Here is a 113144-nt window from a genome sequence, read left to right as displayed (position 1 = left end):
AGCTTGAACGCGCCTCTATGGGGGATCTGAAGGATCTGTTTGCGGGCATCGCATCCGTGTCGGTGGGCGGCGCAATCCCGATTGCACAAAAGATCTATGTAAACGGCGTGGATATGCTGAAACTTGCCGTTCAGGTCGATGGTGTGTCGCAGAACAACCGTATTTTCCACCACGTCAGCGCCAATGCCTTTGACCCCGGCCTAATGAAATCAGTCCGCGTGGACCCTGGTGTCGCCCCAGCCGATGCTGGTCCACGTGCTTTGGCCGGGCGTGTGGTGATGGAGACCGTTGATGCCGAAGACATCCTGGACGAGGGTGCAAATTTTGGCGGCCGCGCGCGCGTGTCTTATGACAGCAATGGCAACACCGCCCAGGGGTCGCTGACGCTGGCAGGTCGCAGCGAAGGGTTCGAAGTTCTGGCCTATTCCAAACGCGCAACCGGTGACAATTACGAGGATGGTGACGGTGTCGAGATGACCGGAACCGGGGCCAACTTGAACGCCAACCTGTTGAAATTTGCCTATGAATCCGATGAAGGTCACCGGATCGAACTGTCCGGCCAGAACCTGACCGACCGTGAATGGCGCAATTCCAAAGCAAACTTTGGCCCATCAACCGACCCGCTGCAATTCTATGACACAGAGCGGTCAATCTTTGCGTTGAATTATGAGAATACCCAAGGTTCTGGGATGTGGGATCCGTCTTTCACATTGGGTCGGTCTGATGCTGATGTGACCAAGCTGAACCTTGGCGACGATGCCTCTGGGACGACCAAGACAGATTCCATTGTGTTCAAGAACACGTTCCACCTGTCGGAGGTGAACACCATCACCGCAGGGATCGATTACCAAAAGCGCGAGACCACGGTGACCGGGGACTATTGGTCACCCGTCAATGGTCTGGCGACTTCGGCCACCGAAGAAAGCAGGTTCAACGGGATTTTTGCGCAGGCGCGTCTGGAACCGACTGCAAATCTGCAGGTCTCGGCGGGCCTGCGGTACGATTGGATGGATTTTACCGGTCATGATGTCGGCAACTCTGGCACCCGGTTTAACCTGTCGGAGTCTGGGGCCAGCGCCAACCTTTCGGTTGTCTATGATGTCACAGAGGCGCTGTCGCTGCGGGTGGCCTATTCCAACGTCTTTGGCGGGGTCGACCTGGGTGACAACTTTGAGTTCTGGCGCGCCTTTGACTATAGCGCTTTGGAAAGCTCACGCGCAGAAAACATCGTGATCGGTGCCGATTGGGCGCGCGGTGACTGGAGGTTGGGGGCCGAAATCTTCCGGACTCAGATCGATGATGCCCGCGACCTGTCACGTGGTGTTGTGACGATGAACGACTTTGAAAGCGAAGGTGTAAATCTTGCGGCGACCTATGGTTGGGCTGATGGTTTTGCCCGCCTGACCTATTCCTACAGCGATGCCACCTTGAATGGCGAAGCTTCCAGCAACTATGATCTGGGCAACTTTGGTGCGCCCTTGGGCAGTGTGATCGCCTTTGAAATGCAACAAGAATTACCGCAGCATAACCTGTTGGTTGGCGGCAGTGTCGAGGCGGCGTTGTCCCTGGATGCGGGTGGTTCTTATGCAGATCAGGAACTGCCGGGATATCAGGTTGTAAATCTCTTTGCCGAATACGCGCCACCAGCCTGGAACGGAGTGACCATCCGCGGCAGCATCAACAACCTGTTTGACGAACAATATGCGGATCGTGCCACCTATGGCGCTGAATTCTCGGACTTCAACACATTGAACGAGCCGGGCCGCAATATTTCGGTTGTTGCAACCATGCGGTTCTGATCCAGACCAGACGGGTAGCACAAATTGTGCAACCCGTCCGCTGTACATCTTGCGCGCGGAGATGATGGGACGTCACTGCTGAAGCTTGATCAAGAGCCGGGTCAAAACGTATCCCTCTTCGGTGGTCAGCTTTTCCGAGACCACGGCCTGGATTTCCGCCATATATTGGGGCCAGATCTTATCGCTGAGACCTTTGCTTTTTTCGGTCAGGTGCAAGACCTGTTTGCGGCGGCCATCTGCGATGAATTCTCGGCGCACAAGATCTGCCTGCAGCATGCGCGTCACATGGCGCGACATTGCATATTGCGGGATGTTCAATGCGTCCTGGATCTCGCTGGCCAGTCGCCCGGTTGCGCCGCCGCGTTCAATCTCAAGGAAAATCTCATACCAGATCGGGTCTTTTATGCCGCTTTCCCGCAGGGACGCGCCAATCTCAGGCAGCAGCTTCCGATGGGTTCGGAGAATATTGAACCAGACCCGATTGTAGGCTGTCGTGGCAGTGTCATCGCCGAAATAATCCTGCCCACCCGACAATAGATCCGAGTCTATACCCTGGCTTTTATTATGATCCGTCAAAAGAAGTACCGTTCCGGTGCCGCGATAAATAAATGTCCCCAAAGTATATAAGCCATTGGATCAAAACGCAATCTATGCGTCATCCAGATCCCAGATAAGGGGCGATCCGGTGTCAGGGTTTTGTGGCGCGCTTACCGGTGGTACTGGGCGAAGAAGTGGCCGTTTAGGTTCAGGAGTTCGATCGGTGTCTGATAAAGATCGCTCAAAGCCTCGGAGGTTGCAACCGTCGTGGTCGGCCCGGCAAAGACAACCTGCCCATCCCGCATGGCGACAATCTGGTCGGCCCAGGCCAAGGTGAAGTTCAGATCATGCAGAACGACCACGACGCTTTTTGATTTCTCAGAAACCATTTGCCGCAGATGTGCCATGAGGCTGCGGCCGTGCTTCAGGTCGAGGTTGTTCAGGGGCTCATCAAGAAGCAGCCAATCTGCATCCTGTGCATGCGCCATAGCAAGGAACGCTCGTTGGCGTTGCCCGCCCGAAAGCTCGTCCAGAAAACGATTTTCCAGATCGGTGAGGTCAAATTGGGCCAAGGCCGATTGAATGATGAAATGATCTTGGGGTCCCAACCGCCCCTTGGCGTGGGGCCAACGGCCGAACCCCAGCAGATCGACAACTCGGATCCGGCTGCCAACATGCAGGTGCTGGGCGACAATCGCCATGAGGCGGGCTTGGTCTTGTGGCGTGATGTTTTGCAGATCTTCGCCATCAATTTTGATCTGACCGGTGTTGATGTCGACCTGGCGTCCAATCGCGCCCAGAAGCGTTGATTTACCCGCGCCGTTGGGGCCGATGAGGGCGGTGATTTGGTTGCGCTGCAGGTGGGTGTTGATCCCGTCCAGGATTTGCTGACCTGCAATGCTGTAGGACAGGTTTGAAATCTCAATCATTTGATATGCCCTCGGGCCAGCAGGAACAGAAACAGAAGACCGCCGCAGAATTCAATGACCACCGCGAGGCTCGAATTCAGGGAAAAGACACGTTCAAACACCGTCTGCCCGACCACCAGAATAAGGCAGGAGATCAGGCTGGCGGCAGGCAGCAAAAGGCCATGGCGGTGGCTGCGCATCAGCGCATGGGTCAGTGCCGTGACCAAGAGCCCCAGAAAGGCCAACGGCCCCACCAGCGCGGTTGAGACCGACACAAGTGCCGCGATTGCGGCAAGGATCTGCAGTTGCAACCGGTCATAGGGCACGCCAAGCGCACGGGCTTGATCACGGCCAAGGGCCATAACATCCAGCACAGCGTAACGTGAGGCGAGCCATAGGAAGAAACAGGCCATAACCATGGCGGCAACGGCCAGGGATCGCTGGTCCATTCCGCTGAAGGTGGCAAACATATCCGCCTGGACAATTGCAAATTGGGACGGGTCCAACAGCCGTTGCAGAAACCCCGCAAGGGTTCGAAACAACAGACCAAAAATTACCCCCACCAGCACCAATAGCTGGATGTCATGGCGCGCGCGCCGCAAAACAGCTGCAAAGATCGCCAGCGTGGCGAGGATCATCACGGTGGTGTCGGCCAAAAACGTGGGTGTGGCGCCAAGGACGGGCAGGGCCAAAACTCCAGCGACAAAGACCAGGATTGTTTTCATCAATAAAAACAGTGCATCAAACCCCATGATGGTTGGGGTTAGGATCCGGTTGTTGGTGAGGGTCTGAAACAGAACCGTGGCAACCCCGATCGCGCTGCCGACACAAAGAAGGCCTGCCAGTTTCACCACGCGCAGTTCGAGGATATAGGCCGAGCGCCAGGCACCGCCCCAGAACACAAACAGCGCCGAGGCACCAAGAAGCGCGACCCCCAACGCCCAAAGGCGCTGGTCTTTGAGCGGGTTCAAACGTGCAAGAGGCCGAGAGGGCGAAACCGCGTCAGACATGGGAACGGCGGCCCAGCAGAAGGGTGAGGAATACGATGGCACCGAGGACGCCAAAAATCGTACCGGCGGGGATCTCATAGGGGTGGCGGATCACGCGGCCCAGCATGTCGCATGCCAGAACCAGCCCTCCGCCGAGGCCCGCGACGACCGGCAGGCTTTGACGCAGGTTGTCACCCATCATACGCGACACCACATTGGGAACGACCAGCCCGACAAAGGGCAGGGTTCCCACGGTCACAATCACCAGAGCAGATACCATAGAGACAGTTGCCACGCCTAGCGACAGCACCTGACCGTAGCGCAGGCCCAGGCTGACGGCCAACCCGCGCCCCAGCCCGGCGAGCGTGAACTGGTCGGCGGTAAAATACACCAGGATCGACAGGATGCCGGCCAGCCAAAGCAGTTCGTATCTGCCTGCCAAAATGCCCGAAAACTCACCACTCATCCAGATGCCAATGTATTGGATCAGATCGGTTTGATAGGCTATAAATGTGGCCACGGAATACAGAACTCCGGCATAGATCAGCCCGACCAGAGGCACCAGCAACGGCTGTTGGGGGGGCAGGCGACGGGTCAGTTGCAAAAACCCAAGTGTCCCCAAAAGCGCGGCTGCGGCTGCAACCAGCATCTGAACAAAGAGCGGTAATCCGGGGGCCAACAGTGTCACCGCCAAAAGCCCGATCATTGCTGCTTCATTTGTGCCTGTGGTGCCGGGTTCCACAAAGCGATTGCGCACCAACAGCTGCATGATCACCCCGGCCACCGCCATGCTTGCCCCAGTCAAAAGCGCGGCCAGCGTGCGGGGCAGGCGGCTGATGGCAATCAGCTGCAATGCGCCCGGATCCTGCCAGACCTGTGGAAGCGAAAGGTCCTGAGCGCCAAGAAAAAGACTGCCGGTCCCAAGGGCCAGCAGCCCGATCACAGTCGCGAAATAGGCAATAGGCATGTGGTGGTTCGATCCAAAAGCGCGCTGTTAATGCGCGGCTTCAAAGCCTTGGGTTACATGATCCAAGGTGCGCATCATGGATTGGATACCGCCGCCCGAGATGTAGATATCCGCAGCATTCAGATAGATCACCTGCCCTTTGCTCCATGCGGTGGTCTGGGCGACAAGTGCATTGTCCAGCGTGGTTTTGGCGGATTGGTTTTGCTGGCCGATCGCGGCGGCGCGGTCCACAACAAGCAACCAGTCGGGGTTGGCTTCGGCGATGAACTCAAACGACACAACTTCACCGTGGGTTTGGGCGTCAACACCGGCAACAGTTTCCGGCAGGTTCAACGTATTGTGCAGCCAGCCAAATCGCGACCCCTTGCCGTAGACAGAAATCTTTGGACCGTTTGTCAGTACGATCAGCGCGTTGCCCTTGCCTGCGATTGCGGATTTTGCCTGCGCGATCTTGTCAGCAAAAGTCCGTTCGATTGCTGCCGCTTCGGCCTCTTTGTCCATGATTTGCCCATAGCTGCGGAGACGGTCGAGCGCGGTTTCAACAAAATTATCGCCCTCAATGGTCATGTCCAACGTAGGCGCAATTTCGGCCAAGGCCTCGGTTTGTTCCGATGAACGCCCGCCGGTGACGATCAAGTCAGGGCCCAACAGCGCGATGGCTTCAAAATCAGGTTCAAACAGGGTTCCAACGGGTTTGGCCCGTTTGGCCACCCCGTCGAGGTAGCTGACATAAAGGTTCCCAGGCACCCCGGCCAATGGCACATCCAGCGCGGTCAGCGTATCAACGGCTGCAACGTCCAGTGCGACGACGGTTCTTGGTGTTTCGGCCACGGTTACGTCCCCACGATACGTGGACACGGAAAGATCTGCGCTGTGTCCAGCCGTGCCGAGACACATTGTAAGAACAGACAAAAGTGCGCTGAGCGGTTTCAAAGCCATATAAGCCACCATGATTTGACAAGCTGCGATGTGACAAGCTGGCGGCTGGCTGGCTTTGTGATTTCTGCGGCACCATAGGCAGGTTGCATCAGACGGTCCAGAGTGGAAATGACTTCAAAATATTCGTTGCTTTCGGTTGAATTGAGATGGCGTCTGACCGTAGGCGCGTCGAAAGGCCGTGGCGAAATTTGCAGGCGAAGCATAGCCTGCAAGAGTGGCTGCAGCTTCAACACTTATATGATCCCGCTCCAATGCTCGGCGGGCCATATCCAACCGGATGTTGCGAATATGGGCTAAAGGCGCGCAACCATAAACGGATTGGATCAGACGTCGCAGACCGGATTGGCTTAGCCCGGCCTCTGCCGCCAAGCCACTCAGCGTTGGCATCGGACCCGGTTGGCTCGCCAGATCCTCAATGCGCTGCAACTGTGATTTGGTGCGCTTGGATTGTGGAATGTGAACGGGTTGATCCGGCAAATCGTCGAAGAAACCAGCCACAAGAGCAAGAGTCGTCGCTTGCGCATGCAAACGTTGAACTGGCGCGGCAAAGTTGTCGGTCGCCGCCAAGCCTTCAAGGTTTTGGATTTCGATCGCATTTGCCAGTCTTTCTAATCGAATAACTCCTCCTGCAGTGTGTGAAGACCGCGGGAGCCTGAGCCCATTTGTGTCCAGCCACTCTGGAGACATCTGAATGCTGACCTTGCGCACATATTCATTGGGGGCAGAGCGGCGCAGGAATTCAAGCGGTGTATCCGTAGATGTGAGGACCAGTTTTACAGGTGTTCCAGGCCTGCGGCCCAAGTTCATTGGCAGATTGTCTAGACGCGCGTCGGTTTCCCCTTCCAGAAAACAATGCAGCACCGCGCCGGGTTGTCGATGGCTGTCCACCACAAAGCTTTGTTGAGCCGTTGCATTTAGCGTGTGCAGACCCAAACCCGGTTGCAGTTGTAGATCCGTAACCTGGCCTGAAAACACCCCAGCTTTGAGGTGCGCCAATGTGTTGCTGCAGTTTAGCTTGTGTTCATACGCCGATAGGGGAGGTGAGTTACGGCGATTTGCGACGAGAGGCCGAGGCATGTCGGTGTCCATTATAAAGAAAACAGGGTCACATGGCTGGGCAGGTCGTCTTTTGGATGTTTCGCAAAGTCTTTTGATCATTGCGCAAAGACAGCTGTCTGGCGTGGTTCGGCTCGATAAAATACTTACCCAAGTTAATTAGTCAACTTTGGAGCCGAACATGTCTTTGCGTTCGATAATATTGGCAGGCACAGCCCTGTCGACGCCTCTTTTTGCTACAACAGTTTTTGCGCAGGAGGCCACGTCGGCATGGGTCGCCTCCCAGGACAGCAAACCAGAAGAGGCAGCCCAGGTCCTTAACCTGGATGAGATCCGCATTGAGTCAGAAGAAGCGCAGGATCTGTTGGGCAATCTGACCATTGACCAAGAAGACCTGGATGCGCGCGCTCCCTCCACCACCAAAGACGTCTTTGCCGGCGAAAGTGCCATCACGGCAGGCGGCGGCGCGGCGATTGCGCAGAAGGTGTTTGTCAACGGGATCGAAGAAAGCCTGTTGTCGGTCACCATTGACGGCGCGCGTCAGAACAAATCGGCCTTTCACCACACGGGCAACGTGTTGCTGGATCCTGCGCTGCTGAAAGCAGTGAAGGTCAGCAAAAGCCTGGCACCCGCAGATGCGGGGCCGGGCGCGCTGGCCGGGGCGATTGCCTATGAAACCAAGGACGCCAGCGACTTGCTGGAAGAGGGGGATAATTTTGGCGGCACCTTCACGCTTGGCACCAGCAACAATGGAGTCGATGCACAAACCGGGCTGTCGTTGTTCGGGCGCAGCAGCGGGTTTGAATACCTGCTGAGCGCAACCCGTCGCAGTGGCGGTGACTACGAGGACGGCGACGGCAACGAAGTTCTGGGCACCGGGGCGGATCTTACGGATTATGTCGGTAAGCTGGCTTATGAAAGTCAGACAGGTCACCGGTTCGAGTTTGCCGCGTCCCAAACCGAAGATTCTGGCGCACGCGCTGCACAGCCGGGGCCGGGCGGGCTGTTTTTCATACGTCCCGATTTCGGAGGCGTTGAAGGTACGACCAATGTCCTGGCCGAGGGCCTGTCTCAGCGCACGTCTTATACGTTTACCTATACCAATACCCAGGCGCAGGGTTTGTGGGATCCCACCTTCCAGCTGAGCAGCAACGAACAAGAGATCGATGCTGTGGGTGTCTCTGGCGTGAACAAAAGTCTGAGCGGGACGGTGAAAAACGATTTCACCGTGTTCGGCGGCGTTGTGACCGCGGGTGTGGATTTCTTTGACGAAAGCGCGGAAAGCCTTGGTCCTCTTGTCGGCCCAGGCAAGGAAGAGCTGCGCAACTTTGGTGTGTTTGCCCAGGCGCGCCAGGATTTAAATGATATTCTCTCGGTCAGCTATGGGGCGCGGTTTGACAGCCAGTCGTTTACAGGCGCCGACGGAACGGATCTGTCCGACAGCGGGTTGAGCGCAAATGGCGCAATTGACGTGATCTTGTCCGATACCTGGACCTTAAATGCTGGTGTTGCCTCGACCTGGGGCGGTTTTGAGCTGGGCGAGGCGGCTTTGGTCAATCCCGATACCTGGAATTACACCGGTTTTTCCGCCTCGCGGTCGAACTCTGGCCGGATTGGTCTTCGCTTTGACAATGGCGCATGGAAAGCCAGCGGCGCGTTGTTCTATACTGATATCAGCGATGTTGCAGCCGTTCTCCCCAGCGACGGTGCCCGCGGTGAGACCTCTGATCTGGTCAGCAAAGGCATTGATGCCTCGGTCGAGTATGGTTGGGATGCTGGTTTTGTTCGGGTGAACTGGACTTATGCTGATGTGGAACTGAATAACGAGACCATCGGAACCACGGATTATTATCTGGGTCGTCCGGTTGGGCATATCATCGCCGTTGAAGGCGGCTGGCAGATTAACGATGAATGGCGTGTCGGCGGTACAGCCGAAGTTGCGCTGGAAAACAACGATGCGGCCACGCCTTTGCCTAGCTATGAGGTTGTGAACCTTTATGGCACATACACACCGCGTGCTGCCGATAACCTAGAAATCCGGTTGGGAGTGAATAACCTGTTTGATAAAACCTACGCCAGCCGCAGCTCGGATGGCATTGACTCCAGTCGGGTGATCCCGCTGAACGAGCCGGGACGGACTCTGTCCTTGACAGCGCGACTGAAGTTCTGATCAGCCAACAACTTTTCAAAAGGATGGGGCAGCACGTGCCCCGTCCGCTGTTTCTTTTGCCCAGCTTGCAAGTGCCCGAAATCACATGAAACATCAAATTGGCCGGTATGAAACGGCGCATGCATCCAGATATCTCCAGCAGCTGTGTAAACATTTTGCGCATAAGGTGGAGGTGACCTTTGACAGCAACCAAGGCGACGTCGACTTTCCGTTTGGACCAGCAACGCTTTGCGCTGACGACAGCGCCCTTATTGTGACCCTGCAAGGCGACAGCGAAGCGGCGCTTGAAAAAGGGCGTATGGTGATCGACACCCACCTCCAGCGGTTCGCCTTCCGCGAGGATTTTGAAAAAATGACCTGGTGCGCGGCAAGTTGATCCCATTTTGGCGGGGCCAATGGTTCTGGATGTAAACGGGGTCGATTCTGGGCATCAAAGGGATTGCGTTGGAGGTACAAGAAGGCCGAGGGTGCACTCATGGCGACAGACACAGAGTTTTCCATGGCTGCGTTGGCCGGTTCGGCGCGACGGCACATTCGGGTGTTTCAGATCCACCAGTTTCTGGATCGTTTTGCGATGGGGCTGACAGTTTCTGTTGTGGCCCTGGCACTTTCTGACCGGGGTTTGGACCTTTTTCAAATCTCGCTTCTGTTTGGGGTCTATTCCGTCACGACCATGACGATGGAACTGCCGTTTGGTGGCCTTGCAGACAGTATCGGGCGCAAGCCGGTGTTTCTGACGGCTGTTGGTGCCAGTTTGCTATCGCTTGCGCTCTTCCTTGCAACACACAACTTCTATGGTCTGGCAGTTTCGTTTGCCTTCATCGGATTCGGGCGGGCGCTTCGGTCCGGCACGTTGGATGCGTGGTTCGTCGAAACCTTCCGCGCCACCGCGCCAGATGTAGATGTCCAGCCCGCGCTGGCCAAGGCGCAGTCAGCCAATGCCGTAGGGTTGGCTATGGGCGCGGTCCTGGGAGGGCTTCTGCCTGATCTGTTTGGCGCGGCCGCCCAAAGCATCGGCTACAGCATTTATGATGTCTCTTACGCGGCAAGCTTTGTCGTGATGTTGGGTGTCTGCGGCTTCACATTGCTGGCCATTGACGAAAACCCGCGCCCCATGAACTCTGGTGCCCTCAGACAAGGGTTTTCCAATGTCCCATTAGTGATCCAAGACGCAGCCCGTCTTGCGCTGAAACACCCTGTGCTCTCGATCCTATTGGCGGCATTGGCGTTTTTCTTGATGGCAACCAACCCGGTTGAGGTGCTTTGGCCGACCTTTGCCAAGCCAATGCTAGAGGCGGGCTACGCCAATTCCGTCATTGGCACGCTGACTGCGGCCTATTTCTTTGCGATTGCGTTTGGCGCATTTCTGTCCCCATACGTCAGCCGGTTCTTCCAACGGCGGCACGGGGTGACGCTTGCGGCAACATTTGCCTGTCTCGCAGCGGTCCAGATCGCCTTGGCCCTACAGGGCAATATCTTTGGCTATGTGGGCGTCTTTATCCTGTATTCCGTGCTCCTTGGTGTGAGCGAAACACCGGCCAGCACCATTCTGCATCGCTGCGTCGGCGACCATCAGCGGTCGACCCTGCTGTCATTACGATCCCTGATACAGCAGTTGGGAGCGGCATTGGGACTGGTCTTGGCCGGCGCCGTCGCTGAGATCTACACCACGTCGTTCGCCTGGATCGTCGGCGCAGGTTTTTTGCTTGTTGCGGCGATACTGGCCTTGGTTTTGGCCAGACAACTGTCCCGAGAAGGCGGGTAGCGGACATAGGCGCGAGCCGAGCATCGCGTGTGTCTCTCCCTCCTGAAGTGGCCCCTTGCGATGTTTGGGAATACGGAGGAAACACATGGCCAACAAGCAACACCCGAAGCCCGAAGAGATGGCACAAAGTTACGGCGAGTTGAGGTCCTGACAGGATAAGTCACGTCCTGTCTGGATGCGATCCGTCAGATTGGCGTGACGGAGCAAACGTTTTAACGCTGGAGTGCAGGCGGATGAAGAAAAGCGTCCAGTGGACGGTTTTCCCGCCAAACAAGTACGATGGAATGGCCACAGATCAACAGAAGGAACTGAAGCGTCTGCGGAAAGAGAACGCGCGGCTAAGACGCGCTGTATCTGATCTGACGCTGGACATGTTTCCCTCTCGTCGCCGTTGTTGACGGATCATATTCGCCGTGAACTGTCTGTCTCAGAGCGCCGCGCCTGCCGAGTTCCGATGCAGCATTGATCCACGACATGCAAAGTGCCCACCGCCCCAGACGTTATCGTCCAAATGGACCAAAGGCCTGTCATGCACGAACAATCAAATCGGACCACATTAGGTGTGTGCGTCGCGCATATTAAGCGAACATAAGGGTGGATGGCCAAGGTGAAAGCTATGAATTTCATCAATTATTGCTTATTTTATAGGCATGATTCTTACTTTCTGCATTTTTTGAGTGGTCTGAGAAAATGCTGCAACTGGTGCTAGGTGGTTAAAAGTTAACGACTTTTTCCCCCTTGAGGTGTGGGTCAAAAGAGGCTGTCGCTCGATTGGCTGTATTTGACGCAAATTCTCAAGCCGCAAATTGGAAAAATCCAAACTCTCTGCAAAACCGAGGCGGACGTTCGGGTCTAAGGAGCGTCTGCTTCAAATGGGCGTTCGGATCCAGCCACAAGGAGTGAAAGATTGGAAACACTGCTGTTCATCAGCCAGAACTTGGACGTGATCCTGGAGCGTACGCTGCAGCATCTGTCGATCGTGGGCGTGGCCATCGGCCTTGCGATCCTCACCGGCGTGCCGATTGGTATTCTCATTACGCTGAACCAGCGCGCGGCAGATATTGTCCTTTACGTAGCGGCGATCATAATCACCATTCCGTCGATTGCGCTATTTGGCCTGATGATCCCGGTGCTGTCTCTTATCGGTCATGGGGTGGGCTATTTGCCTGCTGTTATTGCAGTGTTGCTCTATTCGCAGCTGCCGATCATCCGCAACACCTATACAGCCATTTCCAATGTCGATCCGGCCCTGCGTGAAGCGGCGCGTGGTCTTGGCATGACGCCGATCCAACGGTTGCGTCGGGTTGAGATCCCTTTGGCAGTTCCGGTTGTTATGGCGGGTGTGCGCATTGCTGTTGTGATGAACATCGGCATCACTGCCATCGCTGCCTATATCGGCGCCGGTGGTCTGGGTGTGTTTATCAGCCGCGGAATTTCGCAATCCGATCCCCGCCAACTCATTACAGGTGCGCTGATGGTGTCGATCCTTGCAATTGCGAGCGACTACTTCCTGCTCTGGGTGCAAAAACGCCTGACCCCAGCCTCCTCCTCTAGTGCGGCACCGGCCCACTAAGCTCTGACAAATGGTATCCTCATGATCACGCTCGACAAACTCTCTAAAGTTTTTGAAACCCCCGGTGGCGGCACGGTGATAGCCGCCGATCAGGTCTCTATGGAAGTGCCCGAAGGGGAGATCTGCGTCCTGCTTGGCCCCTCGGGGTGCGGCAAGACGACAACGCTCAAGATGATCAACGGTTTGATCCCCAAAACCAATGGCAAGATCCATGTGGCAGGCCGCGACACGGATGAGCTGAATCCCGTCGAGCTGCGCCGCTCGATCGGTTATGTGATCCAGCAGATCGGCCTTTTCCCCAATATGACGATTCAGGACAACATTTGTGTGGTGCCGGATCTGTTGGGGTGGGATAAAAACAAGTCCCGCAAGCGTGCAGCAGAACTTTTGGAGCTGGTGAACCTGGATCCGGGTATTTTTCTCAATCGCTATCCCAAAGAACTCTCGGGTGGGCAACAACAGCGCGTCGGCGTGATCCGGGCGCTGGCCGCCGATCCGCCAGTGCTCTTGATGGACGAACCCTTTGGCGCAATCGACCCGATCAACCGGGCGGTCATTCAGGATGAGTTCCTGAAGATGCAAAAAGAGATCCGCAAGACCATCGCCTTTGTCAGCCACGACATCGACGAGGCGATCAAGATGGCCGACAAGATCGCCATTTTCCGCGATGGCAAGTTAGAGCAATATTCCAGCCCGGATGACTTGTTAGCACGTCCTGCCAATGATTTTATCGCCTCTTTCCTCGGCTCTGATCGGACGCTCAAACGCCTCAGCTTGCTCTCGGTTTCGGATGTGATGCTGGGCGACCAGATCCGCGTGACCGCTCAAGATGACGTGAGTAGGGCGCGCGATATGATGCGCGAAGCGGGCCACAAAAATATTGTGATGGTTGGCCCGCAAGGGCGAGCACGTGGCTTCGTGCATCTCAACGACATTGCCGACGTACAGGGTCGGGTCGAAGAGCATTATCAGGCGCTGCCAACGGTTGTGAATGTGCACGATGATCTGCGGACCGCGGTGTCGCGTATGTTCCGCCATGACACCACCTGGCTAGCCTGTGTAGATGATGATGGTTTCTTCAAAGGCTTCATCACCCAGCGCGCCATTTCCCATGCACTGGGCGCCACCTACCGCGACGCTGCTACGGTGGCCGCGAAATGAGCATCAAAGACACGCTCAAACAAGACAACATCCGCACCCGGATCGCCTTTGTGATCGGTCTGGTGTTCGGCGTCGGGCTGATGGCGGGGGAGCAGGGCTTTCTCGGCGACATTTGGCGTTATTATTCCGAAGACATCATTTACCTCGCCAAACAGCATGTGATCTTGGTGCTCGTTTCATCCGGGCTTGCCATTTTGGTGGGGGTGCCTGCGGGCATCTGGCTCAGCCGGGACTGGATGGCGCGCTACTCCGAGACCGCGCTGCAGATTTTTAACATCGGCACAACGATCCCAACGCTGGCCATCCTGGCGCTGTCGATCACTTTGCTGGGCATTGGCTTTACACCTGCGGTCTTTGGGCTTTGGGTTGCGACGCTGCTGCCGATCGTGCGCAATGTCTATCAGGGCCTGCGCGAGGTGCCTGCCTATCTGAAAGAAGCCGCCACTGGCATGGGCATGACGCCGCGCCACATCCTGCTGAGCGTTGAGCTGCCCAATGCGCTTTATGTAATTTTTGCCGGCGTGCGCACGGCTGTTGCCGTCAATGTGGGCACCGTTCCACTGGCTTTCCTGATCGGCGGCGGCGGCTTGGGCGAGCTAATCTTCACCGGTATTGACCTCAATGACCCGCAGATGTTGTTGGCCGGCGCTATCCCTGTCGCGCTTTTGTCTATGTTGGCGGATTTCCTTCTAGCGAAAGCGCAATACTGGCTGATCCCGCGCGGCGTGAACCCGCTGCGCTGATCCAATTCTTTTCAAAACTAAACTGAAGATCATGATCCAACGGAGGTTCAACATGTTCAAGACACTGGTAAAATCCACCTTAAGCGCCGCGCTTGCTTCCACGCTTCTGACGTTCACCGCACAGGCAGATGAAATCAAAGTCGGCGGCAAAAACTTTACCGAACAGCTGCTGCTGGCAGAGATCACAAGCGAATTGCTTGAAGCCAAGGGCTTTGATGTCGCGAAGCTCGACGGCATGGGCACTTCGGTGCTGCGCGCGGCGCAGGAAAACGGGCAGGTTGATATCTACTGGGAGTACACCGGCACGTCGCTGATTACTTTTAACAAGATTGAAGACAAGCTCACTGCCGAAGAAACCTATGCCAAAGTCAAAGAGCTTGATGCCCAGGTCGGCATCACATGGCTGGACGCATCCAACGCGAACAACACCTATGCGCTTGCTGTGCGCGCGGCAGACGACAAAGGCCTCAGCACGCTGTCTGATCTTGCAGCGGCTTACAACGGCGACACCGCCCCCAAAATGGGCGTGAACGCGGAATTCCCTAAACGCCCTGATGGTCTGCCCGGTCTGGAAGAGACCTATGGTTTTGACATCGGTCGTAAAGACATCGCGCCAATGCAATCTGGCCTGATCTATGATGCGCTCAAGGGCGGTCAGGTTGATGTTGGTCTGGTGTTTGCCACCGATGGCCGCATCGCAGCCTTTGATTTCAAAGTACTGGCAGACGACAAAGGCTTTTTCCCAGCCTATGCGATTACGCCGACCATCCGCACCGAAGTGCTCGAGGCGCACCCTGAAATCGGCGTGCTCCTGAACGGTGTTTCCGCCGTTTTGACGGATGATCTGATGCAAAGCCTCAACGCGCGTGTCGACGTGGACAAAGAGACCATCGAGGACGTTGCGAGCTCTTTCCTGGCCGAGCAAGGCCTGATCTAATAAACGCATCCTAAGATGTTTTTTAGGCCAACCGGTGCAGGCGCGCCGGGTGGCCTTTCCGATCTATGACGCAAGCCAATGAGTAGCCCCATGACAAAGTCTGTTTTGCGCGCCGGATGCGCCCAGATTCCTCATCGCCCGGACGACGTCCGAGAGATGACGGCCCGCCATCTCCATCATATTGCGCAGGCGCGGACAGAGGGTCTGGACCTTTTGGTGTTTCCTGAAAGCTCTCTGACCGGCTATCCCGACAGTATCGAGATACGCGATACCAATGCCATTGCGGCAGATGGGCCGGAGCTGCGAGCGGTCGCGGATGCAAGTCAGGACATTGTGACGGTCGTTGGCTTCTCTGAGCGGACAGCGGAGGGCGTGTTCTACAACTCTATGGCTTGGTGCCGTGACGGTGCAGTTCTGGCTGTGCATCGCAAGATCAACCTGCCCAACTACGGCCGCCTGGAAGAGGGCAAATATTTCCGCCCCGGCGATCAGACAACACAGGTTCAGCTGGGCGATGACTGGCGCGCTGGCGGGCTGATTTGTGCCGATCTTTGGGAGCCGGGCCTTGTCTATCTGAACGCCGCCAAAGGCAGCACGATCCTTACGGTGCCCATTGCCTCCACCCTCGAAGGTGTCGGGAGCGGCTTTTCCAATCCCGCTGGCTGGGATATCACCGTGAGTGGCCTTGCGCTGATGTACCGTTTTCCGGTTCTGCGCTGCAATTGGGTCGGGACCTACAAAGATGACATGACCTTTTGGGGCGGCTCCGCGATCTTTGGTCCCGATGGTCTGGAACTGGCCCGGGCGGGTACAGAAGACGCGCTGATCTGGGCAGATCTTGATTTCAAGGATGTCCTGCGCGAACGTATGGCCTTGCCCACAGTGCGCGATCTGCGCCCCGATATCCTGCACCGCGAGCTGGAAGGGATCCTGCCGAAAGCCTGAAACGTCTCGCAGGCGGCAAAAAAAACGCGACGCTGAAATGCGCCGCGTTCAGTAGGGGAAATGGTGCCCGAAAGGTCCAGAGCGCGGGTGAGTTGCGCTCCGGATGCGGGATCAGCTCCAGGGGTAGGGGCTATTGGACACGGGATGCAGCTTACCTTCGGCATAGCGGCTAAAGCGGAAAGGTGTCAGCAGCGAAGAGGTCTCGCCGGTGATGTCCTTTGCCACCAGTTCGCCCACACCGATCATCTTGTAACCGTGGTTGCTGTCTGCGATGATGTAGCAGTTCTCGCGGAACACATCGAAGACGGGGAAGCTGTCGGGCGTAAAGCAGCCGACGCCGCCGGACGCCTCTTTGTGGTACTTCGGCATGGTGCCCGAGAAGCGTGCGTTACAATGTGCCAGCGCGGAAACCCACATATGGGCAAATTCCGGCGAAGAAACGAATTCAGGCGAGGAGGGGCCATACGGGTCGATCGCGACCTCGTTTGCGGGTTTGTCGACTTTGTAGGGCATGGCACCACCCTGAATGCCGCCAAAGTTGAAGTCGGGCTTGTAGTAGATGCCCCACATTTCCTCGGTGATCACAGACCCATCCACATCAGAGATCAGTGGTGCATCTGTGTCGACGTGAATTACAGGCGGCAGCTTGCCGTCATTGGTTTTAAAGCTCTCGGGATCGACCCGCAAAACGCCTTCTTCCAATTGCCAGAATTTCCACATCGGGATGTCGTCATGAAGGTTGCCATCCGCGTCTTTGACAGAAATCGCATCCGGCAGTTCAGCCATGGTCCAGAAGTCACGCACCCAGGGGCCTGCGGCCACAACGAGATAATCGCAGGCAATCTCACCCTTGTCGGTCTCGACGCCGGTGATGGCGGAGGTCGCACCATTGGCCGCTTTCAGGCCTTGAACGGTGATGCCGGTTACAATGCGCACACCTTCTTCTTCTGCCATTTTGGCCAGCGCGTAAATGGCGGCTGCGTTATGGGCATAGCCGCCTTTTTTCTCATGTAGAACAGAGGTGATGTTCTGCGCCTGCCAGTCGTGAAAGATGTCTTTCATATAGGCGTCGCAGTCGGCGGTGCCTTCGATAAAGGACGATTCATAGCCGATGGCTTGCTGCTCTTTGTGGATTTGCGCCACGTCTTCATGCATGCTTTCAGCCGAAATTTGCAGGTAGCCCACGGGATTGTACTGAAACGCCTGGGCGTTGGCTTCCCAATGCTCAACCGAATGGGCCATCAACTCGCGCATGGCAGGCTGGAAATAGTTGTTGCGCACCACGCCGCAGGCGATGCCAGAGGCTCCGGCTGCGATGCCTGCCTTGTCGATCACGACAACATCGGCACCAGTGCCTTTGCCCGTGGACTTTAAGCGCTTAGCAAGGTGCAGCGCGGTTGACAGGCCGTGGATGCCGGCGCCCACGATTAGATAGGGAACATTTTCGGGGAGAGACATGGATTACTCCGATAGTGCGTTAAGAAAAGTGCAAAATTCCTTCTCATTTACGCAGGTCAAATGAGGTGGTTTGCGTAGTTCCCCGACAAAAATTTTGGATTCTGCGTCACCAAGCATCTCCGTAATGAGCGGAGAATAATGCCCCAAATGCCTGCAAAATAGGCCTTAAAAGAATAGATCTGGATCAGGGTGGTGAAATCCCAATTAAAATTGGCGCGCATTCGAAAGTGTCTTTTTGACGGTCGGCTAAATTGGGCGCGTCACGTTTAACCGCAGCAAGGCCCCTCTAAATGACCGATCACCACACCAAAGTCCGAAGCGCGCTGGATGCATGCAAACCTGGGTTCTCATTGCCAAAAGCCTTTTATAACGATGCCGATCTGTTTGAGGCTGATATCGAGGCGGTTTTTTATAGAGAATGGTTGTTCGTCGGTCCTGAATGCGAAATCCCCAACGCCGGCGACTACGTGACGTTAACAGTCCATGAGGCGCCGATCATCGTGCTGCGAGATCACGAGGGCGAGGTTCGCGCCTTTCACAACTCCTGCCGCCACCGGGGCTCTCGCCTATGTGACAAGGCGCGTGGTCATACAGGTCGACTCGTGTGCCCCTATCATCAATGGACCTATGAACTGACGGGCGAGCTGATCTCAACGCGCTACATGGGCGAGACCTTTGACGCGGGCCAGTTCCCCCTGAAACCTGTGCATGTCACCTCGGTCGAGGGGCTTTTGTATATTTGTCTGGCGGACACACCGCCTGATATTGAACGCTTCCGCGCCGAAATCACGCCCTACATTCGGCCCCACGCGCCGCGCCGGACAAAGATTGTCCATGAATCCGTGATCGTGGAAGACGCAAACTGGAAGCTGGTGATCGAGAACAACCGCGAATGCTACCATTGCGCCGGAAATCACCCAGAGCTCCTGGTTTCACTGGTGGAAATGGCGCTCCCTAATGACGCTCGATTTGGAGACGAATTTCGCTTGATGGAAGAGAAAGCGCGGGATTGGGATGCGCTGGGTTTGCCCCATGCTCCTGTTGATGGAGGCACCGAGTTTCGCTGCATTCGTCTGCCCTTCCGGGAAGGCGCCAAGTCGATGACCCTGGATGGAGAGCTGGCGAGCAAGAAACTGCTCGGAGAATTGACAGAGCCAGATCTCGGCTCCGTACGGGCCTTCCGTATCCCGAACAACTGGCACCATGTTCTGTCAGAGATGACCATCCATTTCCGCGTTCTCCCCCTCGGTCCCAACCGGTCCGAAGTACGCACCACATGGTGCGTCCATGAAGACGCCATCGAAGGTTGGGACTACGATGTCAAACATCTTTCGCACGTCTGGATCGAAACCAACGATCAGGACAAGCGTCTGGCAGAGGAAAACCAACGCGGCACCCGCTCGCCCGCCTATGAACCCGGCCCCTATTCAGAAGTGTCAGAATTTATGATTTTGAACTTTCTCGATTGGTACAAAGACGCGCTGGATGCATGGCTCAGCGGAGCGTCGGCCCAACAACAAGCGGCGGAGTGAGGCGATGCCTTTGGATACACTTCCCTTTCCTAAATCCGGCCTTCCCGGCTTTGCCTCTGCCCCGCGCAAACTTCGGCTTGTTGCACGTCATCAAAATACGTCCGACACCGTGACTTTTACTTTTCACAGTCTTGAAGGACCTGTGCTGCATTTGCCCGGACAGGCCATCGCTCTGGACTTGCCGATGAACGGCGGTGTGGCAACACGCACCTTCACCATCGCCTCTGCCCCATTGGGCGCACAAGAGCTGTCGGTGACGGTCAAGGCGGCTGAAACGGGGCATGCAACGCGCTGGATGCATGACAATCTCGCGGTGGGTTCAGAAATAACTGCCCGTGGTCCCTTTGGGCGGTTTTCGCTTGCGGCACGCCATGGTCGTCCAGTGTTGTTGATTGGCGGCGGCAGCGGGTTTACCCCGATGATGTCCATGTTGCGCTGGCTCCATGCCCGTGGAGAGACACTGGATGTGGTGGTGGTGCAGGTGGCCCGGCGGGTCGAAGATCTCCTCTTTGAAGACGAGCTTGCGCAGATCGCGCGCGACATGCCAGGGCTCAGGCTGTTCGAAGTGGTTACAGCGCCTGCGGCGGGTGAAGTGTGGCGCGGCTATCGTGGGCGCCCCAACCGTGCGATGCTGCGCGCGATGGTGGCGGATGCAAGTCGGCGCGAGGTTTACTGCTGTGGGCCAGAAGGATTTTTAGGCACCGTTCGTCAATGCCTGTTGGCCGAAGGGCTCCCGCATCAGCATTTCCATACAGAAAGTTTTGGTGCGTCCAAGCCAGTGGCAAGCCCTGCGCCAATCGGCAAAGGCGTGTCCAACGGGCACCGCGTCACTCTGCGTGGTCGCAGCTTTGAGATTGCCGAAGGGGAGCTCCTTAGCACTGCGCTGGCGGCGCAGCATATACGGGTCCCCACGGGGTGCAACGCGGGCCAGTGCGGCACATGCAAGTTGCGTTTGTCTGAGGGCTCAGTCGACATGCAGCAAGACGGTGGCTTGTCGGAACAAGACGTGGCCTCTGGCTACATCTTGGCCTGCTGCTCTCGCGTGACTGGGCCGATCTCCATAGAAGATCCTGTTTGATCGTTGCTTCAGCAAGCTGCCTTGACCGTGGCGTTTGCGCTAGACCACACTGCTGGTATGCAAGTCTTACGTTCACAGGCGACTTATCTCCGAGATGCGAAACCAATTGCCTCAAACTAATCAGCAAATGGAACGGGGCGGTGATCGTCCGCGTGTGTTCGAGTTTGTGCTCCTGAACGAGGTGTCGATGCTGTCGGTGACTTCGGCTATCGAGCCGCTACGGGTGGCCAATCGCATGGCGCGGTGCGAGCGCTATGCTTGGACTATCGTCAGCGAAAACGGCGCAGAGGTCAGGGCGTCTAACGGGCTCAAGATCGCGAGCTCAGGCCGCATCGGAGAGGGCCCCGTACCAGATTACACTTTTGTTTGCGCTGGGTTAAGCCTCGAGGCTCAGGAGCCTAAAAGATTGTCCGCCTTCCTCAATCGTCGTTTCGCCGCTGGCGTTACGGTGGGGGCCATTTCAATGGGTACGATCTTTCTTGCCAGGGCTGGCCTTTTGACAGGACGGCGTTGCACCATTCATTGGGAAGGGATGCCAGCCTTCCTGGAGGAATTTCCTGACATTGACCTGACCACTGCAATCTACGAAATGGACAACAAGGTCCTCAGTTGCTCTGGCGGCATGTCATCCTTTGACTTGATGATGGAGATCATCGCCCAGGACCACAGCAGATCACTCGTCTATTCTATTGCCAACCAGCTTCAGATGGACAGGATACGCAGCGGGGTTAAGCTGCAATCTACGGGCTCGTCTCTCTTACCGGAAAACGCGCCAAAGCAGTTGATGCTGGCCCATGCAATCATCTCTGAGAATATGGAATCCCCGCTCTCGCCCGGTGAGTTGGCCGAAGCTGTCGGCGCAAGTCGACGTACGCTTGAACGCATGTTTGTTAAATACACCAAAATGACACCGTCGAAGTTTTGTAAAATCCAGCGCTTGGAACGGTCAAAATCGCTTCTTTTGCATAGCAATTTGCAAATTCTAGAGATCGCAGTCGTGACTGGATTTCGCTCGGCGTCTTATTTTTCATCCTGTTTCTCCGATCATTTTGGCATCGCCCCGTCTGCACTCCGGCAAGGCGGCGGGGCAGAGGTCAGTGTGGATCGCGATGAACTGGATCCAGACGCGCCACTTGTGGATAAGTAATTTCCGAAAAAATTTGTGGCGCAACAGTCAACTGAACCGCCCCTTGTTTGCCGGAGGCCCAGAAGTAAGGATACCGGGTCGTCAGAAGAAAACGGAACACGTGCTCCAGATGAATTGCGCGCCCGAGCGGTCCAGATGGTTTTGGATCACGAAGTTGAATACGCGAGCAGATCGGCACCGACATTGTCTATCTTTCAAAGGGTTGGATGCAGCAGAGACAACCTGCGGGTCTGGGTCAAGCAGCATGAGACCGACACAGGCAAGCGCGAAGGCGTGACAACTTTCGCAAAACTGGCATGTCCCTGGTTCGCATTCACGCGGCGGAAGGGACTGAGCTACTCCCCAATGTTTGGCAGGTTTCAGCGTAAATTAAGCTACTCGCTGCTCCTGCTGATCTGGTTTGGTTTTCTCTTTTCTCAGCCAATATACACTGATCGAAACCGCCAAGATGAATGGCGTAGATCTGCAAGCCTGGCTCACATGGGTTTTGGCACAGACCGCAGATCATAAGATCACACGTCTGAACGAACTCATGCCATGGCGCTGCGCTGCGGACGTAGCCCGGCAGGGGCCGCCGGAACTGTGCCAAAGCGCCTTCGCCGGACGGTCACGGTCGGGTAGCACAGCATTTCGGTCAGCGGCCAATGCTTCCAATGGGCTGCTTTGATAGCCTTCACCGGTTGCCTTCGCATGTGTGATGAATGACCAAAAATCGCCGCGCACCACAGAATTGTCGAGGTTATAACATTACCGAACCGCCCGTTTTGCGCCGTTTCCCTTCCTCTGCATCGCTTCTGTCTCGGCCAAGCCATCGACGGCGATGCTGTAACGCGTCAAGAAGGTTGCAACGGCACTGTCGACAACAGCTTCAACAACGTCTGCCTCAGGGACAAAGTCAACGATCAATAGGCGAGGCCAGAAGACCTGATCGTTGACCATTCCCAAAAACTCGCGGGTGGCCGTGGACCAACTGTCGCGTGGTTCCAGCGAACCTTTGCTGGATGCATCCGTCAAAAACTGCTCGAGCCGTTCAAGATACGGCGCCTTGCCACGTTCATACAAGGCCTGACCGAGTTCGGGAAAGCGTGGCGCTTCGGCAATGATGACCCGAAAGAGAGCGACCGTTTCAACCTGACTTAACCGATTGGCATAGTCGAGCCCAATGCGACGCAATTCTTCAGACACAGAACCGCTACCTGGCTGCGCCATGTCTTCAACCGTTTCTGTCCAAGCGCGTTCTATGATCCCACCAAACAGTTTTGCCTTGGTCGGGAAGTGTTTGAACAGTGTTCCCGTAGAGACTTCAGCTGCGCGTGCAATATGTTCGAGCGTCGTTCGGTTGTAACCAGTGTCGAGAAAGGCCTGTGTTGCAGCGTCAAGAATGGCGTCTTTCTTTTCACGTGCCACACGTTGTTGCCAGCTTTCGGTTTTCGACACTGTCCGATGATCCTCGATTGTTACCGTCGTCATAAATTAAGCTAAGCGTCTTCCCTTGACTAGTCGATAAAATAAATCAAAGTAAGTTGGTCAACTCGATTCTAAGTTGAGCCACTTACTTTGAGGATTGTTATGGAACGTGTAACCCACCAAAAGAAGGCGATGCCAAAGCAACGCGCATTGGCCACACCCAGCGCTGTACTGGCTCTCGTCGCTCCAGCTTTAGCCCAAGAAGAAGGATCCCGCGATCTGCGTGGGTCGCTCAACTTCCAAGGCCGTTATCTTGTGTCGGTACAAGACGCAGACATGGTTGCTTCGGCCTACGTGAACGGTGCGCTTGGTCCCCGTGAAGGCAAGGACACGCTCGCTGTCATTCCACTGGACGGTGATCCTCGCAGCTGGGAAGCGGCTGAGATTTTTGCGTCCAACTCTGTCGCGGGGCCTCCGGCGGCGGTAGACATCACACCAGATGGCCGCTTTGCCTATGTGATCGAGACATTTACGCCACGCCCGGAGAATGACGAGCCGCACACATTTGGCGACATGTCGATTGGCGAAGTGCTGTCGATCTTTGACCTTGCCGAACCGTCCGCGCCGAAAGTTGTCGGTAAAATCAAAATTCCGGGTCGCCCACAATCGGTCCGCAGCAACGCGACCGGTGATCTTCTGGCGATTTCCTACTCTTTCCAAGGCGGCGGTGGTGCTGAAACGCCGCTGCAGATCTTTCCGATAAACAATGACGGAACCTTGGGTGAGCCCACCAGCCCCGAAATCCCAGGATGGTCTTTGGGCAAAGGCGAGTTGATCGATATGGCTTGGCACCCCAACGAAAACATTTTGGCGCTGGCGGATCGTTTTGGTAATACGTTGCGATTTGGTAGGGTGACGTCCGATCTGACGCTTGAGATGTTTGGCAATGTTGTTGACATTGAGCGCACTCCGTTCCGTGTTTTCTTTACTCCGGATGGCAACCACGTTGTGGCAAACGCTCTGTATTGGGGCAGTGACATCGCGGGCACCTGGATCGAAGCGCCAAAAGGTGGCATTGTAACCGTTCGCATGAACGCCGAAACCCGTGACGACGGCAGCGTGCGTCATGCGTTCGTCGATCACGTAAAGACCGGAGTATCACCCGAGGGCCTGGCCGTCTCTCCCGATGGCCGCTGGGTTGCAACCACCAATCTGGAACGCAGCTATCTTCCGTATGATGACGAGCGGATTACCTGGTGGAGTTCCATCACCCTGGCGCGTCTTGACCAGGACACCGGTCAATTGCAAGAGGTTGGGACCTTCAACTACGATGGGGTCCTTCCCGAAGCCGCCGTTTTTGACAACAGCGGAGACTACTTGGCTGTTGCTACCTATGACCACTTTGATGATCGTAAAACAGGTGGATCAATCGACTTTTGGCGTATTCAAGCTGATCCGCTCGATCTGGATAACGTGCAGCTTATCAAAACCGAGCATTCCGTGCCTGTTGCGCGGGGTGCCCACTCGATGGTGATCGCACGCTAAGCTTTGCAAAAAAGTAGCCCCCCGTCTGCGCACCGCCGCACGGGGGGCTGTCACCTGCGCCCTTCTTCCCGAAATCCCACGGCAAGCCACGCGTTGATGTTCGACGTGTGTTGAGCGGCATTATTTTCATTAATCGCAATGGGTTGAGGTGGTGCGACGCCCTTTCCATCACAGTGTGATCCAACCGACGGGTTACGTTCTTCACATGACCGGGCAAGTCGCTTGGGACAAAGACGCCAATGTCATTGGCAAAGGTGATTGTGAAGCCCAGGCAAGGCGATGCTTCGACAACGTTGAAAGCATCTTGAAAGCTGTCGGCTGACGCTTTGACGATATCGTCTCGTTGACTATCTTCTATATTGATCCAATGGACATGCCGGCGATCCAGAAAGTCAGACCGGAGCGCCTCCGGTTAGAGCACGGTCCAGTCAGCATTTTGATTCAGGCTGCGGGCTTGATCACACCAGACCTGCTGGTGGAGGTCACGCCAATTGCCGTGATCCCCAATGATCGCTTTCACAAACCAAAATACTGAGGCTGAGCGGCTGATGCCGCTCGCCTTTGCCATACCGGACAAAATCAGTTCGGTTGAATTGGCTAACAACTCTAAGTGGGCAATCACTCTGACGGCTAACCCTTTGGCTCATAAAGCGATACGGATGGCCGCACAAAGTTCGGGGTGCAGTATCCAGTTGCTGAGCTTCTCTTCGTGTCCGGAATCGTCGCAAAAAACAATAAGCGCGTGTCCATCCAAAAGGATTGAAGGCTCTTCGGAATCCGTTTCGGAAAACAGGTAACTCGAGATCATACGACCCACGTTTGCCAGTGCATTCTTGGCCGATGTTGTAGACTTGTAGCTGCCAGCACGCGCAACCATCACTCTCTTCAATCCGTTTTCTTCGGCAAGCGACAAGGCCAGCAACATGGCACGCTGTGGTTGTGTCAAGTTTATCGCGTTGAGCGCCTCAAGGTACTCGTCAGATGTTGGCACTGGCGTCCCAGTGCGAGTATCTGTCCTGCGATGTTCACTCCTGCGGGTTTCACGCAAATCGATGGCAGATTGCAAAGCTTTGATTGCGGCTTCTTCCGTCTCACCGGTTGCCTCGGCAATCAAACCTCGCGCGTGTGTTGGAGGCTTTGGAAAGGCCCGGGCGGTGTATACGCCCGCGATGTACCCCGATTTGATCTGGTACCTGCCATAAGCGCCCAACCGGATCGCGATTGGGGCTTTGACCCCGCCGTCCATTGTTTCACTGGACTTCAATGTCTTTGAACCAGCTTTTATTAAATCACGCCCAGCCTTCACTCGGTCTGCCTTGGTGTGCTGTGTCATCAGTTTCATCTCCTGGGAGTGGTGGTGATCTGCGCAGAATTCACGTGAGGTAAATCAGCGACTGCAAGCTGCTACACGGCAGCTTCTCAAACCGACCGGGACGCATGAGAGAAACAATGGGCGCCCATCAGGGCGCCCGGTTAGCTTGTTCAAGCAAGTGCGATATTGATAGCGTTCTCGCGACCATTGCGACCGGCTTCGATATCGAAGGTTACTTTCTGGTCGTCGTTCAAAGTGGTCAAACCCGACTTCTCTAGTGCAGAGATGTGCAAGAACACGTCATTGCCGCCTGTATCAGGTGCGATGAAACCGTAACCTTTGGTGGTGTTAAACCATTTCACTGTGCCGTTGGCCATGTGAATTTTCCTTAACTGATCGCTGCCCGCGAAATGCGGCAGCTCGGCTTCTCAAAACAGTGTCTAGCGCTGTGAGCCGGTAAAGGAAAACAGGGGGTCGAATGCAAATCAGCAGCAAATCCTATATGGTGGCCGTCCGATAGGATTACAAGGTGTGCCCCATCTCTGACTGCCGGTATTTCTTTTGCTAAGTGAGCTGTGGTCCCCTATAGCTAACAAGCTGCTGGATGTCCTGACGGCCAGAAAAGGAAAGCCAAAATGTCGTTCAACGACTTGGTGAGGAAAGAGGCTGCCAACAAAAAAAGGTGCCGTTCGAAAAAGACACGAAATGCCTGCCCGCATCCGCCAAAACTCCTGAACCAAAGACCAAACCGACCACTTCGAACAAGGGTTGAGCGACACGATTAGGGATTTGGACCTTGCCCTTGTCCAACGTTGGAACGGTAGTGTTAGGAGCGTCTCGAAAGGTGACCACCCACGATGATCTCATTGATCAGCTTGGCGGTTGCCGTATGCAGTTTTCGCTCTATTTCCGGGCCTTGGGCATTTTCATGGGTGGCTGCTGCATCTCGGAGAACCCCCACAATCTCGCGTTCCGGCAGTAGATTGCGATCTAGCAATGCAAGTAGGAGGGCCTCACAAATCGACAAGGCTGCCATGCCTGCGGGGTCTTTTAGGTCTGACATCGGGCATTCCACTTTCGTTCGTTCTGTTCCGACCGGGTTGGGTCTGGATCATCCTAAGTTCACAAAGAGTTTGGTATTCCGTACTGATCGAAAGCAGTCTCAGCGCCGAAATCTTTCTGAATTTTATGCCGGTTCGGGAGGGACCGCTAATGAACCTCAAAGCCAGCCCACTCACCCAAAAGCTCTCCGCGTTCGTTGCACTGTCTGAGACGGAGCTGGCCGCTCTTGAGCGCTTGCATCAGCGGAGGAAATCTTTCTCTGCAGGCCGCGACTTGGTCCACCAGGGCCAATCCGAGCAGGCTGCCTACATCTTGGCGTCGGGTTGGGTCGTGTCTTACAAGATCCAGGCTGACGGGTCGCGGCAGATCGTTGATTTCCAGATACCGGGGGATTTTCTGGGGTTGCGCAGCGTCCTTTTGCACACATCAGATCATGGGATCGAACCCATCGTCGATATCGAGGCTGCGGAAGTTCTGGTGAGCGATCTGCTGCAAGCCTTCGCCGAGACACCCCGGCTGGCGACGGCCGTTCTCTGGGCCGTGTCGCGCGACGAGGCGATGGTGGTCGAGCATTTGGTTGGGCTGGGGCGACGCGATGCGGATGCGCGCATGGCGCATTTCCTGCTTGAGCTTGGCGTGAGACTGTCGCTTGTCGGTATGGGAAGCAGGGAAGGTTATGCCTGTCCGCTCACCCAGTATCATCTGGCCGATGCGTTGGGGCTCAGCGCCATTCACGTCAACCGCGTCCTTCGCAAACTCCGCGAAGCCGGGCTCGTTACGTTTCAGGGCGGGCAGGTCACGTTCGATGACTACCAGGGATTGGTTGCATTGGCGGATTTCGATCCGGCCTATCTCGATCAGTCGCGGCCTCTCTTGCCGTGAGAAGCCGCCCTTCTTTTTGGGCGACCCTGCCATTGTTTTACCGGCACAGCGACGTTAAACCAACGCGCGGCTTGCTTGTTTGAGCTCGTTATGTGCCTCTTCGTCGTTTTCGGCTTCATGGGCGTTTTCAGCGGCCTGATAGTGCTTCAGCGCTGTGGCCTTCTCAGGGCCTTCAGGAGCCTTGTCCCATGCTGCCTTGACCGAGGCCATGTGTTTCACGGTCTGGTTTTCCGCAGTTTGGTTTTCCTCACTCATAGAATTGTCCTTTCCTGGACGACCCGAGGAAAAGAGGCGCAAAGCGCATACAGTACGAGGGAATGCACTACATGTTTTCAGCGCCTCTGAACTACTCGGAAAATGCCACCATGACTTACGGTAGACAGGTTCAGCTATTCGGTTTCACTGCGTCCTTGCACTGACGCAGGTTAGCCCGTCTAAGCCAGATAGAGGATCCACGCTAGAACCACGACTCCCGCGAGGGCCATCGCTGTCCAATACATCGATCGTTTTGGAAAAGTGTGGGGGCCTGCTTCGAGTGAATTCGAACCGCGAAATGACGCGCGCTTTGGCAGCAATAAAACCAGCCTTGCCGCTCTTCCCTCGCTCGCCAATGCCAGCGCCGGAATGTCGGTGATTGCTTCAAGGTGATTTGTCAGCCGAATTTGCGCGTCCTCCCGAGCCAGCCGTGCAAGCTCACGCGCCTCGGTCCATGGTTCGAGGTCAAGGCGCGCAAGCGCAGACAAAACCGTTACGGCTGCACCGGTTCGGTCCTCCCCAACTTTCGCATAGAGAAAGGCATCGTAGTCGCTGCCATCCGGATGGAGAACGTCTGAGGCGGACATGGGTTTCCTTTCGGTGTGAGACTGAGGTGAAGACTTTCGCGGAGGTGCTTGAAGCTGCGGTACCGCCTTGCCGCCCACGTTGACGGCAAAGAACCGAGCGGGGGCTAACCTCGATCAGCATTGCGCCCTGAAGGTTCAGATAACGTGCACCCAACTGCCTTGCCTCCTCGGGGCTACCCGACACACCGCGACAAACCTGAAGGTCAGCAGAGAAGCCGTGTGCGCGCGAGACAAAACGGCAATGCAGGTTCCAACATAGGAGGATTTGGAGCATGCGATCATGGCATGGGATCGGGCCTTCCTAGAATTCAACAATGACAGCGAAGCGGCGCTTTCCCCGCAAAAGGACACGACATGACAACACCTGAATGGCTAAAACCCGGCATCTACGGAGCGCTTCTCGGCGCGGCCTTTGTCAGCATCGTTGGATTTTCCTGGGGCGGCTGGATGACCGGAAATGGCGCCGAGGAGATGGCCAACAAGCTGGCTGGGGAGGAAGTGATTGCGGCGCTCGTGCCCGTCTGCCTCGATATGTCCCGCACTGACAACGATCGCATTGCAAAGCTGACTACAATCCGCGAGGCCTCGTCATTCAAGCGTCGCGACGCCGTCATGGAAACAGGCTGGGCGACGATTCCCGGATCAGATGGCCCGAACCGCGATCTGGCAAAGGCATGTGTCGAAGGTCTCGACCTCGATGCATCGTAATGGCCTCAAACCGCCCCAGGTTTCGTCCAAGGGCACCTTAGGCATGCCCGCCAAAATGTCTTTCAGTGAAGTTCTTGCGCTGGCCTTTGTCGCGTTCATCGCGATCGGACAACCTTCTTTCGCCCAATCTCAATCGACCCCGATGCCCGCGAATGCGCAGCCCAAAAGTTATGGCGAAGGATGGCAATGTGACCGCGGGTACCGTCGTGACGGCGATGACTGCATTGCCATCATCATTCCAGAAAATGCCTATGCCACCAACCGAACCTATGGCGCAGGCTGGGAATGTTTACACGGGTTTCAGGAAATCAATGGCGCGACCTGTCTTGAGGTGGTGGTGCCCGATGGCGGATATCTCGACCCGTCGGGACAGAGCTGGAGCTGTCTTCGTGGCTACACCATTGTCGGCAGCTTCTGTCTCGAAGTCGATTTGCCGTCAAATGCTTACCTGGCAGGACGAGGTCATAGTACAGCGTGGTTATGTGACCGCGGCTATGAGGTCGAGGGCGACAGGTGTGTCGCAATCGCCGTCCCTGAGAACGCCTTTTTGAATGGCTCCGGATATGGGCAGCCGTGGACATGTGAGCGAGGGTATTTCGAACGCGAAGACACATGTGAGGCGGTTGTTGTCCCGGAGAATGCATATTTCGACGACACAAGCTATGGCACAGGCTGGAAGTGCAACCGGGGCTTTGCCGCGTCCGACGACGGCTGCACAGTGATCGACCTTCCCGACAATGCGCATTTGGACAGGTCCGGAAACGGTTGGGAGTGCCACAGGAATTTTCAGCGGTCACAGGGGCGATGCATCCTGAACGACTAACCCGCTCAATCAAAATTGAAACAAAACGCAGCCGGCCGAACGCTTCATGTGTTCGGGCCCGGGGCAACATGCTTGGTAAAGGAATGACCATGGAAACGGACAATGTAGAAAAGTCGATGACGAGGCTGTCAACCATGGGGCCGCAAGCCCCACCCGATGTGTCTGCGCGCCAGCGGGCTTACACCACCAATGAAGTGACAAAAGCGGTGCCCACCGCGGTCGTCTATTGTGAGGGGAACTTCGGGCAGATCGATGGCAAGACCGCAAACGGGCTTGTCCGTCACAGCCAAGCCTATCGCGTTCTTTCGGTCATAGACGCCCGACTTAAAGGCCGCGACAGCGGGCAGGTGTTGGACAATATAAGTAACAGCATTCTCATCGTTGAAGATCTTGAAGCTGCGGTTACGCGTGAAGTGAATATCCCCGACACTCTGATCTATGGCATGGCGCCCTCTACGGGCAAGTTGTCACCTTCAGATCGAGAGGTCGTGCTCGATGCAATCGCGCTTGGCATGAACATCGTCAGCGGCCTGCACGAATACCTCGGCGATGATCCCGAGATCAGAGGAGCAGCTAACGCGGCCAACGTGACGATCCGTGATATCCGCAAACCCCGACCAAGCAAGGATATGCGTCTGTTTGACGGAAGCGTGTCCGAGGTGAAGGCAATTCGCATTGCCGTGCTGGGAACGGATTGTGCAATCGGCAAGCGGACGACAGCGACCATTCTGGCCAGGGAACTGAACGCGCGTGGTATCAAGACCGTCCTCGTCGGCACTGGCCAGACAGGGCTTATGCAGGGCGCAAAATACGGGGTCGCCATGGATGCGGTGCCACCGCAGTTTTGCTGCGGGGAACTTGAGCGTGTGATTGTCGCGGCGTCTCGCGGCGATGATCCGGATGTGATCCTGATCGAAGGACAAGGTGCGCTCAGCCACCCTGCTTTTTGCACCTCGGCATTCATTCTGCGTGGCAGCCAGCCGCAGGCCGTCGTTCTTCAACATGCGCCCAAGCGTGCCCACCGCTGCGACTTTCCCACCATGCCGATGCCCGAGCCGAAAAGCGAAATCGCCCTGATCGAAGCTTTTGCTGACACACGGGTGATTGGTGTCACGCTCAATCACGAAGCGATGACGGGCCCCGAGGTTATTCGAGCAATCGACACTCTTTCACGCGATCTTGGTATTCCAGTGACGGACGCGCTGACCCGGCCAGAAGTGCATCTGAGCGACATGGTCCTAGCGGCCTTTCCGCAGTTGCGGCCCGTACCTCTCGCGGCCGCGGAATGACCTCGCCGCGAGTGGAAATTGATCTTGGCAAGATAGAAGCAAACGCACGGTATCTCGTCCGTCGCCTGTGCGCCTGCAGAATCTCGGTCACCGGCGTGACCAAGGCCGTCTGCGGGCATCCTGACATAGCCGAGGCCATGTTGGACGGCGGCGTTGCGGGGCTTGCAGACGCACGCATCAAAAACGTCATCAGGATGCGAAAAGCAGGGATCACCTGCCCGATTTCAATGATCCGCGCGCCCATGCTGAGCGAGATGGAAGACGTCATCCAGTATTGTGACGCGAGCTACAACACAGAGATGGACACAATCCTGAAGCTTGGCGCAGCAGCCAAGCAACAGAGCACCTCGCACGATGTCATCTTGATGGTCGAAATGGGAGATATGCGCGAAGGTATTTTGCCAGAGAACCTTACCGACTTCGCCACTCGGGTCACAGCAACAGCCGGTGTTGCTCTCAAAGGCATCGCTGCAAACTTTGCCTGCATGAGCAACGTGGCACCTATGGGCGGTGACATGGTTAGGCTCTCGCGACTTGCCGCGCAAGTCGAACGAGGCTGCGGACCTTTTGTCGAGCTGGTTTCAGGGGGTGGCTCGGCCAATTTGCCATGGGCGCTTGGTGAAAACTCATCCGGGCGGGTCAACAACCTCCGCCTGGGCGAGGCGATCCTGTTGGGCACCGACCCCGTAACAGGACAACCAATCGCAGGACTTCATACGGACGCCTTTGCCCTTTTTGCCGAGGTGATCGAAACAAAGGCAAAACCAAGAGCAATTCCGACTAAATCGGCTGCTTCGGAGCTGGGAAATCTCAAATTGGTTCGGAATGATGACGGCAAAGCCCGAGCAATCCTTTCTATCGGGCAGCAGGACACCGATACAAGCGGCCTTACGTTTCCCTCAGGAGTTTTGTTCATCGGCGCGACCAGCGACCACACCGTTGTCGACTCGACCAATTCCGCCGTATCCGTTGGGTCCGAGATGAAGATAGGCCTGAATTACAGCGCGCTCATGCGGGCAATGAGCGCCCCTGATGTTGTAAAAGCCATTCGTGGTAAACAAAGGATGAACGGAAGCGCCAGGGACGGCGAGACCCGCCCATTCTTGGCGCTGATATGATTTTCAGATGATCGCCCTCAGAACGTCTGCGACGTACTGCCCGCATCTTCTTTTCTATTCCCGGTGCCGCAAACGTAAGGCCTTGATGCGGCTGCCAAGAGCGGTTAGCAATGACCGCTTAGGCGACTTGTACTGTTCCGCAATAGGTTTCTTTCGGCAAGAGCGAGCCGATGCCGCGTCAGCAATAGCTGCGCTTGCACAAGTCCGGTTTGTCCCGCTCCCCTTCCGTTCGATGATGGTTGGCGGCGGCAAGTGCGGCGAAGGTCCGTTCCTTCCATTGCTCGTACAGCATTGGACCGCCGCCCGGGTGGCAAATCCCGAGAATTTGCAAAGGTCACTAACTGCGCATTGTGTTGAAAAACTCTTCATTGATTTGGTGATGCGCGCCTGATTCAATTCCTGCATTTGTCGGGAGATTTGAAGATGATGGGGCATCGGCCAGAGGCACAAGCAGCATTGTTTTATGAGTTTTCGCTGGAAGATCACGTCCCTTACGATCATCTTTTACGTTCGATAGACCTTTTCGTAAATTTAACAAGCATCCGCACCCACCTTTCTGATTACTATAGCCACACCGGTCGCCCTTCGGTGGATCCCGAGCTGATAATCCGGATGCTGATTATCGGTTATTGCTTTGGTATCCGCTCAGAACGACGCCTGTGTCAGGAGGTCCACCTCAACCTTGCGTATCGCTGGTTTTGCCGCCTGGACCTAAGCGAGCGGGTGCCCGATCATTCGACCTTTTCCAAGAACCGCCACGGTCGTTTTCGCGACAGTGACCTGTTCCGTCATTTGTTCGAAGATGTGCTAGGGCGATGCATCTCTGACGGTCTGGTCGGCGGCGAAGCATTTGGCGCGGATGCCTCGCTGATAAAGGCCGATGCCAGCCGTTACAGCAAGGTTGATTTTAAGGAATGGTCAGCCCCGGATGCGGTTGCTAGAGCAACCCAAGAATATCTTGATACACTCGATGACAGTGCATTTGGCGCGGCAACGCCTGTGAAACCCAAGGCGATCTCTCCATCAGATCCTGGGTCACGCTATACCAGTGCAAACGGCGACAGACCCTTTTTTGCATATAGCACGAACTATCTCGTGGATCTGGATCATGCGGTCATCGTCGATGTGGAGGCCACTGTTCCGATCCGTCAGGCCGAAGTGCGTTCCGTACGTCAGAAGATAGAACGCACGCGCGAGCGCTTTGACTTGCTTCCTGTGCGATTGGCGGCCGATACAGCCTATGGCACTGCTGAAATGCTCGGCTGGCTGGTCGAGGAACAAAGCATTGAACCGCATATTCCCGTCTTTGATAAATCCGCCCGCAAGGATGGAGCTTTCCCGGCCACTGAGTTCATCTAGGATCCAGACACAGATGCTTATCAATGTCCTGGCGGACGCGAGCTGCGTCCCTACTGGCGCGACATTGGTAAGGGGCGGCCCAAGTTCAACAAGGAGGGGGTCAAACGTTATCAGTCCCGAAAACAGGACTGTGTCGCCTGTCCGCTAAAGCCAAAATGCACCCCCGGACAAGCCATTCGGTAGATCTCTCGATCCAAGCACGAAGCTGCCCGTCAGAAAGCCCGAGACATTGCCACGATCGACGCCTATGTCACCTCAAGCTACGCGAGGAAAAAGGTCGAAATGCTGTTCGCCCATGCTGTTTGTGAGTTCCTCCCTTTCCATATTCCTTACGAGATATCGCAGTGTCTCGGTGCCTGACGTGGTTGCTCGCTACGAGTGCGCAGCTAAACTTCCACGGCGGCCCAGTTTTCGACAAGCATGCGTGCTTGTGAGAAGGCCTTGCGTGACTGTGCGTGGTTGTGGGTTGGTGTAAAAGAGCGCGTCGGAATGTTCAGGTTGACGGTTTCGCCCGTTGTCTCTCGCGCCAGAAGAGCAACTCCGAGACTTGTCTGTTCGGAAAAATCGGCAAGCTCTACCGTTTTCTGTAGTACGTCTGACAAAAATTGACAAAACCCGGAACTTTTTGTCAGCCCTCCATCGATTTTCACTACAGATGTGGTGGGGCATTTGGCCTCGATCTCATCAAGAATCTCTGCCATGCGCAGCGCAACGCCTTCGCAAACTGCTTGTGCTAAGTTTTGACGGGATGTGGAGAGAGAAAGGCCCAACCAAGCGGCTTTGGCATCTTCATTCCAATGCGGGCATCCCAGCCCGGACAGAGCAGGAACGAAGGCTATTCCTTGCTCGATCAAAGATGGTTTTGAGAAGGTTTCGAGTTGGGAAAAATCCTGGATGAGGGCCGCGTCTTTGGCCCAGTTGACAGCGGAGGCGGCTGTGAAGACTCCTCCTTCAAAGGCATATTGCACAGGTTCGTCCTGTTTGCGCCACGCGACGGTCGGAACCGCTGCGGTTGATGTGTCCGGTTTTTGCGGCCCAAGTAATGTGAGGGCAAAAGCTCCGGTGCCAAAGGTGATTTTGGTCTCGCCCCGCGCGCGGCAGCCATGGCCGTAGAGTGCGGCTTGTTGATCGACGATACTGCTGCTCAATCTTAGCCCGTCAATTTCCCCCAATTCACCATTGCAAGCTCCAATCCGGGGAAGCGCTGCCATAGGAACCGAAAAAAGAGCACACAGTTCTTGGTCCCAAGTGCAGGTGTCGAGGTTCATAAGCGACGTGCGCGAGGCGGTCGCCACATCGGTTTCGCACCGTCCGGTCAAAACATCCCGAAAAAAGGCATCAGTCGTCCCCAAGCGCAATCGACCCGCGGCCAGCAGACTCTCGGCATTCTCGACGTTCTGATAACACCATGCGAGTTTTGTCGCGGAGAAATAGGGGGAAAGCCTAAGGCCGCATCGGTTCTGAACAAAAGGCGCGTGGTCTTCTGCGGCCAGATTCTGGCAGGCCTGTGAGGTGCGCGTATCCTGCCAGACAATGATGCTGCTCAGTGGCTGTTTGGTTTTCGTGTCCCACGCTAGACAGCTTTCGCCTTGGTTCGCCAGACCTACCAGTTCCGCCCCTGCCGCCTTTCCCTCCGCGACGGCAGATTTGATATTGTTCAAAATTTCTATCGGATCGTGCTCCACCCAAGACGCTTGCGGATAGATCTGGCGGTGCGCCTTGGAAAATATGAGCAGCGGTTCGGCCCGCTCTGAAAACAGATAGGCAGTGGTCGCACTTGTGCTTTGGTCAATGGATAACACATTCATGGCAAAGCCTTTTGCGAAACTGGTGATTGAGGCAGGGGAAGCAGGATGCGGCGTTCGGGTTTTGAGGAAACCCTGTGCGTGCTCGTTCCAATCACAACGTCGCCGGTATATGCATCCGACAGACGCAGTTGGAGTTTGTCAAAGGCGACGGGCGCTTTGGGATCAGAGGGGCTGATGGCTTGCGGCAAGGTAAATTTAATCGCGTGTTCTGATGCGGATGCCTGTGCGGAGACATTGACAGGAGTGCGTGGAGGCAAATCGCCTTGCAAACCTGCCGCGATACATTGCGCGACTTTGCGTCCTTCGTTCCAGCACCAACCTGCCGTCTCAATCCCGCGCAGGATATTGCCTGCGCAGTAATAACCCGTGTCACTCAAACGGCCATATTGGTCAATTTTCGGGCCTAAACTACCGCTGTCGATTTCAAAGCCGCTGCTGCGGAGCAAGGCATTTTCGGGACGGAACCCCCCCGTGAAAATGACGCCGTCGCATTGCAGTGTGTGTGATCCCGACGGATCGATGATGGTGACGGCCTCAACCTGACGTTTTCCGTGAATCTGAGCGATCTGGGTTTCCAGATGCAAAGGTACGCCCATAGCTTTCGGTGCAAGCGCGAAGGGAGCGCGGGCCGTGATCCGGCCATTTTTTTCAAGCATCGCGACGGGTCTGACGCCGTGTGATCGACAGGTCATCAATGCGGAAAAAGAGACAAGCTCTGTGCCCACGACAACAGGGCGTTTAAAAGGCATATGATCGCAAAAGGCGGCGAAGTTTTGCAAAGTGGCCGTGTTCATCACGCCCTTGGGTTTCGTGCCGCCGACAAGGCGGGCAGAGCGCGAGGTTTCACGTGCGCCCATTGCCAATAAGACGGCCCGTCCGGTCAGGGTTTGCTGGCCTGCATCGGACGAAATATCAATCACGCCATTGGGTTTCAGCGCGGTAACCGTTGTCTCGCAACGGATGTCTACACCCGCGTCCAAGGCGTCTTGCGTGAGGCGACGCGCGTAGGCTGGTCCGAACATCAGCCGGTTCCATTCGCGCATGCCATAGGGGGAATGCAAGCAGTGGCGTGGGATGCCGCCGGCCTGCTTTTCGCGTTCGACAACCAGCACCGATCCGGTGCCGAGCCGTTTCAGCTCTATTGCGGCTGAAAGCCCTGCCGGACCTGCTCCGACAACGATGACATCAAAGTTAAGCTGTGTATCAGTCATGTTCCAGGCCCTTTTCGTCCAGCAGGCTCTGAACGGCTTGTCCACAATAAAATCCCTGACACCGCCCCATGCTTGCGCGTGTGCGGCGCTTGAAACCGGCAAAGCTTTTCGGAGCGAGAGGGTCGTTCAGAACTGCCATTGCTTCGCGATAGGTGACTTTTTCACAATGACACAGAATGCCCTGATTGCCCGCCCGCTGCCAGTCGCGGGTCTCGTGCTCGGCCAGCATCCCCATTTGTGGCAGGTCTGGGATTTTGATCGGCTGCGCCTGATGGCCAAGCCCTTCCAAAAGACGTCCCACATGCGCTGCCGTTCCCAAGGCCGAGCTGAGCCCTGTCGACCGTATGGCTCCAACCGTCACCATATTGGTGTCGGGATGCGTTTTGATTTGGTACTCTTTGTGTTCGCAGGCCGGACGCAAACCGGCATAGAGGCTGGTTACCTCTTCGCTTGCAAGCTCGGGGAGAATTTCCGCCCCTTTTGCGCGCAGCATCTCAAGCGTGTCTTGGTCGAGACCGGCGGTTTCGCGATCCTCTTGTTCTTCGGCGGTCGGACCCACCAGAAGATTGCCCCAAATGGTTCTGCACACAACAATCCCCTTGGTTGTTTCCGTCGGGACGGGCAGCAGGATATGTTGGGTCAACCGTGCGGCCATCTTGTCAAAAACGACAAACTGGCCTTTGCGGGGGCGGATGTTGAAAGAGCTTTGTCCCAGCAATATCAGGTCCACCTTGTCGCCATAAAGCCCTGCAGCGTTGATCACATATGTCGCCTGAATGTCGCCGCGCGGGGTTGTCAGTGTCCATTGGCGGCCATCAAACTGTCCCGCGAGAACAGGACAGTCGCGTTTGAGATCAGCTCCGTTCAAAAGCGCCTGCAAAAGATAGGCATGTGGCGCGGACCAAGGGTCGATCAGGCTCTCACGCGGCACTCGGAAACTCGCACGCACTGTGGAGTTAAGGGCCGACTCTAGCGCAAGAGTCTCAGTGCGCGACAAGGGGGCAACATCCTCAACGCCATTTGCATGGGCTTGTTCCATCAAGATCGGCAGACGGGCTTCCTGGTCTTCGGTCCATGCCAGCACCAAAGCGCCGCAGCGATCAAGCGGCAGGTTCATCTGGCCCCGCAACGCCTCGTACTCTTTGTAGCCCTCTTGAACGCAGGCCAATTCCAAAGACCCTTGAGGGGCATCAAATCCGGTGTGCAAAATCGCGCTGTTGGCTTTTGAAGCGCCATCCAGAATGTCAGGCGCCTTTTCCAGCACGATCACGCGTGCTCCATCGAGCGTCAGGCGGCGTGCTATTGCACAGCCAATTACACCAGCACCGATAATCGCAACATCGTAAACTTTAGACATTTAGGGCCACCTGCGTCATCGGCTGTCATTCCTAGTGTTTGCTAATATTGCCTCTTAACTGACCATTTATGCCCGAGTGGTCAATATTTTTGATTAAATTAGCCCGATAGGTCAAAAATAAATTGACAAAACCGCTCAAGGCTTATGCATTTGAGGAAAATCTAGGCCACTTTCTGAGGTTCGTTTTGAAAAAACCACATCGCCGAGACCAAATTGCCGAACTCGTTTCTCGTGAAGGAGAAGTGGGCGTGGACACTTTGGCGCTGCGTTTCGGTGTCTCTGTCGAAACCATACGCCGGGATTTGACAAAACTCGAAGATGAGGGGGTTTTGCGCAAGTTTCATGGTGGTGCGCGCCCTGTACTGCCACGTCAAAGGTTGCATGTGGAGGACTCTTTCGAGGCCCGAATGGCGCATGAACGCTACGAAAAAAAGGCTCTGGCCCAAAAGCTGACCCAAGTGGTGACACCGGGAGAGACCATTTTTCTTGATACCGGCTCCACAACCCTGGTCGCCTGCGAGACGCTGAAAACCATCGAAGGGTTGACCGTTATCACCAACTCCGTGGCCGCTGCGGATGCCTTGACCCATCAAAGCGAAACAAAGGTCTATTTGCTTGGCGGTGCCTATGCGCGGGGCAATAGCCAGACCGTCGGGCCAATGGTGATTGAGCAAATCGGTCGCTTCCGTGCCGACCATGCCATTTTGACGCCAACGGGTATTGATGCGACTGCCGGTGTGACTGACTCCGATCCTGATGAGGCAGAAGTTGCTCGCGCGATGATCAAATCCGCACAAAACGTCTGTTTTTTGACCGTTCCGTCAAAGTTCGGGCGCCGAGCAGGGTTTCACGTTTGCGATTTGGACATGGTTCAAACCGTTTTGACAGAGCGCCCTCCGCCTGCGGATCATCTTCATGCCCTCCAAATTGCCGAAGTTGCCCTTCCTTAAAAGTGCAACACGCCGCTGAAGCGACCCCAAGCAGACAGGTAAAACATGCCAAACATCATACAAACTTACGTCAGATGGACCGACAGACTTTCGGAATATGTTGGCCTGATTGCGATGTATCTCATTTTTCTCATGGTGGGCATTTTGCTGCTGGATGCCATCACCCGCAATGTCATCGATATTCCGCTGCACTGGTGTATCGAGGCCGCGCAATTCACGCTGGCTGCGTATTATTTTATGGGCGGGCCAAAGACGATGAAGGATGGCGACCATGTGCGCATGGATTTGCTCTATGAACGTCTTTCAGCGCGCGGCAAACACAAGATGGATATCGTCACGCTTGCCTGTTTGATGTTCTATCTGGTGGTGCTGTTCATCGGATCTATCTCTTCGCTGAACTATGCCATAGCAACGGGCGAAACGCGGTTCTCAATGTGGAATCCATCAATGATCCCGATCAAGGGGCTGATGGTTGGATGTATCGGGCTGATGATCGCGCAGACCCTTTCGGAATTTTTCAAACACATTGCCGCGCTGCGCGGGGAGAGCCTGACATGAGCCCTGAACTTATTGCCCTCACGATGTTTGGCACGACGATGCTGCTGCTTTTGACGGGGCAGCGTGTGTTCGGCGCAATCGGTTGTGTCGGGGCCGGTATGGTTTTGATGCTTTACGGGACCGGCGGGATCGAGATTCCGTTTTCCGCGGCGTTCAAGCTGTTCAATTGGTTCCCGATGCTGACCCTGCCTCTGTTTATCTACATGGGGTATGTTCTCTCGGAGGCGGGCATCGCGGAAGATCTCTACAAGATGCTACACGTCTGGTTCGGGCGTGTGCGCGGCGGGCTGGCTGTCGGGACGATTTTTCTTATGGTGATCATTTCCGCCATGAACGGTTTGTCCGTGGCGGGTATGGCCATCGGGGCTACAATTGCGCTGCCGGAGATGCTGCGCCGTGGCTATGATAAGGTGTTGATCACAGGTGTTGTGCAGGGTGGGTCCTCTCTGGGCATCTTGGTGCCACCTTCGATTGTGATGGTGCTCTACGGCATGATCGCGCGCCAACCGGTGTCCCAGCTCTGGCTTGCCGGGGTGATCCCCGGTCTGATGATGGCAGCCATGTTTGTGATCTATGTGCTGATCCGTGCCAAAGTGAACCCCTCGCTTGCGCCTGTGGTGTCCGATGAAGAACTCAACATGCCGCTCAGCGAGAAGCTCGCGCTTTTGCGCGCGGGGATTATCCCGTTCTTGATTTTCTTTGCCATGACCGGTCTGTTCATCATGGGTTTCACATCTCTGGTGGAAAGCTCCGCTGTGGGCGCAACTGCCGCAACCTTGGCGGCTATTTTCAAAGGCCGGTTTTCTTGGACAATGATGCACGAGATCGCGCGCAAGACCTTGGGCGTGTCGTCGATGTTCCTGTGGCTCATCCTTGCGGCTCTTGCGTTTGGGGCGGTGTTTGACGGGATTGGCGCTGTGCGGGCGATTGAGAATCTGTTCATCAACCGTTGGGAGCTTTCCCCATGGCAGGTCATCATCATGATGCAGATCTCCTTCGTTGTGATGGGGATGTTTCTGGATGACACGGCTATGCTCGTGATCGTCGCACCGCTTTATATTCCTTTGGTGAAAACACTGGATTTGGGGCTGGGCAGTGGCAATACGAACCTGATCTGGTTTGGCGTGCTTTACACAATGACCTGTCAAATCGCTTATATCACGCCGCCATTCGGTTACAATTTGTTCCTGATGCGCTCCATGGCGCCCAAGGAAATCACCCTTCCCGATATTTACCGCTCAATCTGGCCGTTCGTCCTGATGATGACCTTCTCGATTGTGCTGGTAATGCTGTTCCCGCAAATCGCGCTTTGGTTGCCCGAAGCGGTGCGGAACTGATCACCTTTCCATTCAACCAACCAACAGTGAGTCTTCTTCCATGACTGATAAAACCATAAAAAGTCCGTCGGAAAAAATTCTGACATCGCGCCGTAAGTTCCTGACCTCTTCAGCCGTTGGTGCGGCGGCCACGCTCGCAGCGCCCGCCGCGATCGCGCAGCAAGGTGCGCTTAAATGGCGGTTGCAAACCTACTCCGGTGCGCCGCTGGGTGCGCATGTGATCAAGCCGCAGATTGATGCCTTCAATGAGGCGGCTAATGGTGAAATGGAGATCGAACTCTACTACGCCGATCAATTGGTCCCGACCGGCGAATTGTTCCGTGCCTTGCAAAATGGTACGCTGGACGCCGTGCAGTCCGATGAGGCAAGCATGGCTTCTCCCGTGGATGTTTCCGTGTTCGGCGGCTACTTCCCCTTCGCCACGCGCTATTCCCTCGATGTGCCGGCCCTGTTCCACTACTATGGTTTGAACGAGATCTGGAAAGAAGCTTATGACGAAGTTGACAACGTCACATGGCTTTCTGCGGGCGCATGGGATCCGCTCCATATATTTACAAAAGAACCCATTCGTTCGCTGGCAGACATGAAAGGCAAACGCGTGTTCGGCGTGCCGACCGCAGGTCGTTTCCTGTCTCAATACGGCCTGATTCCTGTGACCGTACCTTGGGATGATGTCGAGGTTGCCTTGCAAACAGGTGAGCTGGATGGTGTGGCCTGGTGTGGTTTCACAGAAGCCTACGAAGTGGGCTGGGCTGACATCTGCAAATATGCATTGACCAACTCTGTTACCGGTGCATGGTTCGGCTCGTATTTCGTGAACACCGAAAGCTGGAGCAAGGTTCCGCCGCACCTTCAGGCCCTCTATAAAATGTCGGCTGATCAGTCGCACTACTACCGCGCTCAATGGTATTGGGGCGGCGAAGCCAAGCTGCGTGTCGAAGGCGAAAAAATGGAGCTGACGTCCATCCCGCAAGAAGAGTGGAACACTGTCGTGACTGATGCGGCCAAATTCTGGGATGAAATTGCAGAGCGCGGAGATCGTCCGAAACGTGTTGTGGATGCGTTCAAAAAATACGCGGAAACCATGGAAAAAGCAGGCTATCCCTACCGCTAAGCGATAACCTAGGCGACCCTTTTGGAACTCTCCTTTAAAAAGGGTCGCTCGATAAGGCGGGTGATCTGAGGTGAGAAGTGGTCTTGTAAATTCTGACCAAGGTTAGGTAGATTTCCTTGCGACCAAAGACGCATCGATAATATATGGGGCGGGCAAGATTTGATGACAGTGGCCATCCGTTTGGTCGCGCCGAAGCCTAGGAGGTTAAGGTCTGCCTGCCGCAACGCCGCAAGTCCGATTTGAGCCCAAATTTACTGATGCTGCAAGACACTTCAACGGCCGCTTTGTTCTTTGCCCACTTCTCAATTCTTACATTTGGAATTTCTTCCGCGTGAGCCTTATCCTCAACTCTGGAACAGCGCCAGGTCGCAGCGTGTGCGATGCAACACCGCCTTATTCTGAATAGTGGTAAGCCGGTGTAGCCCTTTAATTTGTTAGGCTGATTGCTCAGCCTCCCATTTGAGCTGGCCAGAAACTTGGATTCCGTAGGAGAACACTTCAAAGGTGAAGTCCTTTAGCAACTGCTGGTTAGCAATTCGGTTTGGAAGATCTGGATTGCACATTGCTGACTTTCCGATAGCGAGAAAATCAGCCTCCCCTTCCGACAAAATTTGTGCTGAGAGGCTGAAGTCTTCAAGTCCCCCATTGGCAATAACAGGTAACCCCGTTATTTCACGCGCAAGCTTGGTTAGACGGACACCATCTTTGGTGCTGCTATGGTAGAAATAGCCGTTCCGCTCGCTGGCAAAATGAATGAAACTGGCACCAGCTTCGGCCACAGCCGAGAAGATAACGCGTGCATCGTCCAGTCCACCCATCCAAAAATAATCGGGTTGTGTCGCCTTTGCCTGAGATAGACGCACGCCGGTAACAAAATCTTGGCGGCAAATGGCCCGAACCTCTGCAATTATCTCACACGTCAATCGGATGCGGTTTTCAACAGACCCTCCATATGGCGCGTTTCGAAGGTTGGTCTCGGGTGTCAGGAACTGGTCCAATAGATATCCATTTGCGCAGTGAATTTCTACGCCGTCAAAGCCTGCTTTTTCGGCCCGTTTGGCGGCTTGGACAAAGCCCGCTTTGAGGGCTGCAATATCTTTTTCGCAAAGCTCGGCTGGTTCTTCGTAGGGTCCCTGCTTGGTGCCGTACATTTGCAGCATATGTCCTTCTGGGCGAATAGGGGATGGCCCGTGCGGAACATCCACCACTTGAGACACGGCCCCCGCATGGATCAGCTGGAGAACTATTTTGCTGCCCTGGGCATGAACGGCTTCTACGACTTGCCGCCATCCTTCCTGCTGCGCGTCTGTGCACAAACCAGGTTGATTGGAATAAGCCTGTGAAAAGGTTGTATCGGGATAGGCGCCTTCTGCGATGAGCAACCCAAATCCGCCTTTTGCGAAACGCGCATAGTACTCGGCCATCTCGGCTGTCGGCACGCCATCCTCGGTCGCGCTGGCACGTGACATCGGGGCAAGAACGTAGCGATTTGCAAGTTCCAAGTTTTGGATGGAGCCAGTGTTCAAGGCGGGGTGGGTGTTTGCTGTCTGTGTCATAGATCTCTGCTTCCTATTGTCTATGACGCAGAAATAGAAATAGCATGCAATTGCTGCAAGAATGCACAAAAAAGGCATATACATACAAAAATGTAAGTAAGGAGCTGCTATGGCCGATCTCTTCAAAGAAGAACAATTGTTCTGCCCGACTGAAACCGCTTTGGGCATAATTGGTGGGAAATGGAAAGGCATGATCCTGTGGTGCCTTTGTCAACGCACAATGCGCTTTGGCGAGCTACACAAAACCATACCCGATATCACGCAGCGCATGCTCACGAAGCAGCTCCGTGACTTGGAGAAATATGACATTATTGTCCGAACCGTTTACCCAGTGGTCCCCCCGAAGGTTGAATATTCGCTGAGTGAACACGGCGCCGCACTCAAACCGCTTCTGGCGCAGCTGGAGGAGTGGTCAAAGGCCTACATCAAAGAGAAAATAGGCGCTGCCAATTCAGAAGCAGACCATTGAACTCTTCGAAATGTACCTAGCAAACAGTCTTTTGCGGTCCGTTGGCATCTCGCAGAACAGGATCATCCATATAGCTGACGTTGGAAAGACAGCGACGAAAGTCCGCAAAGTCCCGCAGTCCGGGCAAACGTTTGCGGCGCTTCAACGGCTGGCTAGGGTAGAGCAGCCATCAAAGGAGACTTTCACGCGCTGAGCCGCGGAAGTCATCTCCGAGCCCACCCTGCTCATTTGTCAGGGAGCGTTGAACGAGCGGTTTCAGTTCCCATTCGCCGCAGCGACCGGAATCGGCACCGGTTTGTGAACGGCCACGCCGATCATGACCAGTGCAACGCCCCAGACGTCCACGGCGCTCGGAATCTGGCGCAGGACGATAACACCGATGATAGTGGCAGTCGCAGGAAGTAGCGTGAGCAGGAACGCGAAGCTGGCTCGCGGCAGGCGGGCCATTGCGAGCTGATCGCATACATAGGGGATGACGGAGGAGCAGGTACCGACCCCAATTCCGGCCTGAACTATAAGCGGCGCGCCGAAGGCGTTGATCGCTTGCAGAAAACCGATTGGTGTAACGAAGAGGAAGGCCGCAGTCATAGCCGCGCCCAGAAGTTCCACACCGCCCGATGCGCCGCCTTCGGAAATCTTGTGGCCAAGGATAATATAGAGAACGAATAGTCCTCCGTTCAGCACGGCCCAGAACAGGCCAAAACATGCACCCCTGTGGGTCCAAAGGATCCTGAACGCCGGATGCGAAACCTGCTTGCGAGCGGCCGATCTGGTTCAGGTCAAAATGGACCAGTTCTTAGACACACCGCATGGCAAACGTCTTCGATTCAGGACCAGTAAGCGCGGCCAAAACGCATATATCCCTGCCATGTCAGCCCTCGAGAAATTGATCGCAGAGACGCCGGAAGGCCAAGAGGTGTTGCTGGTGTCAGAGCTTGGCGGACCTTTGACGGCCCGTTGGGCATCGAACCAGATCACCAAGTGGCTGCGCGAAGCTCAGATCCCCCCTTGGATCGACGGTAGGGAGAAGACTCTGTCTGATACACGCGGGACAGCCGCGACAAGATTGCTAAATGCCGATCTGTCTTTGCGCCAGATTGCGGTGCTGATGGGGTGGTCGGTTCGCTACGCGGCGCAGGTATTCGAGCATTATGCGCAGGTTAGTCCGGACGAAAGCGATGCGGTTCTGCGCAAGCTCAATCGAGCAAAATCACTGTCTCAAGACACAAAAATGTAAACGCCCCTGTAAACGCGGGGCTCCAAACACGGCAAGGAGTGATGTAAGTGATTGTTTTTAAATGGAGGCGAGTACCGGAATCGAACCGGTGTACACGGATTTGCAATCCGCTGCGTCACCACTCCGCCAACTCGCCTTACCGGTGGTGTAGGGCGTGATTAATCACATGCTTGGGGGAGGTGCAAGGGGGTTTTGCCCGATCCGTTAAAAAACTGTCGTGCTTGGACAAGCTCTTACGAACTGGAGTCTGACCGGGCGGATCTTAATCCTTGGGCGATCAAGGTGGCGACACCGGGCAGAGCGCCGACCACGGGTAGGGGGATGCCTTGGAAGGCTGCTTGGCCGAGGGCTTCGGGGACGTCATCGCGCACGTGATCGCCAGCCTGGGCAAAAAACGGCAGGCAGAGGCTTTGACCTGGCAAGGGGGCGGCGGCGTCGCGGATGCGGGGGGCTTGTTCGACAAAGCCGCAGTTGATGCGGGGGCCGGGCAGGGCAGCGGACAGCGCCTTTGCAAAGGAGAACGCCGCTGCCGCCGCATGAGGACCGCGGGCAGAGCCATGGGCGGCCAACAAAACACTGACATCGGCAACGGACCAGGACTGTTGCGCGATCACATCCCGTACGGCATCCGCCGCAAGGGCAGGCAGATTGGGGTCCAGCCCAAAAGGTTGCAAAATCCGCGTTTTTGTCTCACCCAAACGGCGGGGCAGGACTTTGGTGGTGAACCAGCCACTTGCCATAAAGAATGGAAAAACCATCGCGCCGTCACGGGCCACATCCTCTAGCCGACCGGGCGTTGACAAGGTTGCAGATCGGATGTCCCACTCTGGCAGTTCAGCCGCCACATCTCGCGCAAGTGCGGCCAAAGCCGCTTCGGGGGCTTCCGGCGCGGAGGGCTGGCCATGCGACACGAGGATGGCGGTGGGCACTGGTGGTTCCTTTGACGAGGGGTCGTGGCTGTTTGTGTTTAATTCTGACGGTACAGAGGTAAGAACAACGGCCGCTCTGTCAAGCGGTTACAATGGATGCAACAGCGGCCTGACAGAGATCCCTAGATCATAGATCACAAAATTACAGGCGGCAGAAAAAACTGGCAAATTAGTTGGTTGACCTTCGCCAAAGCTTCACATAAACCATCGCTCACATCTGAGCGGGTATGGTGAAATGGTATCATAAGAGCCTTCCAAGCTTAAGGTGAGGGTTCGATTCCCTCTACCCGCTCCAGAATTCCACAGGGTTCAGTTTTATGTCTTTGGCCGCGCCTTTTTGAGGTCGCAATTCTTGGTCTTTGGTCGTGCGCGGCACTTGGCCGCTTGACCTTGGGGGGCGACATGGCCATGACACATATGACTTTCTTGGACCATTGTGGTTCAAATGGGACTTTGCGGGCCCTTGCGGCCCAGCTGGGACGTGAGTGAGCCGTTGCGGCTCTGCAGGAATTGAGGGAGCCACCATGGCCAGACGACAGGCAGCCCCGGGTGCACAGGACGAGCGTGAAGGCTCAAAGAAAATTGGCGTGCTTCGGGCCTTGTGGCCGTTTATGAAACCCTACAGCCTGTTGATCCTTGGGGCTTTGGCGGCACTGGTTTTGACGGCGGGCGTGTCCTTGACCCTGCCGCTGGCTGTGCGCCGGGTGGTGGATAACTTCCGGTTTTCCGAGGCGGCGCTGCTGAACCATTATTTCCTGGCCGCATTGGGGATCGCGGCGCTTTTGGCGGTTGGCACCGGCCTGCGCTATACGTTGGTGACCCGCCTGGGTGAACGGGTGGTGGCCGACATTCGCAAAGCCGTGTTTGACCGCGTCATCGGCATGAGCCCCGCGTTTTTTGAAAACATCCTGACCGGTGAAGTGCTGAGCCGGATTACCACCGACACGACGCTGATCCAATCTGTGCTGGGTTCGTCGGCATCGATTGCCCTGCGCAACCTGCTGATCTTTATGGGTGGCTTGGTGTTGATGCTGCTCACCTCGGCCAAGCTGACGTTGCTGGTTCTGTTGATCGTGCCCGCCGTTGTGGTGCCGATTATGACCTTGGGGCGGCGTTTGCGGGTGATCAGCCGCGAGAACCAGGACTGGATTGCAGCCTCATCTGGCAACGCGGGTGAGGCCTTGGCGGCGGTGCAGACCGTTCAGGCCTTTACCCATGAAGCGATCAGCCGTCGCCAGTTTGATGAGCTGACCGAGACCGCCTTTGACAGCTCGCAGCGGCGCATCCGTACGCGGGCCTATTTGACCGTGATCGTGATCTTCCTGGTGTTCTCCGGCGTGGTGGGTGTGTTGTGGATCGGTGCCAATGACGTGCGCGCGGGCACCATGACCGAAGGCACATTGGTCCAGTTTGTGATCTATGCCGTGCTGGTCGCCGGATCGGTCGCGGCCCTGTCCGAGATCTGGAGCGAGCTGCAGCGCGCCGCCGGCGCCACCGAACGTCTGGTTGAGCTGTTGGAAGCCAAAGACAGCGTTCAGGATCCCGACGCGCCACGTCCGCTGCCGCAGCCCGTAAAAGGGCAGATCGAGTTTGACGGCGTGACGTTCCGCTATCCTGCGCGCCCGGATGCGGTGGCCTTAGGCGATGTGTCTTTGACCGTTGCACCGGGGGAAACCGTTGCCTTTGTCGGCCCCTCTGGTGCAGGCAAAACGACCATTATCCAACTGCTGCAGCGCTATTATGATCCCAACGAGGGCGAAGTGCGGCTGGACGGCGTGGCGCTCAACCGGATGCAGCGCGATGTGTTCCGCCAGTCCATTGCATTGGTTCCGCAAAGCCCGGTGATCTTTGCCGCTTCGGCACGCGAAAACATCCGCTTTGGCCGTCCCGATGCCACGGATGCCGAGATCGAGGCAGCGGCCAAGGCCGCCGCTGCGCATGACTTCATTGCGGCGCTGCCAGAAGGGTACGACAGTTTCCTGGGGGAGCGCGGCGTGATGCTGTCGGGCGGTCAGAAACAGCGGATTGCCATCGCCCGCGCGATCCTGCGCGATGCACCGGTTCTTCTGTTGGATGAGGCGACCTCGGCCTTGGATGCCGAAAGCGAACGTCTGGTGCAGGCCGCAGTGGATGAGCTGAGCCAGGGACGTACCACATTGGTGGTGGCGCACCGTCTGGCCACGGTGAAAAAAGCTGACCGGATTGTGGTCATGGACGGCGGGCGCATTGTTGCAATCGGCACCCATGATCAGCTGGTGGCCCAGGGCGGGCTTTATGCCCGTCTCGCGCGCTTGCAATTTACCGACGGTATGGCGGCAGAATAACGACAGTCATAATCCAGTCCTCTTTGCAAAAAGTGACGCGGCGTTTTCACGGCTATGCCCTTTGGCTGACGTAGCGCCGCGCCTTGCTGGCGCTTCAGAACTTTCGCATTTATGATCTAAACATCCTCAACTGCATCACATTTACGGTGCGGCTTGGGGACGGTTAATGAGGGAGGAGAGGACAGGATGGGATTTGCCACCGCTGAAGCGTGCGCCCAATTTGCAAGTGAGATGACATACAAAGAGCGCGGCATGCCCGAGACGCTCTATGGGTTGTTGTCACGGACAGCGGGGAAATTCCCGGACCACAAAGCCGTCAGCTATCAGCTGCTCTCTGGCCCATCCGACAAGGCCGAGACGGTGAATTGGCGGGAGTTCCACGCCCGTGTGACCCAAGCCGCAAATATGTTCCGCGCGCTGGGGGTGGGGGAAGAGGACACCATCGCCTATGTGCTGCCAAACTGTAACGAGGCGCTGTATACGTTTTTGGGTGGTGCGGTTGCGGGGATTGTGAACCCGATCAACCCGTTGCTGGAGCCAGAGCAGATCGCCTCGATCCTGCGGGAAACCAATGCCAAAGTTGTGGTGACCCTGAAACCTTTCCCGAAAACCGATGTGCCACAAAAGGTCGCCGAAGCCGTGCGCCACGCACCCCATGTGAACACGGTGCTAGAGGTCGATCTGAACCGCTATCTGACCCCGCCAAAGTCCTGGATCGTGCCATTCCTGCGCCCCAAGATGGCCGACAAAGCGCATCTGGCCCATGCGGATTACCTGTGTTTCAACAAAGAGATGCGCAAACACCCGACCACTTTGGCGTTCGCTGACAGCACCGGCGACCGGGTGGCGTGTTACTTCCACACCGGCGGCACCACCGGCATGCCAAAGGTGGCGCAGCACAAATATTCCGGCCTGATCTACAACGGATGGATCGGGTCGACGCTGTTGTTCTCAGAAAACGACAACATCATGTGCCCCTTGCCAATGTTCCATGTTTTTGCTTGCCATGTGATCATGATGGCGGCCGTGGCCTCGGGGGCGCATGTGGTGTTTCCAACGCCCCAAGGGTATCGCGGCGAAGGTGTGTTTGATAATTTCTGGAAACTGATCGAACGCTGGAAAATCTCGTTCATTATCACGGTGCCCACGGCCGTTTCAGCCTTGATGCAGCGCCCGGTGGATGCGGATATCTCCTCTGTGAAAATCGCCTTTTCGGGCTCAGCGCCGATGCCGCTTGAGCTGTTTAACCGGTTCCAAGCCACCTCTGGCGTGAACATCGTCGAAGGCTATGGGCTGACCGAGGCCACCTGCCTTGTGTCCTGTAACCCGGTTGAGGGGGAAAAACAGATCGGTTCGGTTGGGATTCCGTTTCCCTATACGGATGTTAAAATCGTGCAATCCACAGCGGACGGGCTGCAAGAGGCCGCCGTGGGCGAGGTGGGTGAAATCTGTGTCTCAAACCCCGGCGTCTTTCCGGGCCATACATATACCGAAGCTGCCAAAAACGCGGACCTCTATTATCAGGGCATTTACCTGCGCACCGGCGATCTGGGACGCATGGGCGAAGACGGCTATCTTTGGATCACAGGCCGGGCCAAGGATTTGATCATCCGGGGTGGCCACAATATCGACCCGGCCGAGATCGAAGAGGCGGTGCTGGGCCATGAAGCCGTCGCCTTTGCCGGGGCCATTGGCCAGCCGGATGCCCACGCGGGGGAATTGCCTTGCGTCTATGTGGAACTGGTGGATGGCGCCGAGGTCACCGAGGCTGAGCTGATGGACTATTCCAAGGTCCATATCCACGAACGCGCCGCGATCCCCAAACATTTGACCATTTTGGACGCCCTGCCGAAAACTGCGGTGGGCAAAGTCTTCAAACCGGATCTGCGCAAACTGGCAATCACGCGGGTCTACAACGCCGCTTTGACCGAAGCCGGTTTGGCGGCCCGTGTTGACCATGTGGTGGATGACAAACACCGGGGTCTGGCGGCGCAGGTCACATTGAACGGCAGTGACAGCGACAGTGTGTCCCATGTCCTTGGCGCCTTTACCCGCCCGTGGGATGCGATCTGATTGGGGCAAAGACTTCTTTTCACCGCGCAATCTCTGCCCTAACGTCATAGGGATCCCTAAGGAGGTGTGCGGTGAACTACGAAAAACTCATCGACGAAGAGACCTGGGCCTTTATCCGGCGCACGGACGAACTGTTGCCAAGCGAAGACCCACCAGCCCCTCTGACCGAACGCCGCCGCCTGTATGACGCCTGGAGCAACGAGTTCCGCGCCCGCCGCCCGTCGGGCGTGGACACCGAGGATCGTGATGCAAATGGTGTTCCGGTGCGCGTTTATACGGTGGGGCAGCCGACCTGCACGGTGCTGTTTTGCCATGGCGGTGGCTTTGTTTTTGGCGGTCTCAACAGCCATGATGATATCTGCGCCGAGATTGCAGCCCATACCGGATACCGAGTGGTCGCAGTGGACTACCGCCTGGCCCCTGAATATCCGCATCCCGCGGCCTTTGAGGATTGCTGGCAAGCGCTGACCTGGACCCAAAGCAGCTTCCAGGGAGGCGTTGTTCTGTTTGGCGACAGCGCCGGTGCGAACCTTTGTGCGGCACTGGCACACAAAGCCCGCTCCAGCATGGCCGAGCTTTTGGGGCAGGTTTTGGTCTATCCTCTGTTGGGCAAAGTGTCGGATACCCCCTCGTATCAGGAACATATGTCTGCGCCGATGCTGACCCGTGCGGATCTGCTGCAGATGCAACAGCTGCGCCAAATGGGAAATGGCGAAAGCGCAGATGCCAGTTTTGCCCCGCTTGAAGATCTGGATTTCGCGGATCTGGTGCCAACCGTGGCCTTTTCAGCCGATTGTGATCCGCTGCGCGATGACGCGCGGCTTTATGTGGAAAAACTGCTGGCTGCGGGCGGCAAAGCCCATTGGGTGAATGAGGCCGGTCTGGTGCATTCCTACCTGCGCGCCCGCCACGAGGTGCGCCGCGCTGGCGAAAGCTTTGAACGGATCACCCTCGCGGTCGAGGCGCTGGGGCAGGGGATATGGTCCTGGGATTGAACGTCTGGGATCGAACGCCTGCGATTAAACGTCTGCAATCAGACCGCGCCGCGCTCAGGCCTGATCGCTGTCGATCCAGATGGTCACCGGCCCGTCATTGATCAGCGACACTTTCATATCCGCGCCAAAGGATCCGGTTGCAACCGTGATGCCGTGGCCCCGCATCAGATCCACAAATTCAAGGTACAAAGCCTCACCCGCCTCTGGCCGGGCGGCCGTGGAAAAACCGGGCCGATTGCCGCTGCGCGTGTCTGCGGCCAGGGTGAACTGGCTGACAACCAGCACTGCGCCGCCCTGATCCAGCACGGATCGGTTCATCTTGCCCGCCGCATCCTGGAATATCCGCATCTTGGCGATCTTGCGCGCCAGATATTCGGCCTCAGACGATCCATCCCCCGCCATCGCGCAGACCAGCACCAAAAGCCCCGGTCCAATCTCGCCTATGACCTCGCCGTCCACTCGCACAGTGGCCTCGGCCACCCGTTGCACCAATGCGCGCATCCTGTCTGCCCCTTACTTCATGCCGCCAACCAGCGCCACACCGCCCAGAACCAACAGACCCAACAGCACTGCAAAGGCAATCTTCCACGCGGAATAGGGACGCTCGCCCTGCACACGGCCCGACTGGCCGTTCACGACAAAGCGATAGGTCTTGCCCCGGTATTTATAGGCCGCAAGCCAGACAGGCAGCAGCACATGTTTGAACGTCACATCGCTCACATCCGTGCGCAGGCTGTCGATCCGTTGCCGGTCGCCACCAATGTCAAACCGCACGTCCCGTTCAATCACCCGGTCCATTTTGGCGCGGGCCTCCGCAAATCCAGCCTCCAGATCCACCGCGTAAGCTTCGGCGCGAAACCCGGCCAGATACTGCGGTTGATAAGGCTCCAGCTGCGACAGGTCCCAGGGCTCCAACCCTTCGGTATTGCGCTTGGGCAGTGATTTGGACGCCAGAACCAGCACGTCGTCAAAGAACCGGCGCACCCGCCCGGTAACACCGGTCCAGCGCACCTTGGCCACGCGGCGGGTCTGGCTCTTCCCGTCGACAACCACCTTTTGCTCGACATAATACACGGTGCCACGCTGGCCGCGATATTGGGTGCGGGTTTCGGCATCATAGGTCCAGAACGGCACATAGATCCCGTCCATCTTGCGCCCTTTGCGGGCATATTCTTGCAAGCCATTTGGGGCAAACCACAAACGCCCCAGCCATTGGGTCATGGCCGTCTGCGCGCTGCGTTCATCCACCGCAAAAGGCACAACCCCCTTGGGCTTGATATGCCGATTGGGGCCGGTATCTGCCACCACGGGTGTGGCGCAAAACGGGCATTCGCGGGCGTGGGTGGTGGGATCAAATTCCACTTGCGCGGCGCAGTTCGGGCAGCTGCTGACCCGTGTCACCTCCATCTCGGTCGCAGGCAAGGCCTTGGCAACGGCGGCTTTGAAGTCCAGCTCCTCCATCGCGCCGTTGCCGCCTCCCCAAGGGCCTGACGAGGCCTCTTCACGGATCTGCGTCGTGTGACCACAATGATCACAAGTCAACGTGCCGCTGTCCGGGTGATACCGGTAATCTGCACCACATTGCTCACAGGGGAACCGGTGGGTTTCTTCTGCTTCGGTTGCAGCGGGCGGCGGGGGCGGCATCTGGCTCATGTCAGGGCTCATCGTCACAGAGAAGGCGGTGCCCAAAACGCACCGCCCTTTTCACAAGGGGTCAGGTTCGGCTTCGGATCACGCGCCCGGTGGTGGGGGCGGCGGCGGAGGGGGCAGAATGGTAAACAGCTGCGCCAGCTCGGCCACATCACCGGCGGCTTTCCATCCGTCCTGCCCGGGCGTCCAGACCAAAGTGGCGCGGGTCAGGGTGCCATCCTGTGCCATCCGCCCCATCCGCGCTTTGGAATAGGGGCCGGTGGTCGCGCCATTTTCGGCGATATGCCACACATGCTCCACCGGCGGCGGGGGAGGGGGCGGTGCCGCATGCCCGCTGGCCACAGGCGCTTGCGGATGTGCCGCAGCGGGGGCGGGACGCGCGCCCCATGGACCAGAGGCCGGACCCGCTGCACCCGCACCAAACTGGTTCCCCATCTGCTGGGCCATCGCCATGCCCATTCCCATGCCTAGCCCGGCACCCATGCCGCTGTTGGGCGTCTGTGCTGCCGCGGTCATCGCTTCGGCTGCAGAAAACTGCGTATAGGCCCCCAGATCGCCGATAATCCCCATCTGCGTGCGCTTGTCCATCGCCGCCTCGACCGCAGGGGGCAGGGAGATGTTCTCGATATAAAGCTCAGGGATGGCGAGGCCATATTCCGCAATGGTGCCGGAAATCTCAGCCGCCACCAGCTTGCCCAGATCACCGGTATTGGCCGCCATATCCAGCACCGGAATGCCAGATCCCGCGACCACGCGGCTGAACTCTTGCACAATGATATTGCGCACCTGGAATGAGATCTCATCCATGGTGAATTCACCATCCGTGCCCACGATCTCGGTCAGGAAGCGGGCTGGATCCACCACGCGCACGCTATAGGTGCCAAAAGCGCGCAGACGCACGGGACCAAATTCAGGATCACGGCAGATGATCGGGTTTTTGGTGCCCCATTTCAGATCATTAAACCGCGTGGTGTCGACAAAATAGATCTCTGACTTGAACGGCGATTGAAACCCGTGGTCCCAATGCTGCAGCGTGGTCATGATCGGCATATTGTTGGTCTCAAGCATATAAAGACCGGGGGTAAAGACATCCGCCAGCTGCCCCTCATGCACAAAGACCGCCGACTGCCCCTCGCGCACCGTCAGTTTGGCACCGTATTTGATCTCATGGCCTTCGCGTTCAAACCGCCAGACCATCGTGTCATGCGTGTCATCTACCCAATGGATGACGTCAATAAACTCACCCTTCAAAAAGTCGAAAATACCCATGGTCTGATCCTCTTACCTCTCTCTGGTGCCGTGCCAATTCACGGGGTTTCCCCCGTCAATTCATAGGCGATCTCGGTCACAATCGGATGCGCGGTCTCGGTCGTCATGCCGGGCGACAACCGCGCATCATATAACATCTTCAACAACAGCTCATCATGGCTGGTGAGACGCGCAAATTCTTCGTCATCATTGAAAATCGAAGGCCGCGCGCGCGGGCTGTCATTGCGCAGACCCAGCCCTTGCGCCACCTCTTCATGCAGGCAGGCGCGCCGTGTCAGGCTTGGGTGTTCAGCCCGGATCAGCGCCACCCCTTGGGTATAGGCAAAGGGCGTACGCAGCTGCCCGCCCGCAACCACCAGGCAAAAATAGATCTCGGGTGTGTTCACCAATGTGTCCAGCTGGCTTGCGTTTATGCGCGGCAGTTGCCGTAGAACTTCCTTGCGAATAAAGTCCTTGTCGTCGACACCGGCGTAAATCACCTTGAAATTGCCACCTTGATTGACCGCCGTCACCGAATGGCCCGTGATCCGCGCCAGACGCGCAGCATAACCGGACAGTTCCCTGCGATCACTGGCCCGTTGCTCTTGTGTCACCGACGGCGCAAAGACGGCTTGCAACCGCACCGGCCCTTCCCAGCGGCTCAGCGCGCCTTTGGTGCCAATCCCTTGCCGGAAATGCTCGTCAAAAAACGCGATGGTTTCAAAATTGCGGATCAGATCTTCGGCGTCATAAGGCGTATCCGGCCCGCCACCATCTTCGCGCAACAGCCCCCGCGTCAGCAGATCGCGCTGCAGGGCGCGATAGAAATTGGCAAGCTTTTCGCTTTGTGCCGAAGGCGCTGGCGGGGCCAGGGCCGCCGGGCGCGCTGGCGGCACCAGCGACACCTGCTGGCCTGGATTTTCACAGGCCCCCACAGCCAGCACCAGCGCCGCCACACAGGCCCGCGCACCCCAGCCAAAACTCTGTCCAACAAACGACGGCATTCAAGGGATGTCCAGTTAAGCCGGAACAGCGGTTCCGGCGTTGTCACCAACACCATCGCGGCGCGCCTTGGCGGCCGCTAATGTGTCGCGCAGCTCGGCTTCCATTTTCTTCAGATCATCCTCGGCTGCAGCGCGTTTGGCCTTGCCCTCATCGGCGATCTGCAAGCTTTCCTGAATGGTGCCGATCAGATCCGCATTGGCCTGTTTCACCGCTTCGATGTCAAACACGCCGCGCTCCATTTCCTGGCGGATCATCTTGTTGCTTTCGCGCAGGTTCGACGCATTGGCGGTCAACAGTTCATTGGTCAGATCATTGGCATCCCGCACCGCTGCCGCCGCCTCGGTTGACCGCTGGATGGTCAAGGCCTGCGCCAGTTGGGTTTCCCACAAGGGCACTGTGTTCACGAGGGTTGAGTTGATCTTGGTCACCAGGGATTTGTCGTTTTCCTGCACCAGACGGATCGAGGGCAGGGACTGCATGGTGACCTGGCGGGTCAGCTTCAGATCATGCACCCGGCGTTCCAAGTCATCGCGCGCCGCGCGCAAATCCCGCAGCTCTTGGGCTTTCATAACCTGATCATTTTCCGGTGCCGCCTGAACCTCGGCCTCTTTGGCGGGGATCTCAGTGCCGTCCAGCTCTTCCAGCTTGGCCTCACCTGCCGCAATATAAAGCGCCAGCTCATCATAAAACGCGAGCGTTTTGTCATAGAGAAGGTCAAGCGATTTGATGTCTTTCAACAGCGTATGTTCATGCGCCAAAAGATCATCGGTGATCTTGTCGATCTGACCCTGCACCGTCTCATAGCGGGCAGTGAATTTGGCAAACGGCGCAGCGCGCCCCAGGATCCGTTCAAAAAACGAGGGTTTGCGCCGCACATCCAGTTCCGAAACGGAAAAGCCCCGGATCGTCGTGACAATGCCGCGCAGACTGTCGCCAGCAGGGCCCACGTCCTTGTTGCGCACATCCTGCAGCATGGCCTGGCTGATGGTCTGCAATTCCGCCTGCGCGCCCGATCCAAAAGCGATGATCGAATTGGTGTTGGCCATGTCGATCTCATCCATACGCTGGCGGATCGCGCCCGAGGTTGCATCATCCGCCTCTGCAAGCGGCTGCACCGCTTCCATCGGTGAGGCAAGTTCAACGCCAGTTACTTCCTTGACCAATACTTCGGCCTCGGCGGCTTTCTTCTGGATCATCTCGGACATCAGCAGTTCCTCGTTCTGTCACCAAATTTGAATTTAAGTTTCGTCCAACCGGACGCCTTCGCGCTGCAATCTTTCGCGCAATACATCAATTTCAACCGTTAAGTCGCTGCGATCCTCCAGCAGCATTTTGCGATTACGGGCTGCAAAATTCTGTTCAAGATCGTCCAGCAAGGTCATGTAATCACTGCGCGCCTGCGCGTCCTGGCTGCGGGCATAGATATCGGCAAATTTCACCGTCGCATCCCGCGCACCCAGCAAATAGACGGTCAAGTATTTGCGGGCCGCCGTCAGATCGCGCGGATCTTCTTCGACCGTGCGGAACAGGTCACGCACCACCGATTGAAACTGATCAACCCGGCGTTCCACCTGCCGGTCGCGGGCGCGCAAAACCGCATCGCTCATGGCGCTCAGATGAGTCTCGGCCTCATCGATCACTCGTGCCACACGGTTTTGTTGAAACTCATCCACCCCTTCGACGCCTTTGTCGGACAGGGGATCCAGACCAAAGGCCGCCAGATGCAAGGCCGCCGCAGCAATCGCATAGACAACGGCAATCACCGCGCCGGGTTCCGCTTTCCAGGCGGCAAAGCCTGCGCCAATGCCAACCAAAATAGCCGCCAGAATCTTGCGGGGCAGGGCAGGCCGTTTGGCCACCCGCCGGTCGTTAAACGCAGCCTCGGCCTTGAGCCCCTCGCGCAGCATCACCCAGGCCCCGGCCCAGGATGCTGCACCCAAAAGGCCCAGGGCCATGCCGCTGGCCCCGCTGAACAGCGAGAAGAACAGCAAAACCGCCACCGGCACCGCCATCATATTGGCCCGCAGGCCAACCGGATTCACACGCGCGTTCTTGAACGGGCCTGCGGCGGGCTTTGCAGAACTGTTCTGCGGCGCGCCATCGGGGCTGAATTTTCCACCAAACCGTTGAGCCATTTGATCAGACCCCCACAATCCAACCGGTGCTGAGGCCCAGCATCAGCAGTAACAACGCGACAAACGCGAGATTTCGCACGAGACGTCTCCCCCACCTAGCTCACAGCATTCCTTGCCGCAAAAGGTAGGGGATGATTGGCGTTCTTACTAGGGGGAAGCTACGTGCAAATGTCTCAGCGGCGGGGATTTTTGCCGATTGGGCGCCCTTTAGATGGGGGTTTGCCTGAGCCTTTGGTGCCGCTGCGGGATCCGGTGGGGCGACCGCCCGTTTTACCGGGTTGTCCCGCTTTGCCTCGCAGGCTCACAGAGGCGTCCGCCGCCTTGCGCCCCTTGGGGGCCGGGCCGCCGGGTTTGCCGGAGCCGCCCATTGTCTTCGCCGGGCCAGATTGGGGCCTGCCTTTGCCATGTTGTGGCTTACGATTGCGGGTGGGGCGCAATTGCGCAGGCTCATCCGGGGTTTGCAGACCCAATTGATCGCGCATCACCTTGCGGCGCACTTCTTCCACCTCGCCGGATTTCAGATCCCCCAGTTGGAATGGCCCATAAGACACCCGCAACAGGCGGTTCACGGCAAAGCCGATGTCCTCCATCGCGCGGCGGATCTCGCGGTTCTTGCCTTCCCGCAGGCCAACGGTGACCCAGGCATTGGCCCCTTGTTGGCGATCCAGTGTCACAATCATGGGCTGGAACCGTTCGCCGTCGATCACCAGACCTTTGCGCAAGGGTTCAAAATCCGTGTCCTTGGGGCGACCGTTGATGCGCACGCGATAGCGGCGCAGCCAGCCGGTTTCCGGCAGCTCCAGCTTGCGCTTGATCCCGCCGTCATTGGTCAGCAACAACAACCCTTCGGAGTTCAAATCCAACCGACCCACCGTCATCACCCGTGGCAGATCCTCGGGCAGTTCGTCAAAGATCGTGGTGCGGCCTTTTTCGTCCGAATTTGTGGTGACCAGACCCGTGGGCTTGTAGTAGAGCCACAGCCGCTCTTCTTCGGCCTCCGGCAAGGGTTTGCCATCCACCGTGATCCGATCTCGCCCGGTCACATTCAACGCAGGGCTGTCGATCGTCTTTCCGTTCACGCTGACCCGTCCCTCAGCGATCATCCGTTCGGCTTCACGGCGCGAGGCGACGCCTGCGCGCGACAGCACCTTGGCGATGCGGTCCCCTTCGGGTGTTTGGGAGGATTTGGGATCTGGAGAGGATGGTTTCTGTGTCATGTCCCCGCCATAGACCATTCCCGCGCCTTGCGAAAGCATCCATTCTGGGGCAGGGAAGAGGGCATGCGGTTTACCTCTCATATGGATCTGGCGCTGGATGAGGCGCGCAAAGCGGGCGCGCGGGGCGAGGTTCCGGTGGGGGCAGTTATTGTGGGGCCCGACGGCGCAGTTGTCGCAGCTGACGGAAATCGCACCCGCGCGTTAAACGATCCCACGGCCCATGCGGAAATGCTGGTGATCCGCGCCGCCTGTGCCGCCACCGGGTCTGAACGGCTGCTGGGGCATGACCTTTATGTCACGCTGGAGCCCTGCGCCATGTGTGCCGCCGCCATAGCCGCCGCACGTATTCGGCGGGTGTATTATGGCGCGTCTGATCCGAAATCCGGCGGCGTTGCCCATGGGGCCTGTGTCTTTGACCACCCGCAATCCCATCACGCACCCGAAGTTTACGACGGCCTTGCTGAGCGCGACGCGGCACAGCTGCTCAAGGATTTCTTTGCCCAAAAGCGTGGCGCGGAATGAAGGCCTCTGCGTCGATCCTATCCGCGGCGCAGATCTTTGATGTCACACTTCTGTCCTGTTTGCAGAGCCACCGTGTCTCGGACGTTTGGCGGGTTGTGCAACCCAACGGCCAGCCCGCTGTTTTAAAAGCCTATCACACTGATATGGGAAACGAAGCGGCGGGCTTTGCCTATCTTGACCAGTTTCAGGGCCAATCCGCCGCTCGGATTTATCGTGTGCAGGGCCGTGCGGTGTTGATGGAGGATCTGCCCGGCCCGTCGCTGGGCGATTATGCGCGCTCAGGTCACGACATGGCCGCTGCGCAGATCCTGGGGGAGGTGGCCCAAAGGCTGCAAAACACGGCACAATCCACCGCGGGGCTTTTGCCATTGGAACAGGTGTTCCAGCCGATGTTTGACGCCCCGGTCCCGGCTGGGTTCACGGCCGCGCAGAATATGCAGTTCACCACAGGACGCGTGCTGGCTCAAACTCTGTTGCAGGCCCAGACGGACCGGGTGCCCCTGCACGGAGATCTGCATCACGACAATGTCCTGAACACCGCGCGCGGTTATTGTGCCTTTGACGCTAAGGGGATGCTGGGGGATCCGGCCTATGAGCTGGCCAATGCCTTCCGCCACCCACGCAAACAACCGGACTGGACCACGGATGTCCCCCGAACCTTGCGCATCGCGCCGGTCTGGGCGGCCGCGCTGGGCGTGACCCCGCGCCATCTGCTGTCCTGGGCCGTGGCCAAGGTCACATTGTCGATCTTCTGGCAGGCACGGGCGGGCACAATAAAGCCTGTTGAATTCCAGCATTTACAAACCTTCGACCAAGCTCGCGATCGGGTTTGATCCATTGTCACCTTGCGCGCCCTAGGACATCTGTCCTATATCATCTCTAGGTCAACTGTCCTAGGATTCGCACACTCATGTCATCCACCCGTGAAAAGATCGCCCAGGCCGCGGATACCCTGTTTTATGAGCAAGGGTTCGAAGCAACGTCTTTTGCCGATATTGCAGGCGCCGTTGGGATTTCGCGGGGGAATTTCTATCATCACTTCAAAACCAAGGATGAGATCCTGGATGCGGTCATCGACCGCCGCATTGCCAAGACCAAAGGGATGATGGAAACCTGGGATGCGCAGGGGCAAACGCCACTGGACCGGATCGGCTGCTTTATCCGCATTCTGATCCGCAACCGGGCCAAGATCACGCAGTTTGGTTGCCCCGTGGGATCGCTGGTGTCCGAATTGGGCAAGTTAAACCACGTGAGCCAAAGCCGCGCCAATGCGCTGTTTTCCATGTTTGGCGATTGGCTGGCAGAACAGTTCCAAGAAATGGGCTGTGATGCGCCCACTGCTTTGCGGCACGCGCGCCATTTGCTGGCCCGCAGCCAGGGCGTGGCGACGCTGTCACAGGCCCTCCAAGATGATGAGTTTATCGATGGTGAAGTTGTTTTGATGCTCGACTACGCCGCTGCTGCGGCGTCTGAATTTACGCAAGAAGGAAATTGATCATGTTTAACGTTGTTCTGCGCCTCTCTGACAATCGCGCCGCTGCTGCGGACCATATGGAGGCCCATCGCGCCTGGATCGCCCAAGGTTTCGAACGTGGGCTGTTTCTGGCCGTGGGGACACTGGTTGACAAACAGGGCGGTGGTATCTGGGCTTACAACTGCACCGCTGCGGAGCTGGCAGATTTCGTGAACCAAGACCCCTTTGTGATCCACGGTGTTGCGGTGCCGGAAATCGTCGAAATGATCCCCGCCCGCACCGATGCGCGGCTGAATTTTCTGAAAGACGCATAACACATGACAGACCTTTATCGCGCGCCGGACGGCCAAGATCGCTGCAAATGGGCCGGGGGCGCTCCAGGATTTCTGGAGTATCACGACCGCGAATGGGGCTTTCCCGTGGGCGATGACGTTCGCCTGTTTGAGAAAGTCTGCCTCGAAAGCTTTCAGTCCGGCCTCAGCTGGCGCACGATTTTGGACAAACGCGAAAACTTTCGCGCGGCGTTTCATGGGTTTGACTACCGTAAAGTGGCTACCTTTGGGGAGGCCGAGATCGCAGCGCTTTTGCAAAACGCAGGCATTGTGCGGCACCGGGGCAAGATCAAGGCGGTGATCAACAATGCCGCCCGCGCCATTGAGCTGGAAGCAGAGGCGGGATCCCTCGCGGCGTTTTTCTGGTCGTTTGAGCCGGATCCCAAAACCCTGCCACCGCCGCAGACCCAGACCACCAGCCCCGAATCCGTGGCCCTGTCCAAGGCGTTGAAGAAACGAGGGTGGAAATTTGTGGGCCCCACCACCTGCTTTGCCTTTATGCAGGCGATGGGGCTGATCAATGATCACGCGGAAGGCTGCAGCATCCGCGCTGAGGTGGATCAGGCGCGTGCGGCCTTCAAGCGGCCTCAGCTCAAAGCGTGATTGGCTTCAGAACCTCAGGTTCCACCACATCGACCTCAGGCAGGGCGGCGGCCAATGCGTCGGCGCTCTGCTCAAGCAGCGGGAAGGTCTTGTAATGGCAGGGGATCACCGTCTTGAAATTGAAATACCGCTTGGCCGCATAGGCCGCGCCCTTCATCCCCATGGTAAAATGGCCACCCGCTGACAGGATACCGATCTCGGGCTTATAGAAATCGCCCATCCACTGCATGTCGGCCATAATGTCCGTGTCGCCCGAGACATAGACGGTCTTGCCCTCCACCTCGATCATAAAACCAACCTCGGTTCCGCCGGTTTTTGGCCCATCGGCTGACCCGAAGGTGGAACTGTGAGACGCCGCCACCATGGAGACCTTGATACCGTCCAGATCCACTGTGCCGCCTTTGTTGAAGCCAACGGTTTCGATGCTCTCGGCCTCGCCCCAATAGCTCATCAGATCATATTGGCCCACAACCGGCACGTTCAGCGATTTGGCCAAATTGACAATATCGGCAGAGTGATCAAAATGCGCATGTGTAAGCAGGATATGGGTCGCGCCCTCTGTGGCGGCCGCGTGCTGATCCTCGCTCAACATTGGATTGCCGGTCAGCCAGGGGTCAATCAGCAGTACTGTGCTACCGCTCTCCAGCCGAAAACTCGCATGCCCTAACCAGATAATATTCATAGCGTCTTTCTCCGTTTTGGACCTAGGATGATCCAGACATGTGCTCAGAAATATGCCAGGAGAGCGTGATGGAGCTGAACAGATATGTCGATGCCTATTGTGAGCGTCTGGACCCCCATTACTGGGCAGAGCCTTGGAATGCGGTCACCAATCTCGCCTTTGTGATTGTCGCCCTGCTGGTCTGGCGCCTGGAAAAGCAGCACCGCGCGCCGATGACCGCAGCCTTGTGCGGGATCGAGGCGGTGATCGGGGTCGGCTCATATCTGTTCCACACCCATGCGGTGATCTGGGCGATGATTGCGGATGTGACGCCGATTGCGGGATTTGTCCTGGTGTTCATCTTTGCGATCAACCGCGACATCCTGCGATTGCGGCCCGCCTATGCCTATGGGCTCACCGCGTTGTTCTTTCCCTTTTATGCGTTGACCTTGCCGATGTTTCAGATGCTTCCGGGTCTGGGCAGCTCGGCGGTCTATGGGCCGGTGCCCCTGTTGATCCTGCTCTATGCGCTGTACCTGTCCCGCCGGATGCCGCAGTTGGCCCAAGGGTTCTGCATTGGCGCGGCGATCTTGGTCCTGTCGATGACCCTGCGCACGCTGGATGAACCGCTGTGCCAGATCTTCCCGCAGGGGACACATTTCATGTGGCATATCCTAAATGCAGTGATGCTGGGGTGGATGATTGTGGTCTATGGGCGCGCCTGGCGCAGCCAAAGCGGCGATCAGCCCTCACCAACCCTTGCGAGTGACGCGCGAGAGGGGTAAATGCCCAGTAACAAAAGATGAGGGTAATCCATGTCGATTGACCAAAGCACCGCCGCCAAAGTGGCGAAACTGGCCCGGATCAAGGTCGAAGATGATGCGCTTCCGGCGCTTGCGACCGAGTTCAACAATATCCTGGGCTTTATCGAGCAGTTGAACGAAGTGGATGTCGAAGGGGTCGAGCCGATGACCTCGGTCACGCCCCAGCGCTTGAAACGGCGCGAAGATGTGGTCACCGATGGCGATCAGCAGGCCAAGGTACTGGCCAATGCCCCCGATTCCCGCGAGGGGTTCTTTGCGGTCCCAAAAGTGGTGGAGTAAGACATGAGCGATCTGAACAAACTTGGCCTCGCCGAGGCCCGCGACCTGCTGCGCAAGGGTGAAACCACATCGGTTGAACTGACCCAAGCCTGTCTTGCTGCGGCAGATGCCGCCGATGCGCTGAACGCCTTTGTCCACAAAACACCCGACATCGCGCTGGACCGTGCCAAGGCTGCGGATGAACGCCTGAAAACAGGCGACGCGCCTGCCATGTGCGGCCTGCCGATCGGGATCAAGGACGTGTTCTGTACCGAAGGTGTCGACAGCCAAGCAGGGTCCAACATCCTAAAAGGGTTCAAGCCTGAATATGAATCCACCGTCACCCAGAACCTGCGCGACGCAGGCGCGGTGATGCTGGGCAAGTTGAACATGGACGAATTCGCCATGGGCTCCTCGAATGAGAGCTCGTGCTACGGCCCGGCCGTGAACCCGTGGAAACGTGACGGTGATGACACTCAGTTGACACCGGGCGGCTCCTCTGGCGGTTCTTCGGCGGCTGTGGCGGCGGACCTCTGTCTGGCGGCAACCGGCACCGACACCGGCGGCTCGATCCGTCAGCCGGCGGCCTTTACCGGCACCGTTGGCATCAAACCGACCTATGGCCGCTGCTCGCGCTGGGGTGTGGTGTCATATGCCTCCTCTCTGGATCAAGCGGGCCCGATGACCAAAACCGTACGCGACGCAGCGATCATGCTGGGCGCCATGGCCGGTCACGACCCAAAAGACAGCACCTCCGCAGATCTGGCCGTGCCGGATTTCGAAGCGCTGCTGACCGGAGACATCCGGGGCAAGAAAATCGGCCTACCCAAGGAATACCGCGTTGATGGCATGCCCGCATCCATTGAAAAACTGTGGAACGAAGGCGCCGACAAGCTCAAAGCTGCCGGTGCGGAAATCGTTGATATCTCCCTGCCGCACACCAAATACGCGCTGCCTGCCTATTACGTGATTGCCCCTGCGGAAGCCTCCTCAAACCTCGCCCGGTATGACGGTGTCCGCTATGGACATCGTGCCACGCTGGATGCAGGCGACGGCATCACCGAGATGTATGAGAAAACCCGCGCCCAAGGGTTTGGCCCGGAAACCCAGCGCCGGATCATGGTTGGCACCTATGTGCTGTCGGCGGGTTTTTATGACGCCTATTACAACCGCGCCCGCCGCGTTCGCACCCTGATCAAAAAGGACTTCGAGGACGCCTTTGCCGCTGGCATCGACGCGATCCTGGCGCCGGTGACACCCTCTGCAGCCTTTGGACTGGGCGATATGGCCTCCGCCGATCCGGTGGAAATGTATCTCCAGGACGTCTTCTCGGTCACGCTGAACCTTGCAGGCCTGCCCGGTGTTGCAGTGCCTGCGGGTCTCAATAGCCAAGGCCTGCCGCTTGGGCTGCAGCTCATCGGCAAGCCATGGGAAGAAGGTGATTTGCTGAACACCGCTTACGCGCTGGAACAGGCCACTGGATTTGTGGCCAAACCGTCCAAGTGGTGGTAACACTCAAGAAAACCTAAAAACAACCATCCGAGCATTCCAGAAACAGGTCTTTCCCATGCGCCTCATTGCCGTCCCGTTCGTCCTCACTTCGATCCTTGCCCTTGCGGCCTGTGACCCGACGGTGCCAGACAGCGGGGCGGGGGTGCTGGATCCCTTTGACAGCCAGCCACCTGCGCCCGGAACAACCATCACCGGAGAGCCTCTGGTTCCCCCCGCTCAGATCTCAACCGAAAGCCTGCCATCGGCCTCGGGCCGTCCGGCCCAGTCGGTGGCGGATTTTGGCAATTCCACACCTGCGCCTACGCCTTATGTGCCGCCCAATCAAACCCGCACGGTAACCACGGCCTCCAGCGATGATATCGCGCGCGAGGCGGCAGCGGCCCTGACCGCCGCCCAAGACAACTCTGGCGTCTCGCCCGTGCAGGCCAGCCCCTCCAACCCGGCCCCGCAGCTGATCGGGAATCCGGGCATTTCGGATGAAAACGACTTTGGCGCGGTCTCCTCACGTCAATCCATCGAAAGCGATGCAGAACGGCTGCAGCGCAACCGCGAACAATTCGAACAGGTCGCGCCCACCGCCTTGCCACAGCGCGATGGGGCAGGGGACCCCAATATCGTGCGCTTCGCCCTTGCGACATCGCACCCAAAAGGCACCCGTATCTACAGCCGTGCCGGGGTCAACCTGCGTGCCCGGTCTGAACGCAACTGCGCCCAGTTCCGGTCCGGTGACGAGGCCCAGACCGAATTCCTGCGCCTTGGCGGCCCAGAGCGTGACCGCAAGGCGCTGGACCCGGATGGCGACGGTTACGCCTGCGGTTGGGATCCGCGCCCCTTCCGCTTGGCCGTTGGCAATCGCTGATCCGGTGGAGTCGCTGACACCGATCCAGCACCCCAGTCCCAATTTCGGTCCGCGCCGCGACGGGCTTACCCCCTCCTTGGTGGTCATTCACTACACGGCAATGACCAGTGCCACGGCCGCATTGGATCGCCTCTGTGACCCTGTGGCCGAGGTCTCGGCCCATTATCTGATCAGCCGCACAGGAACCCTGTGGCAACTGGTGGATGAGGACATGCGCGCCTGGCACGCAGGTGTCGGCGAATGGGCAGGCGAGGGCGACATCAACTCCCGTTCCATTGGCATCGAACTGGACAATACCGGCGCACATCCTTTCCCAGAGCCACAGATGCGGCAGCTGGAACGCGTGCTGACGCAGATCCAAACCCGCTGGGCAATCCCGGCCCGCGGTATCATCGGCCACTCTGACATGGCGCCAGGGCGCAAATTTGACCCAGGCCCCAAATTCGACTGGCCCCGCCTTGCTCGCCAGAACCTGGCCATGGCCTCCAGTGGCCAAACGGCCCAAGACGCCAATTGGCCCAGTTTTCGCGCCGCCGCGCACCTGGCAGGGTTTACCGCCCCTTGCGACAACCAGACCCTCCTGCGCGCCGTGCGCCTGCGCCACCGCCCCCATGCCACAGGCCCGCTCACAGCCGCTGATTTTGCAGCACTCCCAAGCGGGTAACTCGCTTTCATCTTTTTAAAAATACTTTGGGGTGAATGCGTGCTTCGCACGCAGAGGGGTAAAGCCCCTGATGCGCCCGATCTCCATTGACGTCCTCTGCATTTGCGCGTAGGCCAGCCGTCGCACAGAAGGCCGGACGGTCGCGTGGCCCATGGGCCGCGAGGAAAGTCCGGGCTCCACAAGGCAACGGTGCCGGGTAACGCCCGGGCGGGGTGACCCGACGGAAAGCGCCACAGAAATGAAACCGCCTCGCAGGTCGGGGTAAGGATGAAACGGTGGGGTAAGAGCCCACCGCGCCCCTGGCAACAGGGGCGGCACGGCAAGCCCCACCTGGAGCAATGCCAAATAGGGTCCCCGCGCGGGCAGGTCAGGCAACTGATACCGCCGCTAGGTACGCTTTGACCGAGAGGGACCGGGTTGGCAGCTAGAAGCGTCTGGCAACAGGCGCTGCAGATGAATGACCGTCCAGGGGGCAACCCCGGACAGAACCCGGCTTACAGGCCTTCTGTGCAAATCGCCTTGGGTCGTCCTTGTACGGTCGCTGACAGGCCGATACGGATCAAGCGTTTCAAACAGATCAGACAGTTCCTTGCGGCAGAGTTAAAGATTGTGGATGAAACCGTGGAAATTCCCGGATCACCCTATTGACTCCACGCGCGCGACGTTTAAAAGCGCACGCTCATATGGAATTCACCGAAAGGCCCCTGCCTTTTCGGACGCAGGAGAAGCACCATGGCGAAGCCGACCACAATCAAGATCCGCCTGAACTCGACCGCGGGCACGGGCCACTTCTACGTGACCAAGAAAAACGCACGCACCATGACCGAGAAGATGGTTGTCCGCAAGTACGACCCGGTTGTGCGCAAGCACGTCGAGTACAAAGAAGGCAAAATCAAATAAGCCTTCTGATCCGGACTGGATTACAAAAAGGGTCACGCTTTTGGCGTGGCCCTTTTTCTTTGGTCATCTGCAGGCACCCTTCGCAGGTCTGATGCCCTGCCGCAGTTGGTTAAAAACCCATCTATTAAGGCAAGGTAAAAGCAAGAGTTTCGCAATCCTTTCCCATCACGCTAGTGGTGACCAACAGGTCGAACTGGAGTGGAACGGGATCAATGAGACGCGTGTTATTCTTTATGTTTCTGGTGGTCGCCACCCTTGTGGTGGAGGCTTCCCTGATCCGTCATCCCCGGGCCACAACGGTGGTGCCAGGGGCGCTCTTGCCTGCATCGGTCGAGGTGCGCCCTCTAAAAGGCTAGCCGCGCCCACAGGTGCCTTTGGGCACCATCCCCGCGCAGGCTCTGCTTAAATGCGCAGTTCCGCATGGATCACACTGGGCACCAGCCCCATGGCCTGCATCAACCCGGCAGAGGCTGCGTTAAACGGCGCATAGGTCGTCGCCATGCTGCTTGCCCCCAGATCCTGCGCCGCGTCCTTGACCGCGCGCACCAGCGCCTTGCCAATGCCCATGCGGCGCATCGATTCCGCAACTGCAATATGATGCAGCATCACCCGCGTGCCGCCGTACGTAACGGGCAGGGACGGGCGCTCCTGCACCTCATAGATCGTATACCCCAGCAAAGCGCCCATCGGGCTTTCGGCCACCAGCGCGTGAACACTGTCACCAGACAGCCAGTCCTCCAACCAACGGGCCAGCGCCGCCTCATCCGGGTTTGCGGGATACCGGTCCGGCTGGTGATCCACATGCAGCTGGTGCAGGTCCAACAGCATCGGCACCAACCGCGCGGCGTGTTCGGGGGCAAGGGGGGTTATCTTCATAATCCTCTCAGAGGCAGCGCCTCTGCTTTCCTGGTAAACGACAAAAGAAAAGGGCGGGTCCGTTTGGCCCGCCCCTCGCTGTTTTGATTGTCTTGGATCGCTTATTCGCGGTCGCCAAACAGCTGGAGCAGCAGCATGAACATGTTGATGAAGTCCAGATATAGGCTCAGCGCCCCCATGATGGCGGCTTTGCCCAGCCATTCCTGGTCGCCCGAGTGGGCCATCTGCAGGTAGGTGTTCTTGATGTTTTGGGTGTCATAGGCGGTCAGGCCAGCAAACAGCAGCACGCCGATCACCGAAACGGCAAAGGCCAGCGCCGAAGAGGCCAGGAAGATGTTGACGATGGATGCAACGATCAGACCGATCAGACCCATCATCAGGAAGGTGCCGATCGGGCCCAGATCACGCTTGGTGGTGTAGCCATAAAGCGACAGACCCGCAAAAGCGATCGAGGTGATCAGGAAGACCTGAATGATGGACTGGCCGGTGAAGGCAATGAAGATCCAAGAGATCGACAGGCCCATAACGGCTGCAAATACGTAAAACACCAGCTGTGCCGCTGCAGCAGACAGGCGGTTGATGCCCGCGCTAAAGCCAAAGATGAACGCCAGTGGCAAGAACATGATCACCCAACGCAGAGGTGAAGTATAGATCGCCGCCCCCAGCGGGGTCAGCTGGCCGCCCTGCATCGCCAGGTTCGAGATCGCCCAAGCCGCAGCAAAGGTGATCAACATGCCGATGGACATGGTGCCGTAAACTTTGTTCATGTGGGCCCGCAAGCCCGCGTCGATTTCGGCCGCGCGTGTGCCCGCGGCGGACCGGATGTGGTCAAATTGTGCCATGTGAAATGGTCTCCGTCGCATAATTCCTCCAGCCATGCGGCGCACCCGCACAGCGTTAGCTCAGATATTGGGGGAAGTCGGGCAAGGTTCAAGTGTTTTCCGCAAGGATGCGGCATCAAAACACTTAAAAGATATGCAACTTAGCAGTTCAGCCCCCGCCGGGGCGTTCGGCCAGGGTGGCGATGGTCGCCACCCTTGGAAAATTCACGGGACTGTCACGCCAGATCAAGCACTTACAGCCGTGTTGCAAACCGGCGTCTTACCGGCTTGGCAGATACCAAAACGGACGCGCGGCTTCGATGTCTGCTTCACGGCGACTGATCCCGATGTCGGCCAGTTCGACATCTGACAGGCGCGCAAGGGCTTTACGTTGACGGCGCAGGGCGGCCAGCTCAGCCAGAACGGCAAACACAGAGCGGCGCGCAGGGCGCATGATACGTTCAGAGGACAGATAAGCCATGAGGATCTCCTTAGATTCCTTATTCGTTAAGATTTGATGGGTTTCACCCTTTCATCAATTTGCTTGATACATATGGCAGCCTGTGGCACATTTTAAAAACGAATGTTTTTGATTGATTGCATCAGGAGGTGTGATGGTACGGAATCTTGATATCACCACGCTCCGCTCTTTTGTCGCGGTGGCTGACAATGGCGGGGTGACACGCGCGGCCGGGTATTTGCACCTCACCCAATCGGCGGTGTCGATGCAGCTCAAACGTCTTGAAGAGCTGTTGGGCCTGCAACTTTTGGACCGCAGCGGGCGTACCATTGCGCTCACATCCGCTGGCGAGCAGATGCTGGCCTATGCCCGGCGCATGATTGCGCTCAACGACGAGGTCATTGGCCGTCTGACGGATCAGGCCTTTGAGGGGGAGGTGAACTTTGGCGTGCCGCACGATGTGGTCCATCCGGTGATCCCGCGCGTCCTGAAACAGTTCAACGCCAGCTATCCGCGTGTGCGGGTCAATCTGGCAACCACCAATACGCGGATGCTCAAGGAAGAATTTGCCAACGGCAATTTCGACCTGATCCTGACAACCGAGACCACAGCCCAGGAGGGGTCCGAGACCATTCACCAAATGCCGCTGCGCTGGATCGGAGCGCCGGGGGGATCGACTTGGCGTCACCACCCGCTGCGTCTTGGCTTCAGCAAGCATTGTATCTTCCGTGGTATCGCTGTGAAAGCGCTGGACGAGGCAGGAATTCCCTGGGAAATGGCGCTCGACAGCGACTCCGACCGATCGGTCGAAGCAACAATCAGCGCGGATCTGGCCGTGGGGGTTCTGCTGGAAGGGACGCAGCCTGATTATCAGGAACTGGTGGAAAGCAACGGCGCGCTGCCGATGCTGCCGGCCCAGCACATAAACCTTTATGGAGCGGATAAGGTCCGAGCGGCTTATGTTGAAGAGCTGGCCAATCTGGTCCGCCAGGGCTTTGACGACATGCGCCCAGCTTCCCTGCGATTGGCGGCTGGGTAAACGGGGATCCGGGGGCGGATGATCCGCCCCTTGTTCGCTACTTTATACGTCGTCCATTGTTATCACGATTTTCCCGGTTGATTTCCGGGTGCGCAACAGCTCCAGCGCCTCTTCGACCTGCGCAAGCGGCATCTGGTGGCTCACATGTGGTTTCAGCTGGCCTTCACGGTACCAGGTAAACAGCTGCGACAGGCAGTTCTGTACCACCTGCGGGTGCGATTTCAGAAGACCTCCAAAATAGAGCCCAATCACGGTAAGGTTCTTGACCAACAAATGGTTCGCCGGGATCTGCGGCACGTCTCCGCCTGCAAACCCAATTGGCAACAGCCGCCCACCGGGGTTGGTGGCGCGAAAGGCGTGGGTCCAGACGTCCCCGCCAATAGTTTCATATACCACATCAGCGCCGCCCAACTCTTTGACACGGCTGCGCAGATCTTCGGAGGCATCAATCAGAATGTCAGCGCCGGCTGCTTTTGCAACCTCCAGCTTTTCCGCACCACGCGCATGGGCAATGACGCGGGCCCCCATTTTCTTGCCAATCTCGACCGCTGTCAGCCCAACACCACCTGCGGCCCCGGTGACCAGCAGCGTCTCACCGGGTTGCAACCGGGCGCAGTGATCCAGCGCCAAAAGGCTGGTTCCATAAGCAATTTGAAATCCGGCCGCCTCGACAAAGGACATCTCATCCGGCAGAACAACGGCGCGATTGGCGTCAAACACCCCCTGTTCCGCAAGGCCATCCTGCCCGCCAAATACGGCAACCCGGTCGCCGATCTGCAGCCCATGGGTATCTTTACCGATTTCGGTAACAACCCCGGCGATTTCAAGCCCAGGTGTAAACGGGAGCTCGGGAGTATCTTGATAAGCGCCTTTGATCATTAGCAAATCGGCAAAATTCAAACCACATGCCGCGATTTTCACGCTTATTTGATCGGATTTGGGTGATTTTGCGTCAAGAGTGGTCAGCTTTGCGCTGTTAATGTCGGATACGTGGTACGCAAGCATCAATAATCGCCTCTGGGTTGCTATTCGTCCGGTGGAATGTGATTCGTGCAAAGATTACCAGAAGATCTACCTTTCGACGCTGCGGCAAAGCGTAAGAGGATTGTTGCAAATTGTTAAAAAAACCTTTGCATGAATATTTTTGTTCATAGAAACATAGCGTTACACACGCCACTCGGAATTGGGTGGCATCCGAGCTTGAATTCAACCGATAAGGGCGTAAACTTATCCGTGTGGTATGTCTCAGATTAGGGAATATGGGGAATTCCTAGTCGGCGGCGTTGGTTCGGGTGTGGGTCCGAGGTGGCGAGCTTCGGCTGTAATCTGAGCTTCTGCGGTGGAAAACGACTAGGAGAAACCCATGGCTCACCCTGTGGATGTACATGTAGGAAAGCGTATCCGGCATCGCCGTTGGCTGATCGGTATGACGCAACAACAACTGGCCGAAAAGGTCGGAATTAAATTTCAACAAATTCAAAAATACGAAACTGGCGCGAACCGTGTCAGCGCATCGCGACTTTGGGATATTTCCGATGCTCTGGACGTTCAGGTCAGCTTCTTCTTTGAAGGTTTGCAAGACGACCAGAAAACTGCCGAAGGTGGTATGGTTCCGGACGATCTGATGACCGACAAAGAAGCGCTGGATCTGGTACGGTCGTACTATGCAATTCCTGAGAACCAACGTCGTCGCCTGTTTGAACTGGCGCGCGTGCTCAGCGATGTTGCCTAAGCACAAAGGGGCCTGATCCAGGCCCTTGAGGTGTCACATCCAAATTACCTTCGTGGTTTTGGGAAATGACCCTTGTAAATTGGGCGGTTCGGTGGCACGCGTGCCGTATGACCCGAACCGCCCTTTCTGATCTTGAGATTGCCCATAAACTGGCCGACGCGGCCCGTGCTGCAATCCTTCCTTTCTTTCGCAATTTGACCGTCGAGGCTGAGAATAAGCTGACCGACGGGTTTGATCCTGTCACAGCTGCGGATCGCGCGGCGGAACAGGCCATGCGAGATATCCTGGCGCAAGACTGTCCAACAGATGGCATCCTGGGCGAAGAGTTTCCAAATGTTGCAGGCACGTCTGGACGGACCTGGGTTCTGGACCCCATTGATGGCACCCGCGGGTTTATCAGCGGCACTCCCACCTGGGGCGTCTTGATTGCGCTGTCAGATGCGGATGGTCCGTTCTTGGGCATTATTGACCAACCCTATATTGGCGAACGCTTTGTCGGGACCGCTGATCAGGCCCGGATGACGGGCCCACAAGGGGCAAGCCCCCTGCGCACCAAACCAACCACCACGCTGGATCAGGCGATCCTGTTTACCACATTCCCCGAAGTTGGTACCAGCGAAGACCGCGCCGCCTTTGAACGGGTGGCCGCCCATGTCAAACTGACCCGATATGGGATGGATTGCTATGCCTATGCGCTGCTGGCGGCGGGGCAGGTGGATCTGGTGATCGAAGCGGGGCTCAACGCCTATGACATTCAAGCGCCCATTGCGGTGATCCAAGCGGCTGGTGGAATTGTCACCAATTGGGAAGGCGGCCCGGTCCACGACGGTGGCCGCGCTTTGGCAGCTGCCACACCGGAATTGCACGCCGCCGCACTCAAGCGCTTGCAACAGGGTTGAGGAACCGGACCGGGCAGTGATATATTCACTTCCGGTTCGAGTCCTTTTGCCCGTCTTCCGTCGGACCCTCAATCACACTTCTTGACCGAAGCGGGCGCAGATCCAAGGAGTGTGCCTGATGCCGTCAGCCCCCCAATCTCATATGGACCCGTCCGCCTCTGAAACCTTGATCCAGGGCGCAACTTGCGTTGTGACCATGGACGACGACCGCCGCGTGTTGCGCGATGCGGATGTGCTGATCCGCGCGGGCGCAATTGCGGCTGTGGGGCAGGGGCTGACAACAACAGGCGTGGTTGTCAGCGGCAAACATACGATGGTGACGCCGGGCCTTGTGAACACCCATCACCATCTCTACCAAAATCTCACCCGCGCCGTGCCGGGCGCGCAGGATGCTTTGTTGTTTGGCTGGCTCCAAACGCTTTATCCCATCTGGGAACGCTTTACCCCTGCGGATATGCATCTGTCGACCCAATTGGGGCTTGCCGAACTGGCCCTGTCGGGCTGCACGCTGACCGCAGATCATCTTTACCTTTTTCCCAATGGCGCCCGGCTGGATGATACCATTGCCGCCGCCCAAGAAGTCGGCCTGCGGTTCCAGCCCACCCGCGGCGCCATGAGCATCGGTCAAAGCGACGGCGGTCTGCCCCCTGACAGTCTGGTAGAGCGCGAAGCCGCAATCCTTGAGGATATGATCCGGGTGGTGGACACCTTCCATGACCCAAGCGACGCGGCGATGATCCGTGTGGGGCTGGCACCCTGTTCGCCCTTCTCTGTCAGCCGCGACCTTATGCGCAACACAGCGCTTTTGGCGCGGGACAAGGGCGTGATGCTGCATACACATCTGGCCGAAAACGACGAAGACATCGCCTATTCGCTGGAAAAATTCGGCTGCCGTCCGGGTCAATATGCCCAGGATCTGGGCTGGGTGGGGTCGGACGTCTGGCATGCCCACTGCGTAAAACTTGACGGAGAAGAGATTGATCTCTTTGCCAAAACCCGCACCGGTGTCGCCCACTGCCCCTGTTCAAACTGCCGTCTGGGCTCGGGCATTGCGCCGATCCGGGCAATGCGTGATGCAGGCGTTCCCGTGGGGCTTGGGGTGGATGGCTCCGCCAGCAGCGATATGGCCAGCATGATCAACGAGACCCGTCAGGCGATGCTATTGCAACGGGTTGCCAAAGGGGCCAACGCCATGAGCGCTTATGAGGCGCTGGAACTGGCCACGCGCGGTGGCGCGGATGTGCTGGGTCGCCCTGAATGTGGTCGGATCATGCCCGGAAAACGCGCTGATCTGGCAATCTGGGACACGCGCACCGCCTCTGGCAGCGGCAGCTGGGACCCGGCGGCGCTGGTGCTGGCCGGGGCCGCGACGGTCAAACATCTCTTTGTGGAGGGACGCCAGATTGTCGCAGACGGGCAGGTCACCACGCTCGATCTCCCTGATCTGATCACCCGTCATTCCGCCCGCGCGGCCGAACTTGCCAGCGCAAGCGGATAAGGCCCGCGCTTTCATCTTTTCAAAAATACTTCCGCCGGAGGCCAGGGCGCGGGAGCGCCCTTCCTTCCATACTCGCCCGGCCAGCGCAGCTCAGTGTTGAACGGGTTCTCCCGCCACATAGACCTGTGCCACGGCCCGGTCATCACCCATCATCACGGTTGCAAACACCGCCTCCCACAGGTCGTCCACCTGTGCCACGCGCTGCGCAATCGCCGGGGTCGAGGCCAGGTCTAGAACCACAATATCCGCCTCCAGACCGGCGGCCAGATTGCCAACCTTGTCTTCGATCCGCAGCGCCCGCGCGGACCCTTGGGTTGCCAGCCACAAAAGTTCCGCCCCATGCAGGGGCCGCCCGCGCAGCTGGCCAACCTCATAAGCGGCCGCCATTGTGCGCAGCATCGAAAAGCTCGACCCGCCGCCGGTATCCGTGGCCAAGCCAATGCGGTGGCCTTCGGCCATCAACCCGCCCATGTCAAACAGGCCAGATCCGATAAACGTGTTCGAAGTCGGGCAATGCACCAATGCGGCGCCAAACTCGCGCAGGCGGTGGCGCTCGCGCTCTTCCAGATGGATCGCATGGCCATAAACCCCTTTGGCCCCCAACAGGCCAAACATCTCATAGGTGTCCAGATAATCCCGCGCATTGGGAAACAGGGATTTGACCCAGTCGATCTCATCCAGCTGCTCGCTCAGATGGGTCTGCATCAGACATTCCGGGTGCGCCCGCCACAAAGCACCCATCGCCTCCAGCTGTTCGGGGGTGGAGGTGGGCGAAAACCGCGGCGTGATGGCATATTCCAGCCGGTCCACCCCATGCCAGCGTTCTATCAAGGCCGCACTTTGGTCAAATGCAGTCTGCGCCGTATCCTGCAACCCCTCGGGCGCGTTGCGATCCATACAGGTCTTGCCCGCAACCACCCGCTGTCCACGCGTCTGGGCTGCCGCAAAAAACGCATCCACGCTTTCGGGGTGGATGGTGCAATAGCTGCAGACCGTGGTGGTGCCATTGGCCAGGGTCAGCTCCAGATAACGCCCCGCAACCTCCGCGGCATAGGCAGGATCGCCAAATTTCATTTCCTCTGGAAAGGTATAACTGTTCAGCCAATCAATCAGCCGCTTGCCCCAACTGGCAATGATGGCGGTCTGCGGGTAATGCACATGCGCATCCACAAAACCCGCCATGATCAGCTTTTGTCCGTGATCCACCACCTCAGCTTTGGGGGCCAGTTTCTCCATCGCGGCCCGGCTGCCCAGCTCCACCACGCGGCCTGCCCGCAGCAAAACCGCCTCATGCAGCTGTGCTGCGTCCTTGGGATCCTCACGGTCAAACGGAGAGGCCAAAAACGACAGCACGTGCCCGCACAGGATGATATCTTTACGCATCGCCAGCGTCCTTTCCTTGCCAAACCGCAAGCCACAGGATACCCCCGACAGGAGTGCCGGTAAATCGTGGAATTGTCATTGTTTTCCGGTAACTGCTTCTTCTATCCTGTGCCAAAGAAAAACGGGGGGCAGCGCAAATGAGCAGCGACACGGAAACAGCCGTTTTTGAAGAGGCAACCGAAGAACCCTTTGAGCTGAGCCGCAAGCTGGTGGTGGGCATCCTTTATGCGGTGGACGCCAAGGATCGCGAGACGCTGACCAAGCTGATGGAACCGCTTCACGCAGCGGACATCGCCGACCTTCTGGAACAGATCAACGCCTATGACCGGCGCCGCCTGATCCAGCTTTATGATCGTGGATTTGACGGGGAGATCCTGTCGGAACTGGATGAAAGCATCCGCGAAGAGGTCATCGCGCTTCTTAATCCCCATGTGCTTGCCGAAGCGGTGCGGGAACTGGAAAGCGATGATGTCGTTGACCTGCTGGAGGACCTCGAAGAGCCCCAGCAAGAGGCCATTCTGGATGTTCTGGAAGATTCCGACCGGGTTGCGGTGGAACAATCGCTGGCCTACCCGGAGAATTCTGCTGGCCGTCTGATGCAGCGCGAGGTGGTCATGGCCCCGGATCACTGGACGGTGGGGCAGGTCATTGATCACATGCGCGCCAGCGAAGACTTACCGGAGCAATTCTATCACGTGGTGGTGGTGAACCCGCGTTTGCATCCCGTGGGCAATGTCACCCTGGGGCGGATCATGGCCACCCGCCGTGACGTGCCGTTGATGGACCTGACCGAAGAAACCTTTGAAATCTTCCGCGCCGATATGGATGAGGAAGACGTGGCCTATGCGTTTAACCAATACCACCTGATCTCTGCCCCTGTGGTGGATGACGAAGGGCGTATTGTCGGCGTCATCACCATTGATGACGCGATGATTGTTCTGGACGAGGAACACGAAGAAGACATCCTGCGTCTGGCCGGTGTGGGTGAGGAAAGCTCGCTTTCGGACAAGGTGATCAACACCACCCGGCGGCGCTTTCCCTGGCTTGCGGTCAACCTGGTGACGGCGGTTCTGGCCTCGCTGGTGATTGCCCAGTTTGAGGAGACGATTGCAGGTTTTGTCGCGCTTGCGGTTCTGATGCCGATTGTGGCCTCGATGGGGGGCAATGCAGGCACCCAGTCGCTGACGGTTGCGGTGCGCGCCCTGGCCACCCGCGACCTGACCGGATCCAACGTCTGGCGGGTGATCCGACGCGAGATTCTGGTAGGTCTGGTGAACGGCGTGATCTTTGCGGCCGTGATGGCGGTTGTGGGTATGGTCTGGTTTGGCTCTCCTGCGCTGGGCGGGGTGATCGCCGTCGCGATGGTGATCAATCTAGTCGTCGCGGGGCTTGCTGGCACGGTGATCCCGATTATCCTTGACCGGTTGAATGTGGACCCGGCGCTGGCCTCTGGGGCCTTTGTGACCACGGTGACCGATGTGGTGGGCTTCTTTGCCTTCCTCGGGCTGGCGGCGGTGGTGCTGCTGTAGGAGAGAGCGATGACCGCCAAGACAGCCTTGAACGCAGAAAAAGCAACCGCCCGCAAGGAGGCCTTTGCGCGGCGCAAGGTGGCGCATGCCAACCGCCGCCCCGGCGTTGCAGGCCATCTGTCCGAGGTTCTGGCAGGCTATCGCGGCGTGCCTTTGGCGGGGTACATGCCAATCCGGACTGAGATCACGCCGCTGGCAGCCATGGCCGAGGCTGCGGCCTATGGTCCGGTGGGGGTGCCCGTGATCCAGGGGGAGGCGATGCCGCTCCGTTTCAGCCGATGGGAGCCAGATGGCCCTCTGCGCGATGGTCCCTTTGGGGCGCAAGTTCCCCTGGTGGACGATTTTTTCGATCCTGAAATCTTGATTGTGCCGCTGGTGGCCTTTGACACACAGGGCAACCGCTTGGGCTATGGCGGCGGGTTTTATGACCGCACGCTGCAGGCATTGCGCGCCAAACGTCCTACCTTGGCAATTGGCTTTGCCTATGCCGCGCAACAGGGCGCGGATCTGCCGCTTGAGCCCACAGATCAACCGCTGGATATGATCGTGACCGAAGCAGAGGTTCTGGATTTCACGCGCTCGGATCGGTGAGGCTGCAAAAACCCGGCGTTTAACCAGACAAATCCAACTCCCCCCTTGCCGCTGGTCGCGCGGCTGCCTAAGGGAAGAGACATGCGTATTTTATTTCTCGGCGACGTGATGGGCCGCGCAGGGCGTAAGGCCGTCATCGAAGGGCTTCCCAAACTGCGGGAAGACTGGAAATTGGATTTTGTCATTGTGAACGGCGAAAACGCCTCCAATGGCATGGGATTGAATGGCGAACATGCCAAGGCGCTTTTGGCGGCAGGTGTGGATTGCCTGACCCTGGGCGATCACGCCTTTGACCAAAAGGACATGCTGCAGTTCATCGAGGGCGAAAGCCGCATCGTGCGACCTTTGAACTTTGCCAAAGGCGCGCCAGGCCGTGGCTACCGTCTGTTTACCGCGCCAAAAGGCCAAAAGGTTCTGGTACTGCAGGCTCTGGGGCAGGTCTTTATGAAACGGGCCTTTGACGACCCCTTTGGGGCGGTGGAGCGGGTGCTGAAATCCCACCCCCGTGGGGGGCTGGCGCAGGCCATTATCGTTGACATGCATTGCGAGGCCACATCCGAGAAGATGGCCATGGGTCATTTCTGCAATGGCAAGGCCTCATTGGTGGTGGGCACCCACACCCATGTGCCCACAGGCGATGCGCAGATCCTGTCAAACGGTACGGCTTACCTGACCGACGCTGGCATGTGCGGCGACTATAACTCCGTCATTGGCATGGAAAAGGCAGAGCCCATGCGCCGCTTTCTGACCGGCATGCCCAAAGGCCGCTTTACCCCCGCCGAAGGGGAGGCGACCCTGTCCGGTGTCTATGTGGAAACCGATGACCGCACGGGGGCCGCGACCAAGGTGCGCATGGTGCGCCAGGGTGGTCTGTTGCAAAGCGCAGGTGTGGCGGACTGATACACCCATGTGTCAAAGGGGCAGGGGATCATGCAAGACCAATTTGAAATCCGCCCAGCCCGGCCGCAGGATGTGGACGCCATCCAGTCCTGCGCCACAGAGGCGTTTCAGCAATATGTGGCCGCCATTGGCAAAAAGCCTGCGCCGATGGTGGCAGATTTTGCCGCACTGATTGACGCAGGCCATGTTTATGTCGCGGTTCAATCCCCAGACCGATCACTGGACCAACCACCCGGCAATCTGCTGGGATATATCGTCTTTTTCCGAAGTGATACGGTGGTTGAACTTGAAAACATCGCAGTCCGCCCCTCGGCCACTGGGCGCGGTGTGGGCAAGGCGCTGATCCAATTCTGCGAAGACAGCGCCAGACAGGGCGGCGCACAGGCCGTTGCACTTTATACCAATGCAAAGATGGTCGAAAACCTCGCGATCTATCCACATCTCGGCTACCAAGAGATCGCGCGCCGCAGAGAGGACGGGTTTGATCGCGTCTTTTTCAAAAAGACGCTCTGAACCGGCGCAGGATCGGCAAAAGATGGCTGTTTATCCCGTTAAATGGCAGCAAAATGAGCCGACGTGGCTTTCGCAGGATTTCTTTTGTTTCCTTTATTTCGGAATGGCTTGCCCCCTTCTTTGCAATCCGGCAATGTGGGCGGCGGCCTGTCCGGGCGAAAGGCGCTTTGGTCTTTGTGACAAGGTGCTGTTAACCGGGTGCGCTTGATAAGGTCACCACAGGACCCAAACAGCTAGGACGATCTGAGTTATTATGAATTTTCTCGAGTTTGGAGCCTCTACCGACGCGGTTATCGCGCTGGGGATTGTGCTGTTGATGTTCGTCGGCTTTATGCGTGAGATCTACCCAACCGAGGTGGTGGCGCTGATCGGCGTGTCCTTGATGCTGTTGACCGGTGTCCTGCCTTATGAGGCGGGGGTTCTGGTGCTGTCCAACCCGGCCCCTTGGACCATTGCGGCGATGTTTATCATCATGGGCGGTCTGGTGCGCACGGGGGCGCTGGATGCCTTTACCCAATTGGCCCGCTCCAAAGCCGAAGTCAGCCCCAAGCTCGCCATTGCGATGCTGATGGCCTTTGTGGTGGCGGCCTCTGCTGTGGTGTCTAATACGCCAGTGGTGGTGGTGATGATCCCGGTCTTTATCCAAATCGCGCGCACGCTGAATGTTTCGGCCTCTAAACTTCTGATCCCGCTGTCTTATGCGGCGATCCTGGGGGGCACGCTGACCTTGATCGGGACCTCGACCAACCTTTTGGTGGATGGGGTTGCCCGCGCGCAGGGGCTGGAGCCGTTTTCCATCTTTGAGGTCACGCCCTTGGGGATTGTGCTGGTGATCTGGGGCATGATCTACCTGCGGTTTGTCGCGCCCAAATTGCTGCCGGATCGCGACAGTATGGCGATGCTGCTCAGTGATCGATCCAAAATGAAGTTCTTTTCCGAGGCCGTGATCCCCCCTGAAAGCAACTTGATCGGGCGCGAAGTCACCGGCGTTCAGTTGTTCAAACGCCCAGGCGTACGGTTGATTGATGTGGTGCGTGGTGATGTCTCGTTGCGCCGCAACCTCAAAGGGGTCGAGTTGCAGGTCGGCGACCGTGTGGTTCTGCGCACCCAGATGACCGAACTACTCAGCCTGCAGCGCAACAAAGAGCTCAAACGGGTTGATCAGGTCTCCACGGTTGAGACCAAAACGGTTGAGGTTCTGATCACCCCCGGTTGCCGCATGGTCGGGCGCTCGCTGGGCGCGCTGCGCTTGCGCCGCCGCTATGGTGTCTATGTGCTGGCGGTCCACCGCAAGAACCAGAACATCGGCGTCCAGATTGATGATCTGGTGGTGCGCGTGGGCGATACTCTGCTGCTGGAAGGCGCGGCAGGTGATATTCAACGTCTGGCGGCTGATATGGATATGGCCGAGGTCTCGCAACCTTCGCAACGGGCCTACCGCCGCAGCCATGCACCCATTGCTGTGGTGGCCCTCTTTGCCATCGTTCTTCTGGCCGCCTTTGGCGTGGCTCCGATCCTGTTGTTGGCCGTTCTCGCCGTCGCAGGTGTGCTGGCCACACGCTGTATTGACGCGGATGAGGCGTTCTCCTTTGTCGACGGCCGCCTCCTGGCGCTGATCTTTGCGATGCTGGCGATTGGGGCGGCGCTGGAACATTCCGGCGCGGTCAGCCTGATCGCCAATGCGATGGCGCCTGTTCTGTCCATGTTGCCACCGTTCCTGGTGGTCTGGGCGGTCTATCTGCTCACCTCGGTTCTGACCGAGCTGGTCTCCAACAATGCGGTGGCTGTGGTTGTGACACCGGTTGCCGTCGGGCTGGCCCAGGCGATGGGGTTGGATCCGCGCCCCTTGGTGGTGGCAGTGATGGTGGCGGCCTCGGCCTCCTTTGCGACCCCGATCGGCTATCAGACAAATATGCTGGTTTACGGCCCCGGCGGTTATCGCTTCTCGGACTTTTTGCGGGTTGGGATTCCTCTGAACCTCAGCATCGGACTACTGGCTTCGCTGCTGATCCCGTTCATTTGGCCTTTATAAGAGGTAAATCCAGCTAAAATTCCCCGTAAAAACAGGCTTGGTGTCCGGAATACCTGCCCTGAAAGCTGCACATTTCGTTCCTATATCAAAGAACGTGTGAGTGATTGAGGACGGGACTATGAAGACCATACCAACTTTTGTTGCCCTGGTGCTGAGCGGTGGCCTGGCGATTGCCTTTGCGTCGATGTTGTTCGGCACAGGCTGACCAAAACCAGCGGGCTGATTACAGACTGGATGATGTCGCGTCGCTTTACAGCGGCCAGAAGATCAGGATCGCTGGGATTGTGACGGCGACCACCAGGATTTCCAACGGCAGGCCAATGCGCCAGTAATCGCCAAACCGGTAACCGCCGGGACCCAGAACCAGCGTGTTGTTCTTATGCCCGATGGGCGTCAGAAACGCGGCCGAGGCTGCAACGGCAACCGCCATCAGAAACGGATCGGCCGAGACGCCCAGCGTATTTGCCATCTGAATGCCCACCGGGGCAGCCACAATGGCGGTGGCGGTGTTGTTCAACACATCCGACAGGGTCATGGTGACGACCATCAAAACGGCCAGAATGCCCCAGGCCGGCAGGCCGCTGGTCAATGTGATCAACCCTTGCGCCAGAATTTCTGTCCCGCCCGAGGTCTCCAAAGCCGCCCCCAAGGGGATCATCGACCCCAACAGGACCACGACAGGCCATTCCACATGGTCATAAAGCTGCCCAATCGGCAGGATCCCCGTCAGCACATATCCGACCATCACCAATCCCAGCGCCACCGGCAGGTACACCAGCCCCAGCGAGGCCGCCAGAACCGCTGCGCCAAACATGCCGATGGCCAGCCAGGTTTTGTCATTTGCGGTGACATCCAGCCCCCGGTCTTCCAGTGGCAGGCAGCCCAGCCAGTCGATTACGTCACGCGCCCGTCCGCGTGGGCACAGCAGCAGCAGAATATCCCCCGCCCGGATCTCGCTCTGGCGGATGTGGCCGGTGATCTGCGCGCCTTGGCGGGACAGGCCCATCAACACGGTGCTTTGTCGCCAGGCCAGGCCAATGGACTGCGCCGACCGTCCGGTGATCCGCGCATCTTCGGGCACCACCACCTCAACCAGCTCCAGACCTTCGCCTGCGGCCTCCAGCTTTTCTTGCCGGGCCGCATCGGAAAAATTGAGCGACAGCGCCGACCGAAACTCGTCCAGTGCTTCGGGAGAGGCCTGCAGAACCAGCGTGTCGCCGTCCTGCACAACCGCGCCCGCTGCCCGTCCGTACCGCCGCTTGCCCTGCCGGATCAGGCCCAGAATGGCCACATCGGCCTGTTCCGCCTCCGGATACAAGGCGCCCAACCGTTGCCCCACCAGGGCCGAGCCCTCGGGCACGGTGAGCTCCGCCATATAGGGCGCAATATGGGTTGCATCGCTGGTGCCATTGTCGCGCTGCGGGATCAGCCGCCAGCCAACCAGCGCCACAAAGGCCAGACCGACAAGCGCCGCAACCCCACCCACCGGCGCAAAATCAAACATATGAAAAGGCGCCCCCAGCTGTTCTTCGCGAATGCTGGCAATAATGATGTTGGGGGGCGTGCCGATCAACGTGGCCATACCGCCCAATATGGTGGCAAAGGACAGCGGCATCAGCGACAGCCCAGGTCCACGCCCCGCTTTTTTCGCGGTCTGGATGTCCACCGGCATCAACAGCGCCAGCGCCGCCACATTGTTCATAAACGCCGACAACACCGCGCCTACGCCACCCATGATCGCGATATGTGCGCCCAGACTGCGACTGGCGTCCACCAGGCTTCGGGTGATCAGAAACACTGCCCCAGACCGGACCAAACCGGCCGAGACGATCAACACCAGCGCCACCACCAGCGTCGCCGGGTGGCCAAAGCCCGCAAAGGCGTCTTTGGTGGGCACCAGCCCCAGCACCACCGCCACCATCAGCGCGCCAAAGGCCACCAGATCATAGCGGTAGCGCCCCCAGAGCAACAAACCAAAGACAACGCCAAAAAGGCCAAACAACAGGTATTGATCAAAACGCATAGGGCCACCTTACGCCTGTCGAACAGCGGGGCAAGGGGACAAACTCGGCCTTGATGTCATGGAACTGGGGCAGGGCGGCTTGAAACACCCGGCCAAGGGCGGCTATATGAACGCCAATTCGGATAATCTGACTATTAACGCAAGGATGCACCATGGCAGGCCACTCCAAATGGGCAAACATCCAGCACCGCAAAGGTCGCCAGGATGCCGCACGTTCGAAACTCTTTTCCAAACTGGCCAAGGAAATCACCGTGGCCGCCAAAATGGGCGACCCCGATCCCGATAAAAACCCCCGCCTGCGTCTGGCTGTAAAAGAAGCGAAATCGAATTCGGTCCCCAAGGATGTGATCGAACGCGCGATCAAAAAGGCGACTGGCGGCGATGCGGAAAACTATGATGAGATCCGCTATGAAGGCTATGGCCCCAATGGCGTTGCCGTCATCGTGGAAACCATGACCGACAACAAGAACCGCACGGCTTCGGTTGTGCGTTCGACCTTCACCAAAAACGGCGGCAACCTGGGTGAAACCGGATCCGTGGGCTTTATGTTCGACCGCAAGGGTGAAGTCACATACCCCGCTTCTGTAGGGGATGCCGACACTGTGATGATGGCGGCCATCGAGGCGGGCGCCGAAGATGTCGAAAGCTCGGAAGACGGCCACATTATCTATTGTGCGGACACGGACCTGAACGACGTGTCCAGCGCGCTGGAGGCCGAACTGGGTGAATCTGAATCCACCAAGCTGATCTGGAAGCCCACCACCACCACTGAGCTGGGTCTGGAAGACATGCAAAAGCTAATGAAGCTGGTGGATGCGCTCGAAGATGATGATGACGTCCAGCGCGTCACCACCAACTTCGAGGCCTCGGACGAGGTGATGGAACAACTCTGATCCACCGCTGACTGAATACTTAGTAAAACCCGCCCAGTGAGGCGGGTTTTTTGTTTTTTTGACGATCGAATTTCTCTGCCTCAAGATAATTATTATTCAAACGTTAATATATTGCTCTTTGCCACATGGAACTTCAAACCAACCAAATTTTTAACGAAATCCAACAAAAGTGGAGCGACGAAGAAGAAGTTGCTTTACTCGCTTATGCTCTGTTTGAGAAAAAGCGTATCGAAGTCGAAGAGCGACGCATCATGCGAGATGAGTCCTTCAGTTTGCAGACCTTCTATGATGACAACAGTTTAGAAGGCTTTGTTATCGAAGCCCGAAAAAAACTGCGCAGGCAATCAATTATTGATGAGGCGGTAAGTGCCTTGGACTCCGTCAAAGAAACTGTGGAGTCTGTTGACGCAAAAATCAGCGGACGTCGTGCGTTCTTCTTCGCTGTGTATACTGGGGTGATCACTGCAATTGCGGTCCCTGCGTTGGCTCTCTGCCTCTTACTGGGCGCGAAACTTCTAACGGGTGGAACGGATTTTATGACGCTTTTATCCGATCTGTTTCAGGTAGCGTCAACCGCATTGCAACAAGGAGAGTGAAATGCCTACCCCAAAACTTGCAAGACTTAAAAAAGGTGATTCCGTACTTGTCGATTACGATCCGAACACTGGAAAGATTTCTGAGTTTAGCGGCGAGAAATGTCGTGTGAAGCTGTATGGAAACAAGGGAGTTCAAGTTCGTCGAAAGCAATGTCTATTGAAAATTGGACAACGGTCCGGCAGAGAAACGTTCAAACGATCTTATATGATTGGGAAAATTACGAAAACTTCGCTTATTCCCCAGTCAAGAAATAACCGTAGCGGCCATTTTTATGTTTTGGAGTGGTTCAAGGAATCTCCGAACAAAACGAGTGGCAGTCACCTTGTCAGCGATGGCGGGGGAGAGTTGTACGCCATAGTTTTAGATGGAGTTCTGGTCTTTCGTCCACATGAGAATCCAGAAGCTACTCGTCTCTTTCCGGAAACAGCAGGTGTTCCTAACACAAATAGTCTATGCTCTCTGCGGATCTGATCGCCAATCGGTCATCGGCAATTCCAAGGTTTGAGCCTCACGCCCAAGGATTAAGCTTGGGCTGAGCGCTTTTTCAGCAGCCGGTCCAAATCCGAAGGAAAACAAGCCTTGCTACCCAAGCGTTTATTTCCGGTTTACGTTTTCACCCTAGCGCTGAGTGTGCGGCAATGGTGATTGCGGCCTCGTCCCCCCTCTCAGACGCAGGTTGCATGGAGTTCTAGTGAACGAAGGAAACGATGATGGGTATTGCTCAGATGAACAGCCCGGAGACCCCGCAGGCTGACACACAGGCTGATACACTGGCCGAGGCCGAATTGGGTCAGTTGATCAATCTCTGTGGTAAAATGCGGATGCTGTCGCATCGCGCTGTGATGATTGCGCTTTTGCAAAACTGCGAGGATCCGCGCAAAACACTGGGTGGCGAAGCCTTTGCCGCAGCTTTGGATGAATTTGCCGCCATTGCCCAACGGATCTCGTTGACCCGCGCCCACAGCGATCTGCCGCCGGATGTTCTGGTGGCCATGCGTGCGGTTCAAGCCATCACGCCAGAGCAGGAACAACAGCTTGAGAAGTTCATCAACGCCGCCCGCGATCTGAGCAACAGCGGCAACCGCGCAGATCAAAGCCGTCTGGTCGCTTTTGCCGAATTTGTCGCCACAACCCTGTTGTCGACCTTAAACGATGTTGTGGGCGGCATTGGGCGCGCGCTGGATTACGCCGTTGCGCAGCGCAGCAGCCGTTCGGCGTTCAATCGTGATGTGATCTCGAAATCCGTGTCCCAGATCGAACAGATCAGCCAGGCGGTCTTTATGATCTCAGTCAACGCCTCGATCGAGGCGGCGCGGGCCGGAGAGCAAGGCAGGGGGTTTTCCATCCTTGCCAGTGAAATCCGCAGCCTCAGCCAAACCTCCGCCACCTCGGTCCAACAGCTGCGCAGCCAGCTGGAGGTCTTGGCCTCCTGACGGTCATTCAAAAAACGCGCTGATCTCCTCCAGCGGTTTTTTCCACTTGGCCACACCCGGCACGGTCGCGGTATCTGCGGGGTGCCCCACTGCGATAATCATTGTTGGTTTCTCAGCCTCGGGCCGCCCCAAAGCGCCGTTCAGAAATCGCATCGGATTGGGCGTATGGGTCAAGGTCGACAGCCCGGCGGTGTGCAAGGCCGCCAGCAGAAACCCGGTGGCGATATTGACGCTTTCGGGGACATAGTAATTTTTGTACCGGCTGCCATCCTCAAAGGTGCCCCAGCGCTGGGCAAAGACCACAATCAACCAGGGCGCAATGGTCAGATGTGGTTTTTCCGCGGTGGTGCCAATTGGTTCCAACGCCTTGATCCATTCATCCGGCGCACCGCCATCATAGAATTTGCGCTCTTCGGCTTCGGCCTCTTCGCGGATCCGCTGTTTCAATTCGGCCGATGACACCGCCGCAAAGAACCACGGCTGGTGATTGGCTCCCGACGGGGCAGAGCCTGCGGTGCGGATGCAGTCTGCGATCACCTCACGCGCCACAGGTCGGTCGCTGAACTCCCGGATCGAATGACGTTTCCGCATATGTGCCAGAAACTTGGCCGCCTCTGCCTGCATTTCCGCGTCACTATAATCCAGCCGGTCCGGCAGTGGCAGCGCTTCGTAACTCAGGCTGTCTTTGGAAAACATCAGGGGCCTCGCGTTGGTCAGGGTTGCTTTAATTTTGCTTTGGCCGATTTCTGCACAGCTTTGGTCAGGGGCGCAAGGGCAGGGGCCATGACGCGGCTCACCTGCCACGTCAGCGGGATGTCCAGCGCCCGGCCAGGGATCAGCGCGCACAGGCGGCCCTGGGCCAGATGCCCGCGCACCAGATCCGCCGGGTTCATTCCCCAACCAACACCTGCCACCGCTGCATCGACAAAAGCATGGGTCGAGGGCAGGAAATGCGTCGGCGGCGCCAACCCGGTGGCTACATTGGCGTCACACCAGCGGCGCTGCAGCTGGTCCTTGGCATTGAAAATCAAACAGGGCGCACGCTCCAGCGCGGCCCGCGTGACCCCATCGCCAAACCAGCGCGCCATAAATGCGGGGCTGGCCGTCGCTTCATATTCCAACGCGCCAAGCGCGCGCATGTCGCAACCTGTCACCGGTGTGGTCAATGATGTCACCGCGGCTGAGACCTCACCCCGCCGCAGCCAATCGGCGCTGTGGTCCTGATCATCCAGCACCAGATCAAACAACACGCCGTCCAATGCGGCCATGGCATCAATGAACCAGGTCGCCAGACTGTCGGCGTTGACGGCCACCCGGATACGCGTCGGCCCCTGTTCGGTGGGCAGGCCCAGATCCCGGTGCAAGGCGGCGGCCAACAGGGTGATATCTTCGGCATGTTTGGCCAGACGCGCGCCTATGGGCGTTGCCTCACAGGGCTGGCCCCGATGCACCAGGGTTGCGCCCAAATGTTCCTCCAGCGCCTTGATCCGCTGCGAAATGGCCGAGGGTGTCACATGCAGCGCCTGCGCGGCCTGATCAAAGGAGCCAAGCCGCAAAACAGCCGCCAGGGCCGCCAGTTGATTTTGATCGAGCTGCATTAGAATTGCTAATCTGAAGTTAGGTGTATTAACTGGATTAACGTCGCCACAGGGCTTAGTCAAACTCCACGACCAGATAACGGAGCCTCCCCATGTCCTCAGCCCTAATTGTCGGTTTTGCTCCCGGTTTTGCCCCCGGGTTCGCTCTGGGTCTCAGCCTGATTGTGGCGATTGGCGCGCAGAACGCCTTTGTTCTGCGGCAGGGGCTGCGACGCCAGCATGTTCTGCCAGTTGCGTTGACCTGCGCGGGCTCCGATGCGGTTCTGATTGCGGCTGGCGTGCTGGGGTTTGGATCTTTGGCACAGGTGCTGCCGTGGTTTGAACCGGCGATGCGGCTGGGCGGGGCGGCATTTTTGCTGTGGTATGGCTTGCGCAGCTTTCAATCCGCCTGGCGCGGCGGCGACGTGCTGCTGGCAGACACAGCTGAACGTCAGCCCCTGTGGCCGGTTCTGGCGACCACGCTGGCGCTCACTTGGCTGAACCCGCATGTCTACTTGGATACTGTGGTTTTATTGGGCTCAATCTCGTCGCAATATGACAATCCTACCCATTTTGGACTGGGCGCAGTGACCGCCAGCTTCTGCTTCTTTCTGGTCTTGGCCTATGGCGCGCGCCTGTTGGCCCCGGTCTTTGCCCGTCCCCGCGCCTGGCAGATCCTGGAGGTCGGGATCGGCATCATCATGTGGGCCATCGCCCTGCGTTTGCTGCTGGGGTGAGCCGCGCCAAATGTATCGGTACGCGGAAGGATTTCTCCTTTCTTTCTTCGCATGTTAAGTAAAGGGCAGATCCTCCCCGACCCAAGGCAGCTCCATGACCGATGTGACCGCATCCCGCGATGAAAACGCCCCGGTGCAGGCGGTTCTGTGGATGTTTGCAACCGGCATGGCCTTTGTTGGGGTCACCGTGGTGATCAAGTTTATGGATGGCCGTCTTCCCCCGTATGAGACGGCCTTTCTGCGTTATCTTCTGGGGCTGGTCTTTGTGGTGCCAATGCTGCGCAGCTTTACCAGCACAACATGGACCCCGCGGCTGCATCTGGTGCTGGGCGCACGGGGGATCGTCCATGCCATCGGCGTGGGAGGATGGTTTTACGCCATGTCGCGCATCCCCTTGGCCGAGGTGACGGCCATTGGCTATCTGACGCCGATCTTCATCTCAATCGGTGCAGTGTTTGTCCTGGGAGAAAAGATGGCCCTGCGCCGGACACTCGCGATTGTGGCAGCCTTTGTCGGCAGTCTGATTATCCTGCGTCCGGGCCTGCGAGAGATCACGCCGGGCCATTTGGCCATGCTGGCCACCGCACTGACCTTTGGCGTGTCACATCTGTTGGCAAAACTTGGCGTGCGCGACTCCTCACCTGGGGTGGTGGTGGCCATGCTGTCGATCTGGGTTCCCATCGCATTGTTGCCCTTTGCCATCGCCACCTGGGTGTCGCCCAGCGGCGCGGATCTGGCCCTGTTGTTCCTGGTGGCCTGTCTGGCCACCGCAGGTCATTACACAATGATGTTGGCCTTTGCCGCTGCTCCGGTTAGCGTTTCACAACCGGTCACATTTTTGCAATTGGTTTGGGCCACGTTGATTGGCGCATTGATGTTTGGCGAGGCCATAGACATTTGGGTCGTCGCGGGTGGTGTGCTGATTTTAACCAGTATTACCTATATTAGTTGGCGCGAAGCCGTCTTGAAAAAGCGTAGCATTACGCCGCCGGCCCCGGCCATTGACCATTAAAACAGCGTCATCATGGCGTCACAAATACGTTTCATAAAGGCATTCCAATATAGAAGACACACGCACTTGTTGTGCTGGATCTGCGGGTCTGGTGTGAAAGCCGTACTGCTCCGCCCAAGTAAGGAAGCTGTAATGCGTTGGTTCTTGGGAATAATTATCGCGCTGGCGATGCTCTGCCCGGTGACCCCTGCCTGGGCGGGCTTTCATTTGTGTAATGACACAGCCGATGATCACCATGTCGCATTCACCCAGAAAACAGACGGCGCCTGGGTCAGCCAGGGATGGCGGTCGGTTCCTGCCGATGACTGTGTGACGCTGATCAGCCAGGATCTGACGTCCCGTTTTTATTATCTGCGCCTGCGCGACCTTGGCGTGGATCTTGTCCCGTCGTCGGTTAAGTTCTGCGCATCCGATCAGGATTTTCGCGGCACGGGCAGCACAGAATGCCACCGCCAGAGCCTGTCCTCGTTAGATTTTGCACGCATTGATGTGGGGCGGGATACGTCAGATTTTACCCAGCAGATCTCAGCATTATTGCCGCAAGATGACGTTTCCAAAGTAGCGCAGCGCACATTGCAGGCGGTTTTTGAATCCTGCCGGGTGGCCCCCGGCGGAAACGGGCCTCTCTGTTCCTTTGTGGGGCAAGACCGCCAAATTCTGACCCGTCTCAAACCCTCTGTTCCCAAATCCCTTGCGCGCAGGCTGATGCAGCTGCCAACCGGAGCCCTGGTGCGGCTGACGGTAACTGTCTTCCACGACTCCCCAAATGCGCTTGAGGTCAAGGTGCTGGAGGCCGCGCATTTGCCTGCGGATGAGGCCCATAAACAGCTGATGGATCTGCAAGGCACCTGGGTGTCCACAATTGATCCCAATGACAGTTTTACCGTTCACGGCCCGTCACGTATGAATTTTTACCTGGGCGCAGCCACAACGCGTGAATTCCTGTCGGTTTCTCCACAATGCCTGGGTCATGTGGCGCAGGGTGGGTTTACCCTTCACGCTTGGAGCAAGGATGACACCAAAGGCCTGTGTTACCAGATTGATCGGTTGGACCGCGAATACCTGACACTGCGGTTCCTCCCCAGTGGACAGGCGTTGGAATATATACGCAAACCAGGCAGCTAGCGTTTAACGTATAATCAGATCAACAACTTGGTGAGCGGCGGCACGAGCCGCAGCCGGATTCAGCGGCACATCGGACTGCGCGGCCTGCAGCCAAACCCCATCCATATAACACTGCAATGCCTGTCGCGCCGGTTCAACCTGATCTGCAGGCAACAGCTCCTGCAGCTCTGCCAGAAAATGGCTGCGCACCCGCGATCGGTTGATCCGATGCAGTCGCGTGAGGCGCGGCGAATAGGGCGCGCTGGCCCAGAATTGCATCCAGATGCTGCATTGTTCGACCGTAAACAGACGATCGGCAAAGTTTGCATCCATCACCGCATAAAGCCGCGCACGTGGGCTGTCTGCCTGTTGATAGCCCGCAATCATCGCCTGGCGCAATTTGGACAGCAGGTGGCGCATGGTGGCCTCCATCAACCCGTCTTTGGTGCCAAAGTAGTAGTTGATCGAAGCGGCGGACGCCTCGGCCTCCCGCGCGATTTCTGCCATTGTAACAACGCCATAGCCATGGCGATGGACGGCGCGAATGGTGGCTTCGATCAGCTCTTCATTGCGGATGTCGCGTATGCGTTTTCTGCCCATAGTCCAGGTCTTGCTCCTGCGTCGGTCGGGGATTTCTTATGGCTTTTACCATAAACTTGTATGACCGTACAAAAAATGATTTCAGAATTCAGGTAAATCTGATATGTCATTTCCCCAAGTCTAAAACAGCGCTTCAATCGGTTCTGATGGCGCATACAACAGGGAAGACTTGATGACACTCTTAATCTCATTTGGAATTCTAATGGCCTTGGGGCTGGTGGTTTTCTGTACACTGAAATGGTGGAACCTCGAAGTGGTCGGGGTCACCCCGGTGCCGCTGTTCACCTTTATCGCAATCCTCTTCACCTCCGGTCTGGACGTGGGGCTGATCATGTTCCCGCTGGCCTGGGACTTCCCGCTTTATGCGGATACCGCGGCCGAGCCCGCCTATGGCTTTACCAACCCGCTGGCACTGGAATTTGGCTTCTGGGGCTTTTTGATCTGGGGCTTTTATTTCCTGACGACCTTCTACTTCTGCGTCATCGAGCCCAAGGTGAAGTTCTTTGAAATCCCGCTGGTGAAGCTGATCAACAATATCGTCATCATCGGCACCTGCGCCTTTACCGGCGCATTGTTCCTGATCTATCTGCCCTATTACGCAACCTTCGTGGGCGACGGCGAAACCGTGATCCCGGCGTTTTATGTGGTGACCTTCCTGGTGATCCTCTTTGCGGCGTTTTCCTCAACCGACATCAAATACGTGCGTATCCTGTCGGTGGGCTCCACAATGCTGTTCCTGGCTCTGATCCTGGGCATGTGGGCCTATGCGGGCATGGGTCTGGGCGAATTCTTTGGCACCGCATCCAACATCGGCGGCTACTTTGCCAATATCCACAAGTTCATCCTGCCGCTCACCGATTACCATGAATTCTACCTGTTCTGGTGGTTTGCATGGTCCATCATGATCGGCCAGTTCACCTCGCGCTTTGTGGGTGGCCTTAAGACCTGGCAAGTGCTGGCTGCACTCCTGATCTTCCCGTCGATCCCGCTGGGTATCTGGTTCTCGGTGCTTTACTATTATCACCTGAACGAGATCGCGACGACCACGATGATCAACGTCTCTATGGCGGCGGTTGGCATCATCTTTGTGATCAACTCGTTTGACTCCTTGATCCGTCTTTACACCGACAACCTGAACCTTTCGGCCAAACGTTTTGGCACCGTGCCATACGTTGTCGGAAACGCGGTGGTTTTGTTCGGTTTGACGCTCGCGTTCCAAAGCCAATGGCTGCAAATCCAATGGATCGGCGCTGTTGTCATCGGGATCTATGTTGCCTGTCTCGCTTATATCTTTGTCACCAAACGGGCAGAGGTCATGGCGATCAAGACAAGCCCCGAGGAAAACACCCTCGACTTTGAGAAGATCAAGGCAGTGCACTAACGTTGCACTCTGATCGCAAAAATATTTGGGCTTTCCCCGCATAAGCGGGGGACCGCCTCCCCAAAAAACTCAGAAGCGATCAAAAGGACCATTCCTTATGTCACCAAATATCCTGATCCTCATGGTGGACCAGTTGAACGGTACTCTTTTTCCAGATGGTCCTGCTGAATTTCTGCATACGCCAAATCTCAAAAAACTGGCCGCTCGGTCTACGCGTTTTGCCAATGCCTATACCGGGTCCCCGCTCTGTGCTCCGGGGCGGGCGGCATTTATGTCGGGCCAACTGCCGTCGCGCACTGGTGTTTACGACAACGCGGCTGAATTCCGCAGCGACATCCCGACCTATGCCCACCACCTGCGCCGTGCGGGCTATTACACCTGTCTATCGGGCAAGATGCACTTTGTCGGACCGGATCAGCTCCACGGGTTTGAGGAGCGCCTGACCACAGACATTTACCCGGCCGATTTTGGCTGGACGCCGGACTACCGAAAACCGGGTGAACGGATCGACTGGTGGTATCACAACATGGGCTCTGTTACCGGCGCTGGGGTCGCCGAAATTTCCAATCAGATGGAGTATGACGATGAGGTGGCCTTTAACGCCACTCAGAAGATCTATGATCTGAGCCGTGGCAAAGACGATCGCCCCTGGGCTCTGACCGTCTCCTTCACCCACCCGCATGACCCATATGTGGCGCGCAAGAAATACTGGGATCTCTACGAAGACTGCGAACATCTGTTGCCGGAAGTCGGCGACCTTGGCTACGAGCAGCAGGACGCCCATTCCAAACGCATCTTCGACGCCAATGACTGGCGCAGCTTTGATATCTCAGAGGAAGACATCAAACGTTCGCGTCGCGCCTATTTCGCCAATATCTCTTACCTCGACGATAAAATCGGCGAGATCCTCGAGGCGCTGGAAAGCACGCGCCAAGACAAGGACACGATCATCTTCTTTGTCTCTGACCACGGCGATATGCTGGGTGAACGCGGCCTGTGGTTCAAGATGTCCTTCTTTGAAGGCTCCGCCCGTGTGCCGCTTATGATCGCTGCGCCGGATCTGCCTGCCGGGCTGATCGAAACACCAGTGTCCACCATCGACGTCACTCCGACGCTTGGTGCGCTGGCCGGTGTAGATATGGCTGAAATTGCCCCTTGGACCGACGGCCATAACCTTGTGCCATTGGCCCAAGGAACGCCGCGCGAGGAACCCGTGTTGATCGAATATGCGGCTGAAGCCTCCTATGCGCCGCTGGTGTGTTGGCGTGAAGGCAAGTGGAAGTACAACCGCTGCGCGCTCGATCCCGATCAGCTGTTTGATCTCGAGGCGGACCCCAAGGAACTCAACAATCTGGCGGAAGATCCCGCCTTTGCAGAGGTGCTTGCGGAGCTGCGGGCCAAATCAATTTCCCGCTGGGACCTTGAAGCCATCGATGCGGATATCCGGGCCAGCCAAGCGCGCCGCTGGGTTGTCTACGAAGCCCTGCGTCAGGGAGGGTATTACCCTTGGGACTACCAACCGCTGCAAAAAGCGTCTGAACGCTACATGCGCAATCATATGGACCTCAATGTTGTCGAAGAAAACGCCCGTTTCCCGCGCGGCGAATGAAACACGTTACGTCGGAAAAGATATACCCATGACACATCCCGCACAGCCCAAAGCCAGCCATTTCATCAATGGTCAGTATGTCGAAGACACCGGTGGCGCCGAGATCCCGGTGATCTATGCTGCAACCGGTGAACGGATCGCCACCGTCCATGCCGCAACCCCGGCCATTGTGGAGCAGGCGCTGGCCTCCGCCAAAGCGGCGCAAAAAGAATGGGCCAAGATGACCGGCACCGAACGCGGCCGCATCCTGCGCCGCGCGGCCGACATCATCCGCGACCGCAATCATGAGCTGTCGGTGCTGGAAACCTATGACACCGGCAAACCGCTGCAGGAAACGCTGGTGGCGGACGCGACCTCCGGCGCGGATGCGTTGGAGTATTTTGGCGGTCTCGCCGCCAGCCTGACCGGTGAACATATCCCGATGGGCGAAGACTGGGTCTACACCGTGCGCGAGCCCCTCGGCGTTTGCGTGGGTATCGGCGCCTGGAATTACCCAACACAGATCGCCTGCTGGAAAGGGGCACCTGCCTTGGCCTGTGGTAACGCAATGGTGTTCAAACCGTCTGAGACCACCCCGCTTTGTGCCCTCAAAGTGGCGGAAATCCTGGTCGAGGCCGGTCTGCCCGCAGGTCTGTACAATGTGATCCAGGGCATGGGCGAAGTGGGCGGTGCGCTGGTCAGCGATCCACGTGTCGACAAAGTCTCGCTCACCGGCTCGGTGCCCACCGGCAAAAAAGTCTATGCCGCGGCAGCAGCAGACATGAAACACGTCACCATGGAATTGGGCGGCAAATCCCCCATGATCGTCTTTGAAGACGCCGACATCGACAATGCGGTGGGCGGTGCCATCAACGGCAACTTCTACTCCTCGGGTCAGGTGTGTTCCAACGGCACCCGCGTCTTTGTGCACAAAGACATCAAAGAGAAATTCCTCACCCGTCTGGCCGAGCGTACAGCGAACGCCAAACTGGGCGACCCCATGGATGAAAACGTGAACTTTGGCCCGATGGTCACGGAAAACCAGATGAACATTGTTCTGGGCTATATCGAGAAAGGCAAAGCCGAAGGTGCTCGTCTGGTCTGTGGCGGCCAACGCGCAGATATGGACGGCTACTTTATCGAGCCAACCATCTTTGCCGATGTCAAAGACGAGATGGTGATTGCCCGCGAAGAGATCTTTGGCCCCGTCATGGCGGTTCTCGATTTCGAGGATGAGGATGAGGTGATCGCCCGCGCCAATGACACCGAATTTGGTCTGTCTGCCGGTGTCTTCACCAAGGATCTGAGCCGCGCCCACCGGGTGATCGGCGCGCTTGAGGCGGGCAGCTGCTTTATCAACTCCTACAATGACGCGCCGGTCGAAGCGCCGTTTGGCGGGGTCAAAGCGTCGGGCGTCGGTCGTGAAAACTCCAAAGAAGCCATCCAGCACTACAGCCAGGTGAAATCGGTTTATGTGCGCATGGGTGACGTCGAAGCCGCGTTCTGATGGATTTTGCGCCGCTTCTGTCCGCCAAAGGCCCGATCCCGCTGCATGCTTTTGCAGCTTTCGCGGCCCTTGGCGTCGGAGCGGCGCAGCTTGCCCTACCCAAGGGGACATTGCCCCACAGGCTGGTAGGCTGGTTTTGGGTTGGGGGCATGGCCGTGGTGGCCGTCTCCAGCTTCTTTATCAATGAAATCAGGCTCATTGGCCCGTTTTCCCCGATACATCTCCTGTCTGTGCTCACTCTGGTGGGGCTCTGGCAGGCCGTGCGCACCGCGCGCCTTGGGCGGATCGACGCCCATCGCCGCCACATGCGCAACCTCTTTTTCTACGCGCTGATCCTCGCGGGAGCCTTCACGCTGCTGCCAGGGCGGATCATGCACCAAATACTGTTCTAGGAGCCAAAATGAACGCGGATTATGTGATCGTTGGGGCGGGCAGCGCAGGCTGCGCGATGGCCTATCGTTTGTCAGAGGCTGGGAAATCGGTGCTGGTCATCGAACATGGCGGCACGGACGCGGGCCCCTTTATCCAGATGCCGGGCGCGCTGTCTTATCCGATGAATATGTCCCGCTATGACTGGGGCTATAAATCCCAGCCAGAACCGGGTCTGAACAACCGCCAGCTGGTGACGCCGCGCGGCAAGGTCATTGGCGGCTCGTCCTCGATCAACGGTATGGTCTATGTGCGTGGTCACGCAGGCGATTATAACCACTGGTCCGATGCGGGCGCGCAGGGCTGGGCCTATTCCGACGTTCTGCCCTATTTCAAACGGATGGAAAACTGGCACGAAAGCGGCCAGGGCGGCGATCCGGACTGGCGCGGCACGGACGGCCCTCTGCATATCTCTCGCGGCCCCCGCGACAACCCGCTGCACGCGGCCTTTGTTGAGGCCGGACAGCAGGCCGGATACCCGGTGACCTCGGATTATAATGGCGAGCAGCAAGAGGGCTTTGGCCCGATGGAGATGACCGTCTACAAAGGTCAACGCTGGTCCGCCGCCAACGCCTATCTGAAACCGGCGCTCAAACGTGACAACTGCACCCTGATCCGCGCCTTTGCCCGCAAAGTGGTGATCGAAGACGGCCGCGCCGTCGGAGTTGAGGTTGAGCGTGGCGGCAAGGTCGAAGTGATCCGCGCCAATGCTGAGGTGATCCTGTCGGCCTCCTCGCTGAACTCCCCGAAACTCCTGATGTTGTCGGGCATTGGCCCGGCGGCGCATCTGGCGGAGCACGGGATTGATGTCATCGCCGATCGCCCCGGCGTCGGCCAGAACCTGCAGGACCACCTTGAGTTCTATTTCCAATGGGCCTGCACCCAGCCGATCACCCTGTTCAAATACTGGAACCTCTTTGGCAAAGCCTTTGTGGGCGCCCAATGGCTGTTTACCAAAACCGGGCTTGGTGCGTCCAACCAGTTCGAAAGCGCGGCCTTCCTGCGGTCGGACAAAGGCGTGGACTACCCCGATATCCAATATCACTTCTTGCCCATTGCGGTGCGTTACGACGGGCAGGCAGCAGCCGAAGGCCACGGTTTCCAGGTCCATGTGGGCCCCATGCGCTCCCCCTCGCGCGGCAATGTCACCCTGTCGTCGGCAGATCCCAAGGATGACCCCAAGATCTTCTTTAACTACATGTCCACCGAACAGGACTGGATCGACTTTCGCAAATGTATCCGTCTCACGCGGGAGGTCTTTGCCCAGGATGCGATGAAACCTTTCATCAAACATGAGATCCAGCCGGGTATGGACCTGCAGACCGACGATGAACTCGACGGGTTTGTCCGTGAACACGCCGAAAGCGCCTATCACCCCTGTGGCACCTGCAAGATGGGCAGCGTTGATGATCCCATGTCCGTGGTCGACCCCGAATGCCGGGTGATTGGAGTCGAGGGCCTGCGCGTCGCCGACAGCTCCATCTTCCCGCGCATCACCAACGGCAACCTCAACGGTCCGTCGATCATGACCGGAGAGAAAGCCAGCGACCACATCCTGGGCCGCCGCCTGCCATCGTCAAACGCCGAACCCTGGTTCAACCCAAATTGGCAGACGTCCCAGCGATAAAAAAATGTGCGAAAACCCGCAATTCGCACACCCCTTTGACTCTGATCAAATCGCCGTGTGGGGCAGGGCAATATTCTATCTTTGACACATCAAAGAGGAGAGACGCCCATGTCCCACACACCCCATGAACTGGCCGCCGAGTTTCCGGACAAGGTCGAAACCATCAGCACGCTCAAATCGTCCGACAAACATTTCGCCCATCTGGCCGACAAATATCATGAGGTGAACCGCGCCGTGCACCGGGCGGAGACCAAAGTGGAACCCATCAGCCAAGAGGCGGAAACCGACCTGCGCAAACAACGCGCTGCACTCAAGGATGAGATCTGGTCGATCCTGTCGGCGGCCTGATGGCCCGTCCAGTCAGGACCTGATAACGGCGGCATCAAGCATTGGCTTGGTGCCGTTTTCGTCTACAAAACCTTGTGATCCTGATCTGGGGCGGGCTTGGCACCGAGGGCAAAACGAATAAGGTGGCGGCCAGTTTCTTTTAGGATTTTCTGCCATGTCTTTTTTGCAAAACTGGCCCGCATTTCGATCTGCAAGGCCTGTTCCATTTGTGGTGCGGCGCCGCGCCGTTGTGATCGGCTGCATTGCTATGGTTGTGACGCCGTTCATATTGCCGATCGTTGTTGGCATCTGTCTTGAGGCTTTGGTCTTTCTGGGTGTTTCAGCCCTTGAGGATCAGGCGGAGGCTTTTGGCGTCCTGATGGGGTTCTCGCTGATGGGGGTTATCCCGGCTATCATCCTTACGATCCCGCTGGCGATGTTTGCGATCAAAACGGGCTTTGCCGGCTGGGCGGTTGCTACTGCATCCGGTGGGATCGTTGGGTATTTGCTGTTCCGGTATGTGTTTGACTTCGACGGGATCGCCTTGCTTCTTGGTGCGGGGTTTGGTGTGGCCTATGCGGCGATCTTCTGGTTCGCGGCCCGTCTGTCCACGCCTTTGGCCTTCGTCCAATATGACGCCGGGACCGAGGACCAAGGTTAAGCGCCCTCATCGCCCCCCCTGCTATGTCACCTCATAGGGCAGGGTGCCGCGCGTATTGGTGTCCACTTGCAGCCGCCGCTCCAAGGGTGGGACAGAGCGTTGGTGGCAGGTGCGGCGTTCGCAGATGCGGCAGGAGATGCCGATGGGCTCATAGGCGGCGTCATTGTCCACATCCATCCCATCGGCATAGACCAGCAGACCCGCGTGTTTGACCTCGCACCCCAGTGCAATGGCATAGCGGCGCAGGGGCGCGCCAAAGCGGCCCGAGGATTTGGAGACATCCCGCGCAAGCGAGATATAGCGCACCCCATCCGGCGTGGCGGCCAGCTGACGCAGGAACTGCCCTGGTGTTTCAAAGGCGCGGTGCACGTTCCACAGGGGACAGGCTCCGCCAAAGCGGGCAAACTGCAGCCTTGTGGCCGAATGACGTTTGGTGATCGTGCCGGCCTGATCCACACGCACAAAGAAGAACGGAACCCCTTTGGCGCCGGGGCGTTGCAGGGTCGACAGGCGGTGGGCGACTTGTTCGATGGACGCCCCAAACCGCGTCGACAACCGCTCCAAGTCATGCCGGTCGGCCTGCGCCTGTGCCAGAAACCGGCCATAGGGCATCAGCGCGGCACCGGCAAAGTAGTTCGCAAGGCCGATCTTGGCGATGGCGCGGGCCTCTTCCGTCTGGAACTTGGCAAAATCCAGCGTCGCCTCCAGCAGGCTGTTGTTCAGCAACAGCGCCACTTGCAACAACAGCTGAAACACCTGGGTCTCCGGTGCCGCCAGCTGCGACAGCTGCAACAGCTTGCGCTCTTTGTCATAGCGGCGCACCCCCTCCATATCACAAAGCTCAACCGTGACCCCCGCCTGTTCCAAGGCCGCAATTGCTGTGGCACGCACTTCGGTTGGGGTCTCGGCCGCGCGGCTGAACCGTTCGGCCGCATGATCCACCGCATCGATGTAATTGTCGCAGTAATGGAAGAAATCGCGCACCTCTTCCCAAGGCGAGGCCTGTAGCCGCGCATCCTCGCGCCCCAGCGCCTCATCCAGTGAAGCCAGCCGTTCGTGGTTCTGACGATAGGCCTGATGCAACGCCAGAAAGGCCCGCGCCAAGGCCGGCGCATTGGAGGCCGCCAGCCGCAGATCCGCCTGGGGCGGCATGGTCTCAACAAACACCGGATCGGCCAGGGCCTCGCGCATATCGCTGACAAGCCGCTCGCTGTCGCCGGTCGACAGTTCGGTCACATCCAGGCCAAACTCCTGCGCCAACGCCAGAACAACCGTGGTGGACACCGGCCGGTTGTTGTTCTCCATCTGGTTCAGATAGGGCAGGGAGACCCCAAGCTTGGCGGCAAAATCCTTTTGGGTCAGGCTCAGCTTGGCGCGCATTTCACGCAGCTTTGCCCCGGCGTAAAGCTTTTGGGTGGCCATCTGTGGCATGCCTTTGCAAATTCAGGTCGCGCAGATTGTAGAATTGCAAATCGGACGGTGCAAGTCCTGGATCGCCATGCCGCCCCGGCCCAATGGTCGCAGGGCTTAGAGCGCTAGTTTGAGTCTCTGCTCGCGCCGGATCACCATCAGGATCGACAGCATGCCCGCCGCAGCGGTCAAGAGCATGATGGTCAAAAGCGGCACGGAAGTGGACCCTTCGACCAGAACCCGTCCAGCCAGTGCTGATAAGACTGCACCGACACCAATCATCACAGCGCCGGCCAGACCGGATGCGCTGCCCGCCAGTTTCGGTCGAACCGAGATTGCGCCCATCGTGGCATTTGGAATAGACAACCCATTGCCAAGCCCCACAAAATTCATCAGACCAAAAAAGGTATAGACGCTCTCCATCCCCGCCAAGGTCAATGCGATCGAGACCCCGACACCAGCCAGATTGATGATGCAGCCCGCAAGGACCATCGCGTTGATGCCAAAGCGTTGCGAAAACCGGCCCGAGATATAGTTGCCAAAGAAATACCCGACCGCCGGTGCGCCCATCATCAGGCCCAAGACGTCAGCCTCCAGCCCATAGATTTCGGTGCCCACAAACGGCGCGCCACCGAGGTACGCAAAGAATGTACCCGACGACAGCCCACAAGCCAGCGAATACCCCCAGAAGCGCGGGGAGCGGAACAACTCTGGATATTCGCGAAACTGCTGAGTGAGGCTCATGCCGCTTCTGCTCTTGGTCTCTCCAAAGTCGCGATACGCCAGCAACCAGACCATCGCCCCCAGCAACAAAAGAATCCAGAAATTGGCGGTCCAATCCAGATAACGGTCAATCACCCCGCCAAGGGCTGGGCTAATCATCGGCACAATGGCCATTCCCATGGTGACATATGCGATCTGGCTGGCGGCCTTGTCGGTTTCATGCACGTCCCGGATAGAGGCTCGGCTGATAGCTAGAGTGGTCGCCACAATGGCTTGACCCATGCGGAAAATCAGGAAGCTCAACGCGGTTGGCGCAAAGATGCAGCCCACGGTCATAACCATAAAGGCAACCAGGCTCCACAACATCACCGGTCGCCGCCCCATCTGGTCCGACACCGGCCCGACCACGACCTGAACCACCGCGCTCAAACCCAGATACAGCGAGATCGACAGCTGCATGACCCGATAGTCGACCTCGTAATATGTCGCCATGCTGGGCAGGGAGGGGATGAACATATTCATGCTCAGCGCGCCAATGCCTGTCAGCAAAATCAGCGTGACAACATGGGCGGGGGTTTTGGCTGTCATATTGGGGCTCGGAAATGGAAGCTGAAAGGGTAGTTAACAAGTAAATTACCTGTACGGATCAGTTTACTTTCCACGGTGCGACAAGTCCAAGGGTTTCCCTGTGCTGTGGCGCGCAGACCCCTGTGTATGGCGCCAAGATCTAACTAAGATGAGATAATTTGCAGTTATTCAAATTAGCAATGCTGCGCCGCAAATGATTTGCAAATTTGCGAATTTTAACTTTGGTCAAAGAACGGGCACGTCTATGGTCCCTCAGGAATCTAAGAGGGACACCGGCCATGAAAGATATTCTAGCAGAACTGAATGACCGTCGCGAGGACGCGCGTCTCGGCGGGGGGCAAAAACGCATCGACGCCCAACACGCACGCGGCAAGCTGACCGCCCGCGAACGGATCGAGCTTTTGCTGGATGCCGACAGTTTCGAAGAATTCGACATGTTTGTGTCGCACCGCTGCACCGACTTTGGGATGGAAAACAACAAACCCGCAGGCGACGGTGTGATCACCGGCTGGGGCACCATCAACGGGCGTCAGGTCTATGTGTTCAGCCAGGATTTTACAGTTCTGGGCGGCTCGGTGTCGGACACCCATGCGATGAAGATCTGCAAGATCATGGATATGGCGATCCAGAACGGTGCGCCGGTGATTGGTCTGAACGATTCCGGTGGTGCCCGTATTCAAGAAGGTGTGGACGCGCTGGCCGGCTATGCTGAGATCTTCCAGCGCAATATCATGGCCTCGGGTGTGATCCCGCAGATCTCCGTCATCATGGGCCCCTGTGCCGGCGGCGCGGTATATTCGCCTGCGATGACCGACTTCATCTTTATGGTCAAAGACACCTCTTACATGTTTGTGACCGGCCCCGATGTGGTGAAAACCGTTACCAACGAAGTTGTCACCGCCGAAGAGCTGGGCGGCGCCTCCACCCATACCAAGAAATCATCGGTGGCTGATGGGGCCTTTGAAAACGACGTCGAGGCGCTGGCCGAGGTCCGCCGCCTGGTTGATTTCCTGCCGCTGAACAACCGCGAAAAACCGCCTGTGCGCCCCTTCTTTGACGAACCCGGCCGCATTGAAACCAGCCTGGATACGCTGATCCCGGAAAACCCCAACCAGCCCTATGATATGAAAGAGCTGATCCTGAAAACCGCGGACGAAGGCGACTTCTACGAGATTCAGGAAGATTACGCCAAGAACATGATCACCGGTTTCATTCGGCTCGAAGGGCAGACCGTGGGCGTGGTCGCCAACCAGCCGATGGTGCTGGCGGGGTGTCTGGATATTGACTCCTCGCGCAAGGCCGCGCGGTTTGTGCGCTTCTGCGACTGTTTCGAAATCCCGATCCTGACCTTTGTGGATGTCCCAGGCTTTTTGCCGGGCACCTCTCAGGAATATGGCGGCGTTATCAAACACGGGGCAAAGCTGCTGTTTGCCTATGGTGAGGCGACTGTTCCAAAAGTCACCGTGATCACCCGCAAGGCCTATGGCGGTGCCTATGACGTGATGGCGTCCAAACACCTGCGTGGCGATTTCAACTATGCTTGGCCCACGGCGGAAATCGCGGTGATGGGGGCCAAGGGTGCCACCGAGATCATCCACCGTGCGGATCTGGGCGACGCTGACAAGATCGCAGCCCACACCAAGGATTACGAAGACCGGTTTGCCAACCCCTTTGTCGCCGCTGAACGCGGTTTCATCGACGAGGTGATCCAGCCCAAATCCACCCGCCGCCGCGTCTCGCGCGCCTTTGCGTCTCTGCGCAATAAAAAGCTCGAGAACCCGTGGAAGAAACACGACAACATCCCGCTTTGATTTATGAGAAACCGCAACTGGCATATCCTGCGCGAAGAGGGCGATCTGGGCCCCGTGATCACGCTGACGCGTGAACGGCCCGCTCGTCTGGATGTCGTGGCCGAAACGGATCTGCCGCCGGGCGACCCGATCCGTTTGGCGCATCAGATCCGGCAGGATATGTGGCGGGTTTTACAATCTATGCGCGGGTTCTCGCCCGTCGTGCGCCTGACCGCAACCGCCGCAGGCTGGCGGGTTGCGGCAGGTGGCCGGGTGCTTGGAAAAATCCCGCCCGCGACGGCGGGGCAGATCCAGGCACTTTTGGAAAATCAATCAAAGCGCAGCCGTTGGGTGGCTCAGGCGAATCGTAGGGGAGGGCAGAAATGATGTATTTCCTGCGTCATATTTTTGTCACCTATCCCTCTGTGAACATTGATCAGTTCAACTCAAGCGATAGCGGTGCGACATTCGTGTCACCTATCGTAAAAACACTTAGATTCGAACGAATCACGATTTGCACATTTGACAATGGGGACGAATCGCGGCCATGATCACCCCACGCCTGATAAGCATAGCGCGCGCGGCCAGCGCAGCGCCTGCGGCCCCGGCTGGAGGAGGCCCTTTTACAGGGTGCCGGGGCTGCGGACATCTCTTGTCTGCTTTCACTTTTTTTACCGCTATGGGTTGTGCAGTTGCAGCATGGGCTGCATCGGTAGACGCGCAGCAACAGCTGTCTGTGCCCTCGGGCCAGCCGGTCTATTTGTCTGAAGTGTTACAGGATGAAACACCCGGTGCGCTCTGGCTCAGATTTCGATTTATTGCACCTGACATCGCACAAGGTGCAGGGCAGGCCGACGTGGATCAGGCGGCAGGCGACATGGATCACCTTTGCCAGTCGGTGGCGCTGCCCTATGTGCAGGACCATCAGATCGCAGCCGCGCGGATTGCCATCTCACTGTCGGACCGTCCGGTCCCCTTTGGCGAAGCCGATCCCGAGGCGACCCAGTATTTTGAGCTTTACAGCGCTCAGGACGCCACCTGCATCTGGGAGGCGTTCTGATGACGGTATGTCTGATTGCATCCCAATCACCGCTTCGGCAGGAATTTGCGGCTTTGTCGACACATGCGCATCCTCTTGTGCAGTGGGGATTTTTATTTGCGTTCACCTCCTGTAAGCTCACGGCAGGTTCGGCGGGGCCGGACCAGTATTATTGGTTGAGGCATGCGCGGCCCTTGGGGCGCGCTGGTTTCGCAAAAGTTCACAGGAGACTGAAATGTCTAAGAGCATCAAACTGTTTGCAATGGCAGGCCTGCTGGCCGCTGTTGCCGCATGTGCAAGCCGTCAGGAAGAGTTCGTCGTGGTTGATCCCGAGCCGATCTCTGAAGAACCGGTTTACACCGGCAAATACAAATAAACCCTTCAGGGGACCGGCCCTGCGGCCGGCCCCCGCCGCTCCGCATGGTGCCGGATTTGAGGCACCACCATGTTAAAACATCGCGGATTCCCCGGCCGTCTGCCGGGCACAGATTTCCAATTCATCATTCGTCGTCCCAATCCCAAAGGGGCCACACCGATCACCGTTCGCGAACGGTTTCGCGACCGCAGGCCGGCGGACCGCCGCGCGGATGCGGGCTTTATGCAGGCGCTTTGGGAACATTTTGGAACGGAGCCGTTTGAACGGGGCAACCTGGATGCAGGTCGCCTCAGCTGGCTCTTTGGGCGCGAAGTGGTTGCGGTCGACGAAGATTTCGACCCCACCGATTACGAGGCGCTGCTGCAAATCAACGAAGCCGTTGCGCGCGCGTCCTTTCCCGAAGCCTTTGACGGAGGGCAGGGGTAATGGGCCTGCGGCTGCGTCATATATCTGTCTCTGACGGGTTTGCCCGCAGCCGCGCCTGCGCGCAAACAGTGGCGCCATGGGCAACCCCTTGCCCAAACCAAGACGCTTTTGCGCAAGCTTCTGCACAGATCCGGTATCAGGCACGAGGTGTCTTGTATCGGACGCGCCCGTCGGCAACCTGCCTGCAAAACGTCGGATCATCCCGGCGCAAGATGCAGAAAGGATCGACGCAGTGCAGACCTCTTATCGACGCTTCACAATGGGGGCAGCCCTCATCGCCGCTCTGGGCCTTTCGGCCTGTGGCGACACAACCGCAGAACAGGCCGCTTTGGGCGCCGCTGCGGGCACCGTGGGCTCAGCGCTCCTCGATGGCAATCTGGTCACCGGCGCCGCCGTCGGCGCGGCGGCCAATGTCATCTATTGCAAGGAATACCAGCGCAGCTGCTGATCAGCCTGCGCCCAACCCGAACCACACGTCAAACGCCGTCTCTGACTTCTGTCGCATCGCTGCACAGGGGCCAGAGGCGGCGTTTTGGCGTTTAAGCCTAAGAAACCGAAGGAGAGCCGATGTTTGACAAGATCCTGATTGCCAACCGGGGGGAGATTGCCTGTCGCGTCATCAAGACTGCGCGCAAAATGGGGATCAAGACCGTTGCCATCTATTCGGACGCAGACAAGCAGGCGCTGCATGTGCAGATGGCGGATGAAGCCATCCACATCGGCCCGCCGCCCGCAAACCAGTCTTATATTGTCATCGACAAGGTGATGGAGGCGATCAAAACCTCCGGCGCACAGGCTGTGCATCCGGGCTATGGCTTCCTGTCGGAGAATTCCAAATTTGCCGAGGCTCTGGCCGAAGCTGGCGTTGCCTTTGTCGGACCGCCCGTGGGCGCGATCGAAAGCATGGGGGACAAGATCACCTCCAAGAAGATCGCTCAGGAGGCAGGCGTTTCCACCGTGCCCGGTTACATGGGTCTGATTGAGGACGCGGATGAGGCGGTCAAGATTTCCAATGAAATCGGCTACCCGGTGATGATCAAAGCCTCCGCCGGCGGTGGCGGCAAAGGGATGCGGATTGCCTGGACCGACGAAGAAGCGCGCGAAGGCTTCCAGTCCTCCAAGAACGAGGCCGCGAATTCTTTTGGCGATGACCGGATCTTTATCGAGAAATTCGTCACCCAACCGCGCCATATCGAAATTCAGGTGCTGTGTGACAGCCACGGCAACGGCATCTATCTGGGCGAGCGTGAATGTTCGATCCAGCGCCGCAACCAAAAGGTCGTCGAAGAAGCCCCGAGCCCCTTCCTGGACGAAGACACCCGCAAAGCCATGGGCGAACAAGCCGTCGCATTGGCCAAGGCCGTGGGCTATGCCTCTGCCGGGACCGTGGAGTTTATCGTCGATGGCGACAAGAACTTCTACTTCCTGGAAATGAACACCCGCCTGCAGGTGGAACACCCGGTGACCGAGCTGATCACCGGCGTCGACCTGGTGGAACAGATGATCCGCGTCGCGGCCGGCAAAGAGCTGACCATGTCCCAGGACGACGTCAAACTCACCGGCTGGGCCATCGAAAACCGTCTTTATGCCGAAGATCCCTATCGCAACTTCTTGCCGTCGATTGGTCGTCTGATCCGGTACCGCCCCCCTGCGGAAACCGCAGCCTATACGCCGGGTGTCCAACCCGGTGATGCGGGCGACATCGTGGTGCGCAATGACACCGGCGTTTATGAGGGCGGCGAGATCTCGATGTATTATGACCCGATGATCGCCAAGCTCTGCACCTGGGCGCCAACCCGCGACGCCGCGATCGAGGCGATGCGCACCGCGCTCGACAGTTTCGAGGTCGAAGGCATTGGTCACAACCTGCCATTCCTGTCGGCGGTGATGGATCATCCCAAGTTCATCTCGGGTGACATGACCACCGCCTTTATTGCCGAGGAATATCCTGACGGTTTCGAAGGGGTCGAACTGCCCGAAAGCGATCTGAAACGCATCGCGGCCTCCTGTGCGTCGATGCACCGGGTGGCCGAAATCCGCCGCACGCAGGTCTCGGGCCGGATGGACAACCATGAACGCAAGGTTGGCAATGACTGGGTTGTCGCCTTGCAGGGGCAGACATATCCGCTGTCTATTGCCGCCGACAGCGACGGCTCGACCGTCACTTTTGATGATGGCACCACAATCCGGATTTCCTCTGACTGGACACCGGGCGACCAGCTTGCAACCGTTCAGACTGACGACAGCGAACTGGTGATGAAAGTGGGCAAGATCACCCACGGCTTTGCCATCCGCAGCCGTGGCGCGGATCTCAAGGTCCACGTGCGCTCCCCGCGTCAGGCAGAGCTTTCGCAGCTGATGCCCGAAAAACTGCCGCCCGATACCTCCAAGATGCTGCTCTGCCCAATGCCGGGTCTGATCGTCTCGGTTGCGGTCGAGGTCGGCGACGAGGTTCAGGAAGGCCAGGCGCTCTGCACCGTGGAAGCCATGAAAATGGAGAATATTCTGCGCGCAGAAAAAAAGGGTGTCGTAACTAAAATTAACGCGAGTGCCGGCGACAGCCTCGCGGTGGACGACGTCATCATGGAGTTCGAATAATCTCGTGACCTGCGCCGCGCCGCATAACCCCTTGTCTTCCCGTGCTTTTTGCGCGGGCCGCAGACATGGGGCGGCGGCGCGGCCGCAAATTCGGCCCGCAATTCGCCCGCGGCCTAATCGTTTACATCAAATTGTAAGCTTAACCCCCTGTAAACAATTGGCATTTACCTTTGAGAAAGACCTTGGTGGGCAAGGGATTTTTCAGGGGCCAAGAGTGGGCCCCTGCCAGACTAGTTGGAGGGGTATTGTGCCAGAAGAAAAGACGTCCTGGTCGCTGACCAGGGCACGGCGCCGCTTGGCTTCACGCGGGCGGGCGGCCACACGTGCAATTGGCGCGGGCATGGTCCTGCTTGCGATTGCAGGTTGTTCAAATCAAAGCGAAGATGACGTACGCACCCGCCTTAATGATTGGGTGAGCCTGGGTGAAACCCTTTATTTCCATGCAGATGCACGGTGTTCCGCAGCGGTTTTTGACCTGAAATCCACCCGGATTTCGTCAGCTGTTTCCCGTGCGCGGACCTTTCAATCCGGTGAGAACCTCCTGGACCGACAGGAACCGGTCTTCTTTGATATCAAAGGGGAGAGCCCCCATTCGGTGACCGAGGCGTTGATGTCGGCCAGCCTGCATCGCGGCGTTGGTCTGATCTCACCCGGTATCTCTGCACGCAAGTGTATGACAGAAACCTTGCAGAGCTATTACCTGCAGGCGCTTTTGGATGAGAATGCCGACCTGGTGTTTGACCCCGAAGAAAAAGCCATGATCGTCGTTGATGGCGAAAACCGCTGGCTGTTTTACGCGCGGGGGGATGGCAAGTGACCTATTCGCCCCGCCGTTCCTCTATCTCGCGCACCCGCAGCGGCATCTTGTCGATGGTCCGGCTCAATTCGCGCACGGTCCAGGGGAACGGCTTGCGCAGCTTCACATCGCCATCTTTACCCACCAGCACCAATTGGAACCCGCGGGGGCGCAATTGCCGGCGCAGGTCGGATTTGGCAGCGGGATCTGTATCGGTCAAAACCACCACATCCCGTTCCCGCAACGCCGCTTCCTGGTCCTGCAGCTCCTCCAGCTGTTCCTGGAATCGCGGATCCGCCTCGGAGTCCGCAAAAATCACCACCGGGCGTTTTTTCCATAAGAATTCATTCAAATTTGATTCAAACGCGCCCAGAAACAGCGCGTCTTCGCTTGGCATGCTGCCGTCGCTTGCCCAACTTGTGGCAGCAAGGGTCGAGCCGAGAAAAGCAGTCAAAACAACGGGTAATAGGGATCGCATGGGGCCTCCTGTTGGTTTCAATATATGGCATGATGGCCAAAATGCGATGGCTGATCGTGATAAGCCCCGAAAAAAACACATAATGTTAACCACCTTGGAAGGACCTGCGGAACAAGCTGGCAACAGTTTCGCAACACATGCTGCCTTGACAGCCTCCGGCAGAAGGACCGGTCCATCCATGAAAGTGTCTTTGCATATCGGTGCACATCGCTGCGCCACCACCACCTTCCAGGAATACATGCGCCAGAACCGGGCGCAGGCCGCCATGGATGGCGTCTGTTATTGGGGCCCGCAGGTGACTCGTTCGGGCCTGTTCCAGGGCGTGCTGCCGGGGCCACAAATCCTGCCCAAAACAGATCCCGCCAAACGCGCCCGCGGGCGGATCAAGCTGAAACTGGCTGCCGAACGCGCCACAGGGTTTGACCAGCTGGTAATCTCGGATGAAAACATCCTTGGCTCCATGCGCCAGAACCTGCATCTGGGCACGCTTTATGCGGATGCGGGCGAACGCCTGCGCCGCTTTGGTGAGGCGTTTGATGGAGAGCTGACAGATCTGGTGCTGAACATCCGCGCGCTTGATCACTATTGGACCTCGGCGCTGACATATGGTGTGGCGCGCGGCTTTCCGTTCCCGACCACAGATATGCTGAACCGTTATGTGAAATCCGAACGCAGCTGGCGCGATGTGATCACCGATATTGCCACCGCGCTGCCGGATGTGAACCTTTGGGTGCAACCCTTTGAAACCTTTGGCGGTCGCCCCAATGCGCAGCTGACATCAATCACCGGGATCCGCGCCCCCCGCGCCCATGCCCGGATCCGTCTGGCGCGCTCTCCACGGGTTGAGGAGCTGTCGACCTATCTGATGGACGAAGACGCCGCAAAGCTGGCGGATCAGTTCGGCGTCTGGCGTCCTTTTGACGCCGAGCAGACCGCAATTCTGCGCGAGACATATGCCGACGACATGATGTGGCTTGTTGGCGGTGCCGACGGGCTGGCGCAGATCAGCGCCGATCACGAAGACCAAGCGGGCGACGCAAGAACGTTCCGCAGAACACTGACACGAGGAAGACCCAATGACCAAGACCAACGATTGGCGGGATCTGGCTGAAAAAGAGCTGCGCGGACGCCCGCTTGACGACCTGACCTGGAACACGCTGGAAGGCATCGAGGTCAAGCCGCTTTATACAGAAGAAGACACCAAGGAGCTCAACCATATGGGCTCCTTGCCGGGGTTTGGCCCTTTTACCCGCGGCGTCAAGGCCACCATGTACGCCGGTCGCCCCTGGACCATCCGCCAATATGCGGGCTTCTCCACCGCCGAAGAATCCAACGCCTTTTACCGCCGCAACCTGGCCGCCGGTCAGCAAGGTGTTTCGGTCGCCTTCGACCTGGCCACGCACCGCGGCTATGACAGTGACCACGAACGTGTGGTTGGCGATGTGGGCAAGGCGGGCGTGGCCATCGACAGTGTCGAGGATATGAAAATCCTCTTCGACGGCATCCCGCTGGACAAAGTCTCCGTCTCGATGACCATGAATGGCGCCGTGATCCCGATCTTGGCCAGTTTCATTGTCGCCGGTGAAGAACAGGGCCATGACAAATCGCTGCTGTCCGGCACCATCCAGAACGATGTTCTGAAGGAATTTATGGTCCGCAACACCTATATCTATCCGCCGGAACCGTCGATGCGGATCATCTCGGATATTATTGAGTTCACCTCAAACGAGATGCCAAAATTCAACTCGATCTCGATCTCTGGCTACCACATGCAAGAGGCCGGCGCGAACCTGGTGCAGGAACTCGCCTATACGCTGGCGGATGGGCGCGAATATGTGCGCGCGGCGATGGACGCAGGCATGGACGTGGACAAATTTGCCGGTCGCCTGTCGTTCTTCTTTGCCATTGGTATGAATTTCTTCATGGAAATCGCCAAACTGCGCGCCGCCCGCACCCTGTGGCACCGGGTGATGACCGAATTTGGCGCAAAATCCGAACGCTCCAAAATGCTGCGCACCCACTGCCAGACCTCGGGCGTGAGCTTGCAGGAGCAAGACCCCTATAACAACGTGATCCGCACCGCCTATGAGGCGATGTCGGCGGTGCTGGGCGGCACGCAGTCCCTGCACACCAACGCGCTGGATGAGGCAATTGCACTGCCCACGGATTTCTCGGCCCGGATCGCACGCAATACCCAATTGGTGCTGCAGGAAGAAACCGGCGTCACCAATGTGGTCGACCCGCTGGCGGGCAGCTACTACATCGAAAGCCTGACTGACGAGTTGATCGAAAAAGCCTGGGCCTTGATGCAAGAGGCCGAAGAAATGGGCGGCATGACCAAAGCCGTTGCCTCGGGCATGCCAAAGCTCAGAATCGAAGAGACAGCCGCCCGCCGCCAGGCCATGATCGACCGCGGCGAAGAGGTAATTGTTGGCGTCAACAAATACCGCAAGGAGCAAGAAGACCCGATCGACATTCTGGACGTGGACAATGTCGCCGTGCGCGAAAGCCAGATCGCCCGGTTGAAAGACATCCGCGCAACGCGAGACGACGCAGCCTGTGCGGCTGCTCTGGACGAAATCACCCGCCGCGCCAAGGAAGGCGGCAACCTGCTTGAGGCGGCGGTCGAAGCCGCTCGGGCGCGTGCATCTGTGGGGGAAATCAGCATGGCAATGGAGAAAGAGTTCGGCCGCCACTCGGCGGAGGTAAAGACTCTGGCAGGCGTCTATGGCGCAGCCTATGAGGGCGACGAAGGCTTTGCCGCCATTCAGAAGTCGATTGAGGCCTTTGCCGAAGAAGAAGGCCGCCGCCCGCGTCTTTTGGTGGTGAAAATGGGCCAGGACGGTCATGACCGCGGGGCCAAGGTGATTGCCACAGCCTTTGCTGACATCGGTTTTGACGTGGACGTGGGTCCGCTGTTCCAAACCCCGGCCGAGGCCGCGCAGGATGCGATCGACAATGACGTGCATGTGGTGGGAATTTCCTCGCAGGCGGCCGGCCACAAAACGCTGGCACCGCAGTTGGTGGAAGAGCTGAAGGCGCAAGGGGCCGAGGATATCATCGTGATCTGCGGCGGTGTGATCCCGCAGCAGGACTATGAGTTTCTTTATGGCGCGGGGGTCAAGGCGATCTTTGGCCCGGGCACCAATATCCCAGAGGCGGCGGAAGACATTTTGAACCTGATCCGCACCGCCCGCGGGTAATCTTGAGCCAAGGGGCTGGGGCTCCCGCGCCCGCAGGTGGCGCACCTCTGGTGCACCCCCTTGGCGGCCTTGGGCATGGCAGGCGCGCCGGGGGTCCCCCGGCGCGCCTGCCGCG

Annotated in this window: 111 protein-coding genes, 2 tRNA genes, 1 other RNA gene and 5 pseudogenes (1 of these 119 cut by a window edge); 79 read left to right on the top strand and 40 right to left on the bottom strand. The window is 57.6% G+C overall.

Annotation, left to right across the window (positions count from 1 at the left end; genetic code table 11):
• Positions 1-1799, top strand: the 3' portion of a protein-coding gene (locus GFB49_RS04905; RefSeq protein ID WP_153214692.1) for a TonB-dependent receptor plug domain-containing protein. 193 nt of this gene lie to the left of the window's left edge; 1799 of the gene's 1992 nt are visible here — the last part of the coding sequence; its start codon lies beyond the left edge, outside the window; its stop codon occupies positions 1797-1799.
• 72 nt (positions 1800-1871) lie between these two features.
• Here the strand turns inward: GFB49_RS04905 and GFB49_RS04900 are convergent, their stop codons facing one another.
• From GFB49_RS04900 to GFB49_RS04875, 6 genes are all read right to left on the bottom strand, one after another.
• Complete coding sequence (locus GFB49_RS04900; RefSeq protein WP_246149618.1) at positions 1872-2375, bottom strand: MarR family winged helix-turn-helix transcriptional regulator; 504 nt, start codon at positions 2373-2375, stop codon at positions 1872-1874.
• 131 nt (positions 2376-2506) lie between these two features.
• On the bottom strand, positions 2507-3265 hold the full coding sequence (locus tag GFB49_RS04895) for an iron ABC transporter ATP-binding protein (protein WP_153214691.1): 759 nt from the start codon (positions 3263-3265) through the stop codon (positions 2507-2509).
• On the bottom strand, positions 3262-4254 hold the full coding sequence (locus tag GFB49_RS04890; protein WP_153214690.1) for an iron chelate uptake ABC transporter family permease subunit: 993 nt from the start codon (positions 4252-4254) through the stop codon (positions 3262-3264). The genes GFB49_RS04895 and GFB49_RS04890 overlap by 4 nt, the downstream gene beginning before the upstream one ends.
• Positions 4247-5194, bottom strand: a complete 948-nt coding sequence (locus GFB49_RS04885) for an ABC transporter permease (RefSeq protein WP_343032493.1) — start codon at positions 5192-5194, stop codon at positions 4247-4249. The genes GFB49_RS04890 and GFB49_RS04885 overlap by 8 nt, the downstream gene beginning before the upstream one ends.
• 33 nt (positions 5195-5227) lie before the next feature.
• A complete protein-coding gene (locus tag GFB49_RS04880; RefSeq protein WP_214644939.1) occupies positions 5228-6139 on the bottom strand; it encodes a siderophore ABC transporter substrate-binding protein in 912 nt (303 codons plus the stop codon).
• Between the two features lie 114 nt (positions 6140-6253).
• Complete coding sequence (locus GFB49_RS04875; RefSeq protein WP_194269265.1) at positions 6254-7216, bottom strand: AraC family transcriptional regulator; 963 nt, start codon at positions 7214-7216, stop codon at positions 6254-6256.
• Between the two features lie 160 nt (positions 7217-7376).
• On the opposite strand from GFB49_RS04875, the gene GFB49_RS04870 reads away from it, so the two are divergent.
• From GFB49_RS04870 to GFB49_RS04835, 9 genes and pseudogenes are all read left to right on the top strand, one after another.
• A complete protein-coding gene (locus GFB49_RS04870; protein ID WP_153214687.1) occupies positions 7377-9365 on the top strand; it encodes a TonB-dependent receptor domain-containing protein in 1989 nt (662 codons plus the stop codon).
• 85 nt (positions 9366-9450) lie between these two features.
• The gene (locus tag GFB49_RS04865; protein WP_153214686.1) at positions 9451-9741 is read left to right on the top strand and encodes a DUF2218 domain-containing protein; all 291 of its coding nucleotides are present in this window, start codon (positions 9451-9453) and stop codon (positions 9739-9741) included.
• A gap of 99 nt (positions 9742-9840) precedes the next feature.
• Positions 9841-11130 carry an MFS transporter gene (locus tag GFB49_RS04860; protein WP_153214685.1) on the top strand — a complete coding sequence of 430 codons (1290 nt, stop codon included), beginning with the start codon at positions 9841-9843 and terminating at the stop codon, positions 11128-11130.
• Between the two features lie 85 nt (positions 11131-11215).
• A pseudogene (locus tag GFB49_RS21200) lies at positions 11216-11593 on the top strand (hypothetical protein); the annotation flags it as partial.
• Between the two features lie 444 nt (positions 11594-12037).
• The gene (locus GFB49_RS04855; RefSeq protein ID WP_153214684.1) at positions 12038-12703 is read left to right on the top strand and encodes an ABC transporter permease; all 666 of its coding nucleotides are present in this window, start codon (positions 12038-12040) and stop codon (positions 12701-12703) included.
• Positions 12704-12724: 21 nt separating this feature from the next.
• The gene (locus GFB49_RS04850; RefSeq protein ID WP_153214683.1) at positions 12725-13864 is read left to right on the top strand and encodes an ABC transporter ATP-binding protein; all 1140 of its coding nucleotides are present in this window, start codon (positions 12725-12727) and stop codon (positions 13862-13864) included.
• A complete protein-coding gene (locus GFB49_RS04845) occupies positions 13861-14607 on the top strand; it encodes an ABC transporter permease (protein WP_153214682.1) in 747 nt (248 codons plus the stop codon). Before GFB49_RS04850 ends, GFB49_RS04845 begins: the two co-directional genes overlap by 4 nt.
• Positions 14608-14659: 52 nt before the next feature.
• A complete protein-coding gene (locus tag GFB49_RS04840) occupies positions 14660-15544 on the top strand; it encodes a glycine betaine ABC transporter substrate-binding protein (protein WP_153214681.1) in 885 nt (294 codons plus the stop codon).
• A gap of 90 nt (positions 15545-15634) precedes the next feature.
• Positions 15635-16489 carry a nitrilase-related carbon-nitrogen hydrolase gene (locus GFB49_RS04835; protein WP_194269264.1) on the top strand — a complete coding sequence of 285 codons (855 nt, stop codon included), beginning with the start codon at positions 15635-15637 and terminating at the stop codon, positions 16487-16489.
• Positions 16490-16600: 111 nt separating this feature from the next.
• Here the strand turns inward: GFB49_RS04835 and GFB49_RS04830 are convergent, their stop codons facing one another.
• On the bottom strand, positions 16601-17947 hold the full coding sequence (locus GFB49_RS04830; protein ID WP_153214679.1) for an NAD(P)/FAD-dependent oxidoreductase: 1347 nt from the start codon (positions 17945-17947) through the stop codon (positions 16601-16603).
• Positions 17948-18237: 290 nt separating this feature from the next.
• On the opposite strand from GFB49_RS04830, the gene GFB49_RS04825 reads away from it, so the two are divergent.
• The 4 genes and pseudogenes from GFB49_RS04825 to GFB49_RS04810 form a co-directional block, all read left to right on the top strand.
• Positions 18238-19479 carry an aromatic ring-hydroxylating oxygenase subunit alpha gene (locus GFB49_RS04825; RefSeq protein WP_153214678.1) on the top strand — a complete coding sequence of 414 codons (1242 nt, stop codon included), beginning with the start codon at positions 18238-18240 and terminating at the stop codon, positions 19477-19479.
• Between the two features lie 4 nt (positions 19480-19483).
• Complete coding sequence (locus tag GFB49_RS04820; protein WP_194269263.1) at positions 19484-20557, top strand: flavin reductase family protein; 1074 nt, start codon at positions 19484-19486, stop codon at positions 20555-20557.
• Between the two features lie 187 nt (positions 20558-20744).
• The gene (locus GFB49_RS04815; RefSeq protein WP_194269262.1) at positions 20745-21704 is read left to right on the top strand and encodes a GlxA family transcriptional regulator; all 960 of its coding nucleotides are present in this window, start codon (positions 20745-20747) and stop codon (positions 21702-21704) included.
• A gap of 418 nt (positions 21705-22122) precedes the next feature.
• Positions 22123-22263: pseudogene (locus GFB49_RS04810) on the top strand (transposase domain-containing protein); the annotation flags it as partial.
• Between the two features lie 188 nt (positions 22264-22451).
• On the opposite strand, the gene GFB49_RS04805 reads toward GFB49_RS04810, so the two are convergent.
• On the bottom strand, positions 22452-23174 hold the full coding sequence (locus GFB49_RS04805) for a TetR/AcrR family transcriptional regulator (RefSeq protein WP_153214675.1): 723 nt from the start codon (positions 23172-23174) through the stop codon (positions 22452-22454).
• A 99-nt stretch (positions 23175-23273) separates the two neighbouring features.
• Between GFB49_RS04805 and GFB49_RS04800 the strand changes: the two genes are divergently transcribed.
• From GFB49_RS04800 to GFB49_RS21195, 3 genes and pseudogenes are all read left to right on the top strand, one after another.
• Positions 23274-24656 (top strand): lactonase family protein, encoded by a 1383-nt coding sequence (locus tag GFB49_RS04800; RefSeq protein ID WP_214644938.1) that lies wholly within the window; start codon positions 23274-23276, stop codon positions 24654-24656.
• Positions 24657-24703: 47 nt separating this feature from the next.
• Positions 24704-24817: pseudogene (locus GFB49_RS04795) on the top strand (IS5/IS1182 family transposase); the annotation flags it as partial.
• A gap of 44 nt (positions 24818-24861) precedes the next feature.
• Positions 24862-25191, top strand: a pseudogene (locus tag GFB49_RS21195) (RidA family protein).
• 108 nt (positions 25192-25299) lie between these two features.
• Here GFB49_RS21195 and GFB49_RS04785 read toward each other — a convergent pair.
• The 3 genes from GFB49_RS04785 to GFB49_RS04775 all read right to left on the bottom strand — a co-directional run bounded on the left by GFB49_RS04785 (position 25300) and on the right by GFB49_RS04775 (position 27031).
• Positions 25300-25989: a hypothetical protein gene (locus GFB49_RS04785; RefSeq protein ID WP_153214674.1), complete on the bottom strand. Its 690-nt coding sequence runs from the start codon at positions 25987-25989 to the stop codon at positions 25300-25302.
• 149 nt (positions 25990-26138) lie between these two features.
• Positions 26139-26345, bottom strand: a complete 207-nt coding sequence (locus GFB49_RS04780) for a cold-shock protein (RefSeq protein WP_153214673.1) — start codon at positions 26343-26345, stop codon at positions 26139-26141.
• 449 nt (positions 26346-26794) lie between these two features.
• Complete coding sequence (locus GFB49_RS04775) at positions 26795-27031, bottom strand: hypothetical protein (RefSeq protein WP_153214672.1); 237 nt, start codon at positions 27029-27031, stop codon at positions 26795-26797.
• A gap of 149 nt (positions 27032-27180) precedes the next feature.
• On the opposite strand from GFB49_RS04775, the gene GFB49_RS04770 reads away from it, so the two are divergent.
• A complete protein-coding gene (locus GFB49_RS04770; protein WP_153214671.1) occupies positions 27181-27912 on the top strand; it encodes a Crp/Fnr family transcriptional regulator in 732 nt (243 codons plus the stop codon).
• Between the two features lie 54 nt (positions 27913-27966).
• Here the strand turns inward: GFB49_RS04770 and GFB49_RS04765 are convergent, their stop codons facing one another.
• Together GFB49_RS04765 and GFB49_RS04760 are read right to left on the bottom strand one after the other, a co-directional pair.
• Positions 27967-28167 carry a hypothetical protein gene (locus tag GFB49_RS04765; RefSeq protein WP_153214670.1) on the bottom strand — a complete coding sequence of 67 codons (201 nt, stop codon included), beginning with the start codon at positions 28165-28167 and terminating at the stop codon, positions 27967-27969.
• A gap of 179 nt (positions 28168-28346) precedes the next feature.
• On the bottom strand, positions 28347-28754 hold the full coding sequence (locus GFB49_RS04760) for a hypothetical protein (RefSeq protein WP_153214669.1): 408 nt from the start codon (positions 28752-28754) through the stop codon (positions 28347-28349).
• Positions 28755-29108: 354 nt separating this feature from the next.
• On the opposite strand from GFB49_RS04760, the gene GFB49_RS04755 reads away from it, so the two are divergent.
• The 5 genes and pseudogenes from GFB49_RS04755 to GFB49_RS04735 all read left to right on the top strand — a co-directional run.
• Complete coding sequence (locus GFB49_RS04755) at positions 29109-29462, top strand: hypothetical protein (RefSeq protein WP_153214668.1); 354 nt, start codon at positions 29109-29111, stop codon at positions 29460-29462.
• Positions 29463-29505: 43 nt separating this feature from the next.
• Positions 29506-30285, top strand: coding sequence for a hypothetical protein (locus tag GFB49_RS04750; RefSeq protein ID WP_246149617.1), 780 nt, complete (start codon positions 29506-29508; stop codon positions 30283-30285).
• A gap of 89 nt (positions 30286-30374) precedes the next feature.
• Entirely contained in the window at positions 30375-31574 is a 1200-nt protein-coding gene (locus GFB49_RS04745; protein WP_246149616.1) for an N-acetyltransferase DgcN family protein, read from the top strand.
• A gap of 11 nt (positions 31575-31585) precedes the next feature.
• Positions 31586-32692 (top strand): alanine/ornithine racemase family PLP-dependent enzyme, encoded by a 1107-nt coding sequence (locus tag GFB49_RS04740; RefSeq protein WP_343032475.1) that lies wholly within the window; start codon positions 31586-31588, stop codon positions 32690-32692.
• Between the two features lie 423 nt (positions 32693-33115).
• Positions 33116-34348: pseudogene (locus tag GFB49_RS04735) on the top strand (transposase); the annotation flags it as partial.
• A gap of 89 nt (positions 34349-34437) precedes the next feature.
• On the opposite strand, the gene GFB49_RS04730 reads toward GFB49_RS04735, so the two are convergent.
• The 3 genes from GFB49_RS04730 to GFB49_RS04720 are packed head-to-tail and all read right to left on the bottom strand — an operon-like array spanning position 34438 to position 38427.
• Entirely contained in the window at positions 34438-35859 is a 1422-nt protein-coding gene (locus GFB49_RS04730; protein WP_153214665.1) for an FGGY family carbohydrate kinase, read from the bottom strand.
• Complete coding sequence (locus tag GFB49_RS04725; RefSeq protein ID WP_153214979.1) at positions 35856-37070, bottom strand: NAD(P)/FAD-dependent oxidoreductase; 1215 nt, start codon at positions 37068-37070, stop codon at positions 35856-35858. Before GFB49_RS04725 ends, GFB49_RS04730 begins: the two co-directional genes overlap by 4 nt.
• Entirely contained in the window at positions 37063-38427 is a 1365-nt protein-coding gene (locus tag GFB49_RS04720; RefSeq protein WP_153214664.1) for an NAD(P)/FAD-dependent oxidoreductase, read from the bottom strand. The genes GFB49_RS04725 and GFB49_RS04720 overlap by 8 nt, the downstream gene beginning before the upstream one ends.
• A 122-nt stretch (positions 38428-38549) precedes the next feature.
• On the opposite strand from GFB49_RS04720, the gene GFB49_RS04715 reads away from it, so the two are divergent.
• From GFB49_RS04715 to GFB49_RS04700, 4 genes are all read left to right on the top strand, one after another.
• On the top strand, positions 38550-39377 hold the full coding sequence (locus GFB49_RS04715) for a DeoR/GlpR family DNA-binding transcription regulator (RefSeq protein WP_343032474.1): 828 nt from the start codon (positions 38550-38552) through the stop codon (positions 39375-39377).
• Between the two features lie 114 nt (positions 39378-39491).
• On the top strand, positions 39492-39935 hold the full coding sequence (locus GFB49_RS04710; protein WP_214644935.1) for a TRAP transporter small permease subunit: 444 nt from the start codon (positions 39492-39494) through the stop codon (positions 39933-39935).
• A complete protein-coding gene (locus GFB49_RS04705; protein WP_153214661.1) occupies positions 39932-41272 on the top strand; it encodes a TRAP transporter large permease in 1341 nt (446 codons plus the stop codon). Before GFB49_RS04710 ends, GFB49_RS04705 begins: the two co-directional genes overlap by 4 nt.
• Positions 41273-41351: 79 nt before the next feature.
• Positions 41352-42386, top strand: coding sequence for a TRAP transporter substrate-binding protein (locus GFB49_RS04700; RefSeq protein WP_214644943.1), 1035 nt, complete (start codon positions 41352-41354; stop codon positions 42384-42386).
• Between the two features lie 434 nt (positions 42387-42820).
• On the opposite strand, the gene GFB49_RS04695 is transcribed toward GFB49_RS04700, so the two are convergent.
• The gene (locus tag GFB49_RS04695) at positions 42821-43942 is read right to left on the bottom strand and encodes an oxidoreductase (protein ID WP_153214659.1); all 1122 of its coding nucleotides are present in this window, start codon (positions 43940-43942) and stop codon (positions 42821-42823) included.
• 109 nt (positions 43943-44051) lie between these two features.
• On the opposite strand from GFB49_RS04695, the gene GFB49_RS04690 reads away from it, so the two are divergent.
• Positions 44052-44411 carry a winged helix-turn-helix transcriptional regulator gene (locus GFB49_RS04690; protein WP_153214658.1) on the top strand — a complete coding sequence of 120 codons (360 nt, stop codon included), beginning with the start codon at positions 44052-44054 and terminating at the stop codon, positions 44409-44411.
• 255 nt (positions 44412-44666) lie between these two features.
• On the opposite strand, the gene GFB49_RS04685 is transcribed toward GFB49_RS04690, so the two are convergent.
• Positions 44667-45095 (bottom strand): DMT family transporter, encoded by a 429-nt coding sequence (locus tag GFB49_RS04685; protein WP_343032473.1) that lies wholly within the window; start codon positions 45093-45095, stop codon positions 44667-44669.
• Between the two features lie 28 nt (positions 45096-45123).
• Here GFB49_RS04685 and GFB49_RS04680 point away from each other — a divergent pair, with 28 nt between their 5' ends.
• Positions 45124-45648 (top strand): tyrosine-type recombinase/integrase, encoded by a 525-nt coding sequence (locus GFB49_RS04680; protein ID WP_343032492.1) that lies wholly within the window; start codon positions 45124-45126, stop codon positions 45646-45648.
• A 62-nt stretch (positions 45649-45710) separates the two neighbouring features.
• On the opposite strand, the gene GFB49_RS04675 is transcribed toward GFB49_RS04680, so the two are convergent.
• Both GFB49_RS04675 and GFB49_RS04670 read right to left on the bottom strand, forming a co-directional pair.
• Positions 45711-45784, bottom strand: a tRNA-Cys gene (locus tag GFB49_RS04675).
• A gap of 97 nt (positions 45785-45881) precedes the next feature.
• Positions 45882-46577, bottom strand: a complete 696-nt coding sequence (locus GFB49_RS04670; RefSeq protein ID WP_343032472.1) for a CbiX/SirB N-terminal domain-containing protein — start codon at positions 46575-46577, stop codon at positions 45882-45884.
• A 221-nt stretch (positions 46578-46798) separates the two neighbouring features.
• Here GFB49_RS04670 and GFB49_RS04665 point away from each other — a divergent pair.
• The 4 genes from GFB49_RS04665 (at position 46799) to GFB49_RS04650 (ending at position 51969) form a co-directional block, all read left to right on the top strand.
• Positions 46799-46872 (top strand) — tRNA-Gly (locus GFB49_RS04665).
• Between the two features lie 229 nt (positions 46873-47101).
• On the top strand, positions 47102-48901 hold the full coding sequence (locus GFB49_RS04660) for an ABC transporter transmembrane domain-containing protein (RefSeq protein WP_153214657.1): 1800 nt from the start codon (positions 47102-47104) through the stop codon (positions 48899-48901).
• 186 nt (positions 48902-49087) lie between these two features.
• Complete coding sequence (locus GFB49_RS04655) at positions 49088-50974, top strand: acyl-CoA synthetase (RefSeq protein WP_153214656.1); 1887 nt, start codon at positions 49088-49090, stop codon at positions 50972-50974.
• A 71-nt stretch (positions 50975-51045) separates the two neighbouring features.
• Positions 51046-51969: an alpha/beta hydrolase gene (locus GFB49_RS04650; RefSeq protein ID WP_343032471.1), complete on the top strand. Its 924-nt coding sequence runs from the start codon at positions 51046-51048 to the stop codon at positions 51967-51969.
• A gap of 54 nt (positions 51970-52023) precedes the next feature.
• On the opposite strand, the gene dtd is transcribed toward GFB49_RS04650, so the two are convergent.
• The 7 genes from dtd to GFB49_RS04615 form a co-directional block, all read right to left on the bottom strand.
• Positions 52024-52470 (bottom strand): D-aminoacyl-tRNA deacylase, encoded by a 447-nt coding sequence (gene dtd / locus GFB49_RS04645; RefSeq protein WP_153214655.1) that lies wholly within the window; start codon positions 52468-52470, stop codon positions 52024-52026.
• Positions 52471-52482: 12 nt separating this feature from the next.
• Positions 52483-53622, bottom strand: a complete 1140-nt coding sequence (locus GFB49_RS04640; protein WP_153214654.1) for a TFIIB-type zinc finger domain-containing protein — start codon at positions 53620-53622, stop codon at positions 52483-52485.
• A gap of 78 nt (positions 53623-53700) precedes the next feature.
• Positions 53701-54888, bottom strand: coding sequence for an SPFH domain-containing protein (locus tag GFB49_RS04635; protein ID WP_153214653.1), 1188 nt, complete (start codon positions 54886-54888; stop codon positions 53701-53703).
• Between the two features lie 38 nt (positions 54889-54926).
• Complete coding sequence (locus tag GFB49_RS04630; RefSeq protein WP_153214652.1) at positions 54927-55871, bottom strand: DUF2927 domain-containing protein; 945 nt, start codon at positions 55869-55871, stop codon at positions 54927-54929.
• Positions 55872-55886: 15 nt separating this feature from the next.
• On the bottom strand, positions 55887-57077 hold the full coding sequence (locus GFB49_RS04625; RefSeq protein WP_153214651.1) for a toxic anion resistance protein: 1191 nt from the start codon (positions 57075-57077) through the stop codon (positions 55887-55889).
• Positions 57078-57110: 33 nt separating this feature from the next.
• Positions 57111-58007: a 5-bromo-4-chloroindolyl phosphate hydrolysis family protein gene (locus GFB49_RS04620; RefSeq protein WP_153214650.1), complete on the bottom strand. Its 897-nt coding sequence runs from the start codon at positions 58005-58007 to the stop codon at positions 57111-57113.
• Between the two features lie 173 nt (positions 58008-58180).
• Positions 58181-59224, bottom strand: a complete 1044-nt coding sequence (locus tag GFB49_RS04615) for a pseudouridine synthase (RefSeq protein WP_246149613.1) — start codon at positions 59222-59224, stop codon at positions 58181-58183.
• A gap of 63 nt (positions 59225-59287) precedes the next feature.
• On the opposite strand from GFB49_RS04615, the gene GFB49_RS04610 reads away from it, so the two are divergent.
• From GFB49_RS04610 to GFB49_RS04590, 5 genes are all read left to right on the top strand, one after another.
• Positions 59288-59746 carry a nucleoside deaminase gene (locus GFB49_RS04610; protein ID WP_153214648.1) on the top strand — a complete coding sequence of 153 codons (459 nt, stop codon included), beginning with the start codon at positions 59288-59290 and terminating at the stop codon, positions 59744-59746.
• Positions 59743-60579, top strand: coding sequence for an aminoglycoside phosphotransferase family protein (locus tag GFB49_RS04605; RefSeq protein WP_153214647.1), 837 nt, complete (start codon positions 59743-59745; stop codon positions 60577-60579). Before GFB49_RS04610 ends, GFB49_RS04605 begins: the two co-directional genes overlap by 4 nt.
• 77 nt (positions 60580-60656) lie before the next feature.
• Positions 60657-61241: a TetR/AcrR family transcriptional regulator gene (locus GFB49_RS04600; protein ID WP_153214646.1), complete on the top strand. Its 585-nt coding sequence runs from the start codon at positions 60657-60659 to the stop codon at positions 61239-61241.
• A gap of 2 nt (positions 61242-61243) precedes the next feature.
• Positions 61244-61534, top strand: a complete 291-nt coding sequence (locus tag GFB49_RS04595; RefSeq protein WP_153214645.1) for a YciI family protein — start codon at positions 61244-61246, stop codon at positions 61532-61534.
• A gap of 3 nt (positions 61535-61537) precedes the next feature.
• Positions 61538-62155 carry a DNA-3-methyladenine glycosylase I gene (locus tag GFB49_RS04590; RefSeq protein ID WP_153214644.1) on the top strand — a complete coding sequence of 206 codons (618 nt, stop codon included), beginning with the start codon at positions 61538-61540 and terminating at the stop codon, positions 62153-62155.
• Here the strand turns inward: GFB49_RS04590 and GFB49_RS04585 are convergent.
• A complete protein-coding gene (locus tag GFB49_RS04585) occupies positions 62145-62837 on the bottom strand; it encodes a metal-dependent hydrolase (protein ID WP_153214643.1) in 693 nt (230 codons plus the stop codon). The two genes, GFB49_RS04590 and GFB49_RS04585, sit on opposite strands and share 11 nt — an antisense overlap.
• A 68-nt stretch (positions 62838-62905) precedes the next feature.
• Here GFB49_RS04585 and GFB49_RS04580 point away from each other — a divergent pair, with 68 nt between their 5' ends.
• The 8 genes from GFB49_RS04580 to GFB49_RS04545 all read left to right on the top strand — a co-directional run bounded on the left by GFB49_RS04580 (position 62906) and on the right by GFB49_RS04545 (position 68189).
• A complete protein-coding gene (locus tag GFB49_RS04580; RefSeq protein WP_153214642.1) occupies positions 62906-63601 on the top strand; it encodes a ceramidase domain-containing protein in 696 nt (231 codons plus the stop codon).
• Between the two features lie 30 nt (positions 63602-63631).
• The gene (gene gatC, locus GFB49_RS04575; protein ID WP_153214641.1) at positions 63632-63919 is read left to right on the top strand and encodes an Asp-tRNA(Asn)/Glu-tRNA(Gln) amidotransferase subunit GatC; all 288 of its coding nucleotides are present in this window, start codon (positions 63632-63634) and stop codon (positions 63917-63919) included.
• 3 nt (positions 63920-63922) lie between these two features.
• Entirely contained in the window at positions 63923-65410 is a 1488-nt protein-coding gene (gene gatA / locus GFB49_RS04570) for an Asp-tRNA(Asn)/Glu-tRNA(Gln) amidotransferase subunit GatA (protein ID WP_153214640.1), read from the top strand.
• A 55-nt stretch (positions 65411-65465) separates the two neighbouring features.
• Positions 65466-66269, top strand: a complete 804-nt coding sequence (locus GFB49_RS04565; protein WP_153214639.1) for an excalibur calcium-binding domain-containing protein — start codon at positions 65466-65468, stop codon at positions 66267-66269.
• A gap of 4 nt (positions 66270-66273) precedes the next feature.
• On the top strand, positions 66274-66933 hold the full coding sequence (locus tag GFB49_RS04560; RefSeq protein ID WP_343032491.1) for an N-acetylmuramoyl-L-alanine amidase: 660 nt from the start codon (positions 66274-66276) through the stop codon (positions 66931-66933).
• A 124-nt stretch (positions 66934-67057) separates the two neighbouring features.
• An RNA gene (gene rnpB, locus GFB49_RS04555) (RNase P RNA component class A) lies at positions 67058-67446 on the top strand.
• Positions 67447-67665: 219 nt separating this feature from the next.
• Positions 67666-67833, top strand: a complete 168-nt coding sequence (rpmG, locus tag GFB49_RS04550) for a 50S ribosomal protein L33 (RefSeq protein ID WP_007814563.1) — start codon at positions 67666-67668, stop codon at positions 67831-67833.
• Positions 67834-68045: 212 nt separating this feature from the next.
• Positions 68046-68189, top strand: a complete 144-nt coding sequence (locus GFB49_RS04545; protein WP_153214637.1) for a hypothetical protein — start codon at positions 68046-68048, stop codon at positions 68187-68189.
• 46 nt (positions 68190-68235) lie between these two features.
• Here the strand turns inward: GFB49_RS04545 and GFB49_RS04540 are convergent, their stop codons facing one another.
• From GFB49_RS04540 to GFB49_RS04530, 3 genes are all read right to left on the bottom strand, one after another.
• Entirely contained in the window at positions 68236-68709 is a 474-nt protein-coding gene (locus tag GFB49_RS04540; protein WP_153214636.1) for a GNAT family N-acetyltransferase, read from the bottom strand.
• Positions 68710-68810: 101 nt separating this feature from the next.
• On the bottom strand, positions 68811-69551 hold the full coding sequence (locus tag GFB49_RS04535; protein ID WP_153214635.1) for a Bax inhibitor-1/YccA family protein: 741 nt from the start codon (positions 69549-69551) through the stop codon (positions 68811-68813).
• A gap of 259 nt (positions 69552-69810) precedes the next feature.
• On the bottom strand, positions 69811-70011 hold the full coding sequence (locus tag GFB49_RS04530; RefSeq protein WP_153214634.1) for a DUF1127 domain-containing protein: 201 nt from the start codon (positions 70009-70011) through the stop codon (positions 69811-69813).
• Positions 70012-70144: 133 nt separating this feature from the next.
• Between GFB49_RS04530 and GFB49_RS04525 the strand changes: the two genes are divergently transcribed.
• Positions 70145-71029, top strand: a complete 885-nt coding sequence (locus GFB49_RS04525) for a LysR family transcriptional regulator (protein ID WP_153214633.1) — start codon at positions 70145-70147, stop codon at positions 71027-71029.
• A gap of 42 nt (positions 71030-71071) precedes the next feature.
• On the opposite strand, the gene GFB49_RS04520 is transcribed toward GFB49_RS04525, so the two are convergent.
• The gene (locus GFB49_RS04520) at positions 71072-72034 is read right to left on the bottom strand and encodes an NADPH:quinone oxidoreductase family protein (protein ID WP_153214632.1); all 963 of its coding nucleotides are present in this window, start codon (positions 72032-72034) and stop codon (positions 71072-71074) included.
• Between the two features lie 358 nt (positions 72035-72392).
• Between GFB49_RS04520 and GFB49_RS04515 the strand changes: the two genes are divergently transcribed.
• The 3 genes from GFB49_RS04515 (at position 72393) to GFB49_RS04505 (ending at position 75158) form a co-directional block, all read left to right on the top strand.
• Positions 72393-72761 (top strand): helix-turn-helix domain-containing protein, encoded by a 369-nt coding sequence (locus GFB49_RS04515; RefSeq protein ID WP_153214631.1) that lies wholly within the window; start codon positions 72393-72395, stop codon positions 72759-72761.
• Positions 72762-72868: 107 nt separating this feature from the next.
• Positions 72869-73660: a histidinol-phosphatase gene (hisN, locus tag GFB49_RS04510; RefSeq protein ID WP_153214630.1), complete on the top strand. Its 792-nt coding sequence runs from the start codon at positions 72869-72871 to the stop codon at positions 73658-73660.
• A gap of 142 nt (positions 73661-73802) precedes the next feature.
• Positions 73803-75158, top strand: coding sequence for an 8-oxoguanine deaminase (locus tag GFB49_RS04505; protein ID WP_153214976.1), 1356 nt, complete (start codon positions 73803-73805; stop codon positions 75156-75158).
• A gap of 90 nt (positions 75159-75248) precedes the next feature.
• On the opposite strand, the gene guaD is transcribed toward GFB49_RS04505, so the two are convergent.
• Positions 75249-76541, bottom strand: a complete 1293-nt coding sequence (gene guaD, locus GFB49_RS04500) for a guanine deaminase (protein ID WP_153214629.1) — start codon at positions 76539-76541, stop codon at positions 75249-75251.
• A gap of 137 nt (positions 76542-76678) precedes the next feature.
• Between guaD and mgtE the strand changes: the two genes are divergently transcribed.
• The 5 genes from mgtE to GFB49_RS04475 all read left to right on the top strand — a co-directional run bounded on the left by mgtE (position 76679) and on the right by GFB49_RS04475 (position 82106).
• The gene (gene mgtE, locus GFB49_RS04495) at positions 76679-78070 is read left to right on the top strand and encodes a magnesium transporter (RefSeq protein ID WP_153214628.1); all 1392 of its coding nucleotides are present in this window, start codon (positions 76679-76681) and stop codon (positions 78068-78070) included.
• A gap of 9 nt (positions 78071-78079) precedes the next feature.
• The gene (locus GFB49_RS04490; RefSeq protein WP_153214627.1) at positions 78080-78661 is read left to right on the top strand and encodes a 5-formyltetrahydrofolate cyclo-ligase; all 582 of its coding nucleotides are present in this window, start codon (positions 78080-78082) and stop codon (positions 78659-78661) included.
• Positions 78662-78742: 81 nt separating this feature from the next.
• Positions 78743-79561 carry a TIGR00282 family metallophosphoesterase gene (locus tag GFB49_RS04485; protein WP_153214626.1) on the top strand — a complete coding sequence of 273 codons (819 nt, stop codon included), beginning with the start codon at positions 78743-78745 and terminating at the stop codon, positions 79559-79561.
• 30 nt (positions 79562-79591) lie between these two features.
• The gene (locus tag GFB49_RS04480) at positions 79592-80074 is read left to right on the top strand and encodes a GNAT family N-acetyltransferase (protein WP_153214625.1); all 483 of its coding nucleotides are present in this window, start codon (positions 79592-79594) and stop codon (positions 80072-80074) included.
• Between the two features lie 253 nt (positions 80075-80327).
• Positions 80328-82106, top strand: a complete 1779-nt coding sequence (locus GFB49_RS04475) for an SLC13 family permease (protein WP_153214624.1) — start codon at positions 80328-80330, stop codon at positions 82104-82106.
• A 250-nt stretch (positions 82107-82356) separates the two neighbouring features.
• Here the strand turns inward: GFB49_RS04475 and GFB49_RS04470 are convergent, their stop codons facing one another.
• Positions 82357-84129 carry an SLC13 family permease gene (locus GFB49_RS04470; protein WP_153214623.1) on the bottom strand — a complete coding sequence of 591 codons (1773 nt, stop codon included), beginning with the start codon at positions 84127-84129 and terminating at the stop codon, positions 82357-82359.
• A 152-nt stretch (positions 84130-84281) separates the two neighbouring features.
• Here GFB49_RS04470 and GFB49_RS04465 point away from each other — a divergent pair, with 152 nt between their 5' ends.
• From GFB49_RS04465 to GFB49_RS21355, 4 genes are all read left to right on the top strand, one after another.
• A complete protein-coding gene (locus GFB49_RS04465) occupies positions 84282-85022 on the top strand; it encodes a YebC/PmpR family DNA-binding transcriptional regulator (RefSeq protein ID WP_153214622.1) in 741 nt (246 codons plus the stop codon).
• A gap of 125 nt (positions 85023-85147) precedes the next feature.
• On the top strand, positions 85148-85618 hold the full coding sequence (locus tag GFB49_RS04460; protein ID WP_153214621.1) for a hypothetical protein: 471 nt from the start codon (positions 85148-85150) through the stop codon (positions 85616-85618).
• Between the two features lies 1 nt (position 85619).
• Positions 85620-86090 (top strand): hypothetical protein, encoded by a 471-nt coding sequence (locus tag GFB49_RS04455; RefSeq protein ID WP_153214620.1) that lies wholly within the window; start codon positions 85620-85622, stop codon positions 86088-86090.
• Positions 86091-86329: 239 nt separating this feature from the next.
• On the top strand, positions 86330-87052 hold the full coding sequence (locus GFB49_RS21355) for a methyl-accepting chemotaxis protein (protein ID WP_281347140.1): 723 nt from the start codon (positions 86330-86332) through the stop codon (positions 87050-87052).
• 3 nt (positions 87053-87055) lie between these two features.
• Here GFB49_RS21355 and GFB49_RS04445 read toward each other — a convergent pair whose 3' ends face one another.
• Together GFB49_RS04445 and GFB49_RS04440 are read right to left on the bottom strand one after the other, a co-directional pair.
• A complete protein-coding gene (locus GFB49_RS04445; protein ID WP_153214618.1) occupies positions 87056-87748 on the bottom strand; it encodes a nitroreductase family protein in 693 nt (230 codons plus the stop codon).
• A gap of 17 nt (positions 87749-87765) precedes the next feature.
• The gene (locus GFB49_RS04440) at positions 87766-88650 is read right to left on the bottom strand and encodes a LysR family transcriptional regulator ArgP (RefSeq protein ID WP_153214617.1); all 885 of its coding nucleotides are present in this window, start codon (positions 88648-88650) and stop codon (positions 87766-87768) included.
• Between the two features lie 92 nt (positions 88651-88742).
• On the opposite strand from GFB49_RS04440, the gene GFB49_RS04435 reads away from it, so the two are divergent.
• From GFB49_RS04435 to GFB49_RS04425, 3 genes are all read left to right on the top strand, one after another.
• The gene (locus tag GFB49_RS04435) at positions 88743-89366 is read left to right on the top strand and encodes a LysE/ArgO family amino acid transporter (protein WP_153214616.1); all 624 of its coding nucleotides are present in this window, start codon (positions 88743-88745) and stop codon (positions 89364-89366) included.
• Positions 89367-89460: 94 nt separating this feature from the next.
• Complete coding sequence (locus tag GFB49_RS04430; RefSeq protein ID WP_246149612.1) at positions 89461-90378, top strand: DMT family transporter; 918 nt, start codon at positions 89461-89463, stop codon at positions 90376-90378.
• 132 nt (positions 90379-90510) lie between these two features.
• Positions 90511-91503: a DUF1036 domain-containing protein gene (locus GFB49_RS04425; RefSeq protein WP_194269261.1), complete on the top strand. Its 993-nt coding sequence runs from the start codon at positions 90511-90513 to the stop codon at positions 91501-91503.
• Positions 91504-91506: 3 nt separating this feature from the next.
• On the opposite strand, the gene betI is transcribed toward GFB49_RS04425, so the two are convergent.
• On the bottom strand, positions 91507-92082 hold the full coding sequence (gene betI / locus GFB49_RS04420) for a choline-binding transcriptional repressor BetI (RefSeq protein WP_153214614.1): 576 nt from the start codon (positions 92080-92082) through the stop codon (positions 91507-91509).
• A 172-nt stretch (positions 92083-92254) separates the two neighbouring features.
• On the opposite strand from betI, the gene GFB49_RS04415 reads away from it, so the two are divergent.
• From GFB49_RS04415 to GFB49_RS04385, 7 genes are all read left to right on the top strand, one after another.
• Positions 92255-93463 carry a BCCT family transporter gene (locus tag GFB49_RS04415; protein ID WP_153214613.1) on the top strand — a complete coding sequence of 403 codons (1209 nt, stop codon included), beginning with the start codon at positions 92255-92257 and terminating at the stop codon, positions 93461-93463.
• 97 nt (positions 93464-93560) lie between these two features.
• Positions 93561-95072: a choline-sulfatase gene (gene betC, locus GFB49_RS04410; protein WP_153214612.1), complete on the top strand. Its 1512-nt coding sequence runs from the start codon at positions 93561-93563 to the stop codon at positions 95070-95072.
• A 28-nt stretch (positions 95073-95100) separates the two neighbouring features.
• A complete protein-coding gene (gene betB / locus GFB49_RS04405; RefSeq protein WP_153214611.1) occupies positions 95101-96558 on the top strand; it encodes a betaine-aldehyde dehydrogenase in 1458 nt (485 codons plus the stop codon).
• The gene (locus GFB49_RS04400) at positions 96558-96950 is read left to right on the top strand and encodes a DUF2306 domain-containing protein (RefSeq protein WP_153214610.1); all 393 of its coding nucleotides are present in this window, start codon (positions 96558-96560) and stop codon (positions 96948-96950) included. The genes betB and GFB49_RS04400 overlap by 1 nt, the downstream gene beginning before the upstream one ends.
• Positions 96951-96958: 8 nt before the next feature.
• Positions 96959-98614, top strand: coding sequence for a choline dehydrogenase (gene betA / locus GFB49_RS04395; protein ID WP_153214609.1), 1656 nt, complete (start codon positions 96959-96961; stop codon positions 98612-98614).
• 108 nt (positions 98615-98722) lie between these two features.
• Positions 98723-98962, top strand: coding sequence for an HP1242/YdcH family protein (locus GFB49_RS04390; protein ID WP_153214608.1), 240 nt, complete (start codon positions 98723-98725; stop codon positions 98960-98962).
• 154 nt (positions 98963-99116) lie between these two features.
• A complete protein-coding gene (locus GFB49_RS04385; RefSeq protein ID WP_153214607.1) occupies positions 99117-99602 on the top strand; it encodes a hypothetical protein in 486 nt (161 codons plus the stop codon).
• Positions 99603-99623: 21 nt separating this feature from the next.
• Here GFB49_RS04385 and GFB49_RS04380 read toward each other — a convergent pair whose 3' ends face one another.
• Positions 99624-101024: a helix-turn-helix domain-containing protein gene (locus tag GFB49_RS04380; RefSeq protein ID WP_153214974.1), complete on the bottom strand. Its 1401-nt coding sequence runs from the start codon at positions 101022-101024 to the stop codon at positions 99624-99626.
• 105 nt (positions 101025-101129) lie between these two features.
• Complete coding sequence (locus GFB49_RS04375) at positions 101130-102323, bottom strand: multidrug effflux MFS transporter (protein ID WP_153214606.1); 1194 nt, start codon at positions 102321-102323, stop codon at positions 101130-101132.
• 278 nt (positions 102324-102601) lie between these two features.
• Between GFB49_RS04375 and GFB49_RS04370 the strand changes: the two genes are divergently transcribed.
• From GFB49_RS04370 to GFB49_RS04340, 8 genes are all read left to right on the top strand, one after another.
• Complete coding sequence (locus GFB49_RS04370; RefSeq protein ID WP_153214605.1) at positions 102602-104134, top strand: acyl-CoA carboxylase subunit beta; 1533 nt, start codon at positions 102602-102604, stop codon at positions 104132-104134.
• Positions 104135-104137: 3 nt separating this feature from the next.
• Positions 104138-104500 carry a hypothetical protein gene (locus GFB49_RS04365; RefSeq protein WP_153214604.1) on the top strand — a complete coding sequence of 121 codons (363 nt, stop codon included), beginning with the start codon at positions 104138-104140 and terminating at the stop codon, positions 104498-104500.
• Between the two features lie 265 nt (positions 104501-104765).
• Complete coding sequence (locus tag GFB49_RS04360) at positions 104766-105173, top strand: DUF6497 family protein (protein ID WP_246149611.1); 408 nt, start codon at positions 104766-104768, stop codon at positions 105171-105173.
• 214 nt (positions 105174-105387) lie between these two features.
• Positions 105388-105528 (top strand): hypothetical protein, encoded by a 141-nt coding sequence (locus tag GFB49_RS20990; RefSeq protein ID WP_194269260.1) that lies wholly within the window; start codon positions 105388-105390, stop codon positions 105526-105528.
• Positions 105529-105597: 69 nt separating this feature from the next.
• Complete coding sequence (locus tag GFB49_RS04355) at positions 105598-105954, top strand: hypothetical protein (protein ID WP_153214602.1); 357 nt, start codon at positions 105598-105600, stop codon at positions 105952-105954.
• Positions 105955-106213: 259 nt separating this feature from the next.
• Positions 106214-106402 carry a hypothetical protein gene (locus tag GFB49_RS04350; protein ID WP_153214973.1) on the top strand — a complete coding sequence of 63 codons (189 nt, stop codon included), beginning with the start codon at positions 106214-106216 and terminating at the stop codon, positions 106400-106402.
• 119 nt (positions 106403-106521) lie between these two features.
• Entirely contained in the window at positions 106522-108552 is a 2031-nt protein-coding gene (locus GFB49_RS04345; protein WP_153214601.1) for an acetyl-CoA carboxylase biotin carboxylase subunit, read from the top strand.
• Positions 108553-108799: 247 nt separating this feature from the next.
• Positions 108800-109369 carry a hypothetical protein gene (locus GFB49_RS04340; RefSeq protein ID WP_153214600.1) on the top strand — a complete coding sequence of 190 codons (570 nt, stop codon included), beginning with the start codon at positions 108800-108802 and terminating at the stop codon, positions 109367-109369.
• A gap of 1 nt (position 109370) precedes the next feature.
• Here the strand turns inward: GFB49_RS04340 and GFB49_RS04335 are convergent, their stop codons facing one another.
• A complete protein-coding gene (locus GFB49_RS04335; protein WP_153214599.1) occupies positions 109371-109826 on the bottom strand; it encodes a DUF4174 domain-containing protein in 456 nt (151 codons plus the stop codon).
• A 178-nt stretch (positions 109827-110004) separates the two neighbouring features.
• On the opposite strand from GFB49_RS04335, the gene GFB49_RS04330 reads away from it, so the two are divergent.
• Both GFB49_RS04330 and scpA read left to right on the top strand, forming a co-directional pair.
• Positions 110005-110937, top strand: a complete 933-nt coding sequence (locus GFB49_RS04330; RefSeq protein ID WP_153214598.1) for a hypothetical protein — start codon at positions 110005-110007, stop codon at positions 110935-110937.
• Positions 110903-113029 carry a methylmalonyl-CoA mutase gene (scpA, locus tag GFB49_RS04325; RefSeq protein ID WP_153214597.1) on the top strand — a complete coding sequence of 709 codons (2127 nt, stop codon included), beginning with the start codon at positions 110903-110905 and terminating at the stop codon, positions 113027-113029. Before GFB49_RS04330 ends, scpA begins: the two co-directional genes overlap by 35 nt.
• The last annotated feature ends 115 nt before the right edge of the window (positions 113030-113144 follow it).

Source organism: Tritonibacter litoralis, assembly GCF_009496005.1.
GTDB lineage: Bacteria > Pseudomonadota > Alphaproteobacteria > Rhodobacterales > Rhodobacteraceae > Epibacterium > Epibacterium litoralis.
The sequence above is the reverse complement of the archived record's forward strand: the minus strand, read 5'-3'. Positions and strand labels throughout refer to the sequence as shown.

Coding starts and splice junctions, on each gene's coding strand:
- GFB49_RS04895 (WP_153214691.1), bottom strand. CDS start 3,265: ATGATTGAGATTTCAAACCTGTCCTACAGCATTGCAGGTCAGCAAATC.
- GFB49_RS04890 (WP_153214690.1), bottom strand. CDS start 4,254: ATGTCTGACGCGGTTTCGCCCTCTCGGCCTCTTGCACGTTTGAACCCG.
- GFB49_RS04880 (WP_214644939.1), bottom strand. CDS start 6,139: ATGGCTTTGAAACCGCTCAGCGCACTTTTGTCTGTTCTTACAATGTGT.
- GFB49_RS04875 (WP_194269265.1), bottom strand. CDS start 7,216: ATGCCTCGGCCTCTCGTCGCAAATCGCCGTAACTCACCTCCCCTATCG.
- GFB49_RS04870 (WP_153214687.1), top strand. CDS start 7,377: ATGTCTTTGCGTTCGATAATATTGGCAGGCACAGCCCTGTCGACGCCT.
- GFB49_RS04865 (WP_153214686.1), top strand. CDS start 9,451: ATGAAACATCAAATTGGCCGGTATGAAACGGCGCATGCATCCAGATAT.
- GFB49_RS04860 (WP_153214685.1), top strand. CDS start 9,841: ATGGCGACAGACACAGAGTTTTCCATGGCTGCGTTGGCCGGTTCGGCG.
- GFB49_RS04850 (WP_153214683.1), top strand. CDS start 12,725: ATGATCACGCTCGACAAACTCTCTAAAGTTTTTGAAACCCCCGGTGGC.
- GFB49_RS04845 (WP_153214682.1), top strand. CDS start 13,861: ATGAGCATCAAAGACACGCTCAAACAAGACAACATCCGCACCCGGATC.
- GFB49_RS04840 (WP_153214681.1), top strand. CDS start 14,660: ATGTTCAAGACACTGGTAAAATCCACCTTAAGCGCCGCGCTTGCTTCC.
- GFB49_RS04835 (WP_194269264.1), top strand. CDS start 15,635: ATGACAAAGTCTGTTTTGCGCGCCGGATGCGCCCAGATTCCTCATCGC.
- GFB49_RS04830 (WP_153214679.1), bottom strand. CDS start 17,947: ATGTCTCTCCCCGAAAATGTTCCCTATCTAATCGTGGGCGCCGGCATC.
- GFB49_RS04825 (WP_153214678.1), top strand. CDS start 18,238: ATGACCGATCACCACACCAAAGTCCGAAGCGCGCTGGATGCATGCAAA.
- GFB49_RS04820 (WP_194269263.1), top strand. CDS start 19,484: ATGCCTTTGGATACACTTCCCTTTCCTAAATCCGGCCTTCCCGGCTTT.
- GFB49_RS04815 (WP_194269262.1), top strand. CDS start 20,745: ATGCTGTCGGTGACTTCGGCTATCGAGCCGCTACGGGTGGCCAATCGC.
- GFB49_RS04805 (WP_153214675.1), bottom strand. CDS start 23,174: ATGACGACGGTAACAATCGAGGATCATCGGACAGTGTCGAAAACCGAA.
- GFB49_RS04800 (WP_214644938.1), top strand. CDS start 23,274: ATGGAACGTGTAACCCACCAAAAGAAGGCGATGCCAAAGCAACGCGCA.
- GFB49_RS04785 (WP_153214674.1), bottom strand. CDS start 25,989: ATGACACAGCACACCAAGGCAGACCGAGTGAAGGCTGGGCGTGATTTA.
- GFB49_RS04780 (WP_153214673.1), bottom strand. CDS start 26,345: ATGGCCAACGGCACAGTGAAATGGTTTAACACCACCAAAGGTTACGGT.
- GFB49_RS04775 (WP_153214672.1), bottom strand. CDS start 27,031: ATGTCAGACCTAAAAGACCCCGCAGGCATGGCAGCCTTGTCGATTTGT.
- GFB49_RS04770 (WP_153214671.1), top strand. CDS start 27,181: ATGAACCTCAAAGCCAGCCCACTCACCCAAAAGCTCTCCGCGTTCGTT.
- GFB49_RS04765 (WP_153214670.1), bottom strand. CDS start 28,167: ATGAGTGAGGAAAACCAAACTGCGGAAAACCAGACCGTGAAACACATG.
- GFB49_RS04760 (WP_153214669.1), bottom strand. CDS start 28,754: ATGTCCGCCTCAGACGTTCTCCATCCGGATGGCAGCGACTACGATGCC.
- GFB49_RS04755 (WP_153214668.1), top strand. CDS start 29,109: ATGACAACACCTGAATGGCTAAAACCCGGCATCTACGGAGCGCTTCTC.
- GFB49_RS04750 (WP_246149617.1), top strand. CDS start 29,506: ATGCCCGCCAAAATGTCTTTCAGTGAAGTTCTTGCGCTGGCCTTTGTC.
- GFB49_RS04745 (WP_246149616.1), top strand. CDS start 30,375: ATGGAAACGGACAATGTAGAAAAGTCGATGACGAGGCTGTCAACCATG.
- GFB49_RS04730 (WP_153214665.1), bottom strand. CDS start 35,859: ATGAATGTGTTATCCATTGACCAAAGCACAAGTGCGACCACTGCCTAT.
- GFB49_RS04725 (WP_153214979.1), bottom strand. CDS start 37,070: ATGACTGATACACAGCTTAACTTTGATGTCATCGTTGTCGGAGCAGGT.
- GFB49_RS04720 (WP_153214664.1), bottom strand. CDS start 38,427: ATGTCTAAAGTTTACGATGTTGCGATTATCGGTGCTGGTGTAATTGGC.
- GFB49_RS04710 (WP_214644935.1), top strand. CDS start 39,492: ATGTATCTCATTTTTCTCATGGTGGGCATTTTGCTGCTGGATGCCATC.
- GFB49_RS04705 (WP_153214661.1), top strand. CDS start 39,932: ATGAGCCCTGAACTTATTGCCCTCACGATGTTTGGCACGACGATGCTG.
- GFB49_RS04695 (WP_153214659.1), bottom strand. CDS start 43,942: ATGACACAGACAGCAAACACCCACCCCGCCTTGAACACTGGCTCCATC.
- GFB49_RS04690 (WP_153214658.1), top strand. CDS start 44,052: ATGGCCGATCTCTTCAAAGAAGAACAATTGTTCTGCCCGACTGAAACC.
- GFB49_RS04660 (WP_153214657.1), top strand. CDS start 47,102: ATGGCCAGACGACAGGCAGCCCCGGGTGCACAGGACGAGCGTGAAGGC.
- GFB49_RS04655 (WP_153214656.1), top strand. CDS start 49,088: ATGGGATTTGCCACCGCTGAAGCGTGCGCCCAATTTGCAAGTGAGATG.
- dtd (WP_153214655.1), bottom strand. CDS start 52,470: ATGCGCGCATTGGTGCAACGGGTGGCCGAGGCCACTGTGCGAGTGGAC.
- GFB49_RS04640 (WP_153214654.1), bottom strand. CDS start 53,622: ATGAGCCAGATGCCGCCCCCGCCGCCCGCTGCAACCGAAGCAGAAGAA.
- GFB49_RS04635 (WP_153214653.1), bottom strand. CDS start 54,888: ATGGGTATTTTCGACTTTTTGAAGGGTGAGTTTATTGACGTCATCCAT.
- GFB49_RS04630 (WP_153214652.1), bottom strand. CDS start 55,871: ATGCCGTCGTTTGTTGGACAGAGTTTTGGCTGGGGTGCGCGGGCCTGT.
- GFB49_RS04625 (WP_153214651.1), bottom strand. CDS start 57,077: ATGTCCGAGATGATCCAGAAGAAAGCCGCCGAGGCCGAAGTATTGGTC.
- GFB49_RS04620 (WP_153214650.1), bottom strand. CDS start 58,007: ATGGCTCAACGGTTTGGTGGAAAATTCAGCCCCGATGGCGCGCCGCAG.
- GFB49_RS04615 (WP_246149613.1), bottom strand. CDS start 59,224: ATGACACAGAAACCATCCTCTCCAGATCCCAAATCCTCCCAAACACCC.
- GFB49_RS04610 (WP_153214648.1), top strand. CDS start 59,288: ATGCGGTTTACCTCTCATATGGATCTGGCGCTGGATGAGGCGCGCAAA.
- GFB49_RS04605 (WP_153214647.1), top strand. CDS start 59,743: ATGAAGGCCTCTGCGTCGATCCTATCCGCGGCGCAGATCTTTGATGTC.
- GFB49_RS04600 (WP_153214646.1), top strand. CDS start 60,657: ATGTCATCCACCCGTGAAAAGATCGCCCAGGCCGCGGATACCCTGTTT.
- GFB49_RS04595 (WP_153214645.1), top strand. CDS start 61,244: ATGTTTAACGTTGTTCTGCGCCTCTCTGACAATCGCGCCGCTGCTGCG.
- GFB49_RS04590 (WP_153214644.1), top strand. CDS start 61,538: ATGACAGACCTTTATCGCGCGCCGGACGGCCAAGATCGCTGCAAATGG.
- GFB49_RS04585 (WP_153214643.1), bottom strand. CDS start 62,837: ATGAATATTATCTGGTTAGGGCATGCGAGTTTTCGGCTGGAGAGCGGT.
- GFB49_RS04580 (WP_153214642.1), top strand. CDS start 62,906: ATGGAGCTGAACAGATATGTCGATGCCTATTGTGAGCGTCTGGACCCC.
- gatC (WP_153214641.1), top strand. CDS start 63,632: ATGTCGATTGACCAAAGCACCGCCGCCAAAGTGGCGAAACTGGCCCGG.
- gatA (WP_153214640.1), top strand. CDS start 63,923: ATGAGCGATCTGAACAAACTTGGCCTCGCCGAGGCCCGCGACCTGCTG.
- GFB49_RS04565 (WP_153214639.1), top strand. CDS start 65,466: ATGCGCCTCATTGCCGTCCCGTTCGTCCTCACTTCGATCCTTGCCCTT.
- rpmG (WP_007814563.1), top strand. CDS start 67,666: ATGGCGAAGCCGACCACAATCAAGATCCGCCTGAACTCGACCGCGGGC.
- GFB49_RS04545 (WP_153214637.1), top strand. CDS start 68,046: ATGAGACGCGTGTTATTCTTTATGTTTCTGGTGGTCGCCACCCTTGTG.
- GFB49_RS04540 (WP_153214636.1), bottom strand. CDS start 68,709: ATGAAGATAACCCCCCTTGCCCCCGAACACGCCGCGCGGTTGGTGCCG.
- GFB49_RS04535 (WP_153214635.1), bottom strand. CDS start 69,551: ATGGCACAATTTGACCACATCCGGTCCGCCGCGGGCACACGCGCGGCC.
- GFB49_RS04530 (WP_153214634.1), bottom strand. CDS start 70,011: ATGGCTTATCTGTCCTCTGAACGTATCATGCGCCCTGCGCGCCGCTCT.
- GFB49_RS04525 (WP_153214633.1), top strand. CDS start 70,145: ATGGTACGGAATCTTGATATCACCACGCTCCGCTCTTTTGTCGCGGTG.
- GFB49_RS04520 (WP_153214632.1), bottom strand. CDS start 72,034: ATGCTTGCGTACCACGTATCCGACATTAACAGCGCAAAGCTGACCACT.
- GFB49_RS04515 (WP_153214631.1), top strand. CDS start 72,393: ATGGCTCACCCTGTGGATGTACATGTAGGAAAGCGTATCCGGCATCGC.
- hisN (WP_153214630.1), top strand. CDS start 72,869: ATGACCCGAACCGCCCTTTCTGATCTTGAGATTGCCCATAAACTGGCC.
- GFB49_RS04505 (WP_153214976.1), top strand. CDS start 73,803: ATGGACCCGTCCGCCTCTGAAACCTTGATCCAGGGCGCAACTTGCGTT.
- guaD (WP_153214629.1), bottom strand. CDS start 76,541: ATGCGTAAAGATATCATCCTGTGCGGGCACGTGCTGTCGTTTTTGGCC.
- mgtE (WP_153214628.1), top strand. CDS start 76,679: ATGAGCAGCGACACGGAAACAGCCGTTTTTGAAGAGGCAACCGAAGAA.
- GFB49_RS04490 (WP_153214627.1), top strand. CDS start 78,080: ATGACCGCCAAGACAGCCTTGAACGCAGAAAAAGCAACCGCCCGCAAG.
- GFB49_RS04485 (WP_153214626.1), top strand. CDS start 78,743: ATGCGTATTTTATTTCTCGGCGACGTGATGGGCCGCGCAGGGCGTAAG.
- GFB49_RS04480 (WP_153214625.1), top strand. CDS start 79,592: ATGCAAGACCAATTTGAAATCCGCCCAGCCCGGCCGCAGGATGTGGAC.
- GFB49_RS04475 (WP_153214624.1), top strand. CDS start 80,328: ATGAATTTTCTCGAGTTTGGAGCCTCTACCGACGCGGTTATCGCGCTG.
- GFB49_RS04470 (WP_153214623.1), bottom strand. CDS start 84,129: ATGCGTTTTGATCAATACCTGTTGTTTGGCCTTTTTGGCGTTGTCTTT.
- GFB49_RS04465 (WP_153214622.1), top strand. CDS start 84,282: ATGGCAGGCCACTCCAAATGGGCAAACATCCAGCACCGCAAAGGTCGC.
- GFB49_RS04460 (WP_153214621.1), top strand. CDS start 85,148: ATGGAACTTCAAACCAACCAAATTTTTAACGAAATCCAACAAAAGTGG.
- GFB49_RS04455 (WP_153214620.1), top strand. CDS start 85,620: ATGCCTACCCCAAAACTTGCAAGACTTAAAAAAGGTGATTCCGTACTT.
- GFB49_RS21355 (WP_281347140.1), top strand. CDS start 86,330: ATGGGTATTGCTCAGATGAACAGCCCGGAGACCCCGCAGGCTGACACA.
- GFB49_RS04445 (WP_153214618.1), bottom strand. CDS start 87,748: ATGTTTTCCAAAGACAGCCTGAGTTACGAAGCGCTGCCACTGCCGGAC.
- GFB49_RS04440 (WP_153214617.1), bottom strand. CDS start 88,650: ATGCAGCTCGATCAAAATCAACTGGCGGCCCTGGCGGCTGTTTTGCGG.
- GFB49_RS04435 (WP_153214616.1), top strand. CDS start 88,743: ATGTCCTCAGCCCTAATTGTCGGTTTTGCTCCCGGTTTTGCCCCCGGG.
- GFB49_RS04430 (WP_246149612.1), top strand. CDS start 89,461: ATGACCGATGTGACCGCATCCCGCGATGAAAACGCCCCGGTGCAGGCG.
- GFB49_RS04425 (WP_194269261.1), top strand. CDS start 90,511: ATGCGTTGGTTCTTGGGAATAATTATCGCGCTGGCGATGCTCTGCCCG.
- betI (WP_153214614.1), bottom strand. CDS start 92,082: ATGGGCAGAAAACGCATACGCGACATCCGCAATGAAGAGCTGATCGAA.
- GFB49_RS04415 (WP_153214613.1), top strand. CDS start 92,255: ATGACACTCTTAATCTCATTTGGAATTCTAATGGCCTTGGGGCTGGTG.
- betC (WP_153214612.1), top strand. CDS start 93,561: ATGTCACCAAATATCCTGATCCTCATGGTGGACCAGTTGAACGGTACT.
- betB (WP_153214611.1), top strand. CDS start 95,101: ATGACACATCCCGCACAGCCCAAAGCCAGCCATTTCATCAATGGTCAG.
- GFB49_RS04400 (WP_153214610.1), top strand. CDS start 96,558: ATGGATTTTGCGCCGCTTCTGTCCGCCAAAGGCCCGATCCCGCTGCAT.
- betA (WP_153214609.1), top strand. CDS start 96,959: ATGAACGCGGATTATGTGATCGTTGGGGCGGGCAGCGCAGGCTGCGCG.
- GFB49_RS04390 (WP_153214608.1), top strand. CDS start 98,723: ATGTCCCACACACCCCATGAACTGGCCGCCGAGTTTCCGGACAAGGTC.
- GFB49_RS04385 (WP_153214607.1), top strand. CDS start 99,117: ATGTCTTTTTTGCAAAACTGGCCCGCATTTCGATCTGCAAGGCCTGTT.
- GFB49_RS04380 (WP_153214974.1), bottom strand. CDS start 101,024: ATGGCCACCCAAAAGCTTTACGCCGGGGCAAAGCTGCGTGAAATGCGC.
- GFB49_RS04375 (WP_153214606.1), bottom strand. CDS start 102,323: ATGACAGCCAAAACCCCCGCCCATGTTGTCACGCTGATTTTGCTGACA.
- GFB49_RS04370 (WP_153214605.1), top strand. CDS start 102,602: ATGAAAGATATTCTAGCAGAACTGAATGACCGTCGCGAGGACGCGCGT.
- GFB49_RS04365 (WP_153214604.1), top strand. CDS start 104,138: ATGAGAAACCGCAACTGGCATATCCTGCGCGAAGAGGGCGATCTGGGC.
- GFB49_RS20990 (WP_194269260.1), top strand. CDS start 105,388: ATGTCTAAGAGCATCAAACTGTTTGCAATGGCAGGCCTGCTGGCCGCT.
- GFB49_RS04355 (WP_153214602.1), top strand. CDS start 105,598: ATGTTAAAACATCGCGGATTCCCCGGCCGTCTGCCGGGCACAGATTTC.
- GFB49_RS04350 (WP_153214973.1), top strand. CDS start 106,214: ATGGGGGCAGCCCTCATCGCCGCTCTGGGCCTTTCGGCCTGTGGCGAC.
- GFB49_RS04345 (WP_153214601.1), top strand. CDS start 106,522: ATGTTTGACAAGATCCTGATTGCCAACCGGGGGGAGATTGCCTGTCGC.
- GFB49_RS04335 (WP_153214599.1), bottom strand. CDS start 109,826: ATGCGATCCCTATTACCCGTTGTTTTGACTGCTTTTCTCGGCTCGACC.
- GFB49_RS04330 (WP_153214598.1), top strand. CDS start 110,005: ATGAAAGTGTCTTTGCATATCGGTGCACATCGCTGCGCCACCACCACC.
- scpA (WP_153214597.1), top strand. CDS start 110,903: ATGACCAAGACCAACGATTGGCGGGATCTGGCTGAAAAAGAGCTGCGC.